This is a genomic window from Bradyrhizobium agreste, from assembly GCF_016031625.1.
GTDB lineage: Bacteria > Pseudomonadota > Alphaproteobacteria > Rhizobiales > Xanthobacteraceae > Bradyrhizobium > Bradyrhizobium agreste.
In genome coordinates this window covers 1-111583 of sequence record NZ_JACCHP010000018.1, presented here as the reverse complement: position 1 = coordinate 111583, position 111583 = coordinate 1, and the positions used below count along the sequence as shown (strand labels likewise).

General features: G+C 65.1%; 106 protein-coding genes, 1 tRNA gene and 2 pseudogenes (1 of these 109 cut by a window edge). 54 read left to right on the top strand and 55 right to left on the bottom strand.

What is annotated here, in order from left to right:
• Positions 1-135, bottom strand: the start of a protein-coding gene (locus HZZ13_RS25265) for a ferredoxin--NADP reductase (RefSeq protein WP_197962206.1). The gene continues 639 nt to the left of window position 1, outside the view; the window shows 135 of its 774 coding nt (coding positions 1-135); its start codon is at positions 133-135; its stop codon lies beyond the left edge, outside the window.
• Positions 136-523: 388 nt separating this feature from the next.
• On the opposite strand from HZZ13_RS25265, the gene HZZ13_RS25260 reads away from it, so the two are divergent.
• A complete protein-coding gene (locus tag HZZ13_RS25260; protein WP_197962205.1) occupies positions 524-1330 on the top strand; it encodes an ATP-grasp domain-containing protein in 807 nt (268 codons plus the stop codon).
• Between the two features lie 188 nt (positions 1331-1518).
• On the opposite strand, the gene HZZ13_RS25255 is transcribed toward HZZ13_RS25260, so the two are convergent.
• A complete protein-coding gene (locus HZZ13_RS25255; RefSeq protein WP_197962204.1) occupies positions 1519-2460 on the bottom strand; it encodes an amino acid ABC transporter substrate-binding protein in 942 nt (313 codons plus the stop codon).
• A gap of 9 nt (positions 2461-2469) precedes the next feature.
• Positions 2470-3768 carry a dicarboxylate/amino acid:cation symporter gene (locus tag HZZ13_RS25250; RefSeq protein WP_197962203.1) on the bottom strand — a complete coding sequence of 433 codons (1299 nt, stop codon included), beginning with the start codon at positions 3766-3768 and terminating at the stop codon, positions 2470-2472.
• Between the two features lie 212 nt (positions 3769-3980).
• Here HZZ13_RS25250 and HZZ13_RS25245 point away from each other — a divergent pair, with 212 nt between their 5' ends.
• From HZZ13_RS25245 to HZZ13_RS25225, 5 genes are all read left to right on the top strand, one after another.
• Entirely contained in the window at positions 3981-4982 is a 1002-nt protein-coding gene (locus tag HZZ13_RS25245; RefSeq protein WP_197962202.1) for an NADP-dependent oxidoreductase, read from the top strand.
• Between the two features lie 145 nt (positions 4983-5127).
• Positions 5128-5949 carry a cysteine rich repeat-containing protein gene (locus tag HZZ13_RS25240; RefSeq protein ID WP_197962201.1) on the top strand — a complete coding sequence of 274 codons (822 nt, stop codon included), beginning with the start codon at positions 5128-5130 and terminating at the stop codon, positions 5947-5949.
• A 126-nt stretch (positions 5950-6075) separates the two neighbouring features.
• The gene (locus HZZ13_RS25235) at positions 6076-6291 is read left to right on the top strand and encodes a hypothetical protein (protein WP_197962200.1); all 216 of its coding nucleotides are present in this window, start codon (positions 6076-6078) and stop codon (positions 6289-6291) included.
• Positions 6292-6479: 188 nt separating this feature from the next.
• Positions 6480-7643 (top strand): FAD-dependent monooxygenase, encoded by a 1164-nt coding sequence (locus tag HZZ13_RS25230; RefSeq protein WP_197962199.1) that lies wholly within the window; start codon positions 6480-6482, stop codon positions 7641-7643.
• Positions 7640-9253: a benzoate-CoA ligase family protein gene (locus HZZ13_RS25225; protein ID WP_197962198.1), complete on the top strand. Its 1614-nt coding sequence runs from the start codon at positions 7640-7642 to the stop codon at positions 9251-9253. Before HZZ13_RS25230 ends, HZZ13_RS25225 begins: the two co-directional genes overlap by 4 nt.
• A 225-nt stretch (positions 9254-9478) precedes the next feature.
• Here the strand turns inward: HZZ13_RS25225 and HZZ13_RS25220 are convergent, their stop codons facing one another.
• Complete coding sequence (locus tag HZZ13_RS25220) at positions 9479-9991, bottom strand: MarR family winged helix-turn-helix transcriptional regulator (RefSeq protein ID WP_197962197.1); 513 nt, start codon at positions 9989-9991, stop codon at positions 9479-9481.
• A complete protein-coding gene (maiA, locus tag HZZ13_RS25215; protein ID WP_197962196.1) occupies positions 9981-10613 on the bottom strand; it encodes a maleylacetoacetate isomerase in 633 nt (210 codons plus the stop codon). The genes HZZ13_RS25220 and maiA overlap by 11 nt, the downstream gene beginning before the upstream one ends.
• Positions 10614-10797: 184 nt before the next feature.
• Between maiA and gtdA the strand changes: the two genes are divergently transcribed.
• Positions 10798-11838: a gentisate 1,2-dioxygenase gene (gene gtdA, locus HZZ13_RS25210; RefSeq protein ID WP_197962195.1), complete on the top strand. Its 1041-nt coding sequence runs from the start codon at positions 10798-10800 to the stop codon at positions 11836-11838.
• Positions 11839-11933: 95 nt separating this feature from the next.
• Here the strand turns inward: gtdA and HZZ13_RS25205 are convergent, their stop codons facing one another.
• The 4 genes from HZZ13_RS25205 to HZZ13_RS25190 all read right to left on the bottom strand — a co-directional run bounded on the left by HZZ13_RS25205 (position 11934) and on the right by HZZ13_RS25190 (position 16223).
• Complete coding sequence (locus tag HZZ13_RS25205; protein ID WP_197962194.1) at positions 11934-12767, bottom strand: ABC transporter permease; 834 nt, start codon at positions 12765-12767, stop codon at positions 11934-11936.
• On the bottom strand, positions 12760-13533 hold the full coding sequence (locus HZZ13_RS25200) for an ABC transporter ATP-binding protein (protein ID WP_197962193.1): 774 nt from the start codon (positions 13531-13533) through the stop codon (positions 12760-12762). The genes HZZ13_RS25205 and HZZ13_RS25200 overlap by 8 nt, the downstream gene beginning before the upstream one ends.
• Positions 13534-13819: 286 nt before the next feature.
• Complete coding sequence (locus HZZ13_RS25195) at positions 13820-14824, bottom strand: ABC transporter substrate-binding protein (RefSeq protein ID WP_197962192.1); 1005 nt, start codon at positions 14822-14824, stop codon at positions 13820-13822.
• Between the two features lie 31 nt (positions 14825-14855).
• Positions 14856-16223 carry an FAD-dependent oxidoreductase gene (locus HZZ13_RS25190; RefSeq protein WP_197962191.1) on the bottom strand — a complete coding sequence of 456 codons (1368 nt, stop codon included), beginning with the start codon at positions 16221-16223 and terminating at the stop codon, positions 14856-14858.
• A 112-nt stretch (positions 16224-16335) separates the two neighbouring features.
• On the opposite strand from HZZ13_RS25190, the gene HZZ13_RS25185 reads away from it, so the two are divergent.
• Positions 16336-16608 (top strand): hypothetical protein, encoded by a 273-nt coding sequence (locus HZZ13_RS25185; RefSeq protein WP_197962190.1) that lies wholly within the window; start codon positions 16336-16338, stop codon positions 16606-16608.
• Positions 16609-16644: 36 nt separating this feature from the next.
• On the top strand, positions 16645-16905 hold the full coding sequence (locus HZZ13_RS25180) for a hypothetical protein (protein WP_197962189.1): 261 nt from the start codon (positions 16645-16647) through the stop codon (positions 16903-16905).
• A gap of 3 nt (positions 16906-16908) precedes the next feature.
• On the opposite strand, the pseudogene HZZ13_RS25175 reads toward HZZ13_RS25180, so the two are convergent.
• Positions 16909-17705, bottom strand: a pseudogene (locus HZZ13_RS25175) (enoyl-CoA hydratase-related protein).
• A 151-nt stretch (positions 17706-17856) separates the two neighbouring features.
• On the opposite strand from HZZ13_RS25175, the gene HZZ13_RS25170 reads away from it, so the two are divergent.
• Positions 17857-18831, top strand: coding sequence for a ketopantoate reductase family protein (locus HZZ13_RS25170; RefSeq protein WP_197962188.1), 975 nt, complete (start codon positions 17857-17859; stop codon positions 18829-18831).
• A gap of 3 nt (positions 18832-18834) precedes the next feature.
• Here the strand turns inward: HZZ13_RS25170 and HZZ13_RS25165 are convergent, their stop codons facing one another.
• Complete coding sequence (locus HZZ13_RS25165) at positions 18835-19512, bottom strand: alpha/beta hydrolase family protein (RefSeq protein WP_197962187.1); 678 nt, start codon at positions 19510-19512, stop codon at positions 18835-18837.
• Between the two features lie 25 nt (positions 19513-19537).
• The gene (locus HZZ13_RS25160) at positions 19538-20188 is read right to left on the bottom strand and encodes a TetR/AcrR family transcriptional regulator (RefSeq protein ID WP_197962186.1); all 651 of its coding nucleotides are present in this window, start codon (positions 20186-20188) and stop codon (positions 19538-19540) included.
• 72 nt (positions 20189-20260) lie between these two features.
• On the opposite strand from HZZ13_RS25160, the gene HZZ13_RS25155 reads away from it, so the two are divergent.
• The gene (locus tag HZZ13_RS25155; protein ID WP_246504553.1) at positions 20261-21205 is read left to right on the top strand and encodes an SDR family NAD(P)-dependent oxidoreductase; all 945 of its coding nucleotides are present in this window, start codon (positions 20261-20263) and stop codon (positions 21203-21205) included.
• A gap of 137 nt (positions 21206-21342) precedes the next feature.
• Entirely contained in the window at positions 21343-22488 is a 1146-nt protein-coding gene (locus tag HZZ13_RS25150; protein WP_197962185.1) for an acyl-CoA dehydrogenase family protein, read from the top strand.
• Positions 22489-22504: 16 nt separating this feature from the next.
• On the opposite strand, the gene HZZ13_RS25145 is transcribed toward HZZ13_RS25150, so the two are convergent.
• The gene (locus HZZ13_RS25145) at positions 22505-23485 is read right to left on the bottom strand and encodes a helix-turn-helix domain-containing protein (protein WP_197962184.1); all 981 of its coding nucleotides are present in this window, start codon (positions 23483-23485) and stop codon (positions 22505-22507) included.
• A 120-nt stretch (positions 23486-23605) separates the two neighbouring features.
• On the opposite strand from HZZ13_RS25145, the gene HZZ13_RS25140 reads away from it, so the two are divergent.
• Entirely contained in the window at positions 23606-24331 is a 726-nt protein-coding gene (locus tag HZZ13_RS25140) for an alpha/beta fold hydrolase (protein ID WP_197962183.1), read from the top strand.
• Positions 24332-24375: 44 nt separating this feature from the next.
• Here the strand turns inward: HZZ13_RS25140 and HZZ13_RS25135 are convergent, their stop codons facing one another.
• From HZZ13_RS25135 to HZZ13_RS25125, 3 genes are all read right to left on the bottom strand, one after another.
• Entirely contained in the window at positions 24376-25515 is a 1140-nt protein-coding gene (locus HZZ13_RS25135; RefSeq protein ID WP_197962218.1) for an amidohydrolase/deacetylase family metallohydrolase, read from the bottom strand.
• A 161-nt stretch (positions 25516-25676) separates the two neighbouring features.
• On the bottom strand, positions 25677-26759 hold the full coding sequence (locus HZZ13_RS25130; RefSeq protein WP_197962182.1) for a DUF2252 family protein: 1083 nt from the start codon (positions 26757-26759) through the stop codon (positions 25677-25679).
• Between the two features lie 204 nt (positions 26760-26963).
• A tRNA-Arg gene (locus tag HZZ13_RS25125) sits at positions 26964-27040 on the bottom strand.
• Between the two features lie 143 nt (positions 27041-27183).
• Between HZZ13_RS25125 and HZZ13_RS25120 the strand changes: the two genes are divergently transcribed.
• Both HZZ13_RS25120 and HZZ13_RS25115 read left to right on the top strand, forming a co-directional pair.
• Positions 27184-27537, top strand: a complete 354-nt coding sequence (locus HZZ13_RS25120; protein WP_197962181.1) for a VOC family protein — start codon at positions 27184-27186, stop codon at positions 27535-27537.
• Positions 27538-27643: 106 nt separating this feature from the next.
• Entirely contained in the window at positions 27644-27937 is a 294-nt protein-coding gene (locus tag HZZ13_RS25115) for a GYD domain-containing protein (protein ID WP_011082959.1), read from the top strand.
• A gap of 69 nt (positions 27938-28006) precedes the next feature.
• Here the strand turns inward: HZZ13_RS25115 and HZZ13_RS25110 are convergent, their stop codons facing one another.
• The 4 genes from HZZ13_RS25110 to HZZ13_RS25095 form a co-directional block, all read right to left on the bottom strand.
• Positions 28007-28963, bottom strand: a complete 957-nt coding sequence (locus tag HZZ13_RS25110; protein WP_197962180.1) for a tripartite tricarboxylate transporter substrate-binding protein — start codon at positions 28961-28963, stop codon at positions 28007-28009.
• A gap of 47 nt (positions 28964-29010) precedes the next feature.
• Positions 29011-29382 carry a dimethylsulfonioproprionate lyase family protein gene (locus HZZ13_RS25105; protein WP_197962179.1) on the bottom strand — a complete coding sequence of 124 codons (372 nt, stop codon included), beginning with the start codon at positions 29380-29382 and terminating at the stop codon, positions 29011-29013.
• A gap of 19 nt (positions 29383-29401) precedes the next feature.
• Complete coding sequence (locus HZZ13_RS25100) at positions 29402-30208, bottom strand: hypothetical protein (RefSeq protein WP_197962178.1); 807 nt, start codon at positions 30206-30208, stop codon at positions 29402-29404.
• A gap of 215 nt (positions 30209-30423) precedes the next feature.
• Complete coding sequence (locus HZZ13_RS25095; protein ID WP_197962177.1) at positions 30424-31062, bottom strand: RraA family protein; 639 nt, start codon at positions 31060-31062, stop codon at positions 30424-30426.
• Between the two features lie 293 nt (positions 31063-31355).
• Here HZZ13_RS25095 and HZZ13_RS25090 point away from each other — a divergent pair, with 293 nt between their 5' ends.
• Positions 31356-31979 (top strand): hypothetical protein, encoded by a 624-nt coding sequence (locus HZZ13_RS25090; RefSeq protein ID WP_197962176.1) that lies wholly within the window; start codon positions 31356-31358, stop codon positions 31977-31979.
• Between the two features lie 219 nt (positions 31980-32198).
• On the opposite strand, the pseudogene HZZ13_RS37680 reads toward HZZ13_RS25090, so the two are convergent.
• Together HZZ13_RS37680 and HZZ13_RS25085 are read right to left on the bottom strand one after the other, a co-directional pair.
• Positions 32199-32392 (bottom strand): annotated as a pseudogene (locus tag HZZ13_RS37680) (hypothetical protein).
• A gap of 16 nt (positions 32393-32408) precedes the next feature.
• A complete protein-coding gene (locus tag HZZ13_RS25085; RefSeq protein WP_197962175.1) occupies positions 32409-33416 on the bottom strand; it encodes a 2-dehydropantoate 2-reductase in 1008 nt (335 codons plus the stop codon).
• 161 nt (positions 33417-33577) lie between these two features.
• Here HZZ13_RS25085 and HZZ13_RS25080 point away from each other — a divergent pair, with 161 nt between their 5' ends.
• The gene (locus tag HZZ13_RS25080; protein ID WP_197962174.1) at positions 33578-34147 is read left to right on the top strand and encodes a YidB family protein; all 570 of its coding nucleotides are present in this window, start codon (positions 33578-33580) and stop codon (positions 34145-34147) included.
• A 42-nt stretch (positions 34148-34189) separates the two neighbouring features.
• A complete protein-coding gene (locus HZZ13_RS25075; protein ID WP_197962173.1) occupies positions 34190-34462 on the top strand; it encodes a GlsB/YeaQ/YmgE family stress response membrane protein in 273 nt (90 codons plus the stop codon).
• 205 nt (positions 34463-34667) lie between these two features.
• Here HZZ13_RS25075 and HZZ13_RS25070 read toward each other — a convergent pair whose 3' ends face one another.
• Positions 34668-35453, bottom strand: a complete 786-nt coding sequence (locus tag HZZ13_RS25070; RefSeq protein ID WP_197962172.1) for an SDR family NAD(P)-dependent oxidoreductase — start codon at positions 35451-35453, stop codon at positions 34668-34670.
• A 243-nt stretch (positions 35454-35696) separates the two neighbouring features.
• On the opposite strand from HZZ13_RS25070, the gene HZZ13_RS25065 reads away from it, so the two are divergent.
• The 3 genes from HZZ13_RS25065 to HZZ13_RS25055 all read left to right on the top strand — a co-directional run bounded on the left by HZZ13_RS25065 (position 35697) and on the right by HZZ13_RS25055 (position 38849).
• Positions 35697-36761: an acyl-CoA dehydrogenase family protein gene (locus HZZ13_RS25065; RefSeq protein ID WP_197962171.1), complete on the top strand. Its 1065-nt coding sequence runs from the start codon at positions 35697-35699 to the stop codon at positions 36759-36761.
• Positions 36762-36779: 18 nt separating this feature from the next.
• On the top strand, positions 36780-37940 hold the full coding sequence (locus HZZ13_RS25060) for an acyl-CoA dehydrogenase family protein (protein WP_197962170.1): 1161 nt from the start codon (positions 36780-36782) through the stop codon (positions 37938-37940).
• 96 nt (positions 37941-38036) lie between these two features.
• The gene (locus HZZ13_RS25055; protein WP_197962169.1) at positions 38037-38849 is read left to right on the top strand and encodes an enoyl-CoA hydratase/isomerase family protein; all 813 of its coding nucleotides are present in this window, start codon (positions 38037-38039) and stop codon (positions 38847-38849) included.
• 185 nt (positions 38850-39034) lie between these two features.
• On the opposite strand, the gene HZZ13_RS25050 is transcribed toward HZZ13_RS25055, so the two are convergent.
• The 3 genes from HZZ13_RS25050 to HZZ13_RS25040 all read right to left on the bottom strand — a co-directional run bounded on the left by HZZ13_RS25050 (position 39035) and on the right by HZZ13_RS25040 (position 41926).
• Positions 39035-39781, bottom strand: coding sequence for a VOC family protein (locus HZZ13_RS25050; RefSeq protein ID WP_197962217.1), 747 nt, complete (start codon positions 39779-39781; stop codon positions 39035-39037).
• Positions 39782-39783: 2 nt separating this feature from the next.
• A complete protein-coding gene (locus HZZ13_RS25045) occupies positions 39784-40572 on the bottom strand; it encodes an enoyl-CoA hydratase (RefSeq protein ID WP_172786579.1) in 789 nt (262 codons plus the stop codon).
• Between the two features lie 148 nt (positions 40573-40720).
• Positions 40721-41926, bottom strand: a complete 1206-nt coding sequence (locus HZZ13_RS25040) for an ABC transporter substrate-binding protein (protein WP_197962168.1) — start codon at positions 41924-41926, stop codon at positions 40721-40723.
• Positions 41927-42042: 116 nt separating this feature from the next.
• On the opposite strand from HZZ13_RS25040, the gene HZZ13_RS25035 reads away from it, so the two are divergent.
• Both HZZ13_RS25035 and HZZ13_RS25030 read left to right on the top strand, forming a co-directional pair.
• On the top strand, positions 42043-42969 hold the full coding sequence (locus HZZ13_RS25035; protein ID WP_246504552.1) for a thermonuclease family protein: 927 nt from the start codon (positions 42043-42045) through the stop codon (positions 42967-42969).
• A gap of 35 nt (positions 42970-43004) precedes the next feature.
• Positions 43005-44495: a M48 family metalloprotease gene (locus HZZ13_RS25030; protein WP_197962215.1), complete on the top strand. Its 1491-nt coding sequence runs from the start codon at positions 43005-43007 to the stop codon at positions 44493-44495.
• 21 nt (positions 44496-44516) lie between these two features.
• Here HZZ13_RS25030 and HZZ13_RS25025 read toward each other — a convergent pair whose 3' ends face one another.
• Entirely contained in the window at positions 44517-45761 is a 1245-nt protein-coding gene (locus HZZ13_RS25025) for an MFS transporter (RefSeq protein WP_197962167.1), read from the bottom strand.
• A gap of 173 nt (positions 45762-45934) precedes the next feature.
• Positions 45935-47185, bottom strand: a complete 1251-nt coding sequence (locus HZZ13_RS25020) for an MFS transporter (protein ID WP_197962166.1) — start codon at positions 47183-47185, stop codon at positions 45935-45937.
• Between the two features lie 189 nt (positions 47186-47374).
• On the opposite strand from HZZ13_RS25020, the gene HZZ13_RS25015 reads away from it, so the two are divergent.
• Positions 47375-49444, top strand: a complete 2070-nt coding sequence (locus tag HZZ13_RS25015; RefSeq protein ID WP_197962165.1) for a prolyl oligopeptidase family serine peptidase — start codon at positions 47375-47377, stop codon at positions 49442-49444.
• 182 nt (positions 49445-49626) lie between these two features.
• Here HZZ13_RS25015 and HZZ13_RS25010 read toward each other — a convergent pair whose 3' ends face one another.
• Positions 49627-50298, bottom strand: coding sequence for a DUF938 domain-containing protein (locus tag HZZ13_RS25010; protein WP_197962164.1), 672 nt, complete (start codon positions 50296-50298; stop codon positions 49627-49629).
• Between the two features lie 258 nt (positions 50299-50556).
• Between HZZ13_RS25010 and soxX the strand changes: the two genes are divergently transcribed.
• The 9 genes from soxX (at position 50557) to HZZ13_RS24965 (ending at position 57497) form a co-directional block, all read left to right on the top strand.
• Complete coding sequence (gene soxX, locus HZZ13_RS25005) at positions 50557-50886, top strand: sulfur oxidation c-type cytochrome SoxX (protein WP_197962214.1); 330 nt, start codon at positions 50557-50559, stop codon at positions 50884-50886.
• A 26-nt stretch (positions 50887-50912) separates the two neighbouring features.
• The gene (soxY, locus tag HZZ13_RS25000) at positions 50913-51404 is read left to right on the top strand and encodes a thiosulfate oxidation carrier protein SoxY (protein WP_197962163.1); all 492 of its coding nucleotides are present in this window, start codon (positions 50913-50915) and stop codon (positions 51402-51404) included.
• Between the two features lie 15 nt (positions 51405-51419).
• Complete coding sequence (gene soxZ / locus HZZ13_RS24995) at positions 51420-51731, top strand: thiosulfate oxidation carrier complex protein SoxZ (RefSeq protein WP_197962162.1); 312 nt, start codon at positions 51420-51422, stop codon at positions 51729-51731.
• A complete protein-coding gene (soxA, locus tag HZZ13_RS24990; protein ID WP_197962161.1) occupies positions 51731-52594 on the top strand; it encodes a sulfur oxidation c-type cytochrome SoxA in 864 nt (287 codons plus the stop codon). The genes soxZ and soxA overlap by 1 nt, the downstream gene beginning before the upstream one ends.
• Complete coding sequence (locus HZZ13_RS24985) at positions 52591-52896, top strand: hypothetical protein (protein ID WP_197962160.1); 306 nt, start codon at positions 52591-52593, stop codon at positions 52894-52896. The genes soxA and HZZ13_RS24985 overlap by 4 nt, the downstream gene beginning before the upstream one ends.
• 50 nt (positions 52897-52946) lie before the next feature.
• Positions 52947-54698 (top strand): thiosulfohydrolase SoxB, encoded by a 1752-nt coding sequence (gene soxB / locus HZZ13_RS24980; RefSeq protein WP_197962159.1) that lies wholly within the window; start codon positions 52947-52949, stop codon positions 54696-54698.
• Between the two features lie 139 nt (positions 54699-54837).
• On the top strand, positions 54838-55875 hold the full coding sequence (locus tag HZZ13_RS24975) for an MBL fold metallo-hydrolase (RefSeq protein WP_197962158.1): 1038 nt from the start codon (positions 54838-54840) through the stop codon (positions 55873-55875).
• A gap of 86 nt (positions 55876-55961) precedes the next feature.
• The gene (locus tag HZZ13_RS24970; RefSeq protein WP_197962157.1) at positions 55962-56135 is read left to right on the top strand and encodes a hypothetical protein; all 174 of its coding nucleotides are present in this window, start codon (positions 55962-55964) and stop codon (positions 56133-56135) included.
• Positions 56136-56288: 153 nt separating this feature from the next.
• Positions 56289-57497, top strand: coding sequence for an MFS transporter (locus tag HZZ13_RS24965; RefSeq protein WP_197962156.1), 1209 nt, complete (start codon positions 56289-56291; stop codon positions 57495-57497).
• Between the two features lie 317 nt (positions 57498-57814).
• Here HZZ13_RS24965 and HZZ13_RS24960 read toward each other — a convergent pair whose 3' ends face one another.
• Positions 57815-59140: an MFS transporter gene (locus tag HZZ13_RS24960; protein WP_197962155.1), complete on the bottom strand. Its 1326-nt coding sequence runs from the start codon at positions 59138-59140 to the stop codon at positions 57815-57817.
• Between the two features lie 145 nt (positions 59141-59285).
• Between HZZ13_RS24960 and HZZ13_RS24955 the strand changes: the two genes are divergently transcribed.
• From HZZ13_RS24955 to HZZ13_RS24940, 4 genes are all read left to right on the top strand, one after another.
• A complete protein-coding gene (locus HZZ13_RS24955; protein WP_197962213.1) occupies positions 59286-59939 on the top strand; it encodes an ABC transporter ATP-binding protein in 654 nt (217 codons plus the stop codon).
• On the top strand, positions 59936-62398 hold the full coding sequence (locus HZZ13_RS24950; protein ID WP_197962154.1) for an FtsX-like permease family protein: 2463 nt from the start codon (positions 59936-59938) through the stop codon (positions 62396-62398). Before HZZ13_RS24955 ends, HZZ13_RS24950 begins: the two co-directional genes overlap by 4 nt.
• The gene (locus tag HZZ13_RS24945) at positions 62388-63470 is read left to right on the top strand and encodes a lipocalin-like domain-containing protein (protein ID WP_197962153.1); all 1083 of its coding nucleotides are present in this window, start codon (positions 62388-62390) and stop codon (positions 63468-63470) included. Before HZZ13_RS24950 ends, HZZ13_RS24945 begins: the two co-directional genes overlap by 11 nt.
• A gap of 89 nt (positions 63471-63559) precedes the next feature.
• Positions 63560-63946, top strand: a complete 387-nt coding sequence (locus tag HZZ13_RS24940) for an MAPEG family protein (protein ID WP_197962152.1) — start codon at positions 63560-63562, stop codon at positions 63944-63946.
• 210 nt (positions 63947-64156) lie between these two features.
• On the opposite strand, the gene HZZ13_RS24935 is transcribed toward HZZ13_RS24940, so the two are convergent.
• The 9 genes from HZZ13_RS24935 to cobS form a co-directional block, all read right to left on the bottom strand.
• Entirely contained in the window at positions 64157-65350 is a 1194-nt protein-coding gene (locus HZZ13_RS24935) for an ABC transporter substrate-binding protein (RefSeq protein ID WP_197962151.1), read from the bottom strand.
• 191 nt (positions 65351-65541) lie between these two features.
• Entirely contained in the window at positions 65542-68709 is a 3168-nt protein-coding gene (locus HZZ13_RS24930; protein ID WP_197962150.1) for an efflux RND transporter permease subunit, read from the bottom strand.
• Complete coding sequence (locus tag HZZ13_RS24925; protein WP_197962149.1) at positions 68706-69905, bottom strand: efflux RND transporter periplasmic adaptor subunit; 1200 nt, start codon at positions 69903-69905, stop codon at positions 68706-68708. The genes HZZ13_RS24930 and HZZ13_RS24925 overlap by 4 nt, the downstream gene beginning before the upstream one ends.
• Before the next feature lie 284 nt (positions 69906-70189).
• Complete coding sequence (locus HZZ13_RS24920) at positions 70190-70597, bottom strand: hypothetical protein (RefSeq protein ID WP_197962148.1); 408 nt, start codon at positions 70595-70597, stop codon at positions 70190-70192.
• A gap of 169 nt (positions 70598-70766) precedes the next feature.
• Positions 70767-71879 (bottom strand): NADH:flavin oxidoreductase/NADH oxidase, encoded by a 1113-nt coding sequence (locus HZZ13_RS24915; protein ID WP_197962147.1) that lies wholly within the window; start codon positions 71877-71879, stop codon positions 70767-70769.
• 236 nt (positions 71880-72115) lie between these two features.
• Positions 72116-73201, bottom strand: coding sequence for an esterase-like activity of phytase family protein (locus HZZ13_RS24910; RefSeq protein WP_197962146.1), 1086 nt, complete (start codon positions 73199-73201; stop codon positions 72116-72118).
• On the bottom strand, positions 73198-75105 hold the full coding sequence (gene cobT, locus HZZ13_RS24905) for a cobaltochelatase subunit CobT (RefSeq protein WP_197962145.1): 1908 nt from the start codon (positions 75103-75105) through the stop codon (positions 73198-73200). The genes HZZ13_RS24910 and cobT overlap by 4 nt, the downstream gene beginning before the upstream one ends.
• A complete protein-coding gene (locus HZZ13_RS24900) occupies positions 75102-75512 on the bottom strand; it encodes a GNAT family N-acetyltransferase (RefSeq protein ID WP_197962144.1) in 411 nt (136 codons plus the stop codon). Before HZZ13_RS24900 ends, cobT begins: the two co-directional genes overlap by 4 nt.
• Positions 75513-75528: 16 nt before the next feature.
• Positions 75529-76527 carry a cobaltochelatase subunit CobS gene (gene cobS / locus HZZ13_RS24895; RefSeq protein WP_197962143.1) on the bottom strand — a complete coding sequence of 333 codons (999 nt, stop codon included), beginning with the start codon at positions 76525-76527 and terminating at the stop codon, positions 75529-75531.
• A gap of 296 nt (positions 76528-76823) precedes the next feature.
• On the opposite strand from cobS, the gene HZZ13_RS24890 reads away from it, so the two are divergent.
• Together HZZ13_RS24890 and HZZ13_RS24885 are read left to right on the top strand one after the other, a co-directional pair.
• Positions 76824-77480: a DedA family protein gene (locus HZZ13_RS24890; RefSeq protein WP_197962142.1), complete on the top strand. Its 657-nt coding sequence runs from the start codon at positions 76824-76826 to the stop codon at positions 77478-77480.
• Between the two features lie 145 nt (positions 77481-77625).
• Positions 77626-78525, top strand: coding sequence for an EamA family transporter (locus HZZ13_RS24885; RefSeq protein WP_197962212.1), 900 nt, complete (start codon positions 77626-77628; stop codon positions 78523-78525).
• Here the strand turns inward: HZZ13_RS24885 and HZZ13_RS24880 are convergent.
• Genes HZZ13_RS24880 through HZZ13_RS24865 form a run of 4 tightly spaced genes read right to left on the bottom strand, consistent with a single transcriptional unit; the run spans position 78522 to position 80996 of the window.
• Positions 78522-79004, bottom strand: a complete 483-nt coding sequence (locus HZZ13_RS24880; RefSeq protein WP_197962141.1) for a DUF1178 family protein — start codon at positions 79002-79004, stop codon at positions 78522-78524. The two genes, HZZ13_RS24885 and HZZ13_RS24880, sit on opposite strands and share 4 nt — an antisense overlap.
• Positions 79001-79879, bottom strand: a complete 879-nt coding sequence (locus HZZ13_RS24875; protein WP_197962140.1) for a carbon-nitrogen hydrolase family protein — start codon at positions 79877-79879, stop codon at positions 79001-79003. The genes HZZ13_RS24880 and HZZ13_RS24875 overlap by 4 nt, the downstream gene beginning before the upstream one ends.
• Positions 79876-80151 carry a glutaredoxin 3 gene (gene grxC, locus HZZ13_RS24870; protein ID WP_197962139.1) on the bottom strand — a complete coding sequence of 92 codons (276 nt, stop codon included), beginning with the start codon at positions 80149-80151 and terminating at the stop codon, positions 79876-79878. Before grxC ends, HZZ13_RS24875 begins: the two co-directional genes overlap by 4 nt.
• Positions 80152-80186: 35 nt before the next feature.
• A complete protein-coding gene (locus HZZ13_RS24865; protein ID WP_197962138.1) occupies positions 80187-80996 on the bottom strand; it encodes a ComF family protein in 810 nt (269 codons plus the stop codon).
• Between the two features lie 64 nt (positions 80997-81060).
• Here HZZ13_RS24865 and HZZ13_RS24860 point away from each other — a divergent pair, with 64 nt between their 5' ends.
• Positions 81061-81909: a methyltransferase domain-containing protein gene (locus HZZ13_RS24860; RefSeq protein ID WP_197962137.1), complete on the top strand. Its 849-nt coding sequence runs from the start codon at positions 81061-81063 to the stop codon at positions 81907-81909.
• A 100-nt stretch (positions 81910-82009) separates the two neighbouring features.
• Here the strand turns inward: HZZ13_RS24860 and HZZ13_RS24855 are convergent, their stop codons facing one another.
• The gene (locus HZZ13_RS24855; protein ID WP_197962136.1) at positions 82010-82420 is read right to left on the bottom strand and encodes a (deoxy)nucleoside triphosphate pyrophosphohydrolase; all 411 of its coding nucleotides are present in this window, start codon (positions 82418-82420) and stop codon (positions 82010-82012) included.
• Between the two features lie 138 nt (positions 82421-82558).
• Between HZZ13_RS24855 and HZZ13_RS24850 the strand changes: the two genes are divergently transcribed.
• On the top strand, positions 82559-83884 hold the full coding sequence (locus HZZ13_RS24850) for a TadE/TadG family type IV pilus assembly protein (protein ID WP_197962135.1): 1326 nt from the start codon (positions 82559-82561) through the stop codon (positions 83882-83884).
• A gap of 12 nt (positions 83885-83896) precedes the next feature.
• Here HZZ13_RS24850 and argJ read toward each other — a convergent pair whose 3' ends face one another.
• Positions 83897-85138, bottom strand: a complete 1242-nt coding sequence (argJ, locus tag HZZ13_RS24845) for a bifunctional glutamate N-acetyltransferase/amino-acid acetyltransferase ArgJ (protein ID WP_197962134.1) — start codon at positions 85136-85138, stop codon at positions 83897-83899.
• Positions 85139-85238: 100 nt separating this feature from the next.
• The gene (locus HZZ13_RS24840) at positions 85239-86141 is read right to left on the bottom strand and encodes a peptidylprolyl isomerase (protein ID WP_197962133.1); all 903 of its coding nucleotides are present in this window, start codon (positions 86139-86141) and stop codon (positions 85239-85241) included.
• Between the two features lie 352 nt (positions 86142-86493).
• Between HZZ13_RS24840 and secA the strand changes: the two genes are divergently transcribed.
• Complete coding sequence (gene secA / locus HZZ13_RS24835) at positions 86494-89334, top strand: preprotein translocase subunit SecA (protein WP_197962132.1); 2841 nt, start codon at positions 86494-86496, stop codon at positions 89332-89334.
• Between the two features lie 168 nt (positions 89335-89502).
• Here secA and HZZ13_RS24830 read toward each other — a convergent pair whose 3' ends face one another.
• Positions 89503-89946, bottom strand: a complete 444-nt coding sequence (locus tag HZZ13_RS24830) for a MarR family winged helix-turn-helix transcriptional regulator (protein WP_197962131.1) — start codon at positions 89944-89946, stop codon at positions 89503-89505.
• A gap of 179 nt (positions 89947-90125) precedes the next feature.
• On the opposite strand from HZZ13_RS24830, the gene HZZ13_RS24825 reads away from it, so the two are divergent.
• The 7 genes from HZZ13_RS24825 (at position 90126) to HZZ13_RS24795 (ending at position 97686) form a co-directional block, all read left to right on the top strand.
• Positions 90126-91310, top strand: coding sequence for a substrate-binding domain-containing protein (locus HZZ13_RS24825; protein WP_197962130.1), 1185 nt, complete (start codon positions 90126-90128; stop codon positions 91308-91310).
• 163 nt (positions 91311-91473) lie between these two features.
• Entirely contained in the window at positions 91474-92988 is a 1515-nt protein-coding gene (locus HZZ13_RS24820) for an amidase (protein ID WP_197962129.1), read from the top strand.
• A gap of 99 nt (positions 92989-93087) precedes the next feature.
• Complete coding sequence (locus HZZ13_RS24815; protein WP_025032673.1) at positions 93088-93945, top strand: branched-chain amino acid ABC transporter permease; 858 nt, start codon at positions 93088-93090, stop codon at positions 93943-93945.
• A 4-nt stretch (positions 93946-93949) separates the two neighbouring features.
• Positions 93950-95167, top strand: coding sequence for a substrate-binding protein (locus tag HZZ13_RS24810; protein WP_197962128.1), 1218 nt, complete (start codon positions 93950-93952; stop codon positions 95165-95167).
• 6 nt (positions 95168-95173) lie between these two features.
• Entirely contained in the window at positions 95174-96277 is a 1104-nt protein-coding gene (locus HZZ13_RS24805) for a branched-chain amino acid ABC transporter permease (RefSeq protein ID WP_197962127.1), read from the top strand.
• Positions 96267-96998, top strand: a complete 732-nt coding sequence (locus tag HZZ13_RS24800) for an ABC transporter ATP-binding protein (RefSeq protein WP_197962126.1) — start codon at positions 96267-96269, stop codon at positions 96996-96998. Before HZZ13_RS24805 ends, HZZ13_RS24800 begins: the two co-directional genes overlap by 11 nt.
• Positions 96991-97686 (top strand): ABC transporter ATP-binding protein, encoded by a 696-nt coding sequence (locus HZZ13_RS24795; RefSeq protein WP_197962125.1) that lies wholly within the window; start codon positions 96991-96993, stop codon positions 97684-97686. The genes HZZ13_RS24800 and HZZ13_RS24795 overlap by 8 nt, the downstream gene beginning before the upstream one ends.
• A 913-nt stretch (positions 97687-98599) precedes the next feature.
• Here HZZ13_RS24795 and HZZ13_RS24790 read toward each other — a convergent pair.
• From HZZ13_RS24790 to HZZ13_RS24775, 4 genes are all read right to left on the bottom strand, one after another.
• A complete protein-coding gene (locus HZZ13_RS24790; protein WP_210349465.1) occupies positions 98600-100135 on the bottom strand; it encodes a L,D-transpeptidase family protein in 1536 nt (511 codons plus the stop codon).
• A gap of 613 nt (positions 100136-100748) precedes the next feature.
• Positions 100749-101711 carry an acetyl-CoA carboxylase carboxyltransferase subunit alpha gene (locus HZZ13_RS24785; protein ID WP_197962123.1) on the bottom strand — a complete coding sequence of 321 codons (963 nt, stop codon included), beginning with the start codon at positions 101709-101711 and terminating at the stop codon, positions 100749-100751.
• 319 nt (positions 101712-102030) lie between these two features.
• Entirely contained in the window at positions 102031-102987 is a 957-nt protein-coding gene (gene xerD / locus HZZ13_RS24780) for a site-specific tyrosine recombinase XerD (protein WP_197962122.1), read from the bottom strand.
• Between the two features lie 16 nt (positions 102988-103003).
• Positions 103004-103150 (bottom strand): hypothetical protein, encoded by a 147-nt coding sequence (locus HZZ13_RS24775; RefSeq protein WP_035669499.1) that lies wholly within the window; start codon positions 103148-103150, stop codon positions 103004-103006.
• 173 nt (positions 103151-103323) lie between these two features.
• Between HZZ13_RS24775 and HZZ13_RS24770 the strand changes: the two genes are divergently transcribed.
• The 3 genes from HZZ13_RS24770 (at position 103324) to HZZ13_RS24760 (ending at position 106506) form a co-directional block, all read left to right on the top strand.
• Entirely contained in the window at positions 103324-103947 is a 624-nt protein-coding gene (locus HZZ13_RS24770) for a shikimate kinase (protein WP_197962121.1), read from the top strand.
• Entirely contained in the window at positions 103944-105086 is a 1143-nt protein-coding gene (gene aroB / locus HZZ13_RS24765; RefSeq protein WP_197962120.1) for a 3-dehydroquinate synthase, read from the top strand. The genes HZZ13_RS24770 and aroB overlap by 4 nt, the downstream gene beginning before the upstream one ends.
• A gap of 67 nt (positions 105087-105153) precedes the next feature.
• Positions 105154-106506, top strand: coding sequence for a hemolysin family protein (locus HZZ13_RS24760; protein WP_197962119.1), 1353 nt, complete (start codon positions 105154-105156; stop codon positions 106504-106506).
• A 106-nt stretch (positions 106507-106612) separates the two neighbouring features.
• Here HZZ13_RS24760 and HZZ13_RS24755 read toward each other — a convergent pair whose 3' ends face one another.
• Positions 106613-106885 carry a BolA family protein gene (locus HZZ13_RS24755; RefSeq protein ID WP_246504551.1) on the bottom strand — a complete coding sequence of 91 codons (273 nt, stop codon included), beginning with the start codon at positions 106883-106885 and terminating at the stop codon, positions 106613-106615.
• 127 nt (positions 106886-107012) lie between these two features.
• Between HZZ13_RS24755 and HZZ13_RS24750 the strand changes: the two genes are divergently transcribed.
• Positions 107013-107642, top strand: a complete 630-nt coding sequence (locus tag HZZ13_RS24750; RefSeq protein ID WP_197962117.1) for a J domain-containing protein — start codon at positions 107013-107015, stop codon at positions 107640-107642.
• Positions 107643-107787: 145 nt separating this feature from the next.
• Here the strand turns inward: HZZ13_RS24750 and HZZ13_RS24745 are convergent, their stop codons facing one another.
• Positions 107788-108882, bottom strand: a complete 1095-nt coding sequence (locus HZZ13_RS24745) for a citrate synthase/methylcitrate synthase (RefSeq protein ID WP_197962116.1) — start codon at positions 108880-108882, stop codon at positions 107788-107790.
• 76 nt (positions 108883-108958) lie between these two features.
• Here HZZ13_RS24745 and HZZ13_RS24740 point away from each other — a divergent pair, with 76 nt between their 5' ends.
• Positions 108959-110179, top strand: a complete 1221-nt coding sequence (locus HZZ13_RS24740; protein WP_197962115.1) for a citrate/2-methylcitrate synthase — start codon at positions 108959-108961, stop codon at positions 110177-110179.
• A 94-nt stretch (positions 110180-110273) separates the two neighbouring features.
• On the opposite strand, the gene ubiG is transcribed toward HZZ13_RS24740, so the two are convergent.
• Together ubiG and HZZ13_RS24730 are read right to left on the bottom strand one after the other, a co-directional pair.
• Complete coding sequence (ubiG, locus tag HZZ13_RS24735; RefSeq protein ID WP_197962114.1) at positions 110274-111047, bottom strand: bifunctional 2-polyprenyl-6-hydroxyphenol methylase/3-demethylubiquinol 3-O-methyltransferase UbiG; 774 nt, start codon at positions 111045-111047, stop codon at positions 110274-110276.
• Between the two features lie 14 nt (positions 111048-111061).
• Complete coding sequence (locus HZZ13_RS24730) at positions 111062-111529, bottom strand: PH domain-containing protein (RefSeq protein ID WP_197962113.1); 468 nt, start codon at positions 111527-111529, stop codon at positions 111062-111064.
• Between the last annotated feature and the right edge of the window lie 54 nt (positions 111530-111583).

The window sequence follows — 111583 nt, the reverse complement described above, 5'->3', positions numbered from 1 at the left end:
ATCGACCTCGAGGCCGATCATGGCGAACTGGCCGTTCTGGAACCGGAAGCCGGTATCGCGGGTGGCGCGGAAGCTGAACAGCGTGTCGGTCCAGTGGTGGACGGAAAGAACCTTCTCTCGGTAAAACGCGCTCATGATTTTCGATATTCCGAATAACTGCGGTTTTAGGGCAAAAGCGTTGCCCAGCCCTGAAATCGGGGCGGTCACCATTTGCCATGGCGGAGGATTTCGCGTGTGTGATCTACGCCATTGAGACCAATAATCAACCTCGTTTCGGATGCAATTGATGCCGGTCAAACCGGCATTTGCGGCAGAACTGGTCGCATCATTAATGAATCTGCTGCCGCGCGCGCGAAGAGGGCAATTTCTTTTCCCGCCAAGGCGCGATTGCAGCACTTAATTTCCGTCGCGCTCGCGAGAATTTCATTAAGAATAGCTCTGATTTTCATCCCGGCATTGCGCCGCTTCCCGCATTCTTGCGGCTTTTGGCGCCAGGATGGTCTGAACCAGGCGACTGAAGCAGATGGCCGGCAGCGAGCGGATCTTCGTCCAGGCGATCAGGCGCTATTGCGCCCGCCGCGGTATCGCGGTCGATGTCCGGGCCGACGGCTGGCTGATCGCGATGCAGCTCGGCGATACGCGCCGCTTCGCCTTCGGCTATGACATCGGCCTGAACAGTGCGATCGCGCATCGCCTCGCCAACGATAAATCGGCGACCGCCGAGGCGCTGACGCTTCAGGGCGTGCCCTGCATTCCTCATCGCCTCTTCCTCAACCCGAGGCTGGGCGTGCACGTCGCCGGTCCGGGCTGGCGTGAAGCGATGCTGGTGCTGCTCGCGCAGAATCCGCAAGGCCTGGTGGTGAAGCCGAACGAGGGGACATCAGGGCGATCGGTGTTCAAGGTGACGACGGAGGCGGAACTCGACCATTCGGCCGGCGAGGTCTTTTCGATGAGCACGGGGCTCGTGATCTCGCCCTATGTCGCGATCGAGGAGGAGGTCCGCGTGGTGCTGCTCGATGACGTGCCCCTCGTCGTCTACAGCAAGCAGCGCGGCGCGGATTGGCGGCACAACCTCGATGCCGGCGCAAAGCCGGTGCTGCTGCAGGATGACGAGGTCCGCGCGGCCTGCGTGAAGCTCGCGATCGAAGCCGCGCGCGCCATCGGCATCGTCTTTGCTTCGATTGACGTGGTTCGCGTGAACGGTGAATGGAAGGTGCTGGAGATCAATTCCGGCGTGATGATGGAGGCGCTCGGCAAGCTGCATCCGGAGCTGGTGCAGGCGACGTATGACGCGGCGCTGGATCGGGTGTTTGGGGACGAAGGGCAATAACCGCGGCGGAGGTCCCACCCTCCCCTGGAGGGGGAGGGTCGCTGTGCGTGAAGCGAAGCGGAATGCGCAGCGGGGTGGGGTGAAAGTCTCTCCACCGGAACACTGCCCGCGTGGAGAGATCACCCCACCCCGCTCGCGCTGCGCGCGATCGACCCTCCCCCTCCAGGGGAGGGTAAGAAGGACTGCCGCTAATTGTTCGCGCCGGCGGAATCGTCCATCGCCTTGAACGCTTCCTCCAGTTGCAGCGAGATCGGCACGTTTAGGCGCTCGCCTGTGGGAAGCCTCGCGATGAACCATTTGTTGTAGAGCGGAACGAGGTCGCGGTTGGAGCCGAGCTTGCGGAAGGCGCGCTCGACCACGGCGGCGAGTTGCGGCTCGCCCTTCCTGAACATGATGCCGTAGGGGTCATAGGACAGATAGTCCCCGACCACGCGAAAATATTCCTGGGCCTTGTGGCGCGCGATCAGGCCGTAGAGCAGGATGTCGTCGGTCGCGAATGCATCGGCCTTGCCGTCGTTCACCATCCGGAACGACTGCTCGTGATCCGGCGCGGTCACGATGTTGAGGCCGAGCGAGAGCTTCTTGTCGACGGCGTGCATGGCCTGCTCGTTGGTCGTGCCCTTGGTGACCACGACGGTCCGGCCCTTCAAATCCGCAACACCGGAAACAGCCGCTCCCTTCGGCACCATCAGCTTGGTGCCGGCGACGAATATCAGCGGCGAGAAGGCGACGCGCTTGCCGCGCTCGGCATTGGCCGTGGTCGAGCCGCATTCCAGATCGATCTTGTTCTGGAGCACGGCGTCGATGCGGTCGTCCGAGGTCACCTTGACGTAGTCGATCCTGAGATTGGGATCGTCGACCTCGACGCCGATCTCCTCGACGATGGCTTCGCACAGCTCGAGGCTGTAGCCGATCGGGCGGCCCGACTGGTCGAGGAACGAGAACGGCGGTGAGCTCTCGCGATAGCCGAGCCGCACGGCGTGGGCCGACTTGATGGTCGACAGCGTCGGGCTGAGCCCTTCGCTGACGGTCTGGGCGAGTGCCGACGTCGCGAACAAGGAGGTCGCGAGCAACGACGCGGCGAGCAAGAGGACGCCCAACGTCAACGGCCTTGCCAATATCCGGCCCATGGCCCGCTCCTACCCATGGCCGGCCATCGCGGGCACCTCGCCCGGGACCATGTCCTCAGGCACGATGTCGCCGGGTCCGAGCGCGTGCTCAGGCCCGAGCTCACCTTCCCATTTGGCCACGACCGAGGTCGCAAGCGTGTTGCCGATCACGTTGGTGGCGCTGCGGCCCATGTCGAGGAAGGTGTCGATGCCCATGATCATCAACAGCCCCGCCTCGGGAATGTTGAACTGCGCCAAAGTCGAGGCGATCACGACGAGAGAGGCGCGCGGCACGCCGGCGACACCCTTCGAGGTGATCATCAGCGTCGCCAGCATCGCGAGCTGGGTGCCGAGCGGCATGTCGATGTGATAGCTCTGCGCGATGAAGACGGCCGCGAAGGTGCAGTACATCATCGTGCCGTCGAGATTGAAGGAATAGCCGAGCGGCAGCACGAAGCTCGAGATTCGCGACGAAGCGCCGAAGCGGTTGAGCGCCTCGAGCGTCTTCGGATACGCCGCCTCCGAGCTCGCGGTCGAGAACGCGATCATCAGCGGCTCGCGGACCAGCTTCAAGAGATGGCTGTAGCGCGGACCGATCACGATGAAGCCGACGATGACCAGGATGGTCCACAGGATCGCCAGCGAGAGATAGAAGCCGCCCATGAACACGACGAGCTTCCACAGCACGGCAAGACCGTTCTTGGCCACGGTTGCGGTGATTGCGGCCCACACCGCGAGCGGGGCGAACAGCATGACGTAGCTCGTCACCTTCAGCATGATGTGGCCGACGTCGTCGATCAGCGCCAGGATCGACTTGGAGCGCTCCGGCATCGCGCCCATCGCCACCGAGAAGAACACCGCGAAGATCACGATCTGCAGAATCTCGTTCTGCGCCATCGCATCGGCGATCGAGGTCGGAATCAGATGGGTCAGGAATTTCTCGATGGAGAAGGCCGAGACCGGCAGGCCGGTCGATTGGCCCGCTGCGGGCAGCGTGCCGGGAAAGTTGGCGCCGGGCTGCAGCAGATTGACCATGATCAGGCCGAGCAGCAGCGAGACGAAGGACGCGCTGACGAACCAGCCCATGGTCTTGGCGAAGATGCGGCCGAGCTTGGAGCCCGAGCCCATATGGGCGATGCCGCCGACCAGGGTCGCGAACACCAGGGGCGCGATGATCATCTTGATCAGGCGCAGAAACATCATGGCGATCAGGTTGATGGAGGAGGCCCAGTCGGCACGCGTGTCGGGCAGGAAGTTGTAGATCGCCGAGCCCATGACGATGCCCAGCACCATCGCGGCCAGAATGTATTGTGTGAATCTGTTGGACATCGCTTACCCTCACATGCTCCGGCGCTTCATGATGTCGTAGATAGTCCAGCGACGCAACACGCTTTGCGTGTGGTCGCGTTTTCAGGATGTTCCCGTTGTGAAATGGAATGCGGCGATCTAGCCTTCATGCAGCGCACAACACATGCGGCTTGCACGTTTTCTTTGCGGCGGCTGCATCAATAATCGTCAAGCAGATGAAAAGGGGAAACGCCATGAGCGGCAACATCAATCGCCAGATTCTGCTGGTGGAAAAGCCCAGCGGCAAGCTTGGCCCGGAACATTTCAGGATGGTCGAGGGCGCGATGCCGGAGCCGAAGGACGGCGAGGCCTTGCTGCGCGTACGATACATCTCGCTCGACGCGGCCAACCGCGCCTGGATGCACGGCGCGACCTATCGTTCCGCCGTCGAAGCCAACAGCGTCATGGCCGGCGGTGCCATCGCCGAGGTCGTCACCTCGAAGGCAGCGGGGCTTGCGCCCGGCGATCTCGTGTTCGGCGACACCGGCTGGCAGGAATTTGCCGCCGTGCCGGCCAAGCATCTGACCAAAATGCCGAAGCTCGAGCCGATGACGCATTTGCTCAGCGTGTTCGGCATCGCCGGCCTCACCGCCTATTTCGGCCTGCTGGAGATCGGCAAGCCCAAGGAGAGAGAAACGGTCGTGGTCTCCGCGGCCGCAGGCTCGGTCGGCTCGATCGTCGGACAGATCGCCAGGATCAAGGGATGCCGCATCGTCGGCATCGCCGGCGGCACTGAGAAGTGCAGCTGGCTGACCTCCGAGCTCGGCTTCGATGCCGCCGTGGATTACAAGGACGGCGCGGTGTTCAAGGCGCTGCGCGCAGCGGCGCCTGATGGCATCGACGTCTATTTCGACAATGTCGGCGGCGACATTCTCGAAGCCTGCCTGCCCCAGATGAACAATTACGGCCGCATCGCCTGCTGTGGCGCGATCTCGCAATATGATGGCGCGCCTGCCGCACATGGCCCGCGCGGCGTGCCCGGGCTGATCGTGGTGAAACGGCTGACCATGCAGGGCTTCATCGTGATGGACTACATGAAGGACAGCGAGCGCGCGCTGGCCGATCTGCAGGCCTGGGTGAAATCCGGCAAGCTCAAGGTGCAGGAGGACATTCTCGACGGACTCGAGAACACGCCGAAAGCGCTGATCGGATTGCTTGCAGGCGAGAACCGCGGCAAGCGCATGGTCAAGCTCTGACGGCGCAACTGCACCGGCATAATTGACTTGCGGGTGACGCCAAAGCGGCGAATGATGCTACATGCGAGGCGTCACTCGCCACAATTGCGATTGCACTCCATTTTAGCGAATCGTCGGCGTTACCGACGGGGCAGGAAATCACCAGATGTTCAACACGTTGAAGCATGCATCGGCGCGCACGGCGTTGCTGGCGACGGCACTCTTCGCAACTGCAACAGGAGCGTTCGCGCAGACCGAGGCCCAGAAGAGCGCCATCCGGTCCGCATGCCGCTCGGACTTCATGGCGCATTGCGCGAGCGTGACGCCCGGCGGAGTGGAGGCGGTTCAGTGCCTCGCCAAGAACATGTCGAGCCTGTCGTCGGGCTGCCAGGCTGCGGTTCGCGCGGTCGAGCCGGCCGCCGCGCCGAAGACCGAAGCGGCGCCCGCCAAATCCGAGCCGGCCAAATCTGAACCGGCCAAATCTGAGCCGGCAAAAACGGAGGCAGCGCCCGCCGCCGAGCCAGCGGCCAAGCCGGGAGCGGCAGCCGCGCCGAAGGCAGCTGCAGCAAAGCAGCCGAGCCCCGCCCAGGTTTCCGCGATCAAGAGCGCCTGCCGCGGCGATTATCCCAAGGTCTGCGCCAGCGTGCCGCCCGGCGGCGCGCCCGCGATCGAATGCCTGGAGAAGAACAAGGCGAAGGTGTCGGCCGGTTGCGCCAAGGCCGTGAATGCGGCGTTCGGTGGCGAAGCGGCCGCGCCCGCTTCGGGTGCTGCACCAGCCGCCGCGGCGGCACCGGCCGCCATCGTGCTGCGGCCATTGCTCCCGCGCGAAGAACTGTTCATCGCGCGGTCAGCTTGCGGCGCCGACATCCGCACCCTCTGCGCCGGCGTGGCGCCCGGCGGCGGCCGGATCATCCAATGCATTTCCAACCGGGCGGCATCGCTCTCGCCGGCCTGCAAGGAGGTGCTCGCGCCATTCGCTGCGAGGTAAGGCGAAGCGGATGATGGACGTCCCAGCACGGAGATGAATTGCGGCGTGCGCGACCGATAATCGCACGCTGACACAGATACTTTCTTCAGTCGCAGTTTCGATCACGACAAGCCCCGGGAGGACAACATGCGTTCATTGCTGCTCGTTGCTTCTGCGCTCCTCGCCTTCGCCGCCACCATGACTTTCGAGGCCACCGACGCCAACGCGGTGGTGTGCGCCCGCGGCGTCGTTCGCGCCGGTTGCGCCGGCCCGAACGCGGCCGTGGTCGTCCGCAAGCCTGTGCCGGTGGTGCGCTGTACCAGGGTTCTGGTGAACGGGGTCTATGTGAAGCGCTGCGTCTGACCCCCCCGGTGGCCAATCCGCCCCGGTTTGGCTATGATTCGCGCCTGAAGGTTTCGGACCCGCAAAAGCGCGTCCGGACGCGTGCTTTGGCGTGCCGTGCGCTGCCAATAATTCCGCTGGCGCCGGACGCCGGAGCACATTAGTCTACCCCTAGATAGTAAGTATACTGTCAATTAGGGAGGCAGACGTTGCGGATCGCCGTGATTGGCGGGGGGCCTGGTGGGCTCTACTTCGCCTATCTCTGGAAGAAGCGTCACCCCGAGGATCAGGTCGACCTGTTCGAACAGAACCCGGCCGACGCGACCTGGGGCTTTGGCGTCGTGTTCTCCGACCAGGCGCTGGAGTTCCTGCGCGCCGACGACCCCGAGACGGTCGATGCGATCGCCCCGCACATGGAGAGCTGGGAGAACATCACACTGAACCTCGGCGGCGACAGCGTCGCCATCGACGGCGTCGGCTTCTCATCGATCGGCCGGCTGGAGCTGCTGAAGTTCCTGCAGCAGCGCGCGTTCGATGTCGGCATCACGCCGCGCTTCGACACGCAGATCCAGGCGATCGACCAGCTCAACGGCCACGATTTGATCGTCGCCGCCGACGGGCTGAACTCGCTGGTGCGCCGCGCCTATGAGGGCGATTTCGGCACCTCGCTGTCCTACTCATCCAACAAGTTCGTCTGGTACGGCACTTCGAAACGGTTCGACACGCTGTCGCAGACCTTCGTGAAGACCGAGCGCGGCGCCTTCAACGCCCATCACTACCGCTATTCGCCGACCATGAGCACCTTTCTGGTCGAATGCGACCACGCCACCTGGCAGGCCTATGGGTTCGCCTACAAGGACGTCGAGCAGTCCAAGGGCGTCTGCGAGGAGGTGTTCGCCGACACGCTCGGCGGCCATTGCCTCGTCTCCAACAAATCGGTCTGGCGCAACTTCCCCTGGGTCTGGAACGAGCACTGGTCGTTCAAGAACATGGTGCTGCTCGGCGATGCCCTGCATTCGGCACATTTCTCGATCGGCTCGGGCACGCGGCTCGCGATCGAGGACGCCATCGCCCTTGTCAAGGCGCTGGAGTCGGATGCGCATCTTGCGACCGCGCTGCATCGCTATCAGGCCGTGCGCAAGCCCATCGTGCAGAAGCTCGTCGACGCGGCGCGCACCAGTGCGTTCTGGTACGAAAATTTCGCCGAGCACATGAAGCTTCCCCTGATGGACTTCGCCTACAGCTACATCACCCGCTCCGGCCGCATCGACGATTCCCGGCTGCGTGCGATGTCGCCGGCCTTCATGGCCCGCTACGAAGCGGCCAAGAACGCCGGAGACGGCGCAAAAGACAACGGCGGAGATGCGGCATGAGCCACGACATCCGTGACCAGGTGCCCGCGGACAGCGAGGGGGCGCGCGAGATCGGCTTCGCCGTTCCCGACATTTACAATGCTAGCCGCGTGCTGTTCGACAATCTCGGCAAGGGCCGCGGCGACAAGCTCGCGCTCCTGGGGCCGGCAGGCACGCGCACTTACGCCGAGCTCTGCGCGGAGGCCTGCCGCTGGGGCAACGGTTTCGCTTCGCTTGGCCTTGCGCGCGGCGATCGTGTGCTGTTGTTTCTCGACGACACGCCGGCCTACCCTGCTGCCTTCTTCGGCGCGGTGCGCGCCGGCTTCGTGCCGCTGCTGATCAACACGTTGACGCCGCCGGACCTGTTGCAGTTCTATCTCTCCGATTCCGGCGCGAGCGTCGCGGTGGCGGATGCAGAATTCGCGGCCCGCTTCAATGCCGAGGCCTGCAAGGAGACGAAGCTGCATACGCTGATCGTCGCCAATGGCGCGGCCGGCGAGCACGTGGCGCCGCAGGCGCTCGCGGCGGCGAGCTGGCTCGCGCAGTTTCCGGCTGAGCTGGCCGAAGCGGACACCCAGCGCAACGACATGGCGTTCTGGATGTACTCCTCGGGCTCGACCGGACGGCCCAAGGGCATCGTTCACCTGCAGCACGACATGGCCTATACCGATGCCGCCTTTGCACGGAATGTGCTGAAGCTGACGCCCGACGACATCTGCTTCTCGGTACCGAAAATCTTTTTCGCCTACGGCTTCGGCAATTCCGTCACCTTCCCGTTCTCGGCCGGCGCCGCAACGCTGCTGCTCCCGGGCCAGCCGAAGCCGGCCTCGATCTTTGCGGCGATCGAGCAGTACAAGCCGACGGCCTTCTTCGGCCTGCCGACGCTGTACACATCGCTGACCAAGGCGGAAGGCGCGGACAAGACGGATTTCTCGTCGCTGCGCATGGCGCTCTCAGCCGCCGAGGTGCTCTCGGCCGAGGTCTTCAACGGCTGGAAGACGCTCACGGGACTTGAAATCATCGAAGGCCTCGGCTCGACCGAGGTGCTGCACATCTATCTCTCCAACCGGCCCGAACGGAAGAAGCTCGGCGCCGCAGGCCTGCGCGTTCCCGGCTACGAGGTCGCGCTGCGCGACAAGGACGGCCGCGACGTCGGCGACAACGAGGAAGGGATTCTGTGGGTGCGCGGCGATTCGAACACGCCGCTGTACTGGAACCGGCCGGACAAATCCGCCGAGACGATTCGCGAGGGCGGCTGGATCTACACCGGCGACCGCTTCGTGCGGGATGCCGACGGCTTCCACTTCTTCCGCGGCCGCGCCGACGATCTCGTCAAGATCTCCGGCCAGTGGGTCTATCCGCTCGAAGTCGAACTGTGTCTCGCCGATCACCCCGACATCCGCGAATGCGCGGTGTTCGCCGCCGAGCTGCCGGACCGTCGCATGACGCTGAAGGCGGTGGTGGTGATGAACAACCGCGCGGTGAACCAGAGTGAGGCGACGCGCAGGCTGCAGGACTATGTCAAGGGCAAGCTGCTGCCGTACAAATATCCGCGCGAGGTGATCTTCATCGACGAGCTGCCGAAGACGGGTACGGGGAAGATCGACCGGCAGGCGTTGCTCAGGATGTGAGGCGATAGTGCCGCCAGACACTCAGTGTCGTCCCGGACAAGCGCGCCTCCAGCGCGCGCCGATCCGGGACCCATAGCACAGGCGGACGTGGTTGCGGGGACTCGGAGTTATCTTTTCGCGCCCAACTCCTTCCTGTGGTTATGGGTCCCGGATCTGCGCTCCGCTTCGCTGCGCTTGTCCGGGACGACACTGAGAATGAGGCGCCAGCACAGCCTCACACCACCCTCACCCACCCTTCCCCAGATGCTCCAGCGCGTCCTCCGCACGCAGCGGCACGCGCGAGGCCTCGTTGTTGAGATCGACCAGTTGCGCCAGAAGACTCATCAGCGCCTTGCGGTCGGCGGGCTTGAGCGGCTCCAGCATCCGCACTTGCGCGCGCTCGACGGCGGGGATGATCTCGCGCAGGATCGCAGCGCCAGACTTGGTCAGATAGAGCAGCTTGATCCGCTTGTCCTCCGCTGCCGGCTTGCGCTCGATATAGGCCTTGGCCTGGAGTCGTTCGATCACGCTGCCGAGCGTCGAGCGGTCGAACGCGATCACTGCCGACAGCCGCGTCGCGTCGATGCCGGGATGGGTGTGGATGGCGACCAGCGCGGCATATTGCACCGGGGTGAGATCGAACGCCTTGCACTCCTCCATGAAGATCGAGACCGCGATCTGCTGCATGCGCCGGAACAGATAACCCGGCGCGGCATAGACCGCGTCCATCGTGATCGGAGGAAGAGGCTTACTCGGCATCGGGTTGCTTCTCCGGTGCGGCATCGGCAAACGCCGGCAGCGCCTTGGCGGCGGCCTCCGCCTGGAGCAGACGGGGATAGGCGGAGACATCGACGCCGAAGCGGCGCGCATTGCCGAGCTGCGGCACGAGGCAGAGATCGGCCAGCGTCGGAGCATCGCCGAAGCAGAACGGACCCGGCTCGGCCTTGATCAGCGTCTCGCAGGCCGACAGGCCCTCGCGATTGGCCCAGGCGGCCCAGTCCTGAACTTTCTCCTCGGGCAGGCCGAGCTCGCGCAGCCGCGCCAGCACCTTCAGGTTCTGCACCGGATGGGTGTCGCAGGCGATCGCCAGCGCAAACGCCCGCACCTTGGCGCGGCGCAGCGGATCTTTCGGCAGCAGCGGCGGATTGGGATGGGTCTCGTCGAGCCATTCGATGATGGCCACCGATTGCGTCAGCACTCCACCCGCATCGTCCTCCAGCGCCGGCACCAGGCCTTGCGGGTTGATGGCGAGATAGCTGGGGGCGCATTGCTCGCCCTTGCGCAAATGATGCGGCAGATGCTCGGCGCCGAGCCCCTTGAGGTTCAGCGCGATCCGCACGCGGTAGGCGGCGCTGGAGCGGAAATAGCCGTGCAGCTTCATGGAGAGCCTCCCAGGTTTTCTTGTCGTTCCGGGGCTCGCGAAGCGAGAACCCGGAACCTCGAGATTCCGGGTTCGATGCTTGGCATCGCCCCGGAATGACAACCATTACTACCGTTACCCTCACATTGACGCTACCTAGATCGTCAGTATACTGTCAATCGACAAACGACCGGGAGCCGCAACCATGGAAGCCGTGACCAAGACGCCGGAACGCGAGGCGTTCTACAAGAAGATCGACGGCGAAAACCTCACCGCGCTGTGGACGGTGATGAGCGACCTGATCACGCCGGAGCCGAAAAGCGCATGCCGGCCGCACCTCTGGACGTTCGACGTCATCCGCGACTACATGCTCGAGGCCGGCAAGCTGATCACGGCCAAGGAGGCCGAGCGACGGGTGCTGGTTCTGGAGAACCCGGGGCTGCGCGGGCAGTCCAAGATCACGACCTCGCTCTATGCCGGCGTGCAGATGGTGGTGCCCGGCGACGTCGCGCCTGCGCACCGCCACAGCCAATCGGCGCTGCGCTTCGTGCTCGAAGGCAAGGGCGCCCACACCGCGGTCGACGGCGAGCGCACCGCGATGGAGCCTGGCGACTTCATCATCACGCCGTCGATGACCTGGCACGATCATTCGAACGAGACCGATCAGCCGATGTTCTGGCTCGACGGCCTCGACATCCCCATGGTGCAGTTCTTCGACTGCTCCTTTGCCGAAGGCGCGAAAGAGGACCAGCAGAAGATCACGAAGCCCGCGGGCGACAGCTTTGCCCGCTACGGCCACAACCTCTTGCCTGTCGATGTGAAGCGGAGCTCGAAGACCTCGCCGATCTTCAGCTATCCGTATGCCTACACCCGCGAGGCGCTGGAGAAAGCCAGGACGAGCCAGCAATGGGATGCCTGCCACGGCCTCAAGCTGAAGTTCAGCAATCCCGAGACCGGCGATTTCGCCATGCCGACGATCGGCACCTTCATCCAGCTGCTGCCGAAGGGTTTTAACACCGCGCGCTATCGTTCGACCGATGCGACGGTGTTCTGCCCGATCGAAGGACGCGGCCGCAGCCGCATCGGCGATACCGTGTTCGAGTGGGGCCCGCGCGATCTGTTCGTGGTGCCGAGCTGGCGTTGGGTGACGCACGAGGCGGATGAGGACGCCGTGCTGTTCAGCTTCTCGGATCGGCCGGTGCAGCAGAAGCTGGATCTGTTCAGGGAAGATCGCGGGAACGCGTGAGGCTGACCCGTCATTCCGGGGCGATGCGAAGCATCGAACCCGGAATCTCGAGATTCCGGGTTCACGCTTCGCGTGCCCCGGAATGACAGCGGTGCTCACCGCCAGTGCAACAGCCGCATCTCCAGCCAGCCGATCACCTTGCCCACTGCGAGCCCGAACACCGACAGGATCACGACGCCGGCGAGCAGCTGATCGGTCTGCATCAGGTTGCCGGCCTGCAGCACGAAAGCGCCGATGCCGTATTGGGCGCCGATCATCTCGGCGCTGACGACCAGCAGCAGCGCGACGGAGGCGGTGATGCGGAAGCCGGCGAGGATCGCCGGCAGCGCGCCCGGCCAGATCACCTTGCGCACGATGGTGGCGAACGGAACGTTGAAACTCTGCGCCATGCGGATCAGGTTGCGCGGCACGGCATCGACGCCGCTATAGACGGAGATGGCGGTCGAGAAGAACACCCCTAACGCAATGGTCGCGATCTTCGGCTCTTCGCCGATGCCGAGCCAGAGAATGAGCAGCGGCAGCAGCGCGATCTTCGGGATCGGAAACAGCGCCGAGATGAAGGTGATGCCGACGCTGCGCGCGAGCCGCGACAGGCCGATGGCGAAGCCGACGGCGACGCCGGCCGCCGTTCCCAGGAGCCAGCCGACGCAGATCCGCAGCAGCGAGGCCGAAACATGCTGCCACAGTGCGCCGGAGACCGCGAGCTGGTAGATCGCGCGGACAATTGCGGAAGGAGTCGGCAGAAACAGCGCATTGACGAGGCCGGCGCTGCCGGCGGCCTGCCAGATCGCGATGACGAGGCCGAGCCCGATCCAGCCGCCATACCTGCTCGACGCAGGCACGAAGCCGGCGCCACGAAAGTGGACGCGCCGCGTCGGCTCGTTCTTGGTGTTCTTGGCCGTCGTGTCCGCCACCGCGCGATCAAGCATGCTGGACCTCGCGCTCGGCATCGATCGCCTCGTTGCGGATCAGCGACCAGATCTGATTCTGCAGCGCCAGCAGCTTTTCGCGCGCCGCCGCGTCGCCGCGCGCAGCGCGCGCCATCGGCACGGTCACGACCTCGCGGATGCGGCCAGGCCGCCGCGACAGCACCACGATGCGGTCGGCGAGCCGCGCCGCCTCTTCGAGATTGTGGGTGACGTAGACCGCGCCCATGCCGCCATCGGCGAGCAGGCGGATGAAATCCTCCATCAAGAGCTCGCGCGTCTGCGAATCCAGCGCCGAGAGCGGCTCGTCCATCAAGAGAATTGCGGGCCTCACCGCAAGCGCGCGCGAAATGCCGACGCGCTGGCGCATGCCGCCGGAGAGCTGCTTTGGATAGGTCTGGCGAAAGTCGGTGAGGCCGGTGCGGCGCAAGGCATCCTCGACCAGCGCGCGGCGCTGCGCGGCCGAGAGCTGGGTGTGCAGCAGCGGGAATTCGACATTCTCCTCGACCGTCGCCCAGGGCAGCAGCGCAAAGTCCTGGAACACGAAGGTCAGCGGATTGAGACTGTCCGCAGGCGGCGCCCCGCGCAGCTCTGGCGCGCCGGAGCTCGGCTGCAAGAGGCCGCCGAGGATCTGCAGCAGCGTGCTCTTGCCGCAGCCGGAAGGCCCGACGATCGCCACCACCTCGCCGGCACCGACGGTAAACGAGACGTCGTCGAGCACGGCGAGATCGCCGAAGCGATGGGTGATGTGGCTGGCGATCAGGTCCATTCGATGAGCCTGCGGTCTTCACCCTCCCCTGGAGGGGGAGGGTCGGTTTGCATGCAGCGAAGCGAAATGCAAACCGGGGTGGGGTGACGGTCTATCCACGTGGATGCTGATACTTTGTGCCCTCCAACTGTCCGCGACCGGCTGGAGCAAACGACGGACGGACCGCCGCTGTGGCTCACCCCACCCCGCTCGCTCCGGACGATGCTGCGCATCGCCGGCGCGATCGACCCTCCCCCTCCAAGGGAGGGTGGCAGAGCGCCCGTCGCGAGAGACCGCACCATCAACATCAATCCGCCTTCACAAATTCCTTCGCAATGATCGCGTCCGCGTCAAAGCCCTTGTCGACAAAGCCCTGCTCCTGCAGCCATTTGATCTGGTTGTCGACGTTCTTCACATCCAGCTTGCCGTCGGGATCGATATAGGCGCAGTTGCCGACCACCTGCTCGACCGGCAGGTTGGTGTACTTGGCAATGATCTCCAGCAGCGGTTTTGTCTGTTCGTTGATCGGGGCGATGCCATCCTTCATCGAAGCCAGGATGACGTCGTGATATTCGCGGTCGGCTTTCGCGAGCACGCCGAGGAATTTCGTCACCAGCGCCTTGTTGGCCAGCGTCTTTGGCGATGCGAACACCGCGCCCAGCTGCCAGGGCGTCTCGTCGCCGACCCACCCTAGGAATTTCGCGCCGCCCTCGTCCATCAGCTTTCGCGCGGTCGAGATCGGCAGCAACGCGGCATCGACGGTCTCGCCCTTGAGCGCAGCGGCGGCATTCGACAGCGATTGCAGCGGCACGATCTTCACGTCCGCGAGCTTGAAGCCGTATTTGTCGGCGAGCAGGCCGAGCGAATAGTGGAAGCTCGATCCGACCTGCGTCATCGCCACGCGCTTGCCAGCGAGGTCCTTCGGCGTCTTCAGACCGCTCGCATAGGCGTTGTTGCTGGCGAAATAGCCGATCAGGGGATAGCCGGGCTTCTCGCGGCTCATGCCGCCGATCACCTTCAGCACCCCCTTGCCGCCGAGATTGTAGAGCCCGGCGGTGAAGGCGGTGACGCCGAAATCGACGTCGCCCGAGGTGGTGGCGACCGCAATCGGCTGCGCTGCATCGAAGAACTTCAGCTCGACCTCCAAGCCGGCCTCACGGAAATAGCCCTTGTCCAGCGCGATGAAGACCGGCGCCGATGAAGACAGGCGGAGCACACCGATCCTGGCTTTCAGCGCATCCTCGGCCCGTGCCGTAGCCATCGCCATGATCGCCATCAGGCCCGCTACCGCGAGCCGCGCAATCCCGATCATCCCGTTTCCTCCGCCGTTGTCTTGCAGTGCGCTACAGGCCTTCGGGCACCGTCTGGTCCCGTCCGATGAAGGCGCCCTGTTGTTTCAACGTTTCCTGCAACTTTTCAATGGGGATTTCGCGTGGAATCCGGTTTCCGGACAGCGCCAGCGCGGCGGCGGAACCGGCGGCCTCGCCCATCGCGAAGCAGGCACCGGAGACCCGCGCGGCCGACTGGCCCTCGTGCGTCATCGACGCACAGCGGCCGGCGACCAGGAGATTGTCGACGCCTTCAGGGACCAGCATCCGGTAAGGCAGCTCATTGTACCCGCGCGATTCCGGGATCGGCGGGAAGGTGAAGACGACGTCACCGGGCACATGGGCCTCGATCGGCCAGCCATTGACGCCGATGGAATCCGCGAACGAGGCACAGCCAAGCACGTCCTCACCGCTGAGCTGGTAGCCACCCCTGATGCGGCGGGTCTCGCGGATACCGAGCTGCGGCGGCAGGTCGACGATGTAGGACTTTTCGAAGCCCGGCACCGCGCTGCGCAGGAATTCGTACGCGGCGAGCGCCTGCTTGCGGCCCTCGATCTCGCCGCGGGTGAGATCGTCGGGCTCGATGCCGTTAATGGCATGGCCGTCCTCGCGCGCCACCTGGGTGAAGTTCACCCGCCATTCGATGCCGGATTTTTGCGGCCGCACGATCGCGCTTTTGCGCGGGAAGGCGTGGGTGCCGGCGGCGACAGCCTTTTCCATCAATTGCGGAATGGTGCGCCAGGCCTCGCCGGCCTTCACGGGATCGATGCCGTTGAGACGGAGCATCATCGAAGGGTAGAGCGGATGGCCATGCTCGTCGCCGATCTCGAACGGCGCGCCGGCCCAGACGGCGAGATCGCCGTCGCCGGAGCAGTCGATGAAGATCTCCGCGCGCACCGCCTGCCGGCCGGCCTTGGTCTCGACCAGCATCGCGTCGATGCGGCGGTTATCGCCCATCACCACGCCGGCGCCGAGCGCGTGGAACAGGATATTCACCTTGTGGCTGACGAGCAGCTCGTCGGCCGCGATCTTGTAGGCGGCGGTGTCATAGGCCTGGGCAAACACCTTGCCAAGGATGAGATGCGGCGCGTTGAGGCCGTTCAAGCGATCGATCCGCGCCAGCAGCTCCGAGGCCAGACCCTGCACCAGCCGCCGATGCTCGCCATGGACATTGCCGTGCAGGCCGCAGAAATTGGTGACGCCGGCCGCGGTCCCCATGCCGCCGAGAAAGCCGTAGCGCTCGATCAGCAGCGTCTTCCGCCCGGCGCGTGCCGCTGCGGCTGCCGCCACGATGCCGGCCGGACCGCCGCCCAGCACGACGACTTCATATTCGCCATAGAGCGGCACCTGGCGTGCCGGCTCCTCGATCGTCATAGCCCGCATGGCGCGTCCGCTCCCGGAATCTGCATCGAACTGGACCACGAATTAGCCGGCGGTCGTCATCCTCGCAAGATCGCGGTTGCTCGCCACCGGTGAACCTGAGACAAGTGCGGCCATGAATTCGATCACCGTCAGGTCCTGCTTCGCCGCCCTTATTGCCCTCGCGCTCTCGGCAGCTCCCGCCGCGGCCCTGGAGCAAAACTGCCGCTTCATCCAGGCCAAGCCCGGTCGCGAAGCCTGCTACAAGCGGCAGGAGGAAGAACTCGCGGTCAAGCGCAAGCCTGCACCTGCGACCGACGAGAGCAAGGCGCTCGAAACGCTGCGCCAGTTGCGCCAGGACGACGACGCCGTCTATCGCAGCATCAACAACATCTGCCGCGGCTGCTGAGCGGACCGCATTTCCTTGATTTGCGGAGACCGCAAAATGAAATTGGTGAAGGTGCTGGAAGCAATCGAGACCGTCTCTCGTGCTACGGGGAAGCCACAACAACGGCGTCTCGTAGTATTGCAGCGCGAAGACGGGCATTTCTCGTTCGCTGAAGAATACTCGTACAGATCGGAATGCGAAAGCGAAGTTATTACCGAAGGTTGGCAACAACTTCCTCCAGAAGGGATCTTTGAGACGGCCGAAATGGCAGAGGCTGAAGGCCGGTCCACCCTCCTGACGAGGCATAGGCAAAAGTAAGCGTCAGCCACCGCCCCACTTCGCCGCCCGCTTCTCGGCGAACGAGGCCAGCCCTTCCGCGGCCTCCGCGCTCTGGCGCTTGATCGCATGCAGCTGCACGAGCCGGGTGTAAGCGGCATCGTCCACGGCCATGCCGCCGAACGAGCTCTCCAATGCGAGCCGCTTGGTCTCGGCCATCGCTTCCGGTCCGTTGGCGAGCAGCTGCTCGACGACCTTGGCGCCTGCAGCCTCGACATCGGCGAGCGGCACCACCTCGTGAACGAGGCCGATGCGGCGGGCGTCCTCGGCGCCGAAGCGTTCGCCGGTGAGCGCGTAGCGGCGGACCTGACGGACGCCGATGGCATCGCAGAGCTGTGGGATGATGATTGCGGCGGTCAGCCCCCAGCGCACCTCGGTGATCGAGAACAGGGCGTTGTCGGCGGCAATCACGACATCGCAGGCCGCGATGACGCCAGTACCGCCCCCGAAGCAGCCGCCCTGCACCAGCGCGACAATGGGATCGGCAAAGTGTTGAGCCGCTGCACGGCTTCGAACGTCGCCCGCGAGGCCGCCTCGTTCGTCTCGCGCGATTGCGGCCGCACACTGTTGATCCATTTGAGGTCGGCGCCGGCCTGGAAGTGCTTGCCGTTGCCTCGGAGCACGACGACGCGCAAATTGGGCTTGCTGCCGAGGTCGTCCATCGCTGCGAGCACGCCTGAGATCAGCGCGCCGTCATAGGCATTGTTGACCTCCGGCCGGTTCAACGTGACGGTCGCCACCCCGCGTTCATCGAGGCTCCACAGGACGGGGCTGGTACTCATCGGCGGTCCTCCGGTTGTTTGCCGCGCACTATGGCCGAGGGCGCGTGCCCTGATCCATATCTTTCCGGCGTAGGGCGGCCGCGTCCATCGCATGGCGGCTTGTGTCATGCTGGCCGCGGGCGACACCACGGGATGGATACGGGATATCAACATGCGCATCTGCATTTTCGGCGCAGGCGCCGTCGGCAGCCACATTGCGGTACGGCTGGCGCGCGCCGGCCATGAGGTCAGTTGCGTGATGCGGGGGGCGCATCTGGAGGCGGCCCGCGCGGGTGGCCTCAAGCTGCGCGTCGGTGATTCCGAGGTCGGCGCCAAGGTCAATGCGTCAGGCGATCCCGCCCAGCTCGGCCCGCAGGACGTCGTGATCTCGACCTTGAAGGCGACCGCGCTTACCGGGCTGGTTTCCAGCATCAAGCCGCTGCTCCAGGACGACACTGCGATCGTGTTTGCGCAGAACGGCATTCCCTGGTGGTACGGCATCGGCCTGCCGCCGCGGCACCCGACCCCGCCGGACATTTCGTTCCTCGATCCCGGCGGGCGCCTGCGCGCCTGCATCCCGAAGGAGCGGATCATCGGCGGCGTGATCTTCTCCTCCAACGAGGTCATCGCGCCCGGCGTGGTGCAAAACCTGACGCCGGACCGCAACCGCCTCCTGATCGGCGAGTGCGACGACCGCAATTGCGAGCGCATCACCAGGCTGCGCGGTGTCTTCAATGACGCGCGGCTGGAATCACCGCCGGTCGCCGAGATCCGCGAGGCGATCTGGTCAAAGCTGCTGACCAACATGTCGCTGTCGGTGCTGTGCCTGCTCACCGGCCAGACCGCGCGCGGCGTGCGCGACGATCCCGCCTTTGCGGAGGTGATTCCGCGCATGCTGAACGAGGCCAACGAGATCGCCCAATACTTCATTCCCGAGGTCAAGCGTGCCACCCGCAGCGGCCCCGCCCCCAACCACAAGCCGTCGCTGCTGCAGGATTACGAGCTGGGCCGCGCCATGGAGATCGACGTGCTGGTGAAGGCGCCCCAGGCCTTCGCGCGGACCGCCGGCCTATCGACGCCGACGCTCGACCTGATCGCCGCGCTCGCGATCCAGAAGGCACGCGACAAGGGGCTTTATTCCGCGTGAGTCTCAGGCGAGCGCGTCGGTCCAGGTCGCGAGCGTGTCCAGCACCTCCGTGAGCGCCTCGTCATTGGTCCGGCCGGACTTCTTGAGCGCCGCAAAGGAATGGTCGCCGCCTGCGACCTCGTGCAGCGTCGCCTTAGGCCCGAGCTTCTCGACGACAGGCTTGAGGTAGCCTAGATCGGCAAGCTCGTCGCGCGTGCCCTGCAGGAACAGCATGGGGATGGCGATTGCAGCGAGGTGCTCGGCACGCTCGCTCGACGGCTTCTTGGCGGCATGGAGGGGAAAGCCGAGGAAGGCGAGCCCTTTGACATCAGGGAGCGGCGACTTCGACTGCGCCTGCGAGGTCATGCGCCCGCCGAATGATTTTCCGCCGGCGACGAGCTTGAGACCGGGGCAGAGCCGCGCCGCCTCCGCGACCGCCGCGCGAACGGCTGCGTGCGCGACCGTCGGCGAATCGGGCCGTCCCAGCCTCTTTTCCATGTAGGGGAAATTGAAGCGGAATGTCGCGATGCCGCGATGCGCGAGACCTTCAGCAACTTTCTCCATGAACGCATGCCGCATATCGGCGCCCGCACCGTGTGCCAGCACGTAGCAGGCGCGTGGCTTGGGCGGCTGCGTCAGGATCGCGGAGACCGTACCGATGCGCTCGATGTCGAGCTCAAGATCTGTCGTCTCGTACGTCATGGCGTCGTCGATCCTCGACTTGTCCCTACCGGCGCGCGCCGCTCACGGGCCAGAGATAGTTGAGGACCTGATCTAGCGTCATCATGATCTCGCGGCGGCCGCCGTCCGTTTTCACGGAGCCGAATTTATCTTCGAGCGCAAGCTTGGCAAAGCCGTGAACGGTCGACCAGGCTGCCGCAGCTGCGGTCTTCGCCTGCTTCGGCGTGCTGCCGACCAGTTCGGCGACGACGATCTCGAAGGCATGGCCCGCGGCCCTGCTCGCCTGCCTCAGGCGCGCATCGTCGGCGACCAGGCGCTTGTTCGCGAACATCATCTGAAAACGGCCGGGATGGCTCAGCGCAAACTCGACATAAGCAAGGCCCTGGGCGTGAAGCTTGTCGCGCGGGCCCTGCTTGCCGGAGGCCGCCTCCCGCAAGGCGTCGGCAAGCGCATCGTAGCCGCGGATCGCGACCTCGGTCAAAAGGCCCGGTGCGTTGCCGAAATGATGTGACGGGGCGGCCGGCGAAACACCGGCGCGGCGGGCGGCCTCGCGCAGCGTGAAGCCTTCGGCCCCCTGCTCGGCGAGAATGGCTTCGCTCGCAGCGATCAACGCCTCCTGCAATTCGCCATGGTGATAGCCGGGCGCCGGCTTCGGGCGCGTGGTGCTGCGTTTGGCGGGGGAGGCCTGCTTCTTCATGTAACTTGACACTGTTTAGATTGCGCCGTATCTATCTTAACACTGTTTAGATAGAGCGAGCTGGAGTTCGAAATGGCCGAAATGCAGGATAGCACCGTGGCGAGCCCGGTAAAGCGTCGTCATCTGGTCGGGGGAGCGGCTTTGGGCGTGCTTGCCGGCGCCGCCGGCGGCTTCGCCGGTGGCGTGGCCCTCGGCCAGGGCGCGACGCTGCCCCAGCAGAAGCCGAGCGGAAAACGCCGATTTGTCGACAAGGTCGTCATCGTGACGGGCGGCACCTCCGGGATCGGGCGGGCCGCGACGCTGATGTTCGCGGCCGAGGGCGGCCTCGTCGCATTCTGCGGGCGCAACGCCGAGCGAGGCAAGCAGGTGGAGACCGAGGTGCGCGAGGCCGGGGGCCAGGCGATCTTCGTTCGTGCCGACGTCCGCAATGAGGCGGAGGTCAAGGCTCTGGTCGACACGACCATCCAACGCTACGGCCGGCTCGACGTCGCCTTCAACAATGCCGGCATCTCGATCGAGCGGCCCCTGCACGAGTACAGCGCCGCCGAGTTCGACGACGTGATCGGCACGGATCTGCGCGGCGTGTTCCTGTCGATGAAGTATCAGATCCCGCACATGCTCGAGAAAGGCGGATCGATCGTCGTGACCTCGTCGTCGAACGCCATCGCCACGTCGGCCAGGCGTTCGGCCTATTCGGCGGCCAAGCGCGGGCTGGTCGGCCTGGTGCAAGCCGCGGCGCTCGACTACGCAAAGCATGGCATCCGCATCAACACGTTGGTCCCCGGCACCACGGATACCCCGATGATCCGCCGGCTCGCCGGTATGGAGGGGCTTCCCGACGCCGCCTGGCATGTCGGCATCGCGCAATGGGCCAAGTCCAACGTCCCGGGATTGCAGCGCGTGGCGACGCCCGAGGAGATCGCCGCCTTCGCGCTGGTGCTCGCCTCCGACGATCATCCCTACACGACCGGCGGCCAGTTCGTGATCGACGGCGGCAAGACCGCTCATGGGGGCTAGATCGGACGCAGCCTGAAAACACAATTCATGGCGATCCCGGTGGGCGTACGAAAGGGCACGGCTTGCGCCCGTGCCGGCCGTTGTGGCAGGCCTGACGCCGGCTGTCGCAAGGCGCGACACCACCGATCGAGGTTTCCATGCCCTACCGCTCCTCCTGGATGACCGAAGAGCTCGACGTCTTCCGCGACCAGTTCCGCAAATATCTCGCCAAGGACCTGGCGCCGCACGCCGAAAAATGGCGCGCGCAGAAAATGGTCGACCGCTTCGCCTGGCGCGGGCTCGGCGAGATGGGCGCGCTGCTCGCGAGCGTGCCGGAGGAATATGGCGGCCTGGGCGCCACTTTCGCCTACGACGCCGCCGTGCTCGATGATCTCGAGAGCACGGTGCCGGAGCTGACCACCGGCGTCTCCGTGCACAGCGCCATCGTCGCCCACTACATCCTCAATTACGGCTCGGAGGAGCAGAAGAAGCGCTGGCTGCCGAAGATGGCGTCCGGCGAGATGGTCGGCGCCATCGCCATGACCGAGCCCGGCACGGGTTCGGACCTGCAGGCCGTGAAGACCACCGCGAAGAAGCAGGGCAATTCCTACGTCATCAACGGCCAGAAGACCTTCATCACCAACGGCCAGGCCGCCGATCTCGTCATCGTGGTCGCGCGCACCGGCGAAGCCGGCGCGAAAGGCATTTCGCTGATCGTGGTCGAGACCGCTGGCGCGGACGGTTACAAGCGCGGGCGCAACCTGGACAAGATCGGCCTGCACGCCTCCGACACCTCGGAGCTGTTCTTCGACAACGTGACGGTGCCGCCGGAAAACCTGCTCGGCAACGAGGAGGGCCAGGGCTTCGTCCAGCTGATGCAGCAATTGCCGCAGGAGCGGCTTGCGCTCGCGGTCGGCGCCGTCGCCTCGATGGAGCGCGCGGTCAAGCTCACCACCGACTACACCAAGGAGCGGAAGGCGTTCGGCAAGCCGCTGATGGATTTCCAGAACACCGCCTTCACGCTGGCCGAGCGCAAGACCGAGGCGATGATCGCGCGCGTCTTCGTCGACTGGTGCATCGAGCGCCTGATCGCAAAGGACCTCGACACCGTCACGGCCTCGATGGCGAAATATTGGTGCTCGGAGAAGCAGGTCGAGACCGCCGATGAATGCCTGCAGCTGTTCGGCGGCTACGGCTACATGCAGGAATACCCGATCTCGCGCATCTTCATCGATTCCCGCATCCAGAAGATCTATGGCGGCACCAACGAGATCATGAAGCTCTTGATCGCGAGATCCTTGTAGATCAGGTCGCTGTAGATCACCGCGTGCGCCAGTCGCGCGGCCGGCAGCCGAAGCGCTGCTTGAAGCGGCGGGTGAAGTGGGAGAGGTCTGAGAAGCCCCAATCGAACGCGATGGCGCCGATCGCGCGCTCCGCCATCGCGGGATTCCTGAGATCCCTGGCCGCGCCGTCGAGACGATGGTCGATGACGTAGTCGGTGAAGCTGGAGCCCGACCGCGCCAGCACCTTGTGCACGTAGCGCTCGCTGATGCCGACGGCGGCCGCGATGTCCGCGACCGTAAGACCCGGCTGGCGGAGCCGCCGGTGAATGGCACGCTTCACCGCCAGCGTCGTTGCATCGGCGAGACTCTCGGCTTCAGCGGCATGCAGGCGGCTGCCTCGCGACAGGCTCACCGCAGCCAATTCAATCAACGCCCGGAACAGCCGAACACCTTCGTCTTCGCTCATCTGCAGCGCGCCGTCGCTGAGCGTGCGCGCGGTCTCGACGATGAGGTGGCCGACGACGGGATCGTCTGAGAGGCGTGCCGCAACGACGTCGAACGAAGCCGGCAGCCGTTCACGCAAGGCCTCTGCCGGCACCCAGAACGAGGCGACGCGCAACTGCGGACCACGATCGTGCAGGAGCGCGAACTGGCGGTCGCTGTCGAAGATGCCGACCTGTCCGGGCGACAGGCTGATCTCGCGACCGTCCTGCTGGATGCGGCAGCGGCCGGCGAGCTTCAGGTTGAGGTAGAAGCAGCTTCGATCGGATGCCGCAATATCGGCCGCGGAACGGCGCACCACGTGCTCAGGGAAGCTGACGCGGTTGATCGCGGCATCGCCGAGACGGACGTGCTCGATGCTGGCGGGAAAGCCGGCGGCCGCCGCCGGCTCCGGCGTCAGATTCATGAAAGCCTGGCAGATCGCCTCGCGATAATAGGCGAATTGCTCGCAAGGCCGCACGCCCACCGTATTCCAGGCCGAGTGACGTGACTGGATGGGGCGCTCGATCTGCTGCATCGGTTCACTCCGAGACCAATACGGTTCACTTCCAGCCAAGCGGCAACTCGGTCGCCGGTCCACACTTGCCGTGCGGCGACGCTGAGCCGATCTAACCACACCCTCGGGAGGAGCCACAACATGTCGACCTACGTTCTCGTCCATGGCGCCTGGCACACAGGTGCCGAGCTCGAGCCGGTCGCCGCGCCGATCCGCGCAGCCGGCCATCAGGTCCATACCCCCACCATCAAGGGCAATCGTCCGGGCGATGCCAAGACGACCGGCCTGAAGGAAGCGATCCAGTCGATCGCCGACTACCTTGCCGAGAACAATCTGAAGGACGTCGTCCTGCTCGGCCATTCCTATGGCGGCATGGTCATCACGGGCGTCGCCGACCTCGTGCCAGAGCGCATCCGCCGCCTGGTCTATTGGAATGCTTTCGTGCCCAATAACGGCGAATGCCTCAACGACATGGTGCCGCCGCACTATGTCGGGCTGTTCGACGCCATCGCGGCCGAGCGCGGCGACGGCTCGGTGGTGCTGCCGTTCCCGATCTGGCGCGAGGCCTTCATCAACGATGCCGACCTGGAGACGGCGCAGCGCGCTTATGACGTGCTCAACCCGCATCCGCTGGCGACCTTCAGCGACAGGATCGCACTCAAGAGCAATCCGGCCGAGATGCCGTTGGCCAAATCCTACATCAACTGCACCGAGGATACCGCACTGCCGCACAGCCATGGCTGGCATCCGCGCCTGTCGGAGAAGCTCGGCCTGTTTCGCCTGGTGCAGGTGCCGGGAAGCCACGAGCTGTGCTTCTCCGATCCGACGCGGCTCGCCAAGGCGATCATGGAGGCAGGACGCGACTGACCGGCGCGTCCCGCAATGGCGCGCTCACGTCTCGTGGGCGCGCGTCAATTCGGGTGCCACCAGCGGCCGCCGATGACGACACCTTCGGACACGATCTTGCGATTCCCCGTCAGGTGCTCGCCGACGACGTCCTCGTAGTCGAACTGGCCTTGCCTCACCGAAATCAGCGTGGCGTCGCCGACGCTGCCGGGCTTGAGGCTGCCGAGCTCGGGACGTCGCAGCGCCATCGCCGCATTCACGGTCGAGGCCGCGATCACATCCGGCAGCTCCATGCCCATGCACAGGAACTTCGACATGGTCGTGACCTGGTCATAGGCCGGGCCGTCGATGCAGAGCTGATGGATGTCGGAGGAGATGGTGTCGGGATAGAAGCCGTTGGCGAGCATGGCGCGCGCGGTCTTGAACGCGAACGAACCCTTGCCGTGGCCGATGTCGAACAGCACGCCGCGCTCGCGCGCCTCCAGCACTTCCTTCTTCACCGTGCCTTGCGCCGTCGCCGGCGTGTTCGGGAAGGGGCGGAACGCGTGGGTCAGCACGTCGCCGGGACGCAGCCGCGCCAGCACGTCCTCATAGCTCGGCGGCGGATGGTCGATATGCGCCATCAGCGGCATGCCGACCTCGTTCGCGACCTCGAGCGCGATGTCGAGCGGCACCGCGCCCGAGGTACCCGAGGAATGCAGGCCGACGCGCACCTTGATGCCGACAACGAGATCGCGGTTGGCATCGGCCACCTCGGCCGCCTCGACCGGATTCATCAATCGCAGCTCCTCGCTCTCGCCGACCATGATCCGGTGCGAGAAGCCGAAGATGCCGGCGTGCGAGACGTGCAAATAGGCGAGGATGCGGACCTGGCTCGGCTCGATCACATGCTTGCGGAATCCGGCGAAATTGCCGGGTCCGGCGCTGCCGGTATCGACGGCGGTGGTGACGCCGGAGAGGCGGCAGAACTCCTCGGCATCGATGCCGAGCGAGGTGCCGCCCCAATAGACATGGGTGTGCAGATCGATCAGCCCGGGCGTCACGATGAACTGCGAGACGTCGCGCACCTTCGTGCCTGGATCCGCCTTGAGGGCGCTGCCGATCGCGGCGACCTTGCCGCCGGCAAAGGCGACATCGGTCACGGCATCGAGCTTCTGGGACGGGTCGATCACCCGCCCCCCGCGCAGGATCAGGTCGAAAGGCATCATGGTCTCCGGGATGTGGCTGGGTGTGGCAGGGTTACAGGCAGGAGACCCGGGCAGGTCCCTGCAATTGTCCCTGTTAGCAATTTTCGCGCCCGCTGAGCAAACCGGCGCGCATGCCGGTTACGCTTCCAGCGCTTGCAAGCCTGCCGCCGCTTGGCACGTCAATCCGGGGCATCAGGTGTCCACGGCAGCTCGACCTGCTGCCATTCCTCGAAGTCCTTCCGGACGTCCGCGGCGGCGACCTTTGCGGCGCTGTGAAGCCAGTCGTCCTTGCGCCCATCGAGATCGTGCTCGATCCTGGACCTGGCGTCGCGCGTTCCCGCATGGATCGCGCCGAGATCGAATCCCTTGGCCCAGAGCAGATCGAGTCTCAGCCGCGGATGGCTGCGATTGCTGAGCTCGAGCTTGCGCTGATCGGGAGCAATGCGGCGAATGATGTAGCCGCCGTTCACCTTGAGATGCGGATCGGGCGCCCGAAACTCGCCTTGCGCAATGTCCAGAAAGCGCGGCTTGCCGTTCCTGCCGTGCGCCCAATCCCAGGCGGAGGGCACCAGCGCCTTGGCTTCCCTCACGATCTTGCCGCCACCCCAGCTGGCGACAGCAATGTAGCGCGGCCGGCCAAGGCTGCCGCCACCCTTCCTGCGCGAAGCGAAGCGTTCCATCTCGGCATGGTCGGGCAGGTTCTTCGTGAGCGCGGAAGCAACTTGCGAGGGCGGCTCGGCATCCGGATAGTCCTTCAGCTCGCGCCAGAAGTCGCGCCGTTCCTCGTCGGAGCAGGCCACGAAAGGCCGCATCCAGCTCTCCTCCTCGTCCAGCAGCAACGGGCGCGGGTTCGCGAGCCCTTCCCGATAGCCCTCGAGAATGGTGGCCGCGGCCATACCGTTGCCGGCCCGCGCCTTCGGTGCGAGCCGCGCGCTGGTTGCAAGGCGGACGAGATCGAACGGATAGGGAATGATTGCGGCTTCGTCGAAATCGTTGATGCCCCAGACCAGACGGCCTTCGGCATCTCGCCAGGTCCCGTAGTTTTCGATGTGGGTGTCGCCGACCGACAGCACGGCGGGCGCATCCTTCAGCTTGGGACAGAGCTTCTCGATGCGCCGCGCCCAGCGAAAGAACGTTGCGCGCAGGAACGTGAACGCATCCTCCTGCATCCGCTCGTGCTTGTGGGCGAGGTCCGCCTCGACAACGTCGCACTGCTTGCGCAGCCAGCGCTCGAAGGCCGCATTGTCGCGCTGAAAAGTCATCCGCTGCAAACCACGAATATTGGGCGCGCCGGCGCTGATCCCAAGCTCGCCATCTATCAATCTTCGGCTGTATCGGCAATCAACTGATGCTCTGACGCGAATGCTACAATCAAACAGGCAGCGGCGCAATTGTCGGCATACGGCCGACATCACCGCGCAGCCCACGGCAGAGCGATAGACGAGGCGAAGCCGGACCAAGGAAAATGGCGATCCCGGGAAGACTCGAACTTCCGACCTACGGTTTAGGAAACCGCCGCTCTATCCGGCTGAGCTACGGGACCGCGGAACCCGTGGGTACGGGTTCGATCCCGTCATAGCAGAGCAAAATGCGGTTCGCCAGCCGTCAGGCGGGCCAGACCATCGTCAACTTGAACGGGGCGGCTATACAATCGCGTCCGAGGCCCCTCTCTGCGGAGCAGCCCACATGATCGAAAGCATCAGCGCCATCACGCTCGGCACGCATGACATGGCGCGCGCCGTGCACTTCTACCGCTCGCTCGGATTCGAGCTTCTCTATGGCGGCGAAGCCGCAGCATTCACGAGCTTTCGCGCCGGCAGCGGCTATCTCAACCTGACGGCGCAGCCGGACGACAAGCGCTGGTCCTGGTGGGGCCGGGTCATCTTCTACGTGGCCAACGTCGACGAGACCTACGCGCAGGCGCGCGCAGCCGGGTGGCAGCCGTCGACCACACCGCGCGATGCCGAATGGGGTGAGCGCTACTTCCATCTCACCGACCCCGACGGCCATGAGCTCAGTTTCGCACGGGCGTTATCCTGACCGAATAAGTCGCATCTGCTGACGTTCCAACGCGCAAGTAGCGTTGTCTCAGCCACCGTGGCAAGCTCGGCGCGGTTTCCTCAAGTTCTAACCAGGGAGGACGACCATGGTAACCTATGTTGTGCTGGGGAACTTCACGGATCAGGGAGTCCGCAACGTCAAGGACTCGCCGAAGCGGGCCGACGCCTTCAAGGAGATGGCCAAGACGTTCGGCGTGACCGTGAAAGAGATCGTCTGGACGCAGGGACGATATGACGTTGTGACCGTTCTCGAGGCTCCAGATGAGGCTGCCGCGATGTCGCTCAGCCTTAGTCTCAGCGCACTCGGCAATGTCCGCACCGAAACGCTGCGCGCGTTTTCGGCAGCGGATATGACAAAGATCGTTGGCAAGATGCTCTGACGCTCAGGCCCACGCGAGCGCACCGGACCTGCCACCGGACCCGGGATGGCAATCCCGGGCAGAGGGTTCTTACGCCCTGATGTTGTTGTCCTTCACGACCTTGCCCCAATAGGCGACTTGCTTGTCGAAGAAGGTCTTGAAGGTGGCGCCGTCCTGGAGCAGCAGCGTCATGTGCTGGGTGTCCTTGAGCTGGGCGGCGGTCGCGGGCTCGCTCAGGATCTCCTTGGATGCCGTCGCCATAGCGGAGACAACGTCGGCAGGTGTGCCTGCGGGGGCGAAGATGCCCCACCAGGCCAGCGTCTCGAAGTCGGGGAAGCCGGCCTCGATCGCGGTGGGCGTGTCCGGCAGGGCCGGCAGCCGCTCGCGGCCGAGCTGCAGGATCGGGCGCAGCATGTTGGTGCCGAGCTGGGCGGCGACCAGCGCCGCCGATCCCGCGATGAGATCGACATGGCCGCCGAGCACGTCGTTCATGGCCGGCCCGCCGCCGCGATAGGGCACGTGCATGATCTCGACGCCGGCCTTGCTGGCGAGCACGGTCATGGCGAGATGGCCGAGCGTGCCGATCCCGACCGAGGCGTACTTGACCGCACCCGGCGTCGCCTTGCAGGCGGCGATCACATCGGCAAAGCTCTTGTAGGGGCGGCCGGCGCCGGCCGCGATCACGTAAGGCGCGGTGCCGATCAGCAGCACCGGCATCAGCTCGCGTTCGACATCGACCGGCGGCTTGTCGAGGATCGACGGGATCACCGCATGGGAATCGAACGTCACCAGGAAGGTCGAGCCGTCGGCCGGACTCTTGGCGACCTGCGCCGCGCCGAGCGCACCGGCCGCGCCCGATTTGTTCTCGACCACCACGATGCGACCAAGCTTGGTCTGCAGATTCGTCTGCAGCAGCCGCGCCATGGCGTCGGTCGATCCGCCCGGCGGGAACGGCACCACCAGCGTGATTTTGCCGGCCTGCGCCATCGCCGGCGTCAATGCGAGAATGGCCGGCGCGGCCAGCAGCGCCCGTCGTGTGATCGTCATGGTCCCCTCCCTTGTTGTTGCGCCCGGCTTCTTGCTCTTGGCGCCTCCTACGTCGTCCCGAAACCGGACCCCGCTTTCTTGTACTCTGGCCGAGGCGGACTGAAGATGTCCAGCACGCGGGCGCCGTCGGGACCGGCGCGCATGGTGTGCGGCACATTCCCTGGCGTGCGCCAGAAATCGCCCTTCTTGACCGGGATTTCCTCGTCGCCCTGGACGCGGATGGCGGAGCCGTCGAGCAGCACGCCCCATTGCTCCTCGGGGTGATGATGCAGCGTGCCTCGCGCATGCGGGGCCAGCGTCACCACCGACAGCATCGCCTGCTCGCCGGAGAAGATGCGCGTGGTCACGCCGGCGGTGAGCTCGCGGAAGAGGCCGTCATCGGGATTGTCGATGTTGTGGAATTCGTCCTTCTGGCTCACGTCGCTTTTTCCTTCTACGTTATCTTGCTGCAGACTGACGCACGGCGGCCAAGAGGCGGTCTTTGAACTCGCCTCTCAAGGTCACAAACAGGCTCGACCATTTCCGGCTCCTGAACTCGCAGCCGCCTCGTGGACAATAATCCTTATCGTGATAGTCCCCGAAAACGACGCCAAGCATGGTCATTCGACGGCCCCACTGACGAAAGAGGGCGCTCCCTGACGCCCCGAACTCGAACTCGCAGTTGGTTTCAAATGTCTGCCAATCCCTTACGTCACGGATTTGGCACTCCTGGATCGTCTTGTTGAACGGCCCGTCCTTGTCCGTCTTTCCCGTGGCCTCGATATCATAACCGACAACCGCCAGAACACGCTCCAGCTCCACCAGAGTTTCAGACTGCTCGTAGATTTCGTACGGCGTCACGTCTGCGGGAAACCTGAGTTTTGCCACGGCCCAATCGACGCTGCCCTGTCTCGGTGCAGCATCATCGCAGGTCCCCATCCATAGGGCCGCCGACAAGGGAATGATCCGCTTCTCTGCTCCCAAATAGTACTCGAATATGCACTTATCGGGCGACGTATGCGGTTTGCAAGCATCCCGAAACGCGTGAGCCACCGTAGTGATCACATCGCGCGCTCCGGTGACTTGAGCGCTACTGGCTCCGCCGGGGCATCGCAAGACTCCACTTGCCGCGAAGCGCTTTCCCACCTCGCCTTGCGACAGCCCGTTTGCCTTTGCGTAAGTCTCTTCCGTCATCCGCCGTTCTGCACCGGCCAAAGCGACGGTCACTGTCGCCGACTTGGGAGGATCGCTGGTGACCTCGCGCATCTCCCACGATCTGACGTCGTTGTTTCCAGAGACCCACAGAAGCAGGAAACTAGGCAGGACGATCGCGTAATTCCTCAACATCTAAAGCAACCTCAGCAGCAAAGGCATGAGAGAACTTTGGTCGAAACAAAGATCGCAAAATTATATCCGAAAATAGCAATGGCCGATTCGACTCGCGATCAGCTCAGCCACTGCCTTGACTTCCGGCCGCCAGATCAGGCCTTGCCATAGGCACCCTGGTAACGGCCCTCGCGGATCGCCTTCAGCGTCTCCTCCTCGCGCGCGACCTGGACGCGCACGGCTTCCAGCAGGGCGGCCGCACCAGCAGCGGGAAACGACACCACGCCGTCCTCGTCGCCGACGACGATATCGCCGGGCGCAATCACGCAGCCACCGATCGTCACCGGCACGTTGATCTCGCCGGGGCCGTTCTTGTACGGACCGCGATGGATCACCGCGCGGGCGTAGCAGGGGAAGTCGTCGGCCGCGAACGCCGCGACATCGCGGATCGCGCCGTCGATGACGTAGCCTTCCGCTTTGCGCCATTGCGCGATGTTCTTCATGATCTCGCCGATCATCGCGCGCGTCTCGTCGCCGCCGCCGTCGACCACGATGACGTCGCCGGGCCCGACGAGGTCGAGCGCGCGGTGGATGGCGAGATTGTCGCCGGGCCGGGTGCGCACGGTGAAGGCCGTCCCCACCAGCTTGCCGCCACGGTGATAGGGCCTCAGCCCGACCGCGCCGGGCAGCCGGGCGAGATTGTCCGAGATCACCGAGGTCGGCGCGTCCCTGAAGCCTTCGATGACGCTTGCCGGCGGCTTCGGCACGCTGCTCGCTGCGATCGTGATCGTCATGTCAGTCCTTCCGTGTTTGTCTCAATCAGCATGTGGCCGCGCCTGCGGAGGCCAGATCCGGAAAGCGTTTTCACTTCGTCTTCTTGGCGTCGCCGCAGGGACTGAGGCGCTCGCGGCACGAGTGTAACAGCCCGTCTGCCGGGCGCTGTGACTCCCGCGCCACGTCAAGCACAAAATGTCAGCATCGCAGCCCTGAATTTCCCGGGTTCCATGGGTGACAAGCCGGCAAGAAAGGGGCAAAAATCCGGCTCGACTCAGGTCGGGTTGCGTCTTGCAAGGAATGCTCTCTTAGAATGTCGGCTGTAGCTACATCGCATCGCGCGGCGCTGCTTCTCGTTGCCGCAGCAGGATTTTTCCTGCTGACGCAGGGACACGCCGAGGCGCAATGGTGGAAACGCGCACCGGTCGATTTCGAGGAATGCGCCGACGCCGCCGAGAAGGCCGCGACCAAGGCGGAGAAAACGGCCGCCCTTGCCGATTGCAACGCGAAGTTTGCCGGCCGCCGCAAGCCGGGTGGCGGATATTCCTATTACGATTTCCTCCAGGATCGCACCTTCGACATCGCCGGTCCCAATCCGACGCCGGAGGAGCAGAAGAAGATCGACGAAGCCTATACGGCCTATCTCGCAAAGCAGCGCCGCAGCAACGAAGCGGCCCAAGCTACCGCGCGGCAGCAGCGCGAGCAGCAGGAGCAACAGGTGCAGCAGCTGCAGCAGATCGCGCTGCGGACCGAAGTCGCGCGCGTACCGGTGCCGGTCGAGCGGCCGAAGGTGCAGCAGGCCGCAGGCGCGAGGCCGAAGGCCGCGCCTTGCGCCAAGGGCTCGTTCTCCTGCGAATGGCCGCGTCTGTCGGAAAGCTTGAACGACCTGAAGAAGCTGTTCAGCCCAACGCCGAGCAAGCCCGCGAAGAAGGGGTGAGTTTCCTCGGCTTCATTCTGCTGCCGCGGCAACTTCGCTGTCGTCCCGGACAAGCGCGCCTCGAGCGCGCGTATATCCGGGACCCATAGCCACCGAATCGAATTTGGCGAAGACTCGGAGTTACTAGCCTCGCGCCCAACTACATCCTGTGGTTATGGATCCCGGATCGGCGCGCGCTTTTGAGCGCGCTTGTCCGGGACGACAGCCGAGTGTGTGGCTTCAGTTCGTGTGCTTCTTCTTGCCACGCTTCGGCTTGACCACCGGCGCTGTTGTCGTCGGCGAACCGCCCAACTGCGACCTGCTCTCCTGCAATCGCCTGTCATAGCCGGGAGAGTTCACGACCGTCGGCGGCCGCGCATAGGCGAGCGTCGATGCGCGGCCAGCGCAAGGCCGATCGTCAGACAATGCTTCATCATGCCCTCCTCGTCCTCAATCAAGCCCGCGAATCTGCTGTGGCGTCAGCCGCGGCGGACCGTTGCCGGCCGCCTCGGCTTCCTTGATCAGCCCAACAATGCGGCGCATCAGCGGCACGGCGACACGATTCTGCTCGGCGAGCGCGATGACCGCGCCTTGCAGATAGTCGATCTCGGTCTTGCGGCCCTGCTTCAAATCCTGCCACATCGAGGAGCGCGCCTCGGGATCGATCTTCATGGTCCGCCCGAGGATCGCGCTGAAGATCGTATCGGGCAATCGCAGCAGGGTCGGAGACCAGCTCATCGGAATCGGCGTCGACGACACCGGCACAATGCCGGCGGCCTTCAGTGCGGCCAGCCCTTCCGCCATCTGGTCGGCGAACAATCGTCGCCAGTCGCGATTCGCCAGTTGCGCGGCGAGCGGCATGTCGGACAGCGCGCTGAGCGCATTGTTGAGGTTGATGATCAGCTTGCCCCATTGCACGCCTGTGATGTCACGGCTCGCGCGAACCGTGAGGCCGGAGACCGAGAGCGCCGCGGCCGTGTTGTCCGGATCCTCTCCGATATGGATGTCGCCGGAGGTCGAGCGGTGGAAACGGCCATCGCCCATCGCGATCACGTTGAACGGCACCATGCCGGCGAGCACGGACCGGCGGCCGAGCCGCTCGCGCAGCACCGCGACATTGCCGACACCGTTCTGGAGCGAGACGATGACGGCGTCCTCAGGCGCATGCTGCGCGATCTGGTCGGCGACAGCGGCGGTGTCGGCGCTCTTCACCGTGACCAGCACGATGCCGGCACTGTGAAGGATAGAAGGGTCTTCCGACAGCGCGAGCTGGCCGGCGTCGAGCTTCGTCTCGGAGCCATCGAAATCAGTCAGAAGCAGGCCGAACCGCTCGATCTCGGTCTTCACCCGCGGCCGCACCAGCAGGGCGACGCGCCGCCCCGCCGCGGCCAGCATGCCGCCGGCGAAACAGCCGATGGCACCGGCGCCAGCCACCACGATCGGTCGATCCGCAACCACTGAGCTTGCTCCCTGAATGACCGGCCTTCGATAGCAGAGGCGAGGCCAGCAACCAATCGCGGTGCATCCGACTTGTAACCGTCATGACTGCCCCATATGTTTTCGCGCCGGGGGCAGTCAGCGGCGCGCGCTCGCTTAACGAGAACGCCAAGGAGAGCACCATGGGTCTACTCGACGTCCTCAACGGCATGCAGCACGGCCCGCGCGGCCCCTCTACGCCGAGCCCAGAGAAATCCTCGGGCGGCATGTCGCCGATGACCATGGCGCTGCTCGGCCTGCTCGCCTGGAAGGCGTTCAAGCATTTCTCGACCAGCCAGTCCGGCTCGGCGCCGCAACCGTCACCATCGCCCGCACCGCCGCCGGTGAACGCGGGTGCAGGCGGCGGCAGCTTGAGCGACATGCTCAAGGGCGGCCTCGGCGGCCTGCTCGCCGGCGGTGCGGCCGGCAGCATTCTGAGCGGCGGGCTCGGCGATCTCCTCAACCAGTTGCAGCAGAGCGGCCACGGCGACACCGCCAGTTCCTGGGTCGGCAAGGGCGAGAACAAGCCGATCACACCGGGCGATCTCGCCAGCGCACTCGGTGCCGACCAGATCGAGAGCCTGTCCGCCCAGAGCGGCCTGTCGCGCGAGGAACTGCTCAATGGCCTCAGCCAGTATCTGCCTCAGGTGGTCGACCATCTGACGCCGGATGGACGGCTACCGACCGAGAACGAGCTCTCGGGCAGAATCTAGTCGGACCTTGATCGACACGCTTTCGGGAAGGGGAGCAAAATCATGAGCATGGGCGGCCTGTTGTGGATCATCCTCGTCGGCTTCGTCGCCGGCCTCATCGCGCGCTGGCTGGCGCCGGGGCCGAACAATCCGAGCGGCTTCATTCTCACCACCATCCTCGGCATCGCCGGCGCGTTCCTGGCGACCTTCGTCGGCCAGGCCATCGGGCATTACAGCCCCGACCAGGGTGCCGGCTTCATCACCGCGACGATCGGCGCGGTGGTGGTGCTGTTCATCTGGCACCGCCTGGTGGCGAGCGGCGTGATCAAGGGGTAGTCACCGTCACGTTGTAGTGCGACCTATCAACCAGCTCGGTGGTCGTTCCGGACAAGCGCGCCCTAAGCGCGCGCCGATCCGGGACCCATAGCCACAGGGAGGAGTTTGGCGAAGACTCGGAGTAACCAGAGTCGCGCGGCAACTCCTCCCTGGGGTTATGGGTCCCCGCCTTCGCGGGGACGACGACCGAGAGCGCCGCGCGAGCTCACGTAATCAAATGCATCCCCGCATCCATGCGCACGACCTCGCCGGTCATGTTGCTGGAGGCCGGCATCGCCAGGAAGCAGACGAGCTGGGCGATGTCCTCCGCGGATGATGCGACCTTCAGCGGCACCTTCGCCACGACGCTGTCGCGCACCTGCTTGGCCTGCGCCTCGCCACGGCCCTTGGTGAACCAGGGCGTGTCGATATAGCCGGGGCACACGGTGTTGACGCGGATCAGCGGCGCCAGCGCGCGCGACAGCGACAGCGTCATGGTGTTGAGCGCACCCTTGCTCGCGGCGTACGCAATCGACGAGCCGACGCCGCTGATGCCGGCGACCGAGGAGACGTTCACGACCGCAGACGGCCGCCCCGAAGCCTTGGCGGCGGCTTCGAGCAGGCTGCGCGCCGCGCGCACCATCTGGAACGGGCCGATGGTGTTGACGCCATAGACCCGCTGGAAGTCTTCGGCCGACAGACCGTCGAGATCGGCGTGAGCCACATGCTTGGTGGTGCCGGCATTGTTGACGAGGATGTCGAGCCGGCCCCAGCCGCTCGCCGCCGCGACGATCTTGCGGCAATCCTCATCCTTGGAGACGTCGCCCTGTGCGACCAGCACCTCCGCGGCGCCGGCCTTGCGGCAGGTCTCGGCCGTCGCCTCGGCTTCCTTCTGGCTCGACGAATAGTTGATGACGAGCCGCGCCCCGCTGCGGGCGAGAATTTCCGCAGTCGCTGCACCCAGCCCGGATGCGGACCCCGTCACGATTGCGCACAAGCCGTCTTTGGCCATCCGGATTTCCTTCCCCTGTAGTTGTAGCGTCCTGTTTAGCGAGTTTGCTGCGCCCTGCAAATCGAGCAAACTCCGTTAAGCGGAATTAGCATTTCCTGGAGCCTGGCCCCATGCCGGCGCCGCAGATGGACCTGCGATCAACGCTTGTCAGGGCCATGGCTTTTTCCGATCATCGGGCGCAAGAAGAGACTGCGCGCTGGCCGATCAGACCGGACGCGCCAATGGCAAGATACGGGGAACGCTGTGGCGGAGAGTGACAATATCGTCGTCGAGACCGCGGAGAAGATCTTCGCCGATCTCGCCGACCCGCAAACCATTAACAATGACAAGACGAATTCCTGGCAGGCGCCGCTGTGGCAGGCGCTGAGCGAAGCCGGCCTGCCGCTGTCCTGGGTACCGGATGATCTCGGCGGCTCGGGCGCGAGCCTCGCCGACGGCTTTGCGCTGCTGAACGCCGCCGGCCGTTTCGCGGTCGCGGTGCCGCTGGCCGAGACCATGCTGGCCGGCTGGCTGCTGGCGCAGGCCAAGATGGCTTCGCCCGAGGGTGAGATGACGGTCGTGCCGGCGTCCCCGAAGGACCGCATCAGCCTCGATGCCGACGGTGCGCTCTCCGGCCGCGCGCGCGGCGTGCCCTTTGCCAAGACGGCGAAGCATTTTGCGGTGCTGGCGCACGGCAAGGACGGCGTTTCCATTGCACTGATCGACGCCGCCAAGGCGCGGGTCGAGGCCGGGCTCAATGTCGGCTACGACCACAGCGACACCGTCACCCTCGACAAGGTCCAGCCCATCACCATCAAGTCCGCACCGAAGGGCTTCGAGCAGACCCATCTGATGCTGATGGGCGGCGTCGCGCGCAGCCTGCAGATCGCCGGCGCGCTGGAATCGATGCTCGACATCTCCGTGCGCTATTCCAACGAGCGCGTCGCCTTCGAGAAGAAGATCTCGAAATTCCAGGCGGTGCAGCACAATCTCGCCCGCCTCGCCGGCGAATCCGCCGCGGCTCTTGCGGCCGCGACGTCCGCCGCCGATGCCATCGCCAATGCAACATCGTTCAACGACGAGATCTATCTCGAAGCCGCCTCCGCAAAGATCCGCTGCGCGGAAGCTGCCGAGAAAGGCGGCGGTATCGCGCATCAGGTCCATGGTGCGATCGGCTTCACCATGGAGCACATCCTGCACCGCTATTCGCTGCGCGCGCTGGCCTGGCGCGACGATTTCGGTTCGGAAAGCTACTGGGCCGTCGAGCTCGGCAAGCTCGTCGCAAACCGCGGCGCCGACGAATTGTGGCCGCTCGTGGCATCGCGCTGACCAGGGGACGAGACAACAATGACCGCTGCCCTCCGTTTCGATCCGATCCGCCTGCCGGAGAAGTGCGAGCAATTGCGCAAGGAAGTTCGCGCCTTCCTCGCCGAGGAGATCGCCGCCGGCACCTTCGATCCGCACAAGCCCAACCGCGAGGACACCGACGCGCCGGAATTTTCCCACCGGGTCGGCGCCAAGGGCTGGCTCGGCATGACCTGGCCGAAGAAATATGGCGGCCAGGAACGCTCCTTCCTCGAACGCTACGTGGTGACCGAGGAGATGCGCGTCGCGAACGCGCCGACGCGGCGCTTCTTCGTCGCCGACCGGCAGAGCGGGCCGGTGCTTTTGAAATACGCACCCGAGCACATCAAGATGGAGATCCTGCCGCGGATCTGTCGCGGCGAGATCTGCTTTGCTATCGGCATGAGTGAGCCGAACTCGGGCTCCGACCTGTTCGCGGCAAAGACGCGCGCGACCAAGACCGACGGCGGCTATCTCATCAACGGCACCAAGATCTGGACCTCGTCGGCGCATATCGCCGACTACATGATCGCGATTTTCCGAACCTCGCCGCCGACCAAGGAGAACCGCCGCCACGGCCTGACCCAGTTCCTGGTCAAGATGAAGCAGCCAGGCATCAAGGTGAACCCGATCGGCCAGATCACCGGCCAGTATGAGTTCAACGAGGTCGTCTTCACCGATCACTTCATCCCCGATGATCACGTGCTCGGCGAAGTGGACGGCGCGTGGAAGCAGGCGACGAGCGAGCTCGCCTATGAGCGCTCGGGTCCCGAGCGCTTCCTCGAAACCTATTACGTGCTGACCGAGCTCGTTCGTGCGGTCGGTCCCGATCCGGACACGCGCAGCGCGGAAGGAATCGGCCGACTGGTTGCGCAGCTCCACACCATGCGACGCATGTCGGTCTCGGTGGCCGGCATGCTCGAGGCCGGCAAGGAGCCGGTGGTCGAGGCCTCCATCGTCAAGGACATCGGCACGATCTGGGAGCAGCAGCTGCCGCACCGCGTGCGCGATCTCGCCGCCTTCGTCGAGGAGACCGCGACCAACCGCGAGACCTTGGAGCGGCAGCTCGACTTCGCGATCAAGACCGCACCGAAACTCACCATCCAGGGCGGCACCACCGAGGTGCTGCGCGGCATCATCGCCCGCGGGCTTGGCTTGCGCTAAATGGGATCGAAACCCTCGCCTCGCGCTTCGTCCACCTCTCCCTATGGGAGAGGTGGTTCTTCGCTACGGATGCATCGAGATGTTTGGAGACTATCTATGAGCACCTATCAAGATATCGGCGTCGAGAAGGTCGGGCATGTCGGCACCATTGAGATCCGCCGCCCGCCGCTCAACTTCTTCGACATTTCGCTGATCAACCAGATCGCGGACGCGCTCGAGGAGTTCGACCGCGATATCGAGATCCGTGCCTCCGTGCTCTCGGCGCAGGGCAAGGCGTTCTGTGCCGGCGCCAATTTCGGCGATCCGGCGCGGCAGGCGCAGGAAGCGCGCGAGGCCGAGAAAAAAGGCGATCCGGCCGACAGTCTCGGGCCGATCAATCATCTCTATATCCAGGCCGTGCGCATCTTCCGCGCCAAGAAGCCGATCGTCGCCGCCGTGCAGGGCGCGGCCATCGGTGGCGGACTCGGGCTTGCCGTGTCGGCCGATTTCCGCGTCACCTGCCCCGAAGCGCGCTTCTCCGCCAATTTCACAAAGCTCGGCTTCCATCCCGGCTTCGGCCTGACCGTGACGCTGCCCGAGCTGATCGGCAAGAACAACGCCGAGCTGATGTTCTACACCAGCCGCCGCGTCACCGGCGAAGAAGCCTACAAATGGGGCCTCGCCAACGAGCTTGTGCCGCAGGACCAAGTCAAGGCGGCCGCGATGAAGCTCGCCGGCGAGATCGCCGAATGCTCCCCGCTCGGCCTGCTCTCCACCCGCGCGACGATGCGCAAGGACCTCGCCGACCGCGTGATGGCCGCGACCAACCACGAACTCGCCGAGCAGACGCGGCTGCGCGCGACGGAGGATTTCAAGGAAGGCGTCAAAGCCACGGAAGAGCGCCGCGTGGCGAATTTCAAGGGGCGGTGATCGCGACGACGAACGTCCTCTTCTTCCTTCTCCCCTTGTGGGAGAAGGTGGCGCGCAGCGCCGGATGAGGGATTGCTTCAGCGCATTCAAACGCAGGAGATTTACTCGCGGAGAGAGACCCCTCACCCGTCTCGCCGCTACGCGGCGATCCACCCTCTCCCACAAGGGGAGAGGGTGCAGCGCAGTCAACTCACGCGGAACGTCACTCCGCCGAGCAAGAACTCATTGCCCGCAACCGCGAGGCCCTTGGCCTTGGCGGTATGCAGCACCTGCGCCACGTCAGTCACACGAAATTCCAGCGCGCTCATGATCTCGCTGGCGCCCTTGACGAAGCGAAAGGTTGCGTTGGGCAGCTTCAGTTCGGCGCCGGTCGGCGCGACGCCGATGATCCTGCCCCAGTGCTCGGCGAGCCCTTGCGGATCCGGGCTCTGCATCTCCACCGCCGTCAGCGCCTGCGTCACATCCTTGCGGATGAACTTTTGCCAGTCCGGTCCGGCCGGAGGATAGGGGCCGAGACTATCGTCGCTGCCGTCGGTGTGATTGAACTCGATGAAGGCGGCGCGGCAGTCACGGGGGTGGAGCTGCACGCCGTGATAGGGCGCGTGGTCGATGACGTTGGCGGTGCGCACGCCGAGCGCATTGGCGTTGCGGCCGCGCGCGTCCGGATCGTCGCAGCAGAAGATCGCCATGTAGCCGCCGCGGCCGCCGGTCTTCTCGATGAAGCGGCCGGCCGTGGTGCCGTCCTTGAACGGCGCGACCACCTCCAGCAGAATCGTGTCGACCGGGAGCAGCGCATTCTCCAAGCCGTATTTGGCGACATTGCCGTCGCGATAGCAGACCGCAAGGCCCATGATCCGACTGATATCCGTGATGACGGGCTCGAGCTGCGGCGCGACCAGACAGATCTGACGCAGCCGGATATAGGGCGGCATGGTCATGCGCCCCTAAAGGTCGGCTTGCGCTTCTCGACAAAGGCCTTGGCAGCCTCCTTGTGGTCCTCAGTGTCGCCGCAACGGGTGTGATGGATCGCCTCGCCGTCGAAGCAATCCTCCAGCGCCAGATGCTCGGCATTGTTGATGTTGCGCTTGATGAAGCCGAGCGCGATCGAGGGACCCTGCGCCAGCGACAGCGCGAGCTCGTGCGCGGCCGCGTCGATCTCGGCGTCGGGCACGACCTTCGTCACCATGCCGATCGCGTGCGCTTCCCTCGCCGTGAGCACCGGCGACATCAGATAGAGCTCGCGCGCCCGCGCGCTGCCGAGCAGCTGGGTGAGGAAATAGGTGCCGCCGTAATCACCGGAGAAGCCGACCTTGGCGAAGGCTGTCGTGATCTTGCAGGATTCGGAGGCGATCCGCAGGTCGCAGGACAGCGCCATCGACAGGCCGGCGCCGGCCGCCGCGCCGTCGAGCTGGGCCACGACGGGCTTCGGCATCTGATGCAGGATGCGCGAGACCTCCATGCCGCGGCGGAGATTTGCGAGCTTCTGCTCGAACGGCAGCGGCGCGCGCCCCTGCGCCATCGACTTGACGTCGCCGCCGACGCAGAACGAGCCGCCGGCGCCCTTGAACAGCACCGCCCGCACCTCGGGATCATCAGCCGCGCGCCGTGCCGCCTCGACCAGCCCGGCGACCATCTCGGGGTTGAGCGCGTTCTTCCGCTCCGGGCGATTCATGGTGATGGTGAGCAGCCCGCCTTCGAGCTTTTGCAGGACCATGTCGTTCATGGGGACGTCTCCCTTGTTTTTCTTTCGTCATTCCGGGGCGCGCCCCTTGGCGCGAACCCGGAATCCATTCCTCAACCGTCACTGCCGCGCGATGGATCCCGGGTTCGCTTCGCGCCCCCGGGATGATGTCGTGACTTACGTCACGCCGTCACTTCCTCACCAGCGGGCAGCGCGACTGCTCCAGCGACTGGAACGCCTCGTTGCCGGGGACGGTGGCGAGCAGCTTGTAATCGTCCCACCGGCCCTTGGACTCCGACGGCTTCTTCACCTCGAACAGGTACATGTCGTGGATCATGCGACCGTCCTCGCGGATCTTGCCGTTCCTGGCGAAGAAGTCGTTGATCGGCGTCTCCTTCATCACCTTGATCACCGCCGCGGCGTCGGTGGTGCCGGCCGCCTTCACGGCTTTCAGGTAATGCGTGACGGAGGAATAGACGCCGGCCTGCGCCGAGGTCGGCACGCGCTTGGTGCGCTCCATGAAGCGCTTCGAGAAGGCACGCGTGTCGTCGTTGAGATCCCAGTAGAACGCTTCCGCGAGCAGCAGGCCCTGCGCGGTCTCGAGCCCGATCGAATCGATATCGGTGACGAACGCGAGCAGCGGCGAGACCTTCTGGCCGCCCTTGGTGATGCCGAACTCCGCCGCCTGCTTGATGGCGTTGATGGTGTCGCCGCCGGCATTCGCGAGCCCGATCACCTTCGCCTTGGAGGCCTGGGCCTGGAGCAGGAAGGACGAGAAATCCGACGTGTTGAGCGGATGGCGGACGCTGCCAAGCACCTTGCCGCCGGTCTTGGTCACGACGGCACTGGTGTCCTTCTCCAGATCCTGGCCGAAGGCGTAGTCGGCGGTGAGGAAGAACCAGCTGTCGAGGCCCGACTTCACCGCCGCAAGACCGGTCACATTGGCCTGGCCGTAGGTGTCGAACACGTAGTGGATGGTGTAGGGACCGCAGGCCTCGTTGGTGAGACGGATCGAGCCCGGCCCGTTGAACATGACGATCTTGTTGCGCGCTTTCGCGATCTCGCCGGCGGCAAGCGCGGTCGCGGAGGCCGCGACATCGTAGATCATCTCGACGCCCTGATTGTCCAGCATGTCGCGGGCGATGTTGGCGGAGAGATCGGCCTTGTTGAGATGGTCGGCCGCCAGCACCTGGATCTTGCGTCCCAGCACCTCGCCACCGAAATCCTCCACCGCCATCTTCGCCGCAGTCTCGCTGCCGGGGCCGGTGATATCCGCATAAAGGCTCGACATGTCGAGAATGCCGCCGATCTTCAGCGGCGGCTTGTCCTGAGCCTGTGCGGCGCTCGCGTTGAGGGCAATCGCGGCGGCAAAAATGCCGGACAAAACACTCTTCATCGAAAACGACCTCCCTTATCGCGCCGTGCTCTGATGGCGGCTTGGTTATTGGTGTTGCCGCAATCATGCCGCATGCGCAACAGTGCAGCAAGCGCGGGAGAGATTAGAAGCGCGCGTTGCCGCGCATGTTTTCCGCAAAGCGGAATGCTGAGAAGACGCAAGATGTCTCGGCATCGTCATTGCGAGGAGCTCTTGCGACGAAGCGTGACGAAACCTCTTCGCGCCGCACTACGCATGAGATATGGTCGCCACGCAACGCAACCTTTCCGGGTCACGTGACGCAACGGCTTCGCCTCATCGTCGCATGTCTTGTCGCAAGTAGCTCGGCATTCGCGAGCCCCTGCCAGTTCGAGTCCCAAGGCGAAGGCCGTGTCGCTGCCATCGTCGATGCGCGCAGCCTGCGTCTCGATGACGGGCGCGAGATCCGCCTCAGCGGCATCGCGCCGACCGCGACCACGAAGCAGGCGCTGACCGCGCTGCTCGCCGGCCGCGACGTGATGCTGCGGAGCGCTGACGACACGCCCGATCGTTACGGCCGCCAGGGCGCACTGGTCTTCATCGGCGAAAGCGACACCTCGGTGCAGGCCATGCTGCTCGCCCGGGGCGAGGCGATGGTCTCCGCCGAAATCGTGGACAAGGACTGCGCGGCGGCCCTGATGGCGTCCGAAGCCGCAGCCCGGCGCCAAAAAATGGGCAGCTGGGCTGACCCGTCGGCCATAAAAAACGCGGAAAGTCCGGACGATATTTTGGCGGAGATCGGGCGCTTTGCGGTAATCGAGGGCAAAGTCCTGTCGGTCCGGCAAGCTGGGGCAACGACCTACCTCAACTTCGGACGAAACTGGACACGTGGCTTTGCCGTGACTATTTCAAAGCGCACGCTCGCGGCGTTCGAAAGCGCTGGTGTGGCCCTTAAGTCCCTGGAAAATCGACGTATTCGCGTTCGGGGCTGGGTTGAGGGGAATACGGGGCCACGCATCGATGTGCGCCTCGTGGGGCAGATCGAGTTGCTGAGCGCAAACGAGCCGACAGGGGTAAGGCCTTAACGCAGGCCGGGCACGGGTCAGACGACGTGAATGGGGTGCTAGAACGGCACGGACTGGTCGATTGCCGCCGCCTGCGGGCTGCGCCGGCCGTGCTTTGTCTTGCGCTGGGCGGACTTCTCGCCGGCTGCGGCGATATGGGCCGGTTCCAGACTGCGGCGACCCCGGCAGCCGTCGCGATGCCGAAGCCGAAGCCCGCCGTCGCCCAGACCCCGGCCACCGAGAAGGAGCACGAGCGCATCCTGGCGAGCTATGGCGGGACCTATGACGATCCCAAGCTCGAGGCGCTCGTCAGCAAGACCGTCGACCGGCTGGTCGCGGCTTCCGACCGGCCCGACCAGGGCTACAAGGTCACCATCCTCAATTCCGGGGCGGTGAACGCCTTTGCGCTGCCCAACGGCCAGCTCTATGTCACGCGAGGCCTGCTAGCGCTCGCCAGCGACACCTCCGAATTGTCCTCCGTGCTCAGCCACGAGATGGCGCATGTGCTGTCCAAGCACGCGGCGATGCGCGAGGACCAGGCCCGCCAGGCCGCGATCGTCACCCGCGTCGTCACCGACATGAGCAACGATCCCGACCTCACCGCGCTGGCGCTGGCCAAGACCAAGCTCACCATGGCGAGCTTCTCGCGCAAGCAGGAGTTCGAGGCCGACGGCATCGGCGTCGGCATTTCCGCCAAGGCGCATTTCGACCCTTACGGCGCGGCGCGCTTCCTGTCCGCAATGGAGCGAAATGCCGAGCTGAAGGCCGGCAAGAGCTCGCTCGATCCGCGCGCGCAGGATTTCACCTCGTCGCATCCGGCAACTCCGGAACGCGTGCAGAACGCGCAGAACATTGCCCGCCAATACACTGCGCCTGAAGGCGCCGAGCGCGATCGCGAAAGCTATCTCGCCGCGATCGACAACCTCGTCTATGGCGAAGACCCCAGCGAAGGCTTCGTCCGCGGCCGGCGCTTCCTGCATCCGAAGCTCGGCTTCACCTTCCAGGCGCCGGATAATTTCACACTCGACAACACCGCGCAGGCCGTGATCGGCGTGCGCGAGGGCGGCGCGCAGGCGATGCGCTTCGACGTCGTGCGCGTGCCGGCCGAACAATCGCTCGGGGACTATCTCAACTCCGGCTGGATGGAAGGCGTCGAGAAGGCGTCGACCGAGGATCTCACCATCAACGGTTTTCCGGCGGCGTCCGCCACCGCCAAGGGCGACCAGTGGCAGTTCAAGGTCTATGCGCTCCGCTTCGGCAGCGACGTCTATCGCTTCATCTTCGCGACGCGGCAGAAATCGACCGAGAGCGAGCGCAACGCGCGCGAGACCGTCAACTCGTTCCGCCGCCTGACACTCGACGAGATCCAGGCCGCGCGCCCGCTGCGCATCAAGGTCATCACCGTGCAGCCCGGCGATACCGTGGAATCGCTCTCCCACCGCATGGCCGGCGTCGATCATCCCGCCGAGCGTTTCCGCGTGCTGAACGGCCTCGATCGCACCGCGCAGGTGAAGGTGCGGGACCGCGTCAAGATCGTGGCGGACTGACGCCGCGCCCCAAGCCGCGCCTCATCCCACTGAAGACAGTCTTGCCCGCGGCTTCCCCCGCACCATGATCAGCGCCGCCGCCATCACCTCCAGCGCGATGCAGAGATAGAAGGGCAGCGTATAGCCGCCAGAGAGATCGTGCAGGAAACCGACCACGCCGGGACCGAACGCGTAGGTCACCTGGTTGATGGCGGTGTTGAGGCTGATCAGCACGCCGAAGGCGGCGGAGTCGAACTCCTGCTGCACGATGAGCGAGGGCAGCGTGATGAGGTTGCCGACCGAAAAGCCGAACACGGCGCAGGCAGCGATCAGCACGTAATCGTTGTGCAGGTTGATGACGACGAGAAGCGCGGCGGCCTGGCTGAGGAACGATAGCGCGGATGCGAGGCGCTGATCGAGGCGGTCGATCACCAGCGAGAACAGCACGCGGCCGACCACCGCCATCGCGGTCAGCACCGCGACGGCGACGGCGGCGCGCTCGCGCCCGATCACGGGATCGAGGAACGAGATCAGATGCACGATGAAGCCGACCTGGGCGAACAGCACCAGGGCGAAGGCGATCGTCACCGTGAGAAAACCGACGTCACGCAGCGCGAAGGCGCGGATCTCCGCCGATGATTGCGGCTTCGCCTTGGCGGTCGCGTGCCGGCCGTGGCGATCGGGCGGGCGGCCGACGAGAAGGAGGATGACGGGCACGAGCAGCACCAGCATGGCGCCGGCGGCGGCGTACATCCCACTGGCAAAGCCGATATGGCCGATCAACGCGACCAGCAGCGGCACGCCGGCGATGCCGCCAAAGCTGGCGCCGTTCAGCGCGAGACTGATCGCCATGCCGCGCCTCTCGTCGAACCACAGGCTGATCGTGTTGGTGATCATGGCAAGACTGGTGCCGGCCCAGCCGAAGGCGAGCACGGCATCGGCGAGATAGAGCTGCCAGGGCTCGCGCACCGCGCCGATCGCGACCGCGGCCGCGGCCATCGCCAGCGTCCCGGCGATGAGGCTGAGCCGCGGACCGTATTTGGTGACGGCTTCGCCGACGAAGACGACGAGCAAGGCGCCGAACAGATAGAAGAAGGTCGTGCCCGACGAGATCAGCGAGGCCGACCAGCCGTGGGCGCGCTGCAGCTCGGCGACATAGACGCTCTGGCCATAGAAGCCGAGGCCCCAGCCGAAGGTCGCGAGCAGGAAGCAGACGGCGACGATGCGCCAGCCTTCGTAGCGGAACGAGGATTCGTCGAGCTTGGGATGTCGAGAATTATCGAGCATATCGCCTACTCCGTCATGCCCGGGCTCGTCCCGGGCATCCACGTCCTTCGATCCGCGCGCCTAAGACGTGGATGGCCGGGACAAGCCCGGCCATGACGCATCTAATTAGTCGTCTCCGAAAATCACTTCGACCTGGATCGAAGTGTCAACGCTGCTGACAGCCTCTTGCCAAACTAGACCGCGTCGGGGAACTCGCCCATGGCCGCCTCCAGGCGCGCCTTGCGGCGGCGGCGGGCCCAGGAGACCAGCGAGAGCACGGCAAGACCCAGCACCACCGGCGGGAACACCACGAGGTTTACCGCGGACCAACCGTAATTGGCGAGCAGCTGGCCCGACGAGAACGAGCCGATCGCCATCATGCCGAACACCAGGAAATCGTTGAAGGCCTGCACCTTGTTGCGCTCCTGCGGGCGATGCGTCTCCAGCACCAGCGCGGAGGCGCCGATGAAGGAGAAATTCCAGCCCACGCCGAGCACGATCAGCGTCGCCCAGAAATGCATTGCCGTGAGGCCGGAGAGACCGATGGTGGCGGCGCCCGCTTCCAGCAGCAGGCCGGCGGCGACGATCTTCGGGGCGCCGAAGCGCGCGATCAGCGTGCCCGTGAAGAAACTCGGCCCGTACATCGCAACGATGTGCCATTGCAGGCCGAAATTGGAATCGGACACGGACAGGCCGCACAGCTTCATCGCAAGCGGCGCCGAGGTCATGACCAGGTTCATCATGGGATATGAGATGACGCCGCACAGCGCCGCCGCGATGAAGCGCGGCTGGGACACGATCGTGAGCAGCGGCCGGCCGCCGTGCAGATCGGCCGGCGCCGGCTTCGGCATGTCGACCCCGGCGACGATGCCCATCGCGATCAGCGCGACGGCGGCCTGCACCAGGAAGCTGAAGGCGAACAGATAAGGCTGCCAGACATCCATGGTCCATTGCACGAGCTGCGGACCGAGCACGCCGGCGAACACGCCACCCGCCATCACCCAGGACACGGCCTTGGGCCGGTAGGCCGCACTGGCGCCGTCGGCCGCCGCGAAGCGATAGGATTGCGCCACCGCGCCGTAGAGGCCGCCGAGGAAGGTCGCCAGACAAAACAGCGCGAACGAGCCGTGCAGGATCGCGAACGAGCCGAGCAGGCCGGTGAGCGCGCCGAGACCCGTGCCGATGACGAAGGCGGCGCGTCGGCCGAAGCGGCGCGAGATCGCACCGGTCGGCAGGGTGCCGGCGGCGAGCCCGACCACATACATCGAGATCGGCACGGTCGCGAACGACATGTCCGGGGCGAGCGTGGCGCCGACGATCGCACCGGTGGCGAAGATCACCGCCGAGTTGGCGCCGGTCAGCGCCTGCGCGGCGGCGAGGCGCACCACGTTGGCGCGCACGCGGGCATCGTCGGCGATCTCATTGGCAGCAGTCACGTCCAGCATCGGCATTTCCGCCCGAAGGGCTCGGTTGATTCGCGGCACTATGGAGGGGTGCGAGAGGGCCGGCAACCGGCGCAAACGGGCGCGGGCCATGCCCCTGACGCAATCGCTGGAATGATAGCGCTGCGCACCCTTGACGGCTTGCGCTCGATCAAATCCTATCCGGGCGCGATCTTCGCGGGAGTTACGTTCATGTCCGCCAGTGACAGGCCCACGCTTGAAGCTCCCGACGACGATCCCTGGCTGTGGTTGGAGGAGATCGAGGGCCGGCAGGCGCTCGATTTCGTCGAGCGGCAGAACAGCCTGACGCTGCAGGCCTTCGGCGGAGCGGGCTTCGAACGCGACCGCGATATTCTCGCCGGCATCTACGATCGTCCCGACAACGTTCCCTATGTCGGCCGGCGCGGCGATCGCCTCTACAATCTCTGGAAGGACGCGGACAATCCGCGCGGCCTGTGGCGGCGGACCACGCTGGAAGAATTTCGCAAAGCCGCGCCTGCCTGGGAAACCGTGCTCGACATCGACCAGCTCGCTGCCAGCGAGGACGAGGACTGGCTCCTGAGCTGGATCAGCTCGAGCCCGCAGCATCAACGCGTCATCCTGAGCCTGTCGCGCGGCGGGAGCGATGCCGTCACTTTGCGCGAGTTCGACATCGACACCAAGAGCTTCGTCGCCGATGGCTTCGTGCTGCCGGAAGCCAAGGGCGGCGTCGACTGGCTCGACGCGGATACGCTGCTGCTCTCCAGCGCCTATGGCGCGAACATGGCGACGACATCAGGCTATGCCAGAACGATCCGGCTGTGGCGGCGCGGCGAGCCGGTCGAGCAGGCGCAGGTGATCTTCGAGACGACCGCCGAGCGGATGCGGGTCTATTGCAGCGTCGACGACACTGGTCCTGCGCCGCGGGCCTGGATCGTCGACCAGCTCGATTTCTTCAATCTTGCGATCTGGCTGCGCGACGCTGCCGGCGCGCTCACCAAGCTGGATCTGCCGACCGGCGTCTGGATGCAGGCGCATGGCGACTGGTTCGCGATGAAGCTGCGGCAGCCATGGACCATTGCCGGGCGAACCTTCGCGGCGGACAGCGTGCTCGGCATCTCGCTGTCGGCCTTCCTCGCCGGCGATCGCGACTTCACCGTGCTGTTCGAACCCGGGCCGCGGCGCGCATTGCAGGGCCTGTTCTGGACCGCGGGCAAGCTCGTGCTGCCGATCCTCGACGAGTTGCGGCCGGTGCATGAGGTCCGCACGCCCTCGCCCACCGGCTGGGCTCGTACGACACTGCTGGGGCTTCCCGATATCGGCGTGGTCGACGTCTGGCGGCTCGATCACCACGAATCCCAAGGCAATGGCGATCTGCTCGCCAATGTGCAGGATCCGCTGACGCCGCCCGCGCTGCTGCTGCTCGAGCGCGGCGTCGCAAGCCCGGTCGTGCTGAAGCAGGCGCCGAAGACCTTCACGCCCGATGGCCTCGTGGTGACGCAGCACGAGGCGATCTCCGTTGACGGCGAGCGTATCCCCTATGTGCAGACCGGCCCCGCTGGCGAGACCGGCGATGCGCCGGTTTATCTGAGCGCCTATGGCGGTTTCGGGGTCTCGGTGAAGCCGTATTACAACGCCTCGCTCGGCAAACTATGGCTGGAGCGCGGCGGCACGATTGTGCAGGCGAATTTGCGCGGCGGCGGCGAGTTCGGCACGCGCTGGCACGATGCCGGGCGGCTTGCCGGCAAGACGCTCTCACACGACGATTTTGCCGCGGTCGCCGCCGATCTCGTCCGCCGCGGTGTGACGAGCGCAAAACGCATCGCCGCCCAGGGCGGATCGAACGGCGGCATCCTCATCACCAACATGCTGGTGCGCTACCCCGAGCGTTTCGGCGCGCTGTTCTGCACCATCCCGCTGATCGACATGCGCCGCTACACGAAGCTGCTCGCGGGCGCGAGCTGGATCGCGGAATATGGCGATCCCGACAAACCCGACGAATGGGAATGGCTGAAGACCTATTCGGCCTATCACAACGTCAGGGACGGCCAGTCGTACCCGCCGATCCTGATCGCGACCACGCGGCGCGACGACCGCGTCCATCCCGGCCATGCCCGCAAGATGGCGGCAAAGCTGCAGGCCATGGGCTATGAGGCCTGGTTCTACGAGCCGGCCGCAGGCGGGCACGGCTACGGCAAGGACAACAAGGAGCGCGCGGGATTCGAGGTGCTGGGTTATCGGTTCTTGAGGGAGAAGATCGGGTGGCGGGATGAGACCGACTGAAGCGACTTGCAGGGTGATGGTCACGGTCGGTTCTTGCCTCTCCCGCTTGCGAGAGGGGCCGACGCGCGCTCGAAGAGCGCGGCGGGTGAGGGCTTTCTCCTCAAGGAGAGTATCGCATTGCGGAGACACCCTCTCCCCAACCCTCCCCCGCAGGCGGGGGAGGGAGCGCGCCTTTTGCGTGGCTAGCGCGCGAACACCAGCGTCAGATTGTTCGCGGGCATCTCGATCGTATCGACCAGGCCGAGGCCTGCCGCCTTCGCGAGCTTCTCGACGTCGATGACGTCGCGCACGCCCCATTCGGGATTGCCCTCGCGCAAGGAGGTGTCGAACACCGCGTTGCTGAGCGCGGTGTGCTTGCCGTCGCGCTTGAAGGGGCCGTAGAGGAACAGCTTGCCGTCACGGCGCAAATAACGGCCGGCGCCGGCGAACAGGCCTTCGGCCACGGCCCAGGGCGCGATGTGAATGACGTTGGCGCAGAACACGGCCGCGAGGCTGGTCGGCCCCTGCCCGCTTTTCATTTCCGGGCACCAGTCCGGATCGGTGAGGTCGATGCGCAGGGGTGGGCGGATGTTCGGCAGGCCCGCATGCACGCGCCAGGCTTCGATGCTCTTGAGGTGGCGCTGGTTGAGATCGCTCGGCCACCAGGTCAGGCCGGGCGTGTGGCGGGCGAAATGCACCACGTGCTGCCCGGTTCCACTTCCGAGTTCCACGACGTTGCCGGTCGCATCCGCGAGGTGCTTTTCCAGCGCTGCCCAGATCGGTTCGTGATTGCGATGGAAGGCCGGCGCATCGAGCCGGCCATCCGGCTCGACCCGTCCGCCATCCCTGCCGAATTCGACCACATATTCAGCCAAGTGACGTCCCCAAAAAATGCGAACCAGAAAAGAGGGCCTGGAGGGCCAAACGTCCGAAGAACAATTTGCTAGTCCCAACCCAACTGATGAACGAACTATCTCAGCGGTTGCAATACGGAGGATATTAACCCCATTTTGCCGCCTGCATAGTCTAGATTGCCAGGCGATGCCCTTTGTGCTTTTGAACAATTCCGCAAATGAGATCATCGACATAACGCTCGGAACGATGCCTTGACCGCCTTTCCTTGCAAGCCCGCCCTGCTCGTTGCGCTGGCCCTCCTCACCGGCGCGACTGTGGCCCCGGCGCGGGCGCAGTCCACCGTGGCCGAGGGCCAGAAACTCGCCTTCGACCGCGGCAAGGGCAATTGCCTGACCTGCCACGTCATCAAGGGCGGCGACCTGCCCGGAACGATCGGGCCGGAACTGAAGGACCTCAGGGCTAAATACCCCGATCGCAACGAGCTGGTTGCGATCATCTTCGACGAGACCAAACGCAATCCGCAGACCATGATGCCGCCGTTCGGCCGGAACCGGATTTTGACCGAGCAGGAGATCAACGCGATCGTTGATTTCCTGCAGACCCTGTAACGGCTGGCGACCCCAGGAGATTTGAGATGACCACGACCACCGGCCCTCATCCGACGCGGCGCCTGATCCTTCAGGGCGCAGCCTCCGTCGCGCTGCTCGGCCTCGGCAATCTACCGTTCGCAGCCGCGCCTGCGCGTGCGGCGGCGAACGACAAATACCCGGAAGAGGCGTTCAAGCAGAAGAGAGAGGCCGATGCGATCAAGGCGCTCTACGGCAGGACCGCCGAGCCGTCGGACAAGGTCAAGCTGGATGCGCCGGAGATCGCCGAGAACGGCGGCGTCGTGCCGATCTCGGTGACGACGACGCTGGACAAGGTCACCTCGATCTCGTTCTTCGTGGCAGAGAATCCGTTCGCGCTCGCGGCAAGTTACAAGATTCCCGACGGCACGATTCCTGCCGTCGCCAACCGGCTGAAGATGGCCAGGACCACCAAATTGGTGGCGATCGTGGAAGCCGACGGCAAGCTCTACAGCGCGAGCAAAGAGGTCAAGGTCACCGTCGGCGGTTGCGGCGGTTAAGCGAGGCAGTTCGACATGGCATCAAGCATTCGCGTACGCGCAACGTCCAACGGCGACATCACCGAGGTGCAGGCGCTGATCCAGCACCCCATGGACACTGGACTGGTCAAGGATTCCAAGGGCGAGCTGATCCCCGCGCATTTCATCCAGCAGCTGAAGTTCGAATGCAACGGCAGGGACGTTTTCGTCGCCGATTGGGGCACCGCGGTCTCCAAGGACCCCTACGTCAAGTTCAGCTTCAAGGGCGCCAAGAAGGGCGACGAGATCAAGATCTCCTGGACCGACAACAAGGGCGGCTCGGACACGACCACCGCGAAGATCGCGTGATGAAGACCCGCGTCCATCTCCTGCTTGGCTCGCTTGGCGCCGCGCTCATCGCGTTCGCGCTCGCCTCGCCGCGCGTGATCGCTGCCGACAAGGTCGATCCCGTCGCCGACGCCAAGGCGTTCCAGAACTTCTTCTTCCAGAAGTTTCCGAACGTGAAGCACGAGGATTTCGTCAACGGTCCATATTCCATGAACGAGGATATGAAGCGGCAGTGGCAGGAAAAGGAGGAATTCCCGCCTTACGAATTCGCGCTCGATGCCGGCAAGGAGATGTTTGCGACGCCATTCAAGAACGGCAAGACCTATGCCGACTGCTTCCCGAACGGCGGCATCGGCATCCGTCAGAACTATCCCTATTTCGACACGAAAGAAGGCAAGGTCATCACGCTGGAGCTCGCGCTCAACCGCTGCCGCGAGGCCAATGGGGAAGCGCCCTATTCCTACGTCAAGGACGAGATGGCCTCGCTGACCGCCTACATGGCCTACACCTCGCGCGGCAAGCTGATGGACATCAAGATCCCCGATGATCCCCGCGCGCTGGCGGCGTTCGAGAACGGCAAGCGGTATTTCTACACGCGGCGCGGCCAGATGAATTTCTCCTGCGCGAGCTGCCATGTGCAGAGCCCGGGCGAGCGCATCCGCGCCGAGACCCTGGCCCCGGCGCTCGGCATCCTCAACGCGATGCCGATCTACCGCTCGGAATGGAGCGGCATGGGCACGACCAGCCGCCGCTTCGTCACCTGCAACAGCCAGACCCGCGCGGTTCCGCTGGAGCCGCAGTCGGATGAGTATCGCGACGTCGAGTATTTCCTGTCCTACGTCGCCAACGGTCTGCCGATCTCGGGGCCGGGAGCACGGCCATGAAGCAGTCACTTAGCTTGGCCTTGCTGCTCGCCTTGAGCCTTGCGCCGTCCGCGCGCGCGGCGAATGAGGCGGACTACAAGGCGGCCTATGCCGCCGCCGAAGCCGCCTCCAAGGAGGCGGCCGGCATGCGCAACCAGTGGACGGTGACCGTATCTGCGCTGGCGGCCGCGAAGAAGGCTGCCGACGGCGGCGATTTCGACCGTGCGGTGGCTGCAGCGAGGGAGGCCGAAGCGCTGGCGAAGGCGTCGATCTTCCAGGCTGTTTCCGAAAAAGAAACCTGGAAGGCGATGGAAATCCGCTAGACTGCCCCGCGGTGAACGCAGTCCCTACGAGAGGCGCGGAGAATTCTTGAATGGCGATCCGCCGCCGCGATTTCCTGAAATACGCGGGCCTTGGCGCCGCAACGATCGGCCTGCCGCGGCTGGCCCGCAGCGCTGAGACCGCGGGCATCTACGAGCTCGAACGGTTCGGCAATGCGCGGATCCTGCACATCACCGACACGCATGCGCAGCTCAATCCCGTCTATTTCCGCGAGCCCAGCGTCAATATCGGCATCGGCGAGATGGCGGGACGGCCGCCGCATCTGGTGGGCCGCGCCTTTCTCGAACACTTCGGCATCCGTTCCGACAGCGCCGATGCCTATGCCTTCACCTGCTTCGAGTTCGAGAAGTCCGCAGGCCGCTTCGGCAAGCTCGGAGGCTTTGCCCATCTGAAGACGCTGGTCGATCGCCTGCGCGCCGATGTCGGCGAGAGGCGTTCGCTGCTCGTCGACGGCGGCGATCTCTGGCAGGGCACGGGGCTGGCCAACCTGATGCAGGGCCGCGACATGGTCGAAATCGCCAATCTGCTCGGCATCGAGGCGATGACAGGGCATTGGGAATTCACCTATGGCGAGCAGGCGCTCCGCGACAATCTCGAGCGCTTCAAGGGCGAGTTCCTGGCGCAGAACGTGTTCCTGACCGAGGAGGCCGCGTTCAACGATGCCCCCGCCTTCGACAAGGCCACTGGACGCGTGTTCAAGCCTTCTGTCATCAAGGAGCTCGGCGGGCATCGCATCGCGATCGTCGGCCAAGCCTTCCCCTACACTCCGATCGCGCATCCCAGGAGGTTCACACCGGACTGGAGCTTCGGGATCCGCGAGGAGGAGTTGCAGAAGCATGTCGATGTCTTGCGCGGCACCGACAAGGTCGACGCCGTCGTGCTGCTGTCGCACAACGGCATGGACGTGGACCTCAAGCTCGCCAGCCGTGTCACCGGCATCGACGTCATTCTCGGCGGCCACACCCATGATGCCGTGCCGCAGCCGATGCCAGTGAAGAACGCAGGTGGCACGACGCTCGTCACCAATGCCGGCTCCAACGGGAAATTTCTGGGTGTGCTCGATCTCGCGCTCGACAGCGGCAAGGTGAGCGACGTCAGGTATCGTTTGCTGCCGGTCTATTCGGAGCTGCTGAAACCCGATCCGGCAATGGCCGAGCTGATCGGCCGGGTCCGCGCGCCGCACGTGGCCGATTGGTCGGAAAAGATCGCGATACCCGACCGGCTGCTTTATCGCCGCGGCAATTTCTCCGGGCCCATGGACGAGCTGATCTGCACCGCGCTGCGCACCGAGCTCAATGCCGAGATCGCGCTGTCGCCGGGCTTCCGCTGGGGCGTCACCGCGCTGTCCGGTCAGGCGATGACGATGGAGGATCTGCTGGCGGAAACCGCGATCACCTATCCCGAGACCTATGTGCAAGAGATGACGGGGGCCCAGATCAAGGACCTGCTCGAGGACGTCTGCGACAACCTCTTCAACTCCGATCCCTACTACCAGCAGGGCGGCGACATGGTGCGTGCCGGCGGGCTCAGCTACACCTGCACGCCGGACGCCGCGATCGGCAGCCGCATTTCGGAGCTGAAGCTCGGCAGCGGCAAGGCGCTCAGCGCCAGCAACCGCTACAAGGTCGCGGGCTGGGCTTCGGTCAACGGCCAGCAGGGCGCGCCGGTGTGGGACGTGGTCGGCAAATATCTGCGCTCGGGTCGCATGCTTCAGGAGCGACTCGGCTCCGGCGTGACGCTGAAGGGGGTCGAGGGTAATCCAGGCATTGCAGGACTGGGATGATGCGGTCGCAGCTCTTATCCGCGATCACGCTAGCTGTAACAAGAATCTTCTAAATTTCCTTGTTTATGCAGTAAATTAGTTCTCTACCCAGCCGTATTGTAGTAGAATCTTGGAAGTCAGTTCCAAGCCGGGTCCTGCCATGATCTTCCGCCAGCTCTTCGACAGTGTTTCGGGCACCTACAGCTATCTCCTCGCCAGCCGCCCCGGCGGCGAGGCGCTCATTCTCGACCCTGTGCTGGAGAAGGTCGACCGTTACTGCCAATTGCTGCGCGAACTCGACCTCAAGCTGGTCAAGGCGGTGGACACGCATCTGCATGCCGACCACGTCACCGGCCTCGGCGAGCTGCGCAACCGCACCCATTGCATGACGGTGATGGGCGATCAGACCAAGGCCGACGTCGTCGCGATGCGGGTGGCCGACGGCGACAAGGTGACGATCGAGGGCCTGTCGCTCGAGGTGATGTACACGCCAGGCCACACCGACGATTCCTATTCCTATCTGATGGGCGACCGCGTCTTCACCGGCGACACGCTCCTGATCCGCGGTACCGGCCGCACCGATTTCCAGAACGGTTCGGCACGCGCGCAATACGATTCGATCTTCAACCGCCTCTTGAAGCTGCCGGACGAGACGATGGTGTTTCCGGCCCACGACTACAAGGGCGACACCGTCTCCACCATCGGCGAGGAAAAGCGCTACAATCCGCGGCTCCAGGTGCGCTCGGTCGACGAATATGTCGAGCTGATGGCCAACCTGAAGCTGCCAAATCCGAAGATGATGGACGTAGCGATTCCCGCCAACATGCATGTCGGCCTGCATCAGGAAGAACTGGAGAAGGAAGGCCGCGCGCTCAGCGCGATCGAGGCGATCCGCAGCCTCGGCCGGCCCGACATTCTGCTGGTGGACTTGCGCGAGACCAATGAGCGGATGAAGCACGGCATGCTCGAAGGCGCGCTGCACACGCCCTATCCTTCGATCGAGGAGAGCCTCAAGCCCGGCGGCATGCTGCGCGAGGTTGCGGCCGCAACGGGGCGCCGCGTGGTGTTCTTCTGCGCCTTCGGCGAACGCTCGGCGATGGCCGTTGCGGCTGCAAAGGAGGCCGGGCTTCTCAATACCGCGCATATCGCCGGCGGCCTCGATGCTTGGAAGAAGGCAGGCGGGCCGGTGGTGCAGTGACGACCTCGTCGCCCCTTGAGATAAATCAGGCGCCGCACATATTTGGCGGGTAGATTCGGATGCAGCATCACCATCCGGGACCAGCCATGGCCAAGACCGGCAAGCCGAGCGAGCCGCCCAAGATCCCCGAGAACAAGCCCGCGGATAGCAGGGCGAAGAGGGCCCCGCGCCGGCGCGAGAGCGATGACGAGGATTACGAAGACGGCGATATCGCAACGCCGAAGCGCGACCGCTATGGCCCGGACGACGAGCCGTTGTGAGGGTGTAGCTACGCTCCTGCGCTCTCCAGGGGACGACGGCGTGAAGGCACACCTACCCGCGGCCCCGCCCGCACTACCTGCCATGCGCCTGCGTTCATGGACAAATAACCGCCGGCCCCGATAGTTTGCCCGTCCATCGGGAGTGAAACTGCAATGGTCGACGTTCTCGCCGCACCGCAGCAAGGCAAGGCGGACAGTGCGCTGCGCACGCTCACCGGGATCTCGATCGCGCATTGGGTCAGCCATTTCCATCTGCTGGTGCTGCCGATGCTGTTTCCGTTCCTGAAGGAGAAGCTCGGCGTCGGCTATGTCGAGCTCGGCTTCTCGCTGACCACGCTCGCCGTCGTGTCGGGCCTGACGCAGGCGCCGACCGGCTACCTCGTCGACCATTTTGGCGCGCGCAAAATCCTGCTGGTCGGGCTGACGCTCGGCGGCTGCGCGCTGATCCTGCTCGGTCTGCACCTCAGCTACGCCGCGCTGATCGCCTGCGCCGTGCTGCTTGGACTCGCCAACAGCGTCTATCACCCCGCCGATTACGCGATCCTGGCCGAGCACATGGATGAAGCGCGGATGGGCCGTGCCTTCTCGGTCCACACCTTCGCGGGCTATCTCGGCGGCGCAGTGACGCCGGCGATCGTGGCGGCACTGGTCACGGTATCGGGCGGCGTCGGCGCACTGATCGCGTCCGGAGCGATCGCCATTTTGGTGGCGATGCTGCTGGTGGCCATGGGCATCCCGGAGGCCGGCGCACACAAGAAGAAACAGGGCAGCGAAAGCGCGCCGAAGCAGGCCGTGATCACGCCGGCGCTGATCACGCTGACCGCGCTGTTCATGCTGCTCAGCCTGTCGGTCGCCGGCATCAACAATTTCGGCGTGGTGGCGCTGATGAGCGGCTACGGCACGTCCTATTCGATCGCCAATGTCGCGCTGACTGCGTTTCTCGCCGCTAGCGCCGCGGGCGTGCTCGCCGGCGGCTTCCTCGCCGACCGCACCGAGCGCCACGGCTATGTCGCCGCGGCCTGCTTCGCCGTGAACGCGGCCATCGTGCTGCTGATCGCGCTGGTGACGCTGCCGGGCTGGGCCCTCACCGCCGCGATGGCAATTGCGGGCTTCCTCTCCGGCGTGATCGCGCCCTCGCGCGACATGCTGGTGCGCAATGCCGCGCCTGCGGGTGCCGCGGGGCGCGCCTTCGGCATCGTCTCCACCGGCTTCAACCTCGGTGGCATCGTCGCACCGCTGCTGTTCGGCTGGATCATGGATAGAAGCGCGCCGCACTGGGTGTTCGGTGCGTCCGTGATCTTCATGGTGGCGACTGTGGTGCTGTCGCCGTTCACGGAGCGCCGGGCGGCGAAAGCAGATTGAGCCGTTGGTATCGCCATAAATTCAATTGTCGTCCGTGCGAAGGCGAGACGGCTATGAGGCGACGATCGTCTCGGACGTGGTGACGCGGCGGCACGGCAAGCTGATTCGTGGCCCGCAGGGTTTGGCAAGCTAGCGCGGCATTACCCTCCCCTGGAGGGGGAGGGTCGGCTCACATGGAGCGCAGCGAAATGTGAGACGGGGTGGGGTGACAGTCTCTCCCCATCCAACAGTGCCCAAGTGGAGAGATCACCCCACCCCGCTCGCGCTGCGCGCGATCGACCCTCCCCCTCCAGGGGAGGGTTAGAGAGTGCCGCCACTTACGTCGGCGACACCGCGCCCTTCAGCGCCGTGCGCTGCGCCGCCGCGCCACGCGTCAGCCTGGCCTTCTCCGTATTCGGCCACAGCAGCAGCAGGCCGATGACGCCGGAGCCGATCATGACCACCGCATTGATGGTGAAGCCGGTCAGGTAGCCGTCGAGCATGCTGCCGGCGCGCTGGATCACGGTGCCCATCACGCTCGGCGCGATGATGCCTGACAGCGTGTAGAGCGCGCCGTAGATCGCGATCACTGCACCGCGCTGCGAGGCCGGGGTGAACTCGCCGAGCATCGGCGGGCAGACCACGTAGATCGCGCCGCAGAGGCCGGAGCCGAAGACGAGCAGCGCGATCTGCAGGCCGGCGCCCTCGACATGCGCCATCGCGGCGAGGATCAGGCCGCCGACGATGAGCGGCACCGAGCCGAGCACGCCGCGCGAGACCCGCGTGGTGTAACCGCGTGCCATCATCACCTGCGAGATCCAGCCGGTGAGGATGACAATGGTGGCGCCGAACACCCAGGGTAGGATCGAGATGAAGCCGGCCTGGCTCTGCGAGAAGCCGAGCCCCTTGACGATGAAGGGCGTGAACCAGGTGAGGCCGAGCGACAGCGCCCAATAGGCGCCGAAGGTCGCGATCACGCAGCCGAGGAAGGTGCGCGAGGTCAGCAGCTGCACGTACGGAATCTTCGGCTCGGTGGCGACCAGGACCTCGGTATCCTCCAGCGGGCCTTCCTTGCCGAGCGCGAGCCAGGCCGCGACCCAGATCAGGCCGACGACCCCGAGCGCGCCGAAGGCGTAGTGCCAGGAATGGTTGACGATGACCCAGTTCAGCGCCGGCACCGCCAGGATGACGCCGAAGGCCGAGCCCTGCGACAGGATCGCGGTCGGCAGCGTGCGCTTCTCGTCGGGGAACCATTTGTAGATGGCGTGCGCGGCGACCGAGAAGGCCGGGCCTTCGCCGGCGCCCAGCACGATGCGGCAGATCAACAGCGTGGTGAAGGAGACCGTGCCGACCATCGGGAACTGCGCCACCGCCCAGATCACCGCCAGTGTCAGCAGCACCCAGCGCGTCGGCACCTTGTTGACGATGAAGCCAACCACGATGGCCGAGATCGAAAACAGGAAGAAGAACGAGGACCCGAGCAGGCCGAACTGCTCGGCGCTGAGCTTCATCTCTGTCATGATCGGCACGCCGGCGAGACCGACGACGATCTTGTCCGCGAAGTTCACCACCATGAAAAGAAAGAGGAGAAATGTAACAGTCCAGGCGCCCTTTGGCGTTTTGGTGGTCTTAGCCGCCACATTCGGCGTTCCCTGAGCGCTCATCATTCTCCCCGTATGTCTTTTTCGGCACTTTTTTGATTTGGCCGTCTTGGAAGCTAACAGCGGCTTCAGGGCCAACGCAACCCCGGCATTTCCGCATCAGGTGTGCTACGCAGCAATTCCGTTCATTCCGTCCCGCGCCATCATCGTGCTGAGCATCCGAAACCTCTCAAAGACCTTCTCCTCGCCCGGCGAACCGGTCCACGTTCTGCGCGGCGTCGACCTTGACCTCGGGGCTGGCGAGCGCGTCGCGCTGACCGGTGAATCCGGCAGCGGCAAGAGCACGCTGCTGCACCTGATCGCCGGCCTCGACGCCGCCGATGGCGGTTCGATCCGGCTGGGCGACATCGAGCTCACCAAGCTTTCGGACGCGGGACGGGCCAGCCTGCGGCGAGATCGCATCGGCCTGGTTTTTCAGCAGTTCAACCTGATCCCGAGCCTCTCCGTCGCGGACAATCTCGCCTTCCAGGCGCGGATCGCCGGCCGGCATGATGCGGCCTGGACCAAAGAGCTTGTCGAGCGGCTCGGACTCGGCGGCCTGCTCAAACGTTATCCAGAGCAAATATCAGGCGGCCAGCAGCAGCGGGTCGCGATCGGCCGTGCGCTGGCGACAAAGCCCTCGCTGCTGCTGGCGGACGAGCCGACCGGCAATCTCGACGAAGCCACCGCCGAGGAGGTGCTGGCGCTGGCGCGCGACCTCGTCGCGCGCACCGGCTGCGGCTTCCTGATGGTGACGCACAGCCTGCATCTCGCTGCCACGCTCGACCGTCATCTCACGTTGCATGCGGGGCGCATTTCATGAGGCGCGCGCTCTGGGTTCTCGCCGTGCTGCTCAGCCATTGGCGGCGCCACAAGATGCAATTCGCGACGCTGCTCATCGGATTGATCGCCGCGACCGCACTGTGGAGCGGGGTGCAGGCCATCAATCAGCAGGCCCGCAATGCCTATGACCGCGCCGCAGCGACGTTCGGCGGCGTGCGCACGGCGATGCTGGTCGCTCCCAATGCGGCGACCTTTTCCCAAGAGCTGTTCGTCAAACTTCGCCGCGCCGGCTGGCCGGTGTCGCCGGTGGTAGAGGGACGTGTCCAGGTGGGCGGACATTCGGTGCGGCTGCTCGGCATCGAGCCGGTCACGCTGCCGGTTGATGTCGGCAATGCGCCGCGCCTGGGTGCCGCGGATCTCAGCAGCTTCGTTGCTCCGCCCGGCCAGACCTTGGTGGCCCGGGAGACGCTGAGAGGCTTGCAAGAAGCAGAAGGCGCGGCCCCGGCGATCAGCAGCGGCGCAAAGCTGCCCCCGCTGCGCGTCCAGCCGCAGCTCACACCCGATGTGCTCGTGGTCGATATCGGCGTGGCACAGCTTCTGCTGAGCAAGCCCGACCAGGTCTCGCGGCTGCTGATCGGCAAGCCGAGGAGCAAGCCCGCACCGCTCGCGAGCGTCGTCGGCGAGCAGTTGGAGCTGATCGAGCCGAATGCGGAGACGGAGCTCGAGCGTCTCACCGACAGTTTTCATCTCAACCTCACCGCCTTCGGCCTGCTGTCGTTCTTCGTCGGCCTGTTCATCGTCAATTCGGCCGTGGGCCTTGCCTTCGAGCAGCGGCTCCCGATGCTGCGCACCTTGCGCGCCTGCGGCGCCTCGGCGCGACTGGTCAACACGGTGCTGGTGATCGAGCTGGTTGCATTGGCGCTGGTCGCAGGCCTGATCGGGCTCGCTTGCGGCTATTTCATCGCAGCCGCCCTGCTGCCCGATGTCGCGGCCTCGCTGCGCGGGCTCTATGGCGCGCAGATCCCGGGGCAGCTCAGCCTTCGGCCCGAATGGTGGCTCGCCGGCATCGGCATCAGCGTGGCGGGCGCGCTGGTGGCGGCGGCGACCAGCCTGATCAAGGCGATCAGGATGCCGGTGCTGGCGACGGCGCAGCCGGGCGCCTGGCAGCAGCGGCAACGCCGCTGGCTGATCCTGCAGAGCTGTGCGGCCTGTGCCGTGTTCGCGGTCGCGCTGCTGCTGCTCCACTACGGGCAATCGCTGATCGCAGGGTTCGGCGTGCTCGCCGCACTGATGTTCGGCGCGGCCCTGATCCTGCCGGCATTCCTCGACATCATCCTGCTCGTCGGCCAGCGCACCGCGCGCGGACCGCGCGCGCTGTGGTTCTGGGCGGACAGCCGGCAGCAGCTCTCCGGGCTGTCGCTGGCGCTGATGGCGCTGCTGCTCGCGCTTGCCGTCAATGTCGGAGTCTCTACCATGGTGGAGACCTTCAGCCGCACCTTCATTGGCTGGCTCGACGGGCGGCTCGCGGCCGATGTCTACATCAGCGCCTCCGAAAACCCGCAAGGTACGGCGATCCGCAACTGGCTGAGGGATCGCAGCGATGTTCAGGCGATCCTCCCGGGCGGGCGCGCGGAGGCGCTGGTGCGCGGCCAGCCGGTCGAGTTGCTCGGCCTGCCCGATCACGCGCTCTATCGTGAGCGCTGGCCGCTGCTCGACAGCGCGCCGCGCGCCTGGACCCGGCTGGTGCCGGGCAATGCTGCTTTCATCAGCGAGCAATTGAGCCGCCGACTGAACGTGCAGATTGGCGACGTCGTCGAGGTGCCGGCGCCGGGCGGGAGCTGGGAGCTCGACATCGTCGGCATCTATGCCGATTACGGCAACCCCAAGGGGCAGCTCACGGTGAACGTCGCCGCATTGATCCGGCAGTTTCCGCAGACGCCGCAGACGCGGATTGGCCTGATCGTCGCGAAGGACAATATCCCCGGCCTGATCGCGGCCTTGCAGAAGCAGTTCGGGCTCGACGACCGCAGCGTTGCCGACCAGGCGACGGTGAAGGCGGAATCGATCCGTATCTTCAACCGTACCTTCGCGGTGACGTCGGCGCTGAACGCCTTCACGCTCGGCGTTGCAGGCATTGCGCTTCTTACTAGCCTGCTCACGCTGGCCAACTCGCGCCTGCCGCAGCTTGCGCCGCTGTGGGCGATCGGCCTGACGCGGCCGCGCCTTGCCGCGATCGAGCTGACCAAGACGCTCTCGGTCGCGCTGTTCACGGCACTGCTGGCCGTGCCGCTCGGACTGGTGGTCGCCTGGTGCCTCATCGCCATCGTGAACGTGAAAGCATTCGGCTGGCGGCTGCCGTTCCACCTCTTCCCGTTGCAGCTTGTGGAGCTGGTCGCGGTTGCGCTCTTCGCCTCGCTGCTGGCCGCGCTGCTGCCGATGCTGCGGCTGGCGCGGATGCAGCCGGCAAACCTCGTCAAGGTGTTTGCCAATGAGCGCTGACAAGATATCGCGGCGTGGCTTTGCGGGCGGCATCGCCGCCCTCGCGCTGGCACGTCGTGCGAGTGCGCAAGGCTATGCCGGGCTCGGCGAGACCGCCGATGGCTTCGCGAAGGTGACGCCGGGAAAGGCGTTCACCTTTCCCGGAGATCACGGACCGCATCCGGAGTTTCGTATCGAGTGGTGGTACCTCACGGCAAACCTCGTCGACGCGAGCGGCGCTCCTTGCGGCCTGCAATGGACGCTGTTCCGCCAGGCGGCGCAGCCGGGTCCGCAAGGCGAAGGCTGGGCCAATCAGCAGGTGTGGATGGCGCATGCTGCGGTGACGCGCGCCGACACCCACCGCTTCTCCGAGACGTTTTCACGCGGTGGCGTTGGGCAAGCCGGCGTGACGGCGAAGCCGTTCGATGCATGGATCGACGATTGGGAGATGAAGGGTCTCGAGCGCCCCGACGATCGCGCTTTGGCGCCGCTGTCGCTGAAGGCGTCCAGCACCGATTTCAGCTATGCGCTGACGCTGGAGGCCGACCGGCCGGTCGTTCTCCAGGGCGATCGCGGCTACAGCCGCAAGTCGGAGCGTGGCCAGGCGTCGTATTATTACAGCCAGCCGTTCTACCGCGCACGCGGTGAGCTCAGCATCGACGACAAGGCAGTCGACGTCTCGGGCCAGGCCTGGATGGACCGGGAATGGAGCAGCCAGCCGCTGGATGCCGACCAGACCGGCTGGGACTGGCTGTCGCTGCATCTGTCATCCGGCGACAAGCTGATGCTGTACCGGCTGCGGCAGAAGGACGGCAGAGACTATCCGTTCGGCAATTGGATCAGCGCCAGCGGCGAGACGCAGATGATTGCAGGCAGCGACATCCAGATGATGCCAAAGGCGACGGCGGAAGTCGCGGGACGCAAGCTGCCGGTGGAATGGCAGATTGCGATCCCCGCGCGATCATTCTCGGTGCTGTGCAAGCCGCTCAATCCGAACGCCTGGATGGGGACCGGCTTCTCGTACTGGGAGGGACCGATCCACTTTGCCGGCACGCATGACGGCGTTGGCTATCTCGAGCTGACCGGCTATTGAAGCGCGGTTTCTCTGGATTCTATTTTGACGCGTTTTCTTTACGCGAACCGGTATCCACTTCGCTCGAAAACGCTTTGGGAGAATTCGCGATGTATCATCTCACCGCCCTCGTCACGCTGCTGGCGATCGCGTTTTATTTCTTCACCGCCATCAACGTCTCGCGCTCGCGCACCAAGACCGGCGTCAAGGTTCCTGCGATGTCGGGCCATCCGGATTTCGAGCGCGCATTCCGTATCCAGATGAACACGCTGGAATGGATGCCGATCGTCCTGCCGGCACTTTGGCTGTTCGCGATCTATATCAGCGACGCCATCGCGGCGGGAATGGGCGCGATCTGGATCATCGGCCGTATCGTCTATTTCGTCGGTTATTCGCAAGCCGCGGCCAAGCGCGGCACCGGCTTCGCGATCCAGGCGCTCGCCGCCATCGCGCTGTGGGTCGGGGCGGTGGGGGCGGTGGTGTTGCGGATGGTGTGAGGGGCCGAGCTGCGGACACATACTCGGTGTCGTCCCGGACAAGCGTAAGCGCCGATCCGGGACCCATAACCACAGGAAGATGTCGTGACGCGAGCTGATCACTCCGAGTCCCCGTAACCACGCCTGCCTGTGGTTATGGGTCCCGGATCGGCGCGCGCTTGAGGCGCGCTTGTCCCGGGACGACAGCGGAATGCGTGGCGCGGCTTTGTCCTACTTCGTCAGCGGACAGCCGCTTTCCTTCGCGGTGAAGAAGGCCTTGTCGCCGGGGACGGTGGCGAGCAGCTTGTAATAGTCCCAGGGCTTCTTCGATTCCGCGGGCTTCTTGACCTCGAACAGATACATGTCGTGGACCATGCGGCCATTCTCGAGCACCTTGCCGCCTTGCGCGAAGTCGTCGTCGACCGGCAGCTCCTTCAGCTTCTTGGCGACGACATCCGGATCCTTGGTGCCGGCGGCCTTGACCGCCTTGAGATAGCTCAGCGTCGCCGAATAGGTGCCGGCGTGGATCATGCTCGGCATCCGCCCCGTGCGCTTGAGGAAGCGCTCGCCGAGATTGCGCGTCTTGTCGTTGAGATCCCAGTAATAACCCTCCGTCAGCACCAGGCCTTGCGCGGCCTGCAAGCCGAGACCGTTGACTTCGGCAAGCGTCATCAGGAGGCCGGCGAGCTTCTGGCCGCCGGAGACAATGCCGAACTCGGACGCCTGCTTGATCGAGTTGGTGGTGTCGAGGCCCGCATTGGCAAGGCCGACGATCTTCGCCTTCGAGCTCTGCGCCTGCAGCAGGAAGGAGGAGAAGTCCGAGGAGTTGAGCGGCACGCGCACCGAGCCGAGCACCTTGCCGCCATTGGCGGTGACGATCTCGCTGGTGTCCTTCTCCAGCGCGTAGCCGAAGGCGTAGTCCGCGGTGAGGAAGAACCAGGTGTCGCCGCCGGCCTTGGTCAGCGCGCCGCCAGTGCCGACGCCGAGCGCGCGGGTGTCATAGGCCCAGTGGAAGCCGTAGGGCTGACAGGCATCGCCGGTCAGGCGCGATGTCGCGGCGCCGACGACGATGTCGATCTTCTTCTTTTCCTTGGAGAGCTCGTGGATCGCGAGCGCGACCGAGGAGGTCGTCAGCTCCGTGATCATGTCGACGTTCTCGACGTCATACCAGCGCCGCGCGATCGAGCTTGCGAGGTCAGGCTTGTTCTGGTGGTCGGCAGTGACGAGCTCGATTTTCTGGCCGAGCACCTCGCCGCCGAAATCCTCGATCGCCATCTTGGCCGCTTCGACCGACCATTTGCCACCGTAATCGGCGTAGACGCCGGACTGATCGTTGAGGATACCGATCTTGACGCCTTGCGCGGAAGCGGGCGCGGCCAGTAGCAGGGCAGAGGTTGCGACAGCGGCCAAAAGGACTGATTTCATTCTTTTTAACTCCCAGCAGTCTTCTGTTGTGAAATCGCGCGGATAGTAGTGAAGAACCCAGCGTGCGCACATCCATTTCGTATTGGTCGTTAGTATGGAGGGTGGCGACCAAAATGGTGTCGTCCCGGGGCGCGCGCAGTTCGCGGGGACGACACCGTGAGTGAGGGTATGCCGGCGGTCACCATCAACACTTACGAAGCCACCGCCTCCGGCTTCTTGTCGCGCCGCCCTTCCGCCAGGTTCCGCACCACGACATAGAAGATCGGCGTGAACAGAAGGCCGAACAGGGTGACGCCGATCATGCCGAAGAACACGGCGACGCCGACGGCCTGGCGCATCTCCGAGCCCGAGCCGGTCGAGATCACCAGCGGCAAGACGCCGAGGATGAAGGCGAACGAGGTCATCAGGATCGGCCGCAGACGCAGGCGACAGGCCTCGATCACGGCCTCCAGCCGCGGCTTGCCTTCGTTTTCGATGTCGCGCGCGAACTCGACGATCAGGATCGCGTTCTTCGCCGCCAGTCCCACCAGCACGACGAAGCCGATCTGGGTCAGGATGTTGACGTCCTGGCCCATGATGCGCACGCCGATGGTGGCGGCGAGCAGGCACATCGGCACGATCAGGATCACCGCGAAGGGCAATGTCCAGCTGCCATATTGTGCGGCGAGCACGAGATAGACGAACAGCACACAGATCGGGAACACGTAGAGACCGGCGTTGCCGCCGGTGACCTGCTGATAGGACAGATCGGTCCATTCGAAGGTGAAGCCGCTCGGCAAGGTGTCGTTCGCGAGCTGCTTGATGGCATTGAGGGCGGTGGTCGAGCTGGTGCCCGGCGCCGGCTCGCCTTGCAGCTCGGACGCCGCATAGAGATTGTAGCGCGCGACGCGGTCGGGTCCCGAGACGTCCCTGAACTCGACCACGCTCCCGAGCATCACCATGTCGCCGGAAGCATTGCGCGTGCGCAGGCGCGCAAGGTCACTCGGTTCTTTTCGATACGGGAAGTCGGCCTGCGCGGTGACGTGATAGGTACGGCCGAACAGGTTGAAGTCGTTGACATAGGTCGATCCGAAATAGGTCTGGATCGTGTCGTTGATGTTGGAGATGGGCACGCCCAGCTTCTGCGCCTTGGTGCGGTCGATGTCGACGAAGAGCTGCGGCGTGTTGGCCGTGAACGGCGAGAACACCGAGGGGGCGAGCAGCGAGGGCGATTTGCGCGCGGCGGCGACAAGCTCGTCGGTGGCGGCGGCGAGCAGCTCGGGCCCGCGGCCCTGACGGTCCTGGACGCGGATGGCAAAACCGCCGCCGGTACCGATGCCGGGCACGGCCGGCGGCGGAATCACGATGACGAAGGCGCCCTGGATTGCGGACAGGCGCTTGCGCAGCTCGGCCGTGATGGCCGTGGCGGACAGGCCCTTCTTCAGCCGTACCTCCGGCTCGTCGAACACCGGAAACAGCGCCGCCGCGTTGCCGGCCTGCGTGCGGGTGGCGCCGGAGAAGCCGGCGAAGGCGGCAACGCGAACGATGCCCGGCGTATCCAGCGAGATCCGCTCGATCTCGCGCACGACCTCGGTGGTGCGCGCCAGCGATGCAGCGCCCGGCAGTTGCACGGATATGATGACGTAGCCGCGATCCTGCGCCGGGATGAAGCCCTGCGGGGTGGTCACGATCAGCCAGCCGGCGCTGCCGATCAGCACGACATAGAACAGCAGCATCACCACCGAATGGCGGATGACGAAATTGGCGAGGCCGGCATAGCCGTGCGAGAGCCGGTCGAACAGACGGTTGAACACGCCGGTGAAGGCACCCCACGCCCGCGCGATCACGTTCCATGCGGCCGGTGGCCTCTTCTCCTCGTGCGGCGTGAGGATCTGCGAGGCCAGCGCGGGCGACAGCGTCAGCGAGCAGAAGCAGGAGATCGCGGTCGCGACCGCGATGGTGACGGCGAACTGCTGGAAGAATTGCCCGGAAATCCCACCGAGGAACGCGGTCGGGACGAACACGGCACACAGCACCAGGGCAATCGAGACTAGCGCGCCGCCGACCTCCTCCATCGTCTTCAGCGCGGCATCGCGCCGACTGAGGCCGTGCTCGAGATGGCGCTCGACATTCTCGACCACGACGATGGCATCATCGACCACGATGCCGACCGCGAGCACGAGCCCGAACAGGGTCAGATTGTTGATGGAGAAGCCCAGCGCCGCCATGACCGCGAAGGTGCCGACCAGCGAGACCGGGATCGCGATGATCGGAATGATCGCGGGCCGCCATCCCTGCAGGAACACCAGCACGACGATGACCACGAGCAGCATGGCCTCGTAGATGGTCTTGATCAGCTCATGGACCGACTGCGCGATGAACTCGGTCGGGTTGTAGCCGATATTGTAGTCGAGGCCTTTCGGGAAGCTCTCCTTGAGCCTCGTCATGGTGTCGGAGATGTTCTTTGCGGTCGCGAGCGCGTTCGAGCCCGGCCGCTGCGTCACCAGCATCGCGACCGCCGACTTGCGCAGCAGGAAGCTGTTGGTGGAATAGGCCAGCGCCCCGAGCTCGATGCGGGCGACGTCGCGCAGGCGAACCACCCGGCCGTCGGCACCGGCCTTGATCAGGATGTCCTCGAACTGCTTCTGGTCCTTCAATCGCCCGGTGAAGGTGAGGTTGGGCTGGAAGGCCCGGTCGGCGATCGGCGGCTCGGCGATCTGGCCGCCGGCGATCTGCACGTTCTGGGCACGGATCGCGGCGAGCACCTCGGTCGAGGTCAGGCCGAGATTGGCGATGCGGTCGGGATCGAGCCACAGCCGCATCGAATAGTCGCGTGCGCCGAAGATCTGGATGTCGCCGACGCCGTCGATGCGCAACAGCTGGTCGCGGACCTGCAGCAGCGCGTAATTGGAGATGTAGAGCTGGTCGAACGTGTCGTCGGGCGACAGCATGAACACGACCATCAGGATGTCGGGCGAGTTCTTGCGCGTGGTGACGCCGTTGCGCTGGACCTCCTCGGGCAGGCGCGGCTGCGCGATCGCAACGCGGTTCTGCACCAGCACCTGGGCCTTGTCGAGGTCGGTGCCGAGCTTGAAGGTGACGGTGATGGTGAGCTGGCCGTTCGAGGTGGCCTGGCTGTACAGATACAGCATATCCTCGACGCCGTTGATCTCCTGCTCGATCGGCGCGGCCACCGTGTCGGACACGGTCTGCGCGGAAGCGCCGGGATATTGCGTGGTGACGACGACGGTCGGCGGCACCACTTGCGGATATTCGGAGACCGGCAGCGTCGTGTAAGCGAGTGCGCCGACGATCAGGAGCACGATCGACAGCACCATCGCCAAAATGGGCTGGTTGATGGAGAGACGGCCTAAATTCATGGCTTGGCACCGGCCGGCGCTTGCGCGGTCTGGGGAGCCACCTTGGCGCCGACGCGGGCGCGCTGGATGCCGTTGACGATGATGCGATCGTCCGGCTTCAGCCCTTCACGGATCACACGCAGGCCGTCGTCGAGCGGACCGAGCACCACGGGGCGGGCCTCGACCGTGTCGTCAGGCTTGACCACGAACACGATCTTGCGGGACTGGTCGGTCGCAACAGCAACGTCCGGAATCAGCAACGCCTCGTAAGGCGCGCTGCCGATCAGGCGGACGCGGCCGAACTGGCCGGGCAGGATCGAGAGATCCGTATTCTTGACCACCGCACGGCTGCGCAGCGTGCCGGTCGAGACGTCCAGCCGGTTGTCGAGAAAATTGACGGTGCCCTCGTGCGATGGCTTGGTCTCGCCGGCGAGAGTCACTTGCACCGGGTTCGCGGTATCGCGAGAGCTTGGCCGCCGTCCTTCGAACCACAGCTTGCTGTATTTGATAAAGGTCGCTTCATCCATGTCGAAATAGATGTAGATCGGATCCAGGGCGACGATCGACGTGAGCAGCGTCGAGGTGCCGGTGTCGCTGCCCTGCACGAGATTGCCGGGGCTGACGAGGTGGCGGCTGACGCGGCCGGTCAGCGGCGCTGCCACGTGCGTGAACTCGATGTTGAGCTTGGCAGCCTTCAGCGCGCCTTCGGCCTGCATCTCGGCGGCGTGCGCGGCCTGCAGGGCCTGGCGGCGCTGATCGACGACCTGCTCGGAGACGGCGCTGGTCTGCACCAGATTGAGACCACGATCGAGCTCGCGCTTGGCAAGCTCCACTCTCGCCCGTGCGTCGGACAACTGGCCCTCCGCCTGAGTGGCCACCGCCTCGAACGGGCGCGGGTCGATCACGTAGAGCAGGTCACCCTGGCGCACGATGGCGCCGTCCTGGAATTCGACCGAGTTGACGAAGCCGCCGACCCGCGGCCGCACCTGGACCTCTTCCACCGCCTCGAAGCGGCCGGTGAACTCGTCCCAATCGGTGACGGTGCGCTTGACGGGCTGGGCGACCGTCACTGGCGGCGCTGGCGGAGCCGCAGCCTGCGATGCCGGCTTGTCGCAGCCGGACAGGGCGAAGGCGGCGGCGAGAAGCCCGGCGATTGCGCTGACCTGAACAAAATCGTGGCTTTTGATCAACTGCCTGCTTCCGTCCGGTCCGCTCATCCCCAGGTCCTCGCATCAAAGCCGCAGAAAATGCAGGGTACGCTTCTACCTGCGGGCGCTGCAAGATGGGATGCAAAGATGAACTCTTCAAGACCAATGCGCGGGCAATGCTTCGAACGGTGCCCTGACCGGATGACGGGTTGACAGGGAGGGAGACGATGCCGTGCAAGGCAGTTGAGATAAGCCAATCCTGCCGTTATGGACCGGGCTCTCGGATTGAGAGCTTTTCCCGCTGCCATCCTTCGAGATGCCCACTTCGGGCGGGCCCATCAAGACCGAGAGAGCTACTTCCGAAGCCGGGCCTTGGCGCCGGCGACGATCTGCATGGCGACGCCGGCAATCCAGCCGACGAAGACGATCCAGGTCCAGGCCATGTGCGGATCGAGCCGGAGCACGATCACGGCGACCGAGGCGAAGGCGGTGAGCGTAGCGGAGAGCGTGCCGGCGGCGCTCATGAGCTCGGCGGCGTCGATCTGGCTGTGCGCATCGTCGAAAGGCATCTGCGGCGTGTCGATGCCGAGATAGAAGCCGATGCCGCCGAGCAGCATCATCAGCAGCAGGAAGCCCTGCGTAGTGAGGGTGGGGATCGCCGATCCGACATAGGCGCCGACGAACAATCCGCACGCGGCTCCCGCCATGGCAAGACCGACGCGCTCGAACACATGGGCCGCTTTACGAAAACGAAAACGCATGGCCGGCCTCCGCGAGGCGTTGAGTGCGGATAGGTTAGGCCAGATTTGAGGCACGCGAAAGCTTGGGGGAGTTAGGGCTCCTATGCTCCCTGACATCACAGGCCGCAACCTCTACGTCTGGTGCAGGCCTGGCTCCTCTCGCAGTGGGGCACCACCAGGCGATGCGCAATCATCGCGCCCCGAACATGGTCTTGCCGAACAGCGCCTTCTGCGTGGAGGGCTGCGAGCGCCAATATTGCGGCGGCGCCTCGACCACCCCGCCCAGCTCGGCGGCGGCGTGCCAGCCCCAGCGCGGATCGTAGAGCAGGCCGCGGGCGAGCGCGACCATGTCGGCCTTGCCCGACGCGACGATCTCCTCCGCGTGCTTCGGCTCGGTGATCAGGCCGACGGCGATGGTGGGCAGGCCGGTCTCGCGCTTGATCGTCTCTGCAAACTGCACCTGATAGCCGGGCCCGAGCGGAATTTTTTGCAACGGCGAGACGCCGCCGGAGGATGCATCGATCCAGTCGACGCCGCGCGCCTTCAGCGCGTTCGCGAATTCGATGGTCTGTGCCAGATCCCAGCCGCCCTCGACCCAATCGGTCGACGACACCCGCATGCCGACCGGCTTGTCCGCGGGGAACGCGGCGCGCACCGCGTCGAAGACCTCCAGCGGAAAGCGCATGCGATTCGCGAGGCTGCCACCATATTCGTCGGTGCGCCTGTTGGAGATCGGCGACAGGAATTGATGCAAGAGATAACCGTGCGCGCCATGCACCTCGATGGCGTCGATGCCGAGCCGCGCGGCGCGCTTGGTCGAATCTACGAAAGCCTCGCGGATGCGCGTCAAGCCTGCCGCATCCAGCGCCAGCGGGGCGGCTTCGCCCTCCTTGTGCGGCACCGCCGACGGCGCCACCGTCTGCCAGCCGCCCTGCCCTTCCGGAATCAATTGGCCGCCGTCCCAGGGCCGCGCGCTGGAGGCCTTGCGGCCGGCATGAGCGAGCTGCATCGCGATCGCGGTGGAGGAATGCTTGCGCACCGAGGTGAGGATCTGGTGTAGCGCGGCCTCGCAGGCATCGCTGTAGAGCCCGAGGCAACCCGGCGTGATGCGGCCGATCGCCTCGACATGCGTCGCCTCGATGCAGAACATCGAGGCGCCCGACAGGCTGAGATTGTTGATGTGGGTGAAGTGCCAGTCGGTGGCGACGCCGTCATCGGCCGAATATTGGCACATCGGCGACACCACGATGCGGTTCTTCAGGGTCAGGCCACGCAGCTTGATCGGGGAAAACAGGGCGCTCATGCAGGGGAGTTCCGGGGGGACGAGGGACATTGATGAGAGTGTAGTGAGGGACGCGCGGATTGCTAGTTGCGCGGCGGGAATGGCGGGCCGTGGGGCCATGCATTGCGGTGGTGGTTTGGCGGACGGTCGCTAACACAATCTCCGCCGTCGTCCCGAGGCGCGCGCAGCGCGAGCTATGATGCGCAATTGCGCATCATAGCTCGCGACTTCGTCGCGCCCCGGGACGACAGCTGTGGCTACTCCACCAGCGTGAATTGCAGCAGCAGGGTTCGCTGCAGCATCGAGAAATTGTCGTCGGAGATCAGGGTCAGCACCGTCTCACCCTCGGCCGTGACGTGCGCGTCGATGCCTTCCATGTTGTCGATCTCGTGGCCGAGATCGGCGGCGAACAGCGCGGGGCCATCGACCAGCGCCCCGGGCGCGATTGCCTTCAGCGGGATCGCGCGGATGCGGATGTTGACGCCGGTGAACCAGGAGAATTTGCGTTCGAGGATGAGCAGTTCGCCGGAGGGCAGCAGCACGGCATCGCTGATGTCGTATTTCTCGGTACGCAGCACGCTGAACTGGCCTGGCGCAGGCCCGCCGATCAGGAAGGCGATGAGATTGCCTTCGGCATCGAGTCCGCGCTCGGAGAAGGCGATCAGGGTGCCCGCGAGCGGTAAGTTCTGGTCTTTGCTCTTGGGCACGACGACCATCGCCTCCAGGCCCTTGTTTGCGGGCAGCTTGCGCAGCGCCGGCGGGACGGCGATCACCTCGCCGCGGGCGCTCGTGCCGCCCTTGGCAAAATCGTAGCGCAGGATCTGGTTGACGCGCTCGAGCCCGACATAGACGAGGCTGCCGTCCCGCGCGAGCGCCTCGGTGTCGTACCAGAGCTTCTTCTCGGTGATGGGCCGGCCATCGGCGCCGAGCAGCGGCGCGGCCTCGACGTCGGCAAGGCCGACCATGTCGCGCCCGGAATAGCGGATGCTGCCGGTGAACCAGCCGCCCTGGTCGGAGATCGCGAGGAAACGCTCGCCCTTGCCGTCGAGGAAGCGGAGGCCTGACAGGCCGCCGAAGCCGCGATAGGGCGAGGTCAGGACCAGGCCACTGCGATAGTCCAGCGAGCCGAAGCGCGTGCGCGTGCGATCGCGCGGCTCGAAATTTGGAATGGGACGCGCGTTGACCTCGACGCTGACGGGCGTCGTGACGGCGTGCTCGAGCTGAAGCGGGCGCGCTGGCGGCTCGTGCGCGGCTTGCGCCTGCGCGAACCTGGATACGGCGAGAGTGGAGAATCCCGCCGCGGCGTGCCTGAGGAAGCTGCGGCGGGATGAAATCGTGCTCACGAATGCAATTTGCGTCGCGGGCGACCGGCCGCTTGCGTTGGCACCGTGTTGGTCTCGCTGAAGAGCTCGGCGAGCTTTTCGGTGATCGCGCCACCGAGCTCCTCGGCGTCCACGATCGTCACGGCGCGACGATAATATCTCGTCACGTCATGGCCGATGCCGATCGCGATCAGCTCGACCGGCGAGCGGGTCTCGATCTCCTCGATGATGTGGCGCAAATGCCGCTCGAGATAGTTGCCGGGATTGACCGACAGCGTGGAATCGTCGACCGGCGCGCCGTCCGAGATCATCATCAGGATCTTGCGCTGCTCGGGCCGGCCGAGCAGGCGCTTGTGCGCCCAGTCCAGCGCCTCGCCGTCGATGTTCTCCTTCAGCAGGCCCTCGCGCATCATCAGGCCCAGGTTCTTGCGCGCACGACGCCAGGGGGCGTCGGCGGACTTATAGATGATGTGGCGGAGGTCGTTCAGCCGGCCGGGGTTGGCCGGCTTGCCGGCGGCAAGCCAGGCCTCGCGCGATTGCCCGCCCTTCCAGGCCCGCGTGGTGAAGCCGAGAATCTCGACCTTGACGCCGCAACGCTCCAGCGTGCGCGCAAGGATGTCGGCACAGGTCGCGGCGACCGTGATCGGGCGGCCGCGCATCGAGCCGGAATTGTCGAGCAGCAGCGTCACCACGGTATCGCGGAACGTCGCCTCCTTCTCGTGCATGAAGGACAGCGGGTGATAGGGATCGGTGACGACGCGCGACAGGCGCGCGGGGTCCAGAATGCCCTCTTCGAGATCGAACTCCCAGGCGCGGTTCTGCTGCGCCATCAGGCGGCGCTGCAGCCGGTTGGCGAGACGGGCGACGATGCCTTGCAGATGTGCGAGCTGCTTGTCGAGATAGGCGCGCAGCCGCTCCAGCTCGTCATGGTCGCAGAGATCCTCGGCGGCGATGACCTCGTCGAACTTGGGCGCGAAGGCGTGATATTCCGGCCCGCGCGGCTCGTTCCTGCCGTGCTGGTTCGGACGCGTCGCCTCGCCCGGCGTCTCGTCGTCACCGAGCTCGCCGTCGTCGAAGGTGTCGGAGGTCGAGGCCTGCGCACTTTCCATCGCGCTCTCGCTCATCTCCTCGCTGGTCGCCTGCGCCTGGTCGGCGCTCATCTCCTGCGCAGCGTCGGAATCGGGCGAGCCTTCCGCACCGGACTGGTCGTTGTCGCCGTCCTGGTTCTCGTCGTTCTCGTCGTCGTCCTCGCTGTCGGCGTTGCGCTCGTCGCCGAGCTCGAGCGCCGAGAGCAAGTCATGCACGGCATCGCCGAACTTGGTCTGGTCCTCGAGCACGCCGTCGAGCCGGTCGAGCCGCTTGCCGATCTTGTCTTCGAGGATCGGCCGCCAGAGGTCGACCATCTTCTTGGCCGCCGTCGGCGGCGCCATGCCGGTGAGGCGCTCGCGCACCAGCATCGCCAGCGCGTCCGCCAGCGGCGCGTCGGCGCGGTCGGTGATCTCGTCGAACTTGCCGCGGTGGAAATGGTCGTCGAGCATCGCGGTGAGGTTTTTGGCAACGCCCGCCATGCGGCGCGCGCCGATCGCCTCGACGCGGGCCTGCTCCACCGCCTCGAACACCCCGCGCGCCTGCGGATTGCCGGGCATCAGCTTGCGGTGAACCTTGGGATCGTGACAGGCGAGCTTGAGCGCGATGGAATCGGCATGGCCGCGGACGATCGCGGCGTCACGCTTGCTCATCTTGCGCGCCGGCTCGGGCAGCCGCGCCTTGCCGGGCGCAAGGCCCGGGCGCTCGGCCGCGAAGGAGACGTCGAGCTCGGGCGCCTTCGCGATCGCCTTCAGACAGGAGGCGACCGAGCGCTTGAACGGCTCGGTCGGTGCTTCCTTGTTGCTGCGGAATTTGGAGTTGGATGATGATGTGCTCATAGCGACTTCGTAAACGAATGGCGCGTCACGCCGCCGGGATAGCCGTCGATGGTGCCGAATTCCTGGTACCCGCAAGAACGATAGAAGCCCGGCGCCTGGAAACTCATCGTATCGACATGGGCTCGGATCGCGCCGAGCCGTCTTGCCTCGTCCTCGATCGCCGCGATCAGCTTCGTGCCGTGCCCCTTGCCGCGCTGCCTGTGGTCGATCCAGAAATACTGGATGAACAGAACCGTGGACCAGAGCTGACCGACGATGCCGCCGACGATCTTGCGGCCGTCCTTCAGCGAAACCGCGATGCTCTTGACCTTCTGCTTCCCAAACTTCTCGTCGTTGTAAGCGCCGAGACCGGCGAGCACAGCCTTCTTGGTGGTACCAATGGTGCGCTCGACGGTGATGGTTGGCATTGTCAGATCATCGGGGTCAGCTGAGCGCCACGTTGACCGCCGATTCCGGCAGCTCCGCATTGAAGCAGCGCTGGTAGAACTCGGCGACCAGGGGCCGTTCGAGCTCATCGCATTTGTTGAGGAAGGTGACGCGGAACGCAAAGCCGATATCGCCGAAGATGTCGGAGTTTTCCGCCCAGGTGATCACCGTGCGCGGGCTCATCACCGTCGACAGATCGCCATTGGCGAAGGCGTTGCGCGTGAGGTCGGCGAGGCGCACCATCTTGTTGACGATGTCGCGGCCCTCCTGGCTGCGATAGTGCTTGGCCTTGGCCAGCACGATCTCGACTTCCTCGTCGTGGCTGAGATAGTTCAGCGTGGTGACGATCGACCAGCGGTCCATCTGGCCCTGGTTGATCTGCTGGGTGCCGTGATAGAGGCCCGAGGTGTCGCCGAGGCCGACGGTGTTGGCGGTGGCGAACAGCCGGAAGGCCGGATGCGGCTTGATCACCTTGTTCTGGTCGAGCAGCGTCAGGCGACCCGAGACCTCCAGCACGCGCTGGATCACGAACATCACGTCGGGGCGGCCGGCGTCGTATTCGTCGAACACCAGCGCGACGTTGTTCTGCAGCGCCCAGGGCAGGATGCCGTCGCGGAATTCGGTGACCTGCTTGCCGTCGCGCACCACGATGGAATCCTTGCCGACGAGGTCGATACGGCTGATATGGCTGTCGAGGTTGACGCGCACGCAGGGCCAGTTCAGGCGGGCAGCGACCTGCTCGATATGGGTGGATTTGCCGGTGCCGTGATAGCCGGTGACCATCACACGGCGGTTCTTGGCAAAGCCGGCGAGAATGGCCAGCGTGGTGGCGCGATCGAAGCGATAGTCGGAATCGACTTCGGGCACGTGAGGATCGACTTCGGAATAGGCCGGGACTTCGAGATCGCTGTCGATCCCGAACACCTGGCGCACCGACACCTTCATGTCGGGCAGGCCGGAAACTTCCTCAACTTTGGACAGGGCGGCGGTCGTCATCAATCCTCCGAGGTCCCGGGCGGTCCCGAAACCGGTTATTCGCACGTTGGCTGCGGCTGGGTGCTGATTATCAACCTATCAGAGACAACGAGCCGGCAGAAGCCCGCCCACCAATCAAAGTTCCATTGTCTTTTCATTTAGATAGGCAAGGAACGCAGTTTTTGGAGGGCTGCCTTGCGAATCACGCCGGAATTTCCTGCCACGAAGGCAGTTTTGCCCACGCAAATGGCACTGTGCCGCATAGGCTTACCTATGTAGGCTTTGGGCCCCAGTGCTCCAGTCGCATCAGAGACGCCGTGACGTCGTTCCTCGATCCCCTCATCGCCTTCGTATCGGCCCATGCGTGGCTGGCCTATCTAACCCTGTTCCTGGCGGCGCTGCTCGAAGCGGTTCCGGTGGTGGGATCGGTGATCCCCGGCTCGACCATCATCCTGGCGCTGAGCGCCCTGGTCCCCGGCGGCGAATTGCAGCTGCCATGGGTGCTCCTGGCGGCCGCAATTGGTGCCGCACTCGGCGACGGGTCGGCCTATTGGATCGGGCACAGGCGGCAGCGCGAGATCCTCAACGCCTGGCCGCTGACCAATTATCCCCGCGTCGTCGCCGAGAGCGAGAATTTCTTCCACCGCTTCGGTACCTGGGCCGTGTTCTTTGCCCGCTTCGTGCCGCCGATCCGCGCTTTCGTCCCGGTGACGGCCGGCGCGCTGGGCATGGCGCCCGCGACATTCTATGCCGTGAACATTCCGGCGATCCTGGCCTGGGCGCCCGCCCATGTGCTGCCGGGCGTGCTGGCCGTATCGGCCCTGCATGAATATGCCGGGCTGCATCGTCACGCGCATGTCGGCAAGCACATCTGGATGCTGACCGTGTTCGGGGTTGCGATCGTGCTGGGCATGGGGATGTGGATCTATCGCCGGCGGAATGGCGGCGGCGCGTCGGCAAAGCCGCAGGTTTAGGGAGACGCCGCATCACAAGCGCCGTCCCTGCATTGCAGGGACGACACTGAGTTCGTTGCGAGAGCATCGCACCCATGACATCCGTGTGATTGACCTGCTTCACGGCCAGCGGCACGTTGGCCCGGATCCTCGCGCCCGCCACCCCATGTTCAGCATCGCCAGCCTCTGGATTCCCTTCACCATCATTGCCGCGCTCGGGCAGGTCGCGCGCAATGCGATGCAGCGGTCGTTGACGAAGCCGCTGGGGACCTGGGGCGCGACCAATATCCGCTTCCTGTTCGGCTTTCCGTTCTCGCTGCTGTTCCTGGGGCTGGTGCTGCCCGCGACCGGCGATCATCTGAGCGCGCCGCCGGCCGTGTTCTGGCCATGGCTGCTCTTGGGCGCGCTCAGCCAGATCGTCGCCACCGGCCTGATGCTGCTCGCGATGAACGACCGCTCCTTTGTCGTGACGACGGCCTACCTGAAGACTGAGGCGATCCAGACCGCGATCTTCGGCTTCGTCTTCCTCGGCGATCACCTGACCTGGCTGAAGGTGCTGGCGATCGTGATCGCCACCATCGGCGTGGTCATCACCGCGCTCCGTCCCGGCGGCGAGAAGAGCTTTGCGGAGCTGAAGCCGACCATCACGGGCCTTGTCGCGGCCGCGGCCTTCGCACTCTCTGCGGTCGGCTTTCGCGGCGCCATCATCAATGTGCCCGGCGTGTCCTTCGTGACCGCGGCGTCAATCACGCTGGTGCTCGGCCTGTTCGTGCAGACGCTGGTGCTGACGATCTATCTGCTCTGGCGCGCGCCGGATGTGCTGCGCGGAATCCTCGGGTTATGGCGACCGTCGATGCTCGCGGGCTTCATCGGCGCCTTCGCCTCGCAATTCTGGTTCCTTGCCTTTGCGCTGACGGCCGCCGCCAATGTCCGCACGCTCGCGCTGATCGAGGTGCTGTTCGCGCAAGCCGTTGCCTATTACTCGTTCAAGCAGCCGGTCGCGCCACGCGAGATTCTTGGCATCGCGCTGATCGTGATCGGCGTTGCGGTGCTGGTGGGAGCCTAGTTCCTGTCTTCCGGCAGGGTCGGCAGCGGCGACACCTCGATGCCTTCCTCGATCAGCGACTTCGCCTCTTCGGGCGAGGCCTCGCCGTAGATCGGGCGGTGCTCCTTGTCGCCGTAATGCATGGCGCGCGCTTCGTTGGCAAAGCGGTCGCCGACATTGTCGGCGTTCTTGACGATATGATCGCGCAACTCTTTCAGCTTGGCGCGCAGCTCGCGCTCCTGCGCCATCAGCAGCGAGGTCGGCCCTGACGGCGCAGCCTCGGGCGTGGTCGCAGCCACGGGCTCCGGCGGCGGTGTGGCGCGACCGCGCCCCTTCTTGCCGACGATGCGCGGCGCCATGATCGCCTTGCCGACCTTGGCTGAGCCGCAGATCGGGCAGGTCACGAGCTTCCGCCTCACCTGCGAATCATAGGCGGACGAACTCTGGAACCAGCTCTCGAAGTCATGGTCGCGGTCGCAGCGCAGCGCGTAGCGGATCATGCCGATCCCCGCACGAGGTGCAAATGGTCCGGCCCCGCCTTGGGGTCGGAGACGCCGAAGCGGCGGCCGTGCTGGAGCGAGGGAATCGCTCGGCGCGCGGTCTCGACCCTGGCCGGGTCGATCTTGGCCATGATGATGCCGGGCTCAACGTCGCCCTCGGCGAGGATCTCGCCCCAGGGGTCGATGATCAGGGAGTGACCATAGGTCTCGCGCTTGTTCTCGTGCAGCCCTGCCTGAGCCGCGGCAAAGATGAAGCAGCCGGTCTCGATCGCGCGGGCGCGCAGCAGCACGTGCCAATGCGCTTCGCCGGTCTTGCGGGTGAACGCCGAGGGCACGGTGATGAAGTATGCGCCGCTTTCGGCGAGCGCGCGGTACAGCGCGGGGAAGCGCACGTCGTAGCAGATCGTCAGCCCGATGCGTCCCCAGGGCAGATCGGAGATCACGGCGGTCTCGCCCGGCTGGTAATTGGCGGATTCCCGATAGCTCTCGCCGTCCGGCAGCTCGATGTCGAACATGTGGATCTTGTCGTAGCTCGCGAGCACGTTGCCCTCGGGCCCGATCAGGAAGGAGCGGTTGACGGCCTTCTCCGGTGAAAAGCGCAGCGCCAGCGAGCCGACATGGAGATGAATCTGCAGCTCCGCCGCCAGCGCACGGTAGGCCTTTAGCGAGGTGTCGTCCTCTTCGCTCTGGAGATGCTCGAACAATGCCTTGCGGTTCAGCTGCATCATGTTACTGACTTCGGGCGTCTGCACGTAATCGGCGCCATTGGCCGCAGCCTGCCGGATCAGCTTCGTGGCCTGCTCGAGGCTCGGCCCCGGCATCAGGCCGGTGCGCATCTGCACCATGGCGGCGGTGAACGTGCCGTTCTCGCTCATGACACCGCCTTGATGCTTTCGAGCATGCCGTCGAGCTTGCCTTCGCGGTCGAGCGCGTAGAGATCATCGCAGCCGCCGACATGGGCGCCGCCGATCCAGATCTGCGGGAACGTCGAACCTTGGCCGGCGCGGCCGTACATTTCCTGGCGCCAAGACGGGTTCTTGGCGACGTCGAATTCGGTGAAGGTCGCCTTCTTGCGGGTCAGCAGCGACTTGGCGGCGGAACAATAGCCGCAGCCTGGCCGGGTGTAGATCTCGACAGCAGCAGTCATTTCGTCTGGCGCTCTCATGTCATGAATTCATTGAATTATATGGGACGGGGGCCGCTCTCGACAACCCGGGCAAAGACCAGCACGTCGACCTGGGCCGCCTTGGCACGGAGCAGGGCTCGCGCGCAGGCATCGAGCGTCGCCCCTGACGTCAGGACATCGTCGATCAGGACAACGCGGCGGCCCTGGACCTCGGCCTGCCGGTCGGCAGATACCTGGAATGCGCCCTGCACATTGGTGGCGCGCTGGGCTCGCGACAGGCCGATCTGCTGCTCGGTGGCACGGACCCGCCGCAGCACGTCGCCTCGCACCCTGACCCCGCTCTGCCGCTCGATCACACGGGCGAGCGCTCCGGACTGGTTGTAGCGGCGCCGCCAGGCCCGCCGCCAATGCAGGGGCACGGGCACCAGCATGTCGGCGCCGGTCAGCAACTCGCCGCCGGCACGCGCCATCCAGCGGCCCATGGCCGGTGCCAGATCGGTGCGGTCCTGGTACTTCAGCGCATGCACCAGCGTGCGCGCGACGTCGTCATAGCGCACCGCCGCGCGGGCGCGCTGGTAGGCCGGCGGGCTCGCGATCGCCTCCATCGACAGCATCTCCGGGCCGGGATCATAAACGAAAGGAATGCCGAGCCGAGGGCAATAGGGCCTTTCGATGAACGACAGCCGGGCCCAGCACGAGGCGCAAACGCCCTCGCCGTCGACCGGCTCCTGGCAGGATACGCACTGTGTCGGCAGCGCGATGTCGAGCGCCAGCCGCGCCGCCCGCGCCAGCACGTGGCGGCCGGTCGTCCACGCGGTCCGCAGCGGTGCGGCAATGGAACGGATGGGGGTGGCGTCGGCGTCCATGTGCGGAGGCTAACGCTGCACGCAGCGGATTGCCAGAACCGCGGAGATCGGCGTAACCAGCGGCATGGTCCAGACCGCTCAAATCCCGCCCGCCTTGTTCGATCGCGCCTTGCTGCACGCACGGCAGCGGCGTGCGCAGGCGCAAGGGCCCGTGAGCTTCCTGCTCGACCGCGCTGCCGAGGACATGTCCGACCGGTTGGCGGCAGTGATGCGGGAGTTTCACGCTCCCGCCGACCTCTGGACGCCCGGCGTGGGGTTGGCGGCGTTGCGCACGCGGCTTCCCTCCATCGAACACATCGCGCTCGACGCGGCCGGCGCGGAGAAGCTGCCTTTCGCGCCGGAAAGCCTCGATCTCGTCGTCTCGGCGCTGGCGCTGCAATTCGTCAACGATCTTCCCGGCGTGCTGGCGCAGGTTCGTCGGGCGCTGAAGCCGGACGGGCTCTTGCTCGCCGCTATGATTGGCGGCGACAGCCTGACCGAGCTGCGGCAGGCCTTTGCCGCGGCGGAAGCCGAATGCGAGGGCGGCGTATCGCCGCGTGTCGCACCGTTCGCCGACCTCCGCGATATCGGCGCGCTATTGCAGCGGGCGGGCTTTGCACTGCCGGTGACCGACGTCGATCGTGTCGTGGTGCGCTACGGAAATGCGTTCGCCTTGATGCAGGATCTGCGCCGCATGGGCGCAGCCAATGTGCTGATCGAGCGACGGCGAACGCCGACGCGCCGTGCGACGCTGCTGCGGATGGCCGAGATCTACGCGGAGCGCTTTGCCGATCCCGACGGCCGTATCCGCGCGACGTTCGACATCATCTGGCTCTCGGGCTGGGCCCCGCATGCGAGCCAGCAGCAGCCGCTCAAGCCGGGATCGGCGAAAGCAAGCCTGGCGGAGGCGGTGAAGAAGGCGGGGAGGACGTAAGTCTAGCACCGTCATTCCGGGGCGATGCGTAGCATCGAACCCGGAATCTCGAGATTCCGGGTTCGCTCGCGCGCCCCGGAATGACGACGCAAGAGCATCATCACATCAACAAATCGATCAGATGCGGGATCAGCGGAATGTCCGCGGGCGGCATCGGATAGTCTCGCAGCTTGTTGGCGCGGACCCAGGCGAGGTTCTGGCCCTCGCGTGCGGTAACCATCCCCTCCCAGCGTCGGCAGATGTAGAGCGGCATCAGGAGATGGAAGGTCTCGTAACCGTAGCTGGCGAAAGTCAGCGGCGCGAGGCACGGCTCGGCGACTTCGATGCCGAGCTCCTCGTGGAGCTCGCGGATCAGGCTCTGCTCCGGCCGTTCGCCCGGCTCGAGCTTGCCGCCGGGGAATTCCCACAGGCCCGCCAACGCCTTGCCCTCGGGGCGCTGCGCGATCAGGACGCGCTTGTCGGCGTCAACAAGCGCGCAGGCCACCACCAGTGTCAGTTTGAGATCGGCCATGCGTGTCTGTCGCTCGCTGAAGATCGACCGCAACGGTTTGTTAACCTCGTTGCAGTCCAAGTTTCCAAGGTCCCCATAAGTCATATTTAATCCGCAGTTCCTAGAGTGGGAACTCTTTAAACCACTCCAGGTCAATCCATGCGCGCTGCGCTTTCGGTTCTCTTCCGCCGGTTCGTCCACGACCGGGGCGGCAATATCGCGGTGATTTTCGCTCTCGCCTGCGTTCCCCTGATCAGTGCGGTCGGCTGCGCCATCGACTATTCGCGCGCAACGCTGATAAGGTCCAAGCTTCAGGCCGCGGCGGATGCCGCCAGTGTCGGCTCGATCGCCAAGGCCTCGCCCGCCTTCAAGGCCGCCGGCAACATGACTGCGGACGGCTCGATTTCGGTCGGCGTCACGGATGCCACGAACATCTTCAATGCCAATCGCGCCAGTCAGTCCGGCTACACGCTGACCGGCCTCACGCCGACCGTGGTCAAGTCAGGCTCGACCGTCACCGCGACGGTTTCGTTCACCGCAACAATGAACACCATGTTTCTCGGCGTGATCGGCAAGTCCGTGCTGACGTTGAGCGGCACGTCGAAGGCGACGGCCAGCATGCCGCTCTATATCGATTTCTATCTGCTGCTGGACAATTCGCCGTCGATGGGCGTCGGTGCGACCCCGGCCGACGTGCAGAAGATGGTCAACAACACGTCGGACAAGTGCGCTTTCGCCTGCCACGATCTCAACGACAAGAACAACTATTACGATCTTGCCAAGAAGCTTGGCGTGACCACCCGGATCGACGTGCTTCGGAGCGCGACGGCGTCGTTGATGGACACGGCGAGCGCGACCGAAACCTATTCAAACCAGTTCAGAATGGCGATCTACGATTTCGGCGCCTCCGCCGGCACGCTCGGCCTGCGCAGCCTGTTCTCGTTGTCGGCTTCTCTGTCCAGCGCCAAATCGGCCGCGAACAACATCGATTTGATGTCGGTGAACGGCCAGAATGAGAATAACGATCAGGACACCGCGTTCACCGCGATATTTCCTGCAATGAACAACGAGATCAGTTCACCCGGAAGCGGAACGTCGTCCAGTCCGCTCAAATATCTGTTCTTTGTGTCTGACGGCGTTGCCGACGAGAGCAACACCGGATGCCTGAAACCGCTCTCGGGCAGCACGCGCTGCCAGTCGCCGCTCAACCCTGCGCTTTGCAAGACGATGAAGGATCGCGGGGTCAAGATCGCGGTGTTGTACACGACGTATCTCGCGCTGCCGACCAACTCCTGGTACGTGAAATGGATCGATCCGTTCAATGCCGGTCCCTATGGCCCCTCGCCGAACAGCCAGATCGCACAGAACATGCAGAGCTGCGCTTCACCGGACCTGTATTTCGAGGTCAGCCCGACGCAGGGCATCGCGGACGCCATGAACGCCCTGTTCAAGAAGGCGGTCGCAGACGCGCGGATCTCCGGGTGACGGCCCTAGCGCCTACGACCTGTAGTCCCCATTGATCGCCACATATTCCTTGGTGAGATCGCAGGTCATGACGCGGTCGCGGCCTTTGCCGAGGCCGAGCGAGACCCGAATCGCGATCTCCGGCGCCTTCATCGCTTCCGACACCTGCGCTTCGTCATAATCGGGATCGCGCGCGCCGCTCCTGGCGACGCGGATGCCGTTGAACGAGATCGAGAGCTTGTCGCGATCGGCCGGCTCGCCGGCCTTGCCGACAGCCATCACCACGCGGCCCCAATTGGCGTCCTCGCCGGCGATTGCGGTCTTCACCAGCGGCGAGTTCGCGATCGACATCGCGATCTTGCGGGCGGAAGCCTTGGTCTTGGCGCCCTCGACGGTGATCTCGACCAGCTTGCGCGCGCCTTCGCCGTCGCGGGCGACCTGCTCGGCGAGATTGGCGAGCACCTGGTTGAACGCCTTGACGAAGGCCTTCAGCCTGGGATCGCTGGCGCGGCTGATCTTCGGCGCGCCCTGCTCGGCGGCGGCGCCGGTTGCAAACGCCAGCAGCGTGTCGGAAGTCGAGGTGTCGCCGTCGATGGTCACGGCGTTGAACGTGTCCTCGACGCCGCTCTTGAGCAGCGCCTGCAGGGCGGCGGGCGCGAGCGGCGCGTCGGTGAAGATGAAGGACAGCATCGTCGCCATGTCGGGCGCGATCATGCCGGCGCCCTTGGCCATGCCGTTGATGGTGACCTTGGCCTTGCCGAGCTTGACGGTCGCGGTCGCGACCTTCGGGAAGGTGTCGGTGGTCATGATCGCCTTGGCCGCGGCCAGGTAATCGCCGGGCTCGGCGGCGTCGGCGAGGCGGCCAAGCACGCCGTCGAACTTGGTGGCGTCCAGCGGCTCGCCGATCACGCCAGTCGAGGCCAGGAAGATCTCGCTCTCGCTGCAGCCGACCGCCTTGGCCGCGATCTTCGCCGTCAGCGCGGTGGAGGCGCGGCCGGTCTTGCCGGTGAAGGCGTTGGCATTGCCGGAATTGACCACCAGCGCGCGCGCCTTGCCGCCCTTCAGCTTGGCGCGGCACCATTCCACCGGGGCCGAGGGGCACTTCGACCTGGTGAAGACGCCGGCGACCGCAGTGCCCTTGTCCATCACCGCAAGCAGCACGTCGGTGCGATTCTTGTAGCGGATGCCGGCTTCGGCCGTCGCGAGGCGGACGCCCGCGATCACGGGCATATCGGGGACGGTTTTGGGGGCGAGGGGAGAAACGGAGGAGGACATCGCGGGCGCCTTGGTAGGGTCTGGACATGCAGATGGCCGGGGGAGCCCCGGCCATTGCGACGTTAGATACTCTTGGCGTCCGCGAAGTGACAGCGAATTCTTACTTCTTCGCCGGCGGCGCCATCTTGCTGTCGGACGGCTTGGAATCCTTCGACGCATCTGCCGCCGGCTGGTCCAGCCGCTCGACCTTGGCTTCGGTGCGCAGCTTGGCGACATACTCGGCCTGGGCCTTGCGGGTCACGTACTGCTCGATCTGGGCCTTGACCTGCTCGAAATCGGGCGCCTTACGGTTGCGCTTTTCCTCGACCTTGATGATGTGCCAGCCGAACTGCGACTTCACGGGGTCCGAGATCTTGCCCGGCTCCAGCGAGAAGGCCACGGCCGAGAATTCCGGCACCATCTGCTCCTTGGTGAAGAAGCCGAGATCGCCGCCATCGGCAGAGCCGGGGTCCTTGGACTTCTTCTTGGCGAGTTCGGCGAAATCGGCCCCCTTCTCCAGCTCGGCCTTCACCGCCTTGGCCTCGTCCTCGGTCTCGACCAGGATGTGGCGGGCGCGCACCTCCTGCTCGCCGCTGATCTGCTTGGAGGCCTCCTCATAGACCTTCTTCATGGCGTCCGGCGTGGTGGCGGCCTTGCCCTCGCCCGCGAGCAGGCTGTCCATCAGAAGCCGGTTGCGCGCGAAGGCGAGGCGCTTCTTGAACTCGTCGCTGTCGGCGATTTTCTTGTCTTCGGCAGCCTTGCTGACGATCTTCATGTCGATCAGGAACGACAGGACGTTCTCGTCCTTGGTCGCCGGGTCCATCTGGGCGAGGCTCGGCCCGAGCTCCTCCTCGGCCATGGCGACGTCGCTCTTCTTGATTTCCGCACCATTGACCTTCGCCAGCACCGGATCATCGGCGGCCCGGAGCGGGCCCGCAAACGCCAGGGATAGCGCCAGAGCGAGGCTGCCAACCAGGGCGGAGGCGGAGCGGAAGCGCTGGGTTACCGGGAACGAGGCGGTCATGGAAAATCCTTATGTTGAAGCAGGGGGCTGCTCGAGCGGGGCGGACACTCGCCCAATCAGGGGGGCTTGGCAACGCGAAAAGTCTGTCAAAATGATGAATTAGCCGCAATGCGGCCGCCGTTGACAAGGCCCTGACCGGGCCATATCTCTGCCTGGTCGCGACCATGGCGATGGCGTTTATTTTGCTGCGTTTTTGGCCGTTGAACCCAGACTTGCCCAATTCCCACCCATATGGCGGACGACCCCCGCAGTCGGGGCTCTGACGCCGCGAAGCGTCACGGTGAGTTGATAGGCAGGCGGGTGACAACTTCTTGGGCCCAACGCGGTTGAAACGCGAACACAGGAACTAGGCATGATCGGCGCGCTCGCCCGCAAGTTTTTCGGCTCCGCCAACGACCGGCGGGTGAAGGGATATCAATCCCGCGTCAACGCGATCAACGCGCTGGAGCCTGAGCTCGCCAAGCTCTCCGACGACGCCCTCAAGGCCCGCACCGCGGAATTCAAGCAGCAGCTCGCAAATGGCAAGACGCTGGACGACCTGCTGGTCCCCGCCTTCGCCACCGTGCGCGAGGCCGCCAAGCGTACGCTCGGCCAGCGCCATTTCGACGTCCAGCTGATCGGCGGCATGGTGCTGCACGAGGGCGATATCGCCGAGATGAAGACCGGCGAAGGCAAGACGCTGGTCGCAACGCTCGCGGTCTATCTCAACGCGCTCGCCGGCAAGGGCGTTCACGTCGTCACCGTCAACGACTACCTCGCCCGCCGCGACTCCGGCTGGATGGGCCAGATCTACGGCTTCCTCGGCATGACCACCGGCGTGATCGTGCATGGCCTCGACGATGCCGAGCGCAAGGCGGCCTATGCCTGCGACATCACCTACGGCACCAACAACGAATACGGCTTCGACTATCTGCGCGACAACATGAAGTACCGGCTCGAGGACATGGTCCAGCGGCCGCACTTCTTCGCCATCGTCGACGAGGTCGACTCCATCCTGATCGACGAAGCGCGCACGCCGCTGATCATCTCCGGCCCGCTCGACGACCGCTCCGACTTCTACAACACCATCGACGGCTTTCTGCCCAAGCTCGACAAGACCGATTACGAGGTCGACGAGAAGCAGCGCACGGTGACCTTGACCGAAGCCGGCATGGAGAAGATCGAGACCCTGTTGCGCGATGCCGGCCAGCTCAAGGGCGAGTCGCTCTACGACGTCGAGAACGTCTCGGTCGTGCACCACATCAACCAGGCGCTGCGCGCCCACACGCTGTTCACGCGCGACAAGGACTATATCGTCCGCGACAACGAGGTCGTCATCATCGACGAGTTCACCGGCCGCATGATGCCGGGCCGCCGCTATTCGGAAGGTCTGCACCAGGCTCTGGAAGCCAAGGAGCACGTCCAGGTCCAGCCCGAAAACCAGACGCTGGCCTCGATCACCTTCCAGAACTACTTCCGCATGTACGAGAAGCTGGCGGGCATGACCGGCACCGCCGCGACCGAAGCGGACGAATTGTTCGACATCTACAAGCTCGAGGTCGTGGAGATCCCGACCAATCTGCCGGTCGCGCGCCTCGACGAGGACGACGAGGTCTATCGAACCCAGAAGGAAAAATATCAGGCCATTCTCGCCGAGATCGAGCGCGCCAATGCGCGGCTGCAGCCGGTGCTGGTCGGCACCGCCTCGATCGAGAAGTCGGAAGTGCTGGCCGAATTCCTCAAGAAGAACGGCTACAAGCAGATCGATTTCGGCAAGGAGGGCGCGCTCGACAAGCTCTATGCCGCGGCCCGCGCTGGCAAGCCGGCGAAGCTGTTTGCGGTGCTGAACGCGCGCTTCCACGAGCAGGAAGCTTATATCGTCGCCGAAGCCGGCGTCCCGGGCGCGATCACGATCGCCACCAACATGGCTGGCCGCGGCACCGACATCAAACTCGGCGGCTCCCTGGAGATGCGCATCCAGCAGGAGACGGCGGGCATCACCGACGAGGCCGAGAAGGCCAGGAAGATCGAGCAGATCAAGGCCGATATCGAGCACTTCCGCGACATCGTGCTGAAGGCCGAGGAGACCGTCGAGGTCGAGCCGGCCAAGGGATCCAAGCCCGCCAAGACCGTGAAGAAGCCCGGCGGCCTCTACATCATCGGCTCCGAGCGCCACGAATCCCGCCGCATCGACAACCAGCTGCGCGGCCGTTCCGGCCGTCAGGGCGATCCCGGCCGCTCGAAATTCTTCCTGTCGCTCGAAGACGATTTGATGCGCATCTTCGGCTCGGACCGCCTCGACAGCATGCTGCAGCGTCTCGGCCTGCAGGAGGGCGAGGCCATCATCCATCCCTGGATCAACAAGGCGCTGGAGAAGGCGCAGCAGAAGGTCGAGGCGCGCAACTTCGACATCCGCAAGAACCTGCTCAAGTTCGACAACGTCCAGAACGACCAGCGCAAGGTGATCTTCGACCAGCGCGTCGAGCTGATGAAGGACGAGAGCGTCGCCGAGACGATCGCCGACATGCGCCACGCCTTCATCGACGACCTCGTCGCCAAGCACGTGCCCGAGCATGCCTACGCCGAGCAGTGGGACGTCGCGGGTCTGAAGGAGGAATTGAAGCGCGTGCTCGATCTCGACCTGCCGGTCGACGAATGGGCCAAGGAAGAGGGCATCGCCGACGAGGAGCTGCTCACGCGCATCGAGACCAAGGCCGACGAGCACATGGCGGCCAAGGTCGCGCAATGGGGTCCCGACGTGATGCGTTACGTCGAGAAGACCATCCTCTTGCAGACGCTCGACCATCTCTGGCGCGAGCACCTGATCATGCTCGACCACCTGCGCCAGGTCATTGGCCTGCGCGGCTACGGCCAGCGCGATCCCCTGCAGGAATACAAGACCGAAGCCTTCAATCTCTTCCAGGAGATGAGCGCTCACCTGCGCGAGGCCGTCACGGCGCAGCTGATGCGCGTCGAGATCGTCCCGCCGGAGCAGGAAGCCCCGGTGCTGCCGCCGATGGAGGCGCACAAGTTCGATCCGAACACCGGCGAGGACGAGATGGCCCTCGCCAGCGTCACCCTCGGCGCCCAGGCCACCGACGCCGCGCTGCGCGATCCGAAGAACCCGGCGAGCTGGGGCAAGGTTGGCCGCAACGAGGACTGCCCGTGCGGAAGTGGCAGGAAGTACAAGCACTGCCACGGCCGGTATGCGTAAGGTTCAGCGCGGCTGAGGGAAGTTCGCGCCTCACGCAGCGCTGTCGTCGCCCGGCTCGACCGGGCGATCCAGTACGCCGCGGCTTCTCGGCTCAATCACATCCGTCTCTGGAATACTGGATCGCCCGATTAAATCGGGCGATGACGGCGGAGTATGTCGCGCCGACTCTCAATTCGAACTGTCGATCAAGCTCTCCAGCAGCCGCTTCAATTCGCTCGTCGACTTGTCGCCGTAGTTCTCCAGGATGTGTTCCTCCTGGTCGACCGCGAGCGAGTTGAGCTTCTTGCACAGCACTTTGCCGCGGTCGGAGATGAACATCAGCACCTTGCGGCGGTCGTTCGGGTCCTGCACGCGGTAGACCAGCGTGTCGGAGACCATGCGGTCGATCATCTTGGTCAGTGTCGGATGGTTGAGCAGGACGGCGTCCGCAAGCTCGCCCATCGAATGGCCCTCGCCATCCGACAGCACTTTCAGGATGCGCCATTGCTCGACAGGTACGCCTTCCTTGCTCAACCGCAGTTCGAGCTGCCGGTTGATCTCCCGGTTGGCTTGCGCGAGCAGGTAGGCGAGGTGTTCGGTGATCGGGGAGTTTTCTTTCGGCGGTTTTGCCACGGCTAAGACTTCGTCTTGACCCAAATGAGTGAATGTCTTGCAAACAATGCTGCATCTATATGCACGTCAATTCTTGAATATTCAATATTTTCAAAATAGGATCATTGCCCAACAAAAGGGCGGAAGCCGCGGCCGCCTGCTCAATGTGCTTTCAGGTCTGGTCTCAGACAGGAGTTGGCGTGCACGCGACGGTAAACTTCCCGGCTCACGGCGGCCCGGCGTTGCCGCCGTCCTTGCTGTTCAGGAATTTGTCGTCATCGGCGGCGGATTTCGACCTGTCTCCGGTCGATGCGCATGTCATGAGGCGGCGCGGCGCGCGCAGCAAGCTGCGCATCGGCAATTTCCTCACCTTCACCGGCTCGCCCGGGATCTGGGGCCCGACCTCCACCAACAGCGCGATGCTAGCGGTTGCCGAGATCAACAAGCGCGGCGGCATTCTGGGCCGCGAGCTAGAACTGTCGATCTACGATTCCGGCGGACCGATCGAGGAGGTGGTGCGCCGCGCCGAGCAGGCGATCGCCTTCGACGAGGTCGACCTCATCATGGGCTCGCATATCAGCGCGGTCCGCGTCGCGCTGCGCAAGGTCACCGGCAACCGCATCCCCTACATCTACACGCCTGTCTATGAAGGCGGCGAGCGCACGCCGGGCGTCATGGCGATCGGTGAGACGCCGCGCTGGCAGAGTCGGCCGGCGATCCATTGGCTCGCTGACGTCAAGAAGGCGGCGCGCTGGTACCTGATCGGCAGTGACTACGTCTGGCCCTGGCAGTCGCATCGCGCGGTCAAGCGCTACATCAAGGAGGCGGGCGGCCAGGTCGTCGGCGAGGAGTTCGTCCCTGTCGGCGAGGACAATCACGAGCCGCATCTGGCGCGCATCCGCGCCGCCCGGCCCGATGTGGTGCTGATCTCGCTGATCGGCACCGACAGCATCACCTTCAACCGCGCCTTCGCCGAAGCGGGCCTTGCCACCTCGACGCTGCGGCTTGCAGGTGCGATGGACGAGACCGTGCTGCTCGGCATCGGCGCCGACAACACCGAAAATCTGTTCTGCGCCTCCGGCTATTTCAACGGCCTGGTCTCGCGCGCAAATGACGAGTTCCTCAGTGCCTATTATTCCATGTTCGGTGCCAACGCGCCGCCGGTCGGCTCGGTCGGTCAGTCGAACTATGAGGGGCTGCGCTTTCTGGAATCCGTCGCCAACCGCGCCGGATCATTGGCCTTTCGTCCGCTGCTGAAGGCCGCGCGGAACACCGTCTACTCGGCGGGCCGCGGTCCCGTAACGCTTCGCGACGGCCGCGCCGAGATGCCGATGTACTTCGCCGAAGCCGACGGTCTCGATTTCAAGATCATCAAGACGCTCTAAGCCGGCCGCCGATAAGCCGCGGCGGATTTGCGAAATAATACTTGAAAAGGAAAATATTTCCGTCTGTAATATCGCCGTGAAGCCGGTTGGCCCGCGCCGTGAAGGCGCGAGCGAGAGGCTTCCGTCCAATGCCAGGGATCAAGAAGCCTTCAAGGAGAGCGCCGTGACAGTTGCCCTTCCCACGCCAGCCCAACTTCGCAGTGTCGCCGAGCAGTGCGGCCTTTCGCTCACCGATGACGACGTCGCCTCGTTCCGCGGTCTCATGCGGGGCTCGATCGAAGCCTACAATCTCGTTGCGGCGATGCCGGACGAATTGCCCGAAGTGAAATATCCGCGCACGCCGGGCTACCGGCCCTCGGCGGAGGAGAACCCCCGCAATGCCTGGTATCGCAAGTCGACCGTGAAGGGTGCCGCCAGCGGCAAGCTCAAGGGAAAGACCGTCGCGCTGAAGGACAACATCATGCTGGCCGGCGTGCCCATGACCAACGGCTCGTCGACGCTGGAAGGCTATGTGCCCGATTTCGACGCCACCATCGTCACGCGCATGCTGGATGCCGGCGCCGAGATCAAGGGCAAGGTGCATTGCGAGCATTTCTGCCTGTCCGGCGGCAGCCACACCGGCTCCTATGGACCGGTACATAATCCGCACAAGATGGGCTACTCGGCCGGCGGCTCGTCGTCGGGCTCGGGCGTCGTGGTCGCGCTCGGCGAGGTCGACATGGCGATCGGCGGCGACCAGGGCGGCTCGATCCGCATGCCGTCGTCGTTCTGCGGCGTTTACGGCATGAAGCCGACCTGGGGCCTCGTCCCCTACACCGGCATCATGCCGATCGAGATCTATGTCGATCACACCGGCCCGATGACCGCGACCGTCGCCGACAACGCCCTGCTGCTCGAAGTGCTCGCCGGCGACGACGGCTACGATCCCAGGATCAAGGCCCCGAAGGTCGAGGAATACACCAAGGCGCTCGGCCAGGGCGTCAAGGGCATGAAGATCGGCATCCTCAAGGAAGGTTTCGAGCAGCCGACCGCCGAGTCCGCGGTGAACGAAAGCGTGCGCGAGGCCGCAAAACGCTTCAAGGATCTGGGCGCCACCGTAGAGACCGTCTCGATCCCGATGCACCTCATGGGCGGAGCGATCTGGACGCCGATCGGCACCGAAGGCCTGACCCAGACCATGATGTTCGGCGACGGCTACGGCCTCAGCCGCGGCGATCTCTATTCGACCTCGCTGATGGATTTCCATCGCGGCTGGCGCCGGCAGGCCGACTCGCTGTCCGAGACCACGAAGCTTTTCATGATGCTTGGCACCTACATCAACAACAATTTCGGTCCCCGCTTCTACGGCAAGGCGCTCAACATCTCGCGCCGGCTGACTGCGGCCTACGACAAGGCCTTTGCGGATTACGATCTGCTCCTGCTGCCGACCACGCCGATGAAGGCGACCAAGCTGCCGGAGCCCAACGCCAGCCGTGAGGAATATGTTGCCCGCGCGCTCGAGATGATCTCGAACACCGCGCCGTTCGACATCACCCACCATCCCGCGATGTCGCTGCCCTGCGGCATTGTCGACGGCCTGCCCATCGGCCTGATGCTGGTCGGCCGCATGTTCGAGGAATCCACTATCTACCGCGCCGCGCACGCCTTCGAGCAAATCGGCGACTGGAAGAAGATGTGAAACAAATGTTGATGCAGGCTGACGGAACACAGAAGCGTTTTCAAGCGAAGTGGATACCGGTTCGCGTGAAGAAAACGCGTCAAAACAAGAATCCAACGCATGGCTAACGCGTTCGTCGCGGCGTTCGAGATCCTGAGCTTCGGCGCGATCATCGTCCTGATCGTGCTGGGGCTCGGGATCATCGCCAGCATGATGGGCATCTTCAACTTCGCGCAAGGCGAGTTCGTTCTGCTGGGGGCCTACATCACCTATCTCGCTTACGCCAAAGGCCTGCCGATCTGGGCGGGCATGGTCGCGGCGCCTTTCGTGGTCGGTGCGCTCGGCTTCGTGCTGGAGGCGCTGATCATCCGACGATTCTATGCCGCCCCGATCGTTGCCATGCTCGGCACCTATGCGCTCGGCCTGATCATCCGCGAAGCCGTTCGCGGGCTGATCGGCGGCTTCTATCTCACCGTGCCGGAGCCGATCGGCGGCTCGATCGACATCGGCGCCATGCACATCTCGGCGTGGCGCTTCACCATCATCGTCATCACGCTCTTGGTGATGGGCCTCTGCTATCTGCTGCTGTCGCGCACCAGCTTCGGCCTGCGCGTGCGGGCGACGCTGGAGAACCCGTCGCTGGCGCGTGCGTCGGGCATTTCGACGCCGCTGATCTACGGCGCCACCTTTGCCTTCGGTGCAGCGCTGGCCGGCCTTGCCGGCGCGCTGATCGTGCCGGTGTTCAGCCTGTTTGCCGATCTCGGTCTGCGCTTCCTGATCCAGGGCTTTGTCGCGGTCATGGTCGGCGGGGTCGGCTCCTTCATCGGCCCGGTCGCAGGCGCCGGCGTCATCGGCACGCTGAGCGCGGCGCTGCCCTGGGTGATGGCACCTGTCGTCGCCGACGTCCTCGTCTTCGTCCTTGCCATTGTCTTCATCAAATTCCGTCCGCAAGGTCTCATCGCTGGAAAAGGGGTTTAATCACATGCTCGATCGTACTCAGCTCACGCGACGTCGTTTCCTGTCCAATTTTGCCTTTGCATCGGGCGCGGTCGCGACCGGCGTCGGCAGCTGGGTGATTCCGGCGCCCTGGGCCAACGCTGCCGAGGCGCCGATCAAGGTCGGTATCGCCACCGACCTCACCGGCCCGATCGCCTATGCCGGCAACGCCGACGCCAACGTCGCAAAGATGGTGATCAAGGAGATCAACGCGGCCGGCGGCCTGCTCGGCCGTCCGCTCGAGCTCTATATCGAGGACACCGCGTCCAACGAATCCGTCGCCGTCGGCAACGTGCGCAAGCTGATCCAGCGCGACAAAGTCGACATGGTGCTCGGCGGCATCACCTCGTCGATGCGCAACGCGATCAAGGACCCGATCGTGGCGCGCGGCAAGACCCTCTACATCTATCCGCAGCTCTACGAGGGCAAGGAGTGCACGCCGTACCTGTTCTGCACCGGCCCGACGCCGGCGCAGCAATGCGACGAGTTCATCCCCTGGCTGATCAAGAACGGCGGCAAGAAGTTCGCGCTGCCCAGCGCCAATTATGTCTGGCCGCACACGCTCAACGTCTACGCCCGCAAGGTGATCGAATCGAATGGCGGCGAGGTCGTGTTCGAGGAATATTACCCGCTCGACCAGGTCGACTTCTCCGCGACCGTCAACCGCATCATCTCCAACAAGATCGACGTCGTCTTCAACACTGTCATCCCGCCGGGCGTCGGCCCGTTCTTCAAACAGCTCTATGAAGCCGGTTTCCTCAAGAACGGCGGCCGGCTCGCCTGCGTCTACTATGACGAGAACACGCTCAACATCAACCAAGCCGCGGAGATCGAGGGCCTTGCGAGCTGCCTCGACTATTTCAAGGTGCTGACCAAGGAGAACCCGTTCGACGCCAAGATCCAGGCGGCCTATGAAAAGGATTTCCCGGGCAACTTCCTGTTCGCCGCCGGCAGCGCGGCGACCGGCACCTATCGCGGCCTGAAGCTGTGGGAAGCCGCGGTGAAGGAAGCCGGCAAGATCGACCGCGAGTCGGTGGCCGCCGCGCTCGACCACGCCAAGATCGCCGAAGGTCCGGGCGGACCCGCCGAGATGGCGCCGGGCAAGCGGCACTGCAAGATGAAGATGTACACCGCGGTCGCCAAGAGCGGAAATTACGAGATCGTCGGGCGCAGCAACGGCCTTGTCGATCCCAAGGAATGCTGAGGTGGAATGCTGAAGCGGATGAGTGTGGTAAGAGGGGCCATCGTCGCCGACGCGGACGACGAAGCGGACGGTGCGATGGCTGAGGGCACAGCGGCGGAACAGGCCAATGGCCGCGTCAAGGCAGGACGAAAAATCCTGCCCATCGTTGAGGGCGTCGTGCTTGTTGCGGCGCTGCTCGCGCCGCTGGTGCTGCAGGACTATCTCACGGTGTTTGCGACGCGCGTGGTCATTCTCGCGCTGTTCGCGCTGTCGTTCGACCTGGTCTGGGGCTATGCCGGCATCATGAGCTTCGGCCAGGCCCTGTTCTTCGGCTCGGCCGGCTATGGCGTGGCGCTGCTCGCGCGCGACCTCGACATCACCAACATCTTCCTCGTGCTGCCGGCAGGCATGCTGATCGGCCTCACCTTCGCGCTGCTGCTCGGCGGCTTCCTGCTACTGGGCCGGCATCCCTCCAGCGTGATCTTTGTCTCGCTCGGCACGCTGACCGGCTCCTACGCCGCCGATCGCCTCGCACGCGGCTGGTATTATCTCGGCGGCCAGAACGGCATCCCCTCGATCGCACCGATGTCGCTCGGGTCATACGAGTTCTCGGAAGGCCCGGCGTTCTACTATCTCGTGCTCGGCATCCTCGTCGTGGTCTATCTGCTCTGCCGCTTCCTGGTGCGCTCGCAATTCGGTCTTGCGCTCGCAGGCTTGCGCGAGAACGAGCAGCGCATCGCCTTCTTCGGCTACAAGGCGCAGCACCTGAAAGCGATCATCTTCACCATCGGCGGCGCCGTCGCAGGCCTTGCCGGCAGCCTCTATGCCTTCCACGAAGGTTTCGTCTGGCCCAACATGGTCGGGGTCGTGGTGTCGACCCAGGTCGTGCTCTATGTTCTGTTCGGCGGCTCCGGCACGCTGATCGGCGCCGTCATCGGCGCTGTCATCGTCGAGGGCGTCAGCTTCTGGCTCTCGGACAATTACCGCGACATCTGGCCGATCATTCTTGGCCTGCTGCTCCTGCTCGTGATCCTGTTCCGGCCGCTCGGCCTGATCAGTTTTGTGCTCGGCGAACGCGAACGGGTCGGCAGCTTTGGCGCCAAGGTCAAGGAGAAGCGCGATGCTCCTTGAAGCGGCCGGCATCAAGAAGGTCTTCGGCAAGCTCACCGCGCTTGACGGCGCGGCCCTCACCGTCGGCGAGAACGAGTTTCACGGCCTGATCGGCCCGAACGGCTCGGGCAAGAGCACGCTGATGAAGTGCATCGCCGGCGCCGAGGTGCCGACGCAAGGAAAAGTCTCCTTCGTCAACACCGACATCACCGCGTTCACGCCGACAGAGCGGGCCCGCGCCGGCATGAGCCTGAAATTCCAGATCACATCCGTGCTGCCGTCGTTGACGCTCTACGACAACATCCTGCTCGCGCTGCAGGCGCAGTCCTCGCTGTTCGACCTCGTGTTCTCGCGCACGCGCAGGTTCCTGCACGACCAGGTCATGACCATGCTGACCCAGTTCCGCCTCGCCGATCGCGCTTTCGATGCGGCGGCGGCGCTGTCGCACGGCCAGCAGCAATGGCTGGAGATCGCCATGGCGCTCGCCGGCAAGCCGAAGCTGCTGCTGCTCGACGAGCCCACCGGCGGCATGAGCCTGGAAGAACGCCGCGTCACCGGCGAATTGCTGCAGCCGATCAAAAAACATTGCTCGCTGGTCATCGTCGAGCACGACCTCGATTTCATCCGCGACATCTGCGATCGCCTCACCGTGCTCGACCAGGGCAGGGTGCTGGCAACAGGCACGGTGTCCGAGATCCAGGCCAACACATCCGTCCAGGAGATCTATCTGCGCCGTGCCTGAATTTTTGGACATCAAGCATCTCGACGTCGGCTATGGCCGCAGCCAGGTCCTGTTCGACGTCAGCCTCGGCATTCCCTGGCGCGGCGGCGTTGCCGTGCTCGGGCGCAACGGCGCCGGCAAGACCACGCTGATGAAGACCATCGTCGGCGAGTTGCCGGCGTGGAAGGGCGAAGTCGCCTTCGACGGCCGCGACATCAGCCGCCGCGCGACGCAAGAGCGCGTGCGCGCCGGCATCGGCTATGTGCCGCAGGAGCATTCGGTGTTCGCGCGCCTGTCGGTGCGCGACAATCTCGCCGTCGGCTCGCTCGCGAGCAGGGACGCCTCCGCAATCGACCGCGTGCTCGCCATCTTCCCAAAACTCGGCCAGCGCCTCGACCAGCCCGCCGGCACGCTCTCCGGCGGCGAGCGCAAGATGCTGGCGATCGGCCGCGCCATGCTGGGCGATCCAAAACTGCTGCTGCTGGACGAGCCCACCGAGGGCGTCTGGATCGGCGTCATCGAAGAGATCACCGAGCGGCTGATCGAGCTCGCGAAGGACATCGCGGTCATCATCGTCGAGCAGCACCTCGACCTGGCTTTGCGCGTCGCCGACTACGCCTATGTGCTCGACCGCGGAAGAGTCGCGCTGCAGGGCGAGGCGGGCGAGGTGCGGGGCAATCCGGAGCTGATGCGATATCTGGCGCCGTAGGGCCTGCGCGCTGGCTTCAAGTCTGCCGCGGTGCGCATCCTGTCAGTCCCGTCATCCTGAGGCGCGAGCAGCGCGATGCGCAGCATCGTGCCGCGAGCCTCGAAGGATGCACGGCCGAGCTGGCAGCCGGGCCGTCGCCCTTCGAGGCTTGCTCTGCGTCGCTATCGCGCCGCGTCGCGCGCACCTCAGGGTGACGGCTAAACATGGTTGCGCGTGCGCGGTCGGCCCTCGACACTTTCGATCAGCGAGTCGTGACCGAGCTAGTGAGGAACGCAGTCTGCGTGCGTTACGATCTACAATTGTCAAACAACCGAACGTGACATCGCGATCCCGCGGCGCCCAGCGCCCGGATTTTGCTTCGCTTCTGGCGCCCCTCGAAATCGGAAGGGCGCAGGGAAGGCCGGGTACCGGCTGGCACCCGCGAGCCCCTGTGCAATGATGCGTGGATAGACGCTCACAGGGGAGACACAGGTACAGCCCGATAACCGGCCTTCCCTGCGCAGTGGTTTGACGGCTTATGTCGCGCTCTCCCCGGGGAGCGATGCACTATTGCCCCCGTCGCCTCGCGAGATCACTGATGCGCGCCCTCCGGTTGGAGAACGTGCACCACCGCGAGACTTGACGTACAGACCCCGGACGTCAGGACCACACGATTTTGCCGTACGCGACCCTGCTTCGCCTCCCGGCTTCGCAGGGCATGGCGGCGCCTGTCGTACCGCGCCCGCTGATCGCTCACGGGGACTACCCGCCCTGCGACCGCACCTGGCGCAAACGCCGCCCGCGTCCACCGCAACCCACCCCACGAACCGTGACGATCGCGACCCGCCCCTTCCGGAGGGATGAGATGCGCGGAGGATAGGGTGTTTCGGGTGTTCGGGTAAAGAGAAATTGTATTTATCCGAAGGAGTGTGCCTTACTTCACCGCCGAGAAGCGGCTGTCGAACGAGTTCGACTGCACCACCGGTGCGGCGCCTGATATCATCGGGGTGCTGTCACCCGCGCCGTCGCTCGCCGACGGCTTCAGCGCCGGACGCGTGGCGGCGAGGCGGGTGTCGGGCTTCGGCGGTTCGGCAGGCTTGGCGGCGACAGCCGCCGGCTTCGGCGCATCCTTCGAAGCATCCTTCGCCGCATCCTTGGACTTGTCATGCCCCGGCACGAAGCGGGTCACGGCGGCCTTGAGTCGCGAAGCGGCCGTCGCCGGCGTCGTGGAGGTCTGGGCGGCCGGGGGCACGGAGGCGGTGGCCTGCGGCGCCGGCGTTGTGGTCGCCGTGGTGTCGGCGGCGCCGAATCCCATCTTGCGGCCGAGATTGGAGAAGAAGCTGCTGCCTTCAGACTTCTCCGCGGGCGCAGCCGAGGCGACGCGGGTGCTCGAGGCAGGCGCGCTGGCGGCGACCACCGGCTCTTCGCGCGGTGCGGGCGCGCTTGCCACCGCGTCGAGGTTCGGCTTGGGCGGGTTGACGTGGCTGGGAATCGTGCCCGGCGCCTTCGCCATCGCCAGCATCTGCAGCGTGGTGCCTTCGGCGCTCTCGGACAGGCCGGTCGAGCCTTCCGGAATCTTGGCGGCGAAGATCTTGTGCATGCCGCCGTCGATGCCGGTGTTCATCCGCGCCACCGGCGTGCCCTTGGCGACCAGCCTTGCGTATTCGGCTTCGTCCTTGGCCTGCTTCTCGCGCACGGCGCTGGCGATGTCCTCGGGGATCACATAGGCCGGGCACTTGGCCGAGGCGTCGAACACCGGATCGCGCTTGGCGTCCGCGGGCTTTGCGGCGTCGAAGACGTACTTCTTCTCGCAGAAATCGACCTTCGGCTCCTGCCGCGTCACCTCGAAATGATCATAGCCTTGCTTGATCATCTTCCAGAACGGCATGTTCGGATTGTTCCGGTGCCTGGCCATGTTCACCGGCGTCATCTTGAACGGATAGGCCTGCAGCTGGAACGCCTTCTGGCCGCCGAAGAAGGACTCGCGGCCGAGCGAATAGATCTCGGCGATCTGCTCGTCGGTCATCGCGTAGCAGCCGCGCGAAGAACAATCGCCGTGCACCATCAGCTGCGAGCCGGTGCGGCCCAGCGCCTTGTCGAACGCGTTCGGATAGCCGGTGTTGAACGAGAGGTAATAGGCCGACTGCGGATTCATCTGGCTCGGGTTGATCGAGTAGAATCCCTCCGGGGCCTGGCGGTCGCCCTCGCGCACCTTGGGGCCGAGGTCGCCCGACCAGCGGCAGATCGGATAGGTCTTGAGCAGCGCGAACTGGCCCGAGCGGGTCTGCTTCCAGACCTCAAGCTCGGCCTCCTGCTTGAACAGGCGGACCAGGATCGGCGATTGCAGGTCCATGTCCTTCTCGGCCATCGCGGCGATCAGCTTCGGCGGCACCGGCTGATTGGCCTTGGCGTTGGTCGCGAGCGAGACCTGATCGGTGTCGCAGCCGGCGAGCAGACCGCCGGCCGTCATCAGCGCAACCGAAGCCAAGAGCGCGCGAGCAAGCGAACGAGAAATCAAGATGGACCCCACATCGTGCCGGGCATTGGAGCGCGAATCCCCAATTCTTCGGAAGCGCAATCCGACCTAAAAAACCGACCCGCCGAGACGGGCCCGGTCAGACCCCGCTCCAGCGCTTATGCCCTGAAGCCATTGATTAAAATTCTAACCTCTGGGTCATGTGGTCGCAACCCGAGCGGGGATCACGAGGGCGTTGGCCCAGCGGCATGGTCAACGAAGACTAAATGGACGCGACTTGGGACGGAACTTGGGCCTTTCCGGCCCATCCGGAGAGAGATCGGCGATTTGGGCAAAAAATGGGTTAATGCGGGGTTACCGGGGGGCGGGCGTGCCCCGGACGCAGCGCAGCGCCCCTTGAAGGGTTCAGCCTCCCTTGGGCTCCGATGGAGGTATGTTCCCTCCCCCCTTGTGGGGGAGGGCTAGGGAGGGGGGTAGCCCAGAAAAAGGTATCGATTGGTAAGGCCGCATCGAGTGTAGGTGCACGACGGAAAGAATCCCCGTGTGGCACCCCCCTCCCTGCCCCTCCCCCACAAGGGGGGAGGGAACGGGGAGAGCACGGAGCGAATCAGCCCAGTTTCCGGCCGATATCGAGGAATTTCTGCCGCCGCATCTTGCGGATGGCATCCCCGTCGAAGTTCCGGAGCTCATCGAAGGCCTTGGCGATGGCTTCCCCAGTGGTGGCGATCATGGCGGCGGGGTCGCGGTGGGCGCCGCCGACCGGCTCCTTCAGGATGGCGTCGATCACGCCGAAGCGGAGCATGTCCTGGGCCGTGATCTTCATGTTGTTGGCGGCTTCCTGCGCCTTGGTGCCGTCGCGCCAGAGGATGGAGGACGCCGCCTCGGGCGAGATCACGCTGTAGATCGCGTGCTCCAGCATCAGGACCTTGTTCGCCGTAGTGATGGCGATGGCGCCGCCCGACATGCCCTCGCCGGTGATGATCGCGACATTCGGCACGGTCAGCGCCAGGCACGCATCGGTCGAGCGCGCGATCGCCTCGGCTTGTCCCCGCTCCTCGGCGCCGATGCCGGGATAGGCGCCGGCGGAATCGGCGAGCGACAGCACCGGCAGGCCGAACCGCTCGGCCATCTCCATCAGCCGCACGCATTTGCGATAGCCCTCGGGCCGCGCCATGCCGAAATTGTGCCGGATGCGGCTCTCGGTGGAATCGCCCTTCTCCTGGCCCATCACGCAGATCGGCTCGCCGCGGAAGCGGCCGAAGCCGGCGACCAGCGCCTCGTCCTCGCCGAACTTGCGGTCGCCGGCGAGCGGGGTGAATTCGGTGATCAGGCCCTTGATGAAGTCGTTGAAATGCGGCCGCTGCGGATGCCGCGCCACCAGCGTCTTCTGCCAGGGCGTCAGGTTCGCATAGAGGTCGGCCAGCGCCTGCGCTGCCTTGTCCTCGATCCGCCCGATCTCGTCGCTGATGTCGGTGCCGGTCGCGGCGAGCGCGCGCAATTCGTCGACCTTGGAGTCGAGCTCGGCGACGGGCTTTTCGAAGTCGAGATAGCTGCGCATCTGGTCTTGCATCAACTCAATATAGGGAGGACGGGGCGAGGCGGCGAAGCGAATTTAGATCTGCGGAAAGAAGTGTAGCTTCTCCAATGGCTTGACCTGTGCGCTGCGAGCTTGCCCGCCAAATCATGCGAAAGGCCCCGGCTCTTTCCGCGGAGAAGTGGCCGAAGTCAAGGCGGTTTAGGCTGTCCTCCTGGCCCCGATGTCGTGTCCCGGACGCGCTGCAGCGCTTCTTGAGCGCTGCTGCGCAGAGCCGGGACCCAGCAAGCCGCATGGGCCCCGGCTCAGCAGCGCATCACTACGTGCTGCGCTGCGTCCGGGGCAAGAGACCTGTTTACTTCTCCGCCAGCGGGTGCAGGTCGCGCACCAGGCTCTTGAGCCGCTCCTCGACCACATGGGTATAGATCTGCGTCGTCGAGATATCGGTGTGACCGAGCAGGGTCTGCACGATGCGCAGGTCCGCGCCGTTGTGCAGCAAATGACTGGCAAAGGCGTGGCGCAGCACGTGCGGGGACACCAGCCGGGCTTGCAAGCCGGACGCAACGGCGAGCTCCTTGAGGTCGCGGGCAAAATGCTGGCGCGTCAGATGACCGCTCTCGCCGAACGAGGGGAACAGCCATTTCGAGGCGGCCACGCTGTTTTTCCTGTCGGCCTTTGCCGCTTCGGTCGCGGCGAGATAATCCGCCATCGCCTGCCGCGAGGCGTCGTTGAGCGGCACCAGCCGCTCCTTGTTGCCCTTGCCGCGCACCACGATCATGCGGGCGTCGCGCTTGGCCGCCGAGCGCGGCAGTGCCACCAGCTCGGAGACGCGCAAGCCCGTGGCGTAGAGCACCTCGAGCAGGCAGTAGAGCCGCAAGCTGCGCAGCCGCCTGGAGGGCGAGGCATCTTCCACCTCGCTCAGTTCCTTGGCGCGGCGGAGCATTCGGTCGACGTCGGCGATCGACAACACTTTCGGCAGGCCGCGGCCGCGCTTCGGGCCTGACAGGATCGCGGCGGGATCGTCACCGCGGATGCGCTCGTTCAGCAGGAAACGGTAGAGGTGCCGCATCGCCGATAGCCGGCGGGCCACACTGGTTGATTTGAAACCGCGGGTGTCGAGATCGGCAAGGTAGTCACGCAGCGTCTGGGTCTCGGCATCCACGAATGTATGGCCGACCCGGCCCAGAAATTCGGAGAAATCGCTGAGGTCGCGGCGGTAGGCATCGAGCGTGTTGGGGCCGGCGCCCTGTTCCGCTGCGAGCATGTCGAGGAACAGGCCGATGAGCTTGGCGTCTGAGGGTTTGGCGGGCATGCCCGGAGGCTAGCCCCTATTTCTTTAGAAACTTGTCCGGCGGGATCGTCACCGTCATTTCCCGCGGCTTCGGGTTGACGAAGTTCGCCAGCGCGAAGACCACGCCATAGACGATGCCGGCGATCACGGCGACGACCGTCAGGAAGCGGAACAGGCTCGGCATCGTTCTGGAGTCTCGGATAGGGGCGCGGCAGCCAAATTAACCAATGAAATCATCCAACATGTTCGCCGTTTCGTGGCAAGAGTCCTCTGGCGAGGGCCCCCACGGGGTCGTATAGGTGGCCAAAGCATGCCGCATCTGGCGGCAGTTCGAGCGAGATCCAGTCGAGCGAGACGATGTCCGACGCCGCGTTGCCGCTTCCTGCTTCGCCCGAGGCCGACATCCTGTCGGCGCTCGGGGCGCGCTCGATCGTGCTCGTCGGCATGATGGGGGTGGGCAAATCCACCATCGGCCGACGCCTCGCGGCCCGGCTCAGGCTGCCCTTCGTCGATGCCGACACCGAGATCGAGGCGGCGGCCGGCATGACCATACCGGAAATCTTCGAGCGTTACGGCGAAGCGCATTTTCGCGAGGGCGAGGCCCGGGTGATCGCGCGGCTGCTCGACGACGGGCCCGCGGTGCTGGCAACCGGCGGCGGTGCCTATATGCGCGAGGAAACGCGGACCCGCATCGCCGCCAAAGCGGTCTCGATCTGGCTCAGGGCAGACCACGACGTCATCATGCGCCGCGTCCGCCGCCGTGCCGATCGCCCGCTGCTGCAGACCGCCGATCCGGAAGGGACGGTGACGCGCCTGCTCACCGAGCGCGAGCCGGTCTATGGCAAAGCCGACCTCACCATCGCCTCGCGTGATGTGCCGCACGACAGAATCGTCGAGGAGTGCATCGAGACGCTGCGCGCCCATCTCTGCGGCGAGCAGTCCGCCCACCCCCCTCAAGACGTTGCGAGTGCGTCAAGATGACTGCGCCGTTGAAGCATTCCGATCCTGTCAATGTCGGCGTCGCGCTGGAGAATCGCGGCTATGACATCGTCATCGGCCGCGGCGTGCTGGCCTCGCTCGGCGAGCGCGTCGCCGCCCTGCGTCCCGGCGTGCGCACGGCGATCGTGACGGATCGCACGGTGGCGAAACACTGGCTCGAGCCGACCGAAGCATCGCTTGCGGCCGCCGGCATTCCGACCTCGCGCATCGTGGTCGAGGAAGGCGAGATCTCGAAGACCTATGCCGGGCTCGAAAAGGTCAGCGAGGCCCTGATCGCCGCTCGGATCGAGCGCAACGATCTCGTCATCGCGCTCGGCGGCGGCGTGGTCGGCGATCTCGCCGGCTTTGCCGCGGCGATCCTGCGGCGCGGCGTCGATTTCGTGCAGGTGCCGACCTCGCTGCTGGCGCAGGTCGATTCCAGCGTCGGCGGCAAGACCGGCATCAACTCGCCGCAGGGCAAGAATTTGCTCGGCGCCTTCCACCAGCCGGTGCTCGTCATCGCCGACACCGCGGTGCTCGACACGCTGTCGCCGCGTCAGTTCCGGGCCGGCTATGCCGAGGTCGCCAAATACGGCGTGCTGGGCGACGAGGCCTACTTCACCTGGCTGGAGAAGAACCATGCCGACATCTTCAAGGGCGGATCGGCCCGCGAGCATGCGATCGCGACCTCCTGCCGGGCCAAGGCCGCAATCGTCGCGCGCGACGAGCGCGAAACCGGGGAGCGCGCGCTGCTCAACCTCGGCCACACGTTCGGCCACGCGCTGGAAGCGGCGACCGGCTTCTCCGACCGCCTGTTCCACGGCGAGGGCGTCGCCATCGGCATGACGCTGGCGGCGCAGTTCTCAGCGAAGCTTGGCATGATCGGCGAGCGTGAGGCGGCGCGTGTCGAGCGCCATCTGATCGAGGCAGGCCTGCCGACGCGCTTGCAGGACATCGCGGGTTTTGCGCAGGAAGGGCTCACTGACGCCGACGCGCTGATGGCGTTGATGGCACAGGACAAGAAGGTCAAGCGCGGCAAGCTCACTTTCATCCTGCTGGAGGCGGTGGGCCGCGCGGTGATCGCAAAGGACGTCGAGGCGGCGCCGGTGCGCGACTTCCTGAAAGAGAAGCTCGCGCAGTGATGACGGGACCGTTCAGATCGGCCGCCCGCGAAACGGCGGGGAATGCCGGGGCGGTCGCGAGGCAAACATGAGTTCGATCTCGATCAATCTGCTGCTTGCGGCCCTCCTGCTCGCCGCCAACGCGTTTTACGTCGCGGCGGAATTCGCGCTGGTGAAGAGCCGCGGCTTCCGCGTCAAGGCCATGGTCGAGCAGAACCGCTTCGGCGCGCACCTGCTGCAGACGATGATGGGAAACATCGAATCCTATCTCGCCTGCTGCCAGCTCGGCATCACCATGGCCTCGCTCGGTCTTGGCTGGATCGGTGAGCCGACCGTGTCTGCACTGCTGAGCCCTGTCCTCAGCCCGCTCGGATTGTCGGAGGCGACGCTCCACTTCACCTCGTTCGTGGCGGGTTTTCTGGTCTTCTCCTCGCTGCACATCATCATCGGCGAGCAGGTGCCGAAGACGCTTGCGATCAGGGAGCCGATGCCCGTGTCGCAGTGGATTGCGTATCCGCTGCATTTTTCCTACCTCGTGTTCTATCCGCTGAGCTGGTGTCTCAACACGGCGTCAAGCGCGGTCCTGCGTCTGATGGGGGTGCAGGAGTTCTCGCAACACGAAATCCTGACGGATTCCGAGATCGAAGGCCTGGTCGAGGAATCGGCCGTGCATGGCAAGATCGAGAGCGGCGAGGCCGAGTACATTCACAACGTCTTCCGCCTCGGCGAGTTGACGGTGTCCGACGTGATGGTCCACCGCACGGCCATGGTGATGATCAATGCCGACCTGCCGCCGGAGGAGCTCGTGCGGGAGGTGCTGGCGACCGAATACACCCGCATTCCGCTGTGGCGGGACAAGTCGGAGAACATTATCGGCATTCTGCACGCCAAGGATCTGTTGCGCGCGATCCGCGCATCGGAAGGCGACACGTCGCGCATCGACGTCACCACCATCATGCTGCCGCCCTGGTTCGTGCCGGAGATGCGGCCGATATCCCAGCAGCTCAAGGCGTTCCGCCGCCGCAAGACCCATTTCGCGCTCGTGGTCGACGAGTATGGTGAGGTCGAAGGCCTCGTGACGCTCGAAGACATTCTGGAGGAGATCGTCGGCGACATCTCGGACGAGCATGACGTGGTGGTCGCCGGCGTGCGCCGTCAGCCGGACGGCTCCGTGGTGGTCGACGGGTCGGTGCCGATCCGCGATCTCAACCGCGCCATGGACTGGCATCTGCCCGATGAAGAGGCAACCACGGTCGCCGGCCTCGTCATTCACGAGGCGCGCTCGATCCCCGACCGCGGCCAGAGCTTCACCTTCCACGGCTTCCGCTTCCGTGTCCTCCGCCGCGAGCGCAACCGCATCACCGCGCTCCGTATTTCACCGGCGACGCGCGAGGCCGAGCTGGAAGAGGCCAAGCCGAGGCGGGCCGGGACGTCGTTCTAGTCTGCTTACGCTGCCAACTTGCGTCGTCATTCCGGGGCGCCCGAAGGGTGAACCCGGAATCTCGAGATTCCGGGTTCGATGCTTTGCATCGCCCCGGAATGACGGGCTAGCCGCCTTCCCCCGGCGCCTGCGCGTTGATCGCCAGCGCGTGCACGCTGCCGGCGAGTTCCGCGGCGAGCGCCGAATTTATCATGCGATGACGGTCGACCCGGCTCTTCCCTTTGAAGGCGGCAGACACGATATACACCCGAAAGTGCGTCTGGCCGCCCGGCCGATGGCCGGCGTGGCCCTCATGCAAATGTGACTCGTCGACGACTTGCAGGCGCTCCGGCGTGAAAGCTTCCTGCAACTTGTTGCTGATAGTGTCTTTCATAGCCATGTGTGCCATTAGGGTGCGCGCTCGCATCCCGTCAATACCCGGACGTCCAGGCTCGTCGCGACCGGGTGCTCAGCGAATTGCAATGTCAAGACTTGAAGGTTTTTGCATTGCGTAGTCAAAGTCAGCCATGCCGATCGATTCATCAAAGTTCTTCGACTCCATCCGCGTGAAGCCGCGGGGCAAGCAGCCGGAAGTGAAGCCGCGCGAGACCGCGGTCAATTGCGAATGGGCGGGCTGCGCCAACAAGGGCTCGCATCGCGCGCCGAAGGGCCGCGAGAACCAGCGCGAGTACTGGCACTTCTGTCTCGAACACGTGCGCGAGTACAACCAGAACTACAATTTCTTTTCCGGCATGAATGCCGAAGCCGTTGCGCGCTATCAGAAGGATGCGCTGACCGGTCACCGCCCGACCTGGAAGATGGGCGCCAATGGCGGCAAGAAGGGCGCGGAAGAGATCGACATGGCGTCCGATCCCTTCAGCATGTTCTCCGAGATCAACGGCCGCGCCAGCTGGCGCAAGGGCCCCGAAGCTCAGCCCAAGGCCGAGACGCGCAAGGTGATGAACGCCGAGCGCAAGGCGCTTCAGGTCATGGGCCTCGGCCCCAGCGCGACGCTTGCCGACGTCAAGACCAAGTACAAGGCGCTGGTCAAGCAGCACCACCCGGACGCTAATGGCGGCGACCGCTCGACCGAGGATCGCCTGATCGAGATCATCAAGGCCTACAATTATCTGAAGACGGTGGTGCGCGAGGCGTAAGGGCCTGGCGGCATTCAGTTTCGTAGGGTGGGCAAAGCGAAGCGTGCCCACCGCTTTTTCTCGATCGAGAGAGATGGTGGGCACGGCGCAAGTGCGCCTTTGCCCACCCTACGATTCCGGGACTCGCGGAGATATCCGCGCTACCTCACACCTCCGGCATCGCCCCGACATAGGACGAGCTCGGCCTGATCAACCGCCCCGTCCGCTGCTGCTCGCGCGCATGCGCGGTCCAGCCTGCGCTGCGCGCGACCGCGAAGATCGGCGTGAACGCCTGCCGCGGAATTGCCAGCGCATCGAGCAGGATCGCGGTGAAGAACTCGACGTTGGTCTCCAGCGGCCGCTCCGGATTCTTCTTGCGCAATGCGCTGCGGATATAGGCCTCGACCTCGCCGGCAAACGGCAGATCGGTGCCGCTCGCCGCCAGCGCCTCGACGGCGGTCTTGAGCACGTCGGCGCGGGGATCGCGGACGCGATAGACCCGGTGGCCAAACCCCATCATGCGCTCGCCGCGCGCCAGCGCCGCATCCACCCAGGGCTTTATGCGCTCGCGCGTGCCGATCGCGTCCAGCATTTCCAGCACCGGTTCCGGCGCGCCGCCATGCAGCGGACCGGTCAGCGCGCAATAGCCCGCGGTGACGGCCGCGAACAGATCGGCCTGCGTCGAGGCCACCACGCGCGCGGTGAAGGTCGAAGCGTTCATGCCGTGGTCGCTGGCGGTGACGAGATAGGCATCGAGCGCCGTTGCCTCGCGAGCTTCAGGCGCGCGCCCATGCAGCATGCGCAGCGTATCGGCGGCATGGCTCACGTCGGGATCGGGCGCGACCGGCTCGAGCCCCCTGGCGCGCCGGACCAGCGCGCCCGCGATCACCGGAAACGCGCCGACGATCGTCGCCTCGTGCTCCAGCCCGTGCTCGGCGCGAAGTCCGGCGACGGCCGCACGGAACCCGTCGATGATGCCCATGCCGCGCGTCGCCGGCAGCAGGTCCGGCAGCCGCGCGAAGGCGCGCTCGCGCGCCACGCCCAGGCTCGCCCGCACATTGGCTTCCGTGAGGGTGGTCTTGCTGGCGCCGTTCCAGAGCCGGGCGGTGACGCCCTCGAAGCTCGAGATAGCGGCGAGCCGTCCGACGTGCTCCCCGGCAATGATGAGCTCGCCGCGCTCGCCGTCGACATGGCTCAGCACCGTCTCGGCCGCGGGAACGCCGTCCAGCCCGATCTGGCTCTTGGTGAGGTGGATGTTCATGGCCCAAATCTCCTGTTCACGAAAGACAAGGTCAGGCCTCTCGACACATTGATCAATCTTGATTACATAAATCAATATGAAAAATTCTGATGGGCTATACCTCTCCGCCCGGGAAGCCGCCGCCGAGCTCGCGATCTCCCCGGCCACCCTCTACGCCTATGTCAGCCGCGGCCTGATCCGCTCCGAGCCGACACCGGACTCGCGGAAAAACCGCTATCGCGCCGAGGATGTCCGTGCGCTGAAGGAGCGTCGCGTGCCGTCGCCCGAGCCTAGAGGCCTGCGCAGCTTCGATGCCGACCTGCCGGTGATGGACACGGAGATTTCGACCATCACCGAGGAGGGCGCGATCTATCGCGGCGTCAATTGCGTCGATCTTTCCGAGAACGACACGCTGGAGCACACCGCGACGCTGCTGTGGGATGTCGCCGACGTCGATCCGTTTGCTCCCGACAATCAACCCGCGCTCTCCGAGGACATGCGCGTGATCGCGGAGGCCGCGCGCCGGGCGGCGCCGATCGACCGCGCCATCGCGGTGCTCGCACTCGCCGCCAGCGTCGATCCGCGCGCCTTCACCCGGGCACCCGACGGCCGCGCCATGGTCGGCGCGCGCATCGTCCGCCTGCTGGTTGCGACCATGCTCAATGCGGAAGCCTCGGCCGAGCCGCTGCATCAGCAGGTTGCGCGCGCCTGGGCGGCGGACAACAAGCACGCGCCCGATCTGATCCGCCGCGCGCTGGTGCTGCTCGCCGACCACGAGCTGAACGCCTCGACCTTCACCGCGCGCTGCGCGGCCTCGACCGGTCTCAATCTCTACGATTCCGTCATCGCCGGGCTCGCCGCGTTGAAAGGGCCGAAGCATGGCGGCGCCGGCGTCCTGGCCTCACAACTGGTCAAGACGCTGGTCGACCGCGACGTCGAGCCAATGGTCCGCGAACGCGTCGCCCTCGGCGAACGCTTTGCCGGCTTTGGCCATGGCGTCTACAAGCACGGCGACCCCCGCGCGCAATCGCTTTTGAACGCGCTGTCCCGCTCCGGCGCGCCGCGCAAATTCACCAAGGAGGTGCCCGAGCGGATCGCGGAAGCCACCGGCGAGTTCGTCAATATCGACTACGCGCTCGCCGTGCTCGTCCACGCACTGCGCCTGCCCGCCGGCAGCGAGCTGGCGCTGTTCGCGATGGCGCGCAGCGTCGGCTGGATCGCGCACGCCAGCGAGCAATTGCAGTTCGGCAAGCTGATCAGGCCGAGGGCGAGATATGTGGGTCCTGCACCGGGACGCAGGACGGGGGCTGCCGGTTAGAACCTCTGCGATTGCGGCACTCTCCGCTGTCGTCCCTGCGAACGCAGAGGCACAGCGTTCTCGGGGTGACGGCTCGTACCCCACCCAGGGCAGTTCACACCATCGCTTCCGCGACCACCATGTAATTCACGTCCATATCGGACGACAGAGACCATTTGTCGGCGAAGGGCGAGTAGACGACACCGGTCTGCTCGGTGATGACGAGACGGTTGTCGAGCAGGTATTTCGTCAGTTCATCGGGCGTGACGAACTTGTTCCACTCGTGCGTGCCGCGCGGCAGCCAGCGCAGGACATATTCGGCCCCGACGATGGCGAGCGCAAAGCTCTTCCAGTTGCGGTTCAGCGTCGAGACCACCATCAGGCCGTTCGGCTTCAGCAGCGCGGCGCACCGCTTCAGGAATATGCCGACATCGGTGACGTGCTCGACCACCTCCATCGCCAGCACGATGTCGAACCGCTCGCGCGGGTCGATCTCCTCCACCGTGGTGCAGCGATAGTCGATCGCCAGATGGCTCTTGTCGGCATGCAGCTTCGCCGCCGCGATGTTGCTCGCGGAGGGATCGATGCCGATGACCTGCGCGCCGAGGCGCGACAGCGGCTCGCAGAGCAGGCCGGCGCCGCAGCCGATGTCAAGCACGCGCAAGCCGCCGAGGCAGTTGAGGCTGCGCACATTGCGCTCGAACTTGCGGCAGGCGGCGTCGCGGATGTAGCCGAGCCGCAGCGGATTGATCCGGTGCAGCGGCGCCATCTTGCCTTTGGGGTCCCACCACTCCGCCGAGAATCTTGAGAATTTCGCGATCTCGGCGGCATCGACGGTCGACCCCGGCCGGGCGGTGGCGGTTGCGGAAGTATTTTGCTGCATGCTCATGATTACGCGCGGTCCTACCGCGTGGTGATCGAACTACGGAAGGCGAGCGGCGAGGCGATGGTCTTGATCGTCTCGCTTCCCTCGCCGACGCCGCGAATCGTCACGTCGCCGTAGTTGAGAATTCGTCCAAGAATGGTCTGGTCGACGTCGACGCTCTCGACCTTGTCCAGCGCCATCTCGAAGGTGCGGCGCTTGATGAACCCGGTCTTGTGCACGACCCGGAGGTTGGTGACGTCGGTCTCGGTGGTGAAGCGATGGAACCAGCCCTTGATAGTCCAATACAGGGCCGCCAGGGCCACGAGCCCCGAGGCTACGAGGCAAAGCAAAATAAGCCCGTCGACGGTGGTCTGCCGCGACAGGATCAGCAGGGCCAGCGCCACGATCCAGGCCACGATGGCCGGAAAATAGAAGATCCAGTGCGCATTGGTCGAATACAGCACCCGTTCGCCCGGTTGCAGGATCTCGTCGATATAACGCGCCATGACCTCGGTTAACCCACCATCCCCGCACCATGCCCCCGCAGGACCCGCTTGCCC

Bases quoted from the DNA above. Each gene is read 5' to 3' on its own strand.
- HZZ13_RS24740 (WP_197962115.1), top strand. From the start codon at position 108,959: ATGAAAAATTCTGATGGGCTATACCTCTCCGCCCGGGAAGCCGCCGCC.
- HZZ13_RS24850 (WP_197962135.1), top strand. From the start codon at position 82,559: ATGCGCGCTGCGCTTTCGGTTCTCTTCCGCCGGTTCGTCCACGACCGG.
- HZZ13_RS24945 (WP_197962153.1), top strand. From the start codon at position 62,388: ATGAGCGCTGACAAGATATCGCGGCGTGGCTTTGCGGGCGGCATCGCC.
- xerD (WP_197962122.1), bottom strand. From the start codon at position 102,987: ATGCCCGCCAAACCCTCAGACGCCAAGCTCATCGGCCTGTTCCTCGAC.
- argJ (WP_197962134.1), bottom strand. From the start codon at position 85,138: ATGTCCTCCTCCGTTTCTCCCCTCGCCCCCAAAACCGTCCCCGATATG.
- HZZ13_RS25080 (WP_197962174.1), top strand. From the start codon at position 33,578: ATGGGTCTACTCGACGTCCTCAACGGCATGCAGCACGGCCCGCGCGGC.
- HZZ13_RS24805 (WP_197962127.1), top strand. From the start codon at position 95,174: ATGCTGAAGCGGATGAGTGTGGTAAGAGGGGCCATCGTCGCCGACGCG.
- secA (WP_197962132.1), top strand. From the start codon at position 86,494: ATGATCGGCGCGCTCGCCCGCAAGTTTTTCGGCTCCGCCAACGACCGG.
- soxY (WP_197962163.1), top strand. From the start codon at position 50,913: ATGACCACGACCACCGGCCCTCATCCGACGCGGCGCCTGATCCTTCAG.
- soxA (WP_197962161.1), top strand. From the start codon at position 51,731: ATGAAGACCCGCGTCCATCTCCTGCTTGGCTCGCTTGGCGCCGCGCTC.
- HZZ13_RS25165 (WP_197962187.1), bottom strand. From the start codon at position 19,512: ATGACGTACGAGACGACAGATCTTGAGCTCGACATCGAGCGCATCGGT.
- HZZ13_RS25070 (WP_197962172.1), bottom strand. From the start codon at position 35,453: ATGGCCAAAGACGGCTTGTGCGCAATCGTGACGGGGTCCGCATCCGGG.
- HZZ13_RS24965 (WP_197962156.1), top strand. From the start codon at position 56,289: ATGGTCGACGTTCTCGCCGCACCGCAGCAAGGCAAGGCGGACAGTGCG.
- HZZ13_RS24900 (WP_197962144.1), bottom strand. From the start codon at position 75,512: ATGCCAACCATCACCGTCGAGCGCACCATTGGTACCACCAAGAAGGCT.
- HZZ13_RS25155 (WP_246504553.1), top strand. From the start codon at position 20,261: ATGGCCGAAATGCAGGATAGCACCGTGGCGAGCCCGGTAAAGCGTCGT.
- HZZ13_RS25170 (WP_197962188.1), top strand. From the start codon at position 17,857: ATGCGCATCTGCATTTTCGGCGCAGGCGCCGTCGGCAGCCACATTGCG.
- HZZ13_RS24755 (WP_246504551.1), bottom strand. From the start codon at position 106,885: ATGGCTATGAAAGACACTATCAGCAACAAGTTGCAGGAAGCTTTCACG.
- HZZ13_RS25115 (WP_011082959.1), top strand. From the start codon at position 27,644: ATGGTAACCTATGTTGTGCTGGGGAACTTCACGGATCAGGGAGTCCGC.
- HZZ13_RS25240 (WP_197962201.1), top strand. From the start codon at position 5,128: ATGTTCAACACGTTGAAGCATGCATCGGCGCGCACGGCGTTGCTGGCG.
- HZZ13_RS24770 (WP_197962121.1), top strand. From the start codon at position 103,324: ATGTCCGACGCCGCGTTGCCGCTTCCTGCTTCGCCCGAGGCCGACATC.
- HZZ13_RS25060 (WP_197962170.1), top strand. From the start codon at position 36,780: ATGACCGCTGCCCTCCGTTTCGATCCGATCCGCCTGCCGGAGAAGTGC.
- HZZ13_RS24790 (WP_210349465.1), bottom strand. From the start codon at position 100,135: ATGACGGCCGGCGGTCTGCTCGCCGGCTGCGACACCGATCAGGTCTCG.
- HZZ13_RS25110 (WP_197962180.1), bottom strand. From the start codon at position 28,963: ATGACGATCACACGACGGGCGCTGCTGGCCGCGCCGGCCATTCTCGCA.
- HZZ13_RS25020 (WP_197962166.1), bottom strand. From the start codon at position 47,185: ATGCTGGACGTGACTGCTGCCAATGAGATCGCCGACGATGCCCGCGTG.
- HZZ13_RS24915 (WP_197962147.1), bottom strand. From the start codon at position 71,879: ATGAGCGCCCTGTTTTCCCCGATCAAGCTGCGTGGCCTGACCCTGAAG.
- HZZ13_RS25160 (WP_197962186.1), bottom strand. From the start codon at position 20,188: ATGAAGAAGCAGGCCTCCCCCGCCAAACGCAGCACCACGCGCCCGAAG.
- HZZ13_RS25025 (WP_197962167.1), bottom strand. From the start codon at position 45,761: ATGCTCGATAATTCTCGACATCCCAAGCTCGACGAATCCTCGTTCCGC.
- cobS (WP_197962143.1), bottom strand. From the start codon at position 76,527: ATGACGACCGCCGCCCTGTCCAAAGTTGAGGAAGTTTCCGGCCTGCCC.
- HZZ13_RS25200 (WP_197962193.1), bottom strand. From the start codon at position 13,533: ATGGACCTGATCGCCAGCCACATCACCCATCGCTTCGGCGATCTCGCC.
- HZZ13_RS24800 (WP_197962126.1), top strand. From the start codon at position 96,267: ATGCTCCTTGAAGCGGCCGGCATCAAGAAGGTCTTCGGCAAGCTCACC.
- HZZ13_RS25180 (WP_197962189.1), top strand. From the start codon at position 16,645: ATGAAATTGGTGAAGGTGCTGGAAGCAATCGAGACCGTCTCTCGTGCT.
- HZZ13_RS24935 (WP_197962151.1), bottom strand. From the start codon at position 65,350: ATGAAATCAGTCCTTTTGGCCGCTGTCGCAACCTCTGCCCTGCTACTG.
- HZZ13_RS25145 (WP_197962184.1), bottom strand. From the start codon at position 23,485: ATGCAGCAGATCGAGCGCCCCATCCAGTCACGTCACTCGGCCTGGAAT.
- gtdA (WP_197962195.1), top strand. From the start codon at position 10,798: ATGGAAGCCGTGACCAAGACGCCGGAACGCGAGGCGTTCTACAAGAAG.
- HZZ13_RS24880 (WP_197962141.1), bottom strand. From the start codon at position 79,004: ATGATCCGCTACGCGCTGCGCTGCGACCGCGACCATGACTTCGAGAGC.
- HZZ13_RS25150 (WP_197962185.1), top strand. From the start codon at position 21,343: ATGCCCTACCGCTCCTCCTGGATGACCGAAGAGCTCGACGTCTTCCGC.
- HZZ13_RS25045 (WP_172786579.1), bottom strand. From the start codon at position 40,572: ATGAACGACATGGTCCTGCAAAAGCTCGAAGGCGGGCTGCTCACCATC.
- HZZ13_RS25225 (WP_197962198.1), top strand. From the start codon at position 7,640: ATGAGCCACGACATCCGTGACCAGGTGCCCGCGGACAGCGAGGGGGCG.
- HZZ13_RS24950 (WP_197962154.1), top strand. From the start codon at position 59,936: ATGAGGCGCGCGCTCTGGGTTCTCGCCGTGCTGCTCAGCCATTGGCGG.
- HZZ13_RS24750 (WP_197962117.1), top strand. From the start codon at position 107,013: ATGCCGATCGATTCATCAAAGTTCTTCGACTCCATCCGCGTGAAGCCG.
- HZZ13_RS24970 (WP_197962157.1), top strand. From the start codon at position 55,962: ATGGCCAAGACCGGCAAGCCGAGCGAGCCGCCCAAGATCCCCGAGAAC.
- HZZ13_RS25205 (WP_197962194.1), bottom strand. From the start codon at position 12,767: ATGCTTGATCGCGCGGTGGCGGACACGACGGCCAAGAACACCAAGAAC.
- HZZ13_RS24810 (WP_197962128.1), top strand. From the start codon at position 93,950: ATGCTCGATCGTACTCAGCTCACGCGACGTCGTTTCCTGTCCAATTTT.
- HZZ13_RS24885 (WP_197962212.1), top strand. From the start codon at position 77,626: ATGTTCAGCATCGCCAGCCTCTGGATTCCCTTCACCATCATTGCCGCG.
- HZZ13_RS25185 (WP_197962190.1), top strand. From the start codon at position 16,336: ATGAATTCGATCACCGTCAGGTCCTGCTTCGCCGCCCTTATTGCCCTC.
- HZZ13_RS25015 (WP_197962165.1), top strand. From the start codon at position 47,375: ATGTCCGCCAGTGACAGGCCCACGCTTGAAGCTCCCGACGACGATCCC.
- grxC (WP_197962139.1), bottom strand. From the start codon at position 80,151: ATGACTGCTGCTGTCGAGATCTACACCCGGCCAGGCTGCGGCTATTGT.
- HZZ13_RS24940 (WP_197962152.1), top strand. From the start codon at position 63,560: ATGTATCATCTCACCGCCCTCGTCACGCTGCTGGCGATCGCGTTTTAT.
- HZZ13_RS24815 (WP_025032673.1), top strand. From the start codon at position 93,088: ATGGCTAACGCGTTCGTCGCGGCGTTCGAGATCCTGAGCTTCGGCGCG.
- HZZ13_RS25090 (WP_197962176.1), top strand. From the start codon at position 31,356: ATGTCGGCTGTAGCTACATCGCATCGCGCGGCGCTGCTTCTCGTTGCC.
- cobT (WP_197962145.1), bottom strand. From the start codon at position 75,105: ATGAGCACATCATCATCCAACTCCAAATTCCGCAGCAACAAGGAAGCA.
- HZZ13_RS24855 (WP_197962136.1), bottom strand. From the start codon at position 82,420: ATGGCCGATCTCAAACTGACACTGGTGGTGGCCTGCGCGCTTGTTGAC.
- HZZ13_RS25235 (WP_197962200.1), top strand. From the start codon at position 6,076: ATGCGTTCATTGCTGCTCGTTGCTTCTGCGCTCCTCGCCTTCGCCGCC.
- HZZ13_RS25050 (WP_197962217.1), bottom strand. From the start codon at position 39,781: ATGCCGCCCTATATCCGGCTGCGTCAGATCTGTCTGGTCGCGCCGCAG.
- HZZ13_RS24930 (WP_197962150.1), bottom strand. From the start codon at position 68,709: ATGAATTTAGGCCGTCTCTCCATCAACCAGCCCATTTTGGCGATGGTG.
- HZZ13_RS24875 (WP_197962140.1), bottom strand. From the start codon at position 79,879: ATGAGCGAGAACGGCACGTTCACCGCCGCCATGGTGCAGATGCGCACC.
- HZZ13_RS25100 (WP_197962178.1), bottom strand. From the start codon at position 30,208: ATGCGCGAGGTCACCAGCGATCCTCCCAAGTCGGCGACAGTGACCGTC.
- HZZ13_RS25220 (WP_197962197.1), bottom strand. From the start codon at position 9,991: ATGCCGAGTAAGCCTCTTCCTCCGATCACGATGGACGCGGTCTATGCC.
- HZZ13_RS25195 (WP_197962192.1), bottom strand. From the start codon at position 14,824: ATGATCGGGATTGCGCGGCTCGCGGTAGCGGGCCTGATGGCGATCATG.
- HZZ13_RS24925 (WP_197962149.1), bottom strand. From the start codon at position 69,905: ATGAGCGGACCGGACGGAAGCAGGCAGTTGATCAAAAGCCACGATTTT.
- HZZ13_RS24760 (WP_197962119.1), top strand. From the start codon at position 105,154: ATGAGTTCGATCTCGATCAATCTGCTGCTTGCGGCCCTCCTGCTCGCC.
- HZZ13_RS24860 (WP_197962137.1), top strand. From the start codon at position 81,061: ATGGTCCAGACCGCTCAAATCCCGCCCGCCTTGTTCGATCGCGCCTTG.
- HZZ13_RS25040 (WP_197962168.1), bottom strand. From the start codon at position 41,926: ATGAAGAGTGTTTTGTCCGGCATTTTTGCCGCCGCGATTGCCCTCAAC.
- HZZ13_RS24975 (WP_197962158.1), top strand. From the start codon at position 54,838: ATGATCTTCCGCCAGCTCTTCGACAGTGTTTCGGGCACCTACAGCTAT.
- HZZ13_RS24745 (WP_197962116.1), bottom strand. From the start codon at position 108,882: ATGAACATCCACCTCACCAAGAGCCAGATCGGGCTGGACGGCGTTCCC.
- HZZ13_RS24730 (WP_197962113.1), bottom strand. From the start codon at position 111,529: ATGGCGCGTTATATCGACGAGATCCTGCAACCGGGCGAACGGGTGCTG.
- HZZ13_RS25120 (WP_197962181.1), top strand. From the start codon at position 27,184: ATGATCGAAAGCATCAGCGCCATCACGCTCGGCACGCATGACATGGCG.
- HZZ13_RS25075 (WP_197962173.1), top strand. From the start codon at position 34,190: ATGAGCATGGGCGGCCTGTTGTGGATCATCCTCGTCGGCTTCGTCGCC.
- HZZ13_RS24985 (WP_197962160.1), top strand. From the start codon at position 52,591: ATGAAGCAGTCACTTAGCTTGGCCTTGCTGCTCGCCTTGAGCCTTGCG.
- soxZ (WP_197962162.1), top strand. From the start codon at position 51,420: ATGGCATCAAGCATTCGCGTACGCGCAACGTCCAACGGCGACATCACC.
- aroB (WP_197962120.1), top strand. From the start codon at position 103,944: ATGACTGCGCCGTTGAAGCATTCCGATCCTGTCAATGTCGGCGTCGCG.
- HZZ13_RS24920 (WP_197962148.1), bottom strand. From the start codon at position 70,597: ATGCGTTTTCGTTTTCGTAAAGCGGCCCATGTGTTCGAGCGCGTCGGT.
- HZZ13_RS25095 (WP_197962177.1), bottom strand. From the start codon at position 31,062: ATGACGATCACGATCGCAGCGAGCAGCGTGCCGAAGCCGCCGGCAAGC.
- HZZ13_RS25245 (WP_197962202.1), top strand. From the start codon at position 3,981: ATGAGCGGCAACATCAATCGCCAGATTCTGCTGGTGGAAAAGCCCAGC.
- maiA (WP_197962196.1), bottom strand. From the start codon at position 10,613: ATGAAGCTGCACGGCTATTTCCGCTCCAGCGCCGCCTACCGCGTGCGG.
- HZZ13_RS25255 (WP_197962204.1), bottom strand. From the start codon at position 2,460: ATGGGCCGGATATTGGCAAGGCCGTTGACGTTGGGCGTCCTCTTGCTC.
- HZZ13_RS24960 (WP_197962155.1), bottom strand. From the start codon at position 59,140: ATGAGCGCTCAGGGAACGCCGAATGTGGCGGCTAAGACCACCAAAACG.
- soxB (WP_197962159.1), top strand. From the start codon at position 52,947: ATGGCGATCCGCCGCCGCGATTTCCTGAAATACGCGGGCCTTGGCGCC.
- HZZ13_RS25140 (WP_197962183.1), top strand. From the start codon at position 23,606: ATGTCGACCTACGTTCTCGTCCATGGCGCCTGGCACACAGGTGCCGAG.
- HZZ13_RS24785 (WP_197962123.1), bottom strand. From the start codon at position 101,711: ATGCAAGACCAGATGCGCAGCTATCTCGACTTCGAAAAGCCCGTCGCC.
- HZZ13_RS25055 (WP_197962169.1), top strand. From the start codon at position 38,037: ATGAGCACCTATCAAGATATCGGCGTCGAGAAGGTCGGGCATGTCGGC.
- HZZ13_RS24840 (WP_197962133.1), bottom strand. From the start codon at position 86,141: ATGACCGCCTCGTTCCCGGTAACCCAGCGCTTCCGCTCCGCCTCCGCC.
- HZZ13_RS25190 (WP_197962191.1), bottom strand. From the start codon at position 16,223: ATGCGGGCTATGACGATCGAGGAGCCGGCACGCCAGGTGCCGCTCTAT.
- HZZ13_RS25130 (WP_197962182.1), bottom strand. From the start codon at position 26,759: ATGACTTTTCAGCGCGACAATGCGGCCTTCGAGCGCTGGCTGCGCAAG.
- ubiG (WP_197962114.1), bottom strand. From the start codon at position 111,047: ATGAGCATGCAGCAAAATACTTCCGCAACCGCCACCGCCCGGCCGGGG.
- HZZ13_RS24865 (WP_197962138.1), bottom strand. From the start codon at position 80,996: ATGGACGCCGACGCCACCCCCATCCGTTCCATTGCCGCACCGCTGCGG.
- HZZ13_RS25260 (WP_197962205.1), top strand. From the start codon at position 524: ATGGCCGGCAGCGAGCGGATCTTCGTCCAGGCGATCAGGCGCTATTGC.
- HZZ13_RS25250 (WP_197962203.1), bottom strand. From the start codon at position 3,768: ATGTCCAACAGATTCACACAATACATTCTGGCCGCGATGGTGCTGGGC.
- HZZ13_RS24775 (WP_035669499.1), bottom strand. From the start codon at position 103,150: ATGCCGAGCCTGTTCCGCTTCCTGACGGTCGTCGCCGTGATCGCCGGC.
- HZZ13_RS25135 (WP_197962218.1), bottom strand. From the start codon at position 25,515: ATGCCTTTCGACCTGATCCTGCGCGGGGGGCGGGTGATCGACCCGTCC.